Here is a 111614-nt window from a genome sequence, read left to right as displayed (position 1 = left end):
TGGTGGTCTCCGCCGTCCGCGTGGTGAAGAGGTCGAAGGAGCTCTGCACAAGCTCGCGGCCGTGTTCGAGAGAGTCCAGCACCCGCTCAAAGCGGCGTTCCAGATCCTTGTATCCCTCCACGGCGCTGGCGTCGGCGGTCAGCGCCAGGTCGGGGCGGGAGAGCCCGTAGAAAATCGAACTCTGCGAGGCGAGCGATCGCCGCAGACTGGAGATGTGGCGCCGCGCGCCCACGAGGTCCTTCAGCAGGTCCTCCCGGACCCGAGAAGATGAGAGCATCCGGAGATCGACCCGGTCGGCAAAAGCCTCAACCACCTCCAGCGCGGCGAGATAGGTCGCGAGATGCCAATCCAACAGCGAGGCGGCCAGGGCCGCGGACGTCAGGCCGCCGATGAGCGTCTCGCCGCGGTCTTGGTCGCGGAATTCTTCCAGGAATCGAAGCGGGTTTTCATGGGCGGTGAGCACCCAGCCCTGGCCAAGAGCCACGTCCAGGCGCTGCGAGCGGATTACGCTCGGCGCACCCGCCGTAGCCTCGCGAGATTCGAGGGTCGCCACGTCGAACTGGATGTAGGCGCCGTAGTTGGCGAGACTGAACCGCCGGCCGCTCTCGACCAGGTCCGAAACCGAGCGCGGCTTCAGATCCAGAAGACTTGCCAGCCGCTCGAAGTCGGCGGGTTCGCGGCCAGTGACGTCGATCCAGAGAAGGTGGTGCTCTTCGAGCTTCGGAAGCTCCGCCCCCAGGTCCATCTCCTGATCGTGGCCCTGGGCGTCATAAAGAAACGTGCGGATCATCGGTCGTCACGCTCCGCAAATCCAAGACCGGCGAAACCGGCGGACGATCAGGCCGCGATAGCAAGCGGCCGATCGGCGTTGCGGAGCTGGGCAAGGATATTGGTCATCGCTTCGCTGGGCTGGATGTCGTCCTTGCCGAAGGACGCTTCGGCAAGGATCAGCGCGATCCGATCGCGGGCGCGGCTGACGCGGCTCTTGACCGTGCCCACGGCGCAGCTCGCGATCTCGGCGACTTGTTCGTAGGAGAAGCCGCCTGCGCCGATCAGGATCAGCGCCTCGCGCTGGTCGTCCGGCAGGCACTGGAGCGCGCGGCGGAGCTCGTCCAACTCCAGGGTCGCCGTGGGATTGCTCACGGCCTCAAGGGTCCGCTCGGCGGTTTCCGTATCCAGCTCGACACTGCGCCAGGAACGCCGCCTCTCCGAGTAGAAGCCGTTGCGGATGATCATGAACACCCACGCCTTCATGTTGGTCCCGGGAACATAGCTGGCGTGTGCCGTCCAGGCCTTGAGGAGGGCGTCTTGCGCCAGGTCGTCGCCGGCGGTGGGGTCGCCGCACATCGACTTGGCGAACGCGCGCATGTGAGGGATCAGGGCGGTCAGTTCGGCGCGGAACGCCTCGCTAGCTTCGGAATGAGGAGTCATCGTTCATCACCCTAAGATACCCGAGGCGAGCAGTCCTCCCAGCTTGAACGCGCGGAGCGCAGATAAGCTCCACCATAGGAGGCCGATATTGGGCGTCCCGTCTTCATGACAGGTCTAGCCGGGAGACTTCGAAAGCCGTCGCCAGTTGGCGCGAACCTTGCGGCGATAGTGGGTCAGGGTCCGTCCGGCGGCGCTTTGCGGGGTCAGCCCCAGGCCGCCGGTCAGGGCGCGGGCCTGCAGCTGCAACGCCGCGTCCACCTTCTCGCTGACCATGCGCCCCATTTCCTGGCGCGCTGCGGGACCGCCCGCGGCGACCATCAGCGTGCGCAGGCCGATGACCAAGGACGCCTCGATCCCGAGGCTCCAGGCGTCGAGGCTGAGCCGGATCCAGGGATTGCGTATGGTGAGGCTCCGTTGCAAACAAAAGCCCCCAACTCGGGGAAGTTGGGAGCCTCAGGGTTCGGACGCTGAGGGCATAAGCGTCTTCGTTCCAACGCCACCCCGCCCCATGCGTTCCTGACTCACTTGGTGCTCTTTTCGGCCCTTCGATAGGGCAGGCGGAACCGGCCTGTCGCTCGGCGCTTTCCGGCTTCACCAATGAGGTGATCCATGAAGCTCCGCTGCCAGCCCATCAACTGCACGCTCAAGGGCGATGCGACACATTCCAGCTCCACCGACGCGATGATCGCCTTGCTCGCCAAGCAGTTCAAAGCCTGCGACGTGGAGGTCGCCGAGACGATCCGCATCGCGTCGCTGAACATCGCCGCGGGCGTTTCCTCCGACGAGGGAAACGGTGACGAGTGGCCGGGTGTGCGAGAGAAGATCCTCGCCGCCGACATCCTGATCTTCGGCACGCCCATCTGGATGGGGCAGCCCAGCAGCGTGGCCAAGCGTGTGCTGGAACGGATGGACGCCTTCTTCGACGAAACCGACAAGCAGGGCCGGATGCCTTCGTATTCCAAGGTCGCCGTGGTCGCCATCGTGGGCAACGAGGACGGCGCGCACCATAGCTTCGCCGAGATCGCCCAGAGCCTGAACGATACCGGCTGGACGATCCCTGCCGTCGCCTGCTGCTACTGGGTGGGCGAGGCCATGGGCTCGGTTGATTTCAAGGATCTCAAGACCACGCCGAAGAAGGTCGCGCAGACGGCGAAGATGGTTGCCGGCAACGCGGCGCACCTGGCCGGCCTGCTGAAGGCCAAGCCCTTCCCAGGCTAACTCAGCGAAAGTTGTAGAGGTCCGCGTCTGGATCGGGCCGCCCGCGGATGGCGGCGGCGACGATCTGGCTGGCGATCACCGAATAGGTGATGCCGTTGCCGCCAAAGCCCATCACAGCATAGCCGTGTGGCATTCCCGGGATGGGTCCGATCAAGGGCATGCTGGTCGTGCTCTCGCCGAATGCGCCGGACCAAGCATAGTCGATATCGATCTCCAGATCGGGAATCAGGACTTTGAGCTTGCGGACGATCGCCTGCGACTTTGGACCGATGGCTTTCGGATCGGCGTGGCGCGTCGGCGACGCCTCGTCCTCCCCGCCGGCGATGAGGCGGCCGTCGCTCGTCATGCGCAAATAGAGGTACGGGTCGGAGGCTTCCCAGACGAGGTGGCGGGATAACCATGCCGGCGCCCGGGTCAACGGCTTGCTGGCGAGCGCCCAGGTGGAGATGATCTTGGCGCCATGGGTCGGCACGCTGTCGGGAAATTCGTAGCCGCAACAGAATACAACGTGGCGAGCGCGGACCTCGACGCCTGCGTCGCTGACCAGGGTCACGTGATCGCCGCCCTGCAGCACACCGGTGATCTCGACCGGTGAATAGACCTTGGCCCCGTTATCGATGGCGCGTCGAAGAAGGCCGGCCGCCAGCCGAGCAGGGTCTGCGCTGGCCGAGCCCTCCGACAGGATCGCGCCGGTGCGCTCAATGCCGAACGGGCGCAAGTCGGCGGGATGCAGGAATACCGACTCCAGGCCCGCGGCGGCGCGCGCCTCGGCCTCGCGCGCCAGCGCCCGCGCGCCATAGTCGTCGCCGGCGAGATACAGCGACCGTTTCGGCTTCAGGCCGCAGCGGATTCCTGAAGACTCCACGATTGCCCTGAGATCGTCGACCGCCCGCCGCGACCGTCGGTAGACCCGCCCGGCATTCGCTTCGCCGATCTTCTCAGCGAGCGCCTGAAGTGGAAGATCCAACTCCCACTGCAGCATGGCGGTCGAGGCCATAGTGCTGCCGAGCACCGGCCCGCGTCTGTCGAAGACGGCGACGCTGAAGGTGCGGGCGAGCTCATGCGCCATGAACGCGCCGCTGACGCCCGCGCCAACGATGGCGACATCGACGTCGATTGGAGCGCAAAGCGGCCGCGCCGGGACCCCAAGCCCCGAAGCGTCGCTCGACCAGAGCGATCGGCCGGTGCGGAGGTCGCGCTTGCTGGTCGCGACGGAGCTGAAGGATTGTTGAGGCACTGCTTATCGCCGGAAAAAGGGCATAGCGACGACGCCGGAACGCCCTGCCGAGCCCAAGTGTGGGGTCACGGCCTGGCTGAGACGTTGACGATCGTTTCTCTCAGCTCAGTGACGGAATACGGCTGGCGAAGGAACTTCCCGTCATCCGGCAGCGGCTCCGGCAAGCCTCTGCCGAAGGTCACGACGATGCGGACGTGCGGCCAGAGTTCGTGGACGCACTTTGCCAGTGCCGTGCCGTCGAGCGAGCCCGGCATGTTGATGTCGGTGAACAGGATGCCGAAGTCGGCTCGTGACCGAGGCAGGTCCAGGGCATGATCGGCGCTGGTCGCCTCGAGCACGTCAAAACCGGCTTCTTCGAGGCTTACCGAAGCAACGACGCGTACCAAGGGCTCATCATCGACCACGAGCACGAGCGGACTCCTACGGGCTTCCATGGCGGCCGAACTGTTCCTTGAGACGGAGGTTCCGGTGGCGCCGCTAGATTCCCCACGACCGTGACTTGGAAGTTCGCTCGGCTCCGGCCGTGGCCCGTCAACTCATCCGCTGGCGCCGGCTCCGAAGCTCGCACGAGCCGCGTGAACGTGAGACGCAGGCCCGAAAGCGGCAGTACGGCCGCGTTGGCGAGCTCGGAAGCTCGATCGTTTCGTGGTCGGTATGAGCCCGGGGCGCCGGTCGGCTTCACGACCCTTTAGGCGGTCACAAGGGGCGACAATCATCAGTGCGCGCCGCCGACAGGCGGGAAGCCGAAGGTGAGGCTGGAAAAGGTCGTGTCGTAGTCGGCCTTTGGATTGCCCTTGAGCGGCTTGGTCCACAATACGTTGAGCTGCCAAGACCCGGTGCGCGGCGTCTTGAACGACGCTCGCCCGGCGCTGTCGGTCTTCACAGTCGCCAGCGGCCTCCCGTCAAAATCGAGATTGTTCAGCATCACAAGGGCGCCGGCGAGTGGCCGACCGTCCAATAGCACGTGGACGGGAAGGTCTTGTCCGGCGCCCACGGCGTAGGGATTGGCGTCGGGAACGATCTCCAGGCTGAGGCCTACGGGCTTGAGGGCCCAGGGCTGCGGTTGGGTCGAGGCGGCTCCGACTTGGACCAGCGCCTTGGCGCGCCGGCTGTAGATCTCGCGACCCGGTTGGTCCTCGGTCCTGGTGCGGGCGCGCAGGTCGATAGCCGGCGTCAGCCCTTCCTGCTTGATGTAGTCGGTGAAACGTATGCCGGGCAGGACGCTCTCGGCATACCCGGTTTGCAGGACGAGCACATGGGTTCCCGGCGCACCGAAGGCCAGGAGATGGTCGTGGTTCATGTCGCCGGATCGAAGTTCGCCGAGGTGATCGGTGACGACGCCACCAGGACCGATGTCATTGAAGCGCAGGACGCGGTCGATCTCCGCGTTCCAGCGCTGCCGGAATTCGCCGTGGCCCACCGTCAGGGTCGTCATTACCGCGCTGTTCGGCGGGATCCAGAACTTGAACGGCTGCACCCAGAAGTCATGCGCCGCCGCCGAAAGCCCGAAGGCGATGACAAAAAGGGCCGCGCTCCCGGCGAGGCCGGTGCGCTTGAAACGATGACGCATACTCACTCCATGTGGTCGCCGACGTAACCGGGCGTCGGCGTGAGGGTCGGAAGGGCGGCGGCCAGGACAGAGACGGCGATCAGCCAGCTCGCCACGACCTTCACAGCGATGCCGAGCCGGCGCGCGATCAGCCAGCTGGCCGGCAGGCAGATCAGAACGAACGGCAGCGACTTCACCAGGTCGAACGGCGCGCCGGCCGCGGCGATCACAGCCCCGGACCAAAGGCCTGCGTTGGCGGCCAGCACCAAGACCGCGGGTGGCGGCGGCTCTTTTGGAAGGTGTACGGCGAGCGCGGTGACGATCACGCTGGCCCAACAGGCGTAGAAGATCGCGTCGGTCCAGCCGGGGTCGGTCCTCACCAGACTGACGGCCGCCGCGATCCCGGCGAAGACCACGATGCTGGGCGCCACCGCCTTCTTCGGAACGAAGGCGAGCGCGAACCCCAGGCTCGCGGCCAGCAGGGCCGGAGGCAAGGCGCCGCCCCTCACTTCGACAGCGCCACGTAGAGGAAGTAGACGCCGCACAGCGCGACAAAGCCGCCGATGCTACGGGTGACGACGATGCCGTTCGGACGATCGTTCAGCAGCCCCACGCCGATGCCGGCCACGTGCAGCAGGCCAGTGGCGAGCACGAAGCCGACGCTGTAGCCAATCGGGTCGGCCGCGGAGGGCAGCTCCTTGCCGTGGGCGTAGCCGTGGAAGAGCGCAAAGACCCCGACAATCAGGCAGGCCGCCCAGATCGGGGCGCGCCACGCCAGCGCGATCACCGCGCCCATCACCAGCACCGAGACACCGATGCCGATTTCCACCGGCGGGAACGGCACATTGGCCATCCCCAAGGCGCCCCCCACAGCCATGACGGTCGGAAAGATCACCGGGAGGGCGACGATGAGCGGGCGGCCGAGAAACGCCCCCCAGATGCCGACCGAAACCATGGCTAGCATGTGGTCGAAGCCGGTGAGCGGATGCAGGAAGCCGGACTTGAAACCGCCGGGCAGGCCGGTGCCGGTGTGCGCCTCGGCGGCGCTGGTGATCATCCAAGCGGCGGTGCAAACCACAGCGGCCAGCAAGGCGAGGTCAGGTTTCTTCAAGTGAACTCAAGCCTGCTGCTGGAAGACGATTTCGGAGATCATCCGCCGGCCATCGCGGCGGGAAAGCTGCACGAAGACGTCGACGATGCTGCGGACATAGTCGGCGATTTCGGCGCGCCCGAGATTGAGGCCGGCTTGAAGAACCAGCAGCGACAGCTGGTCGACGGCGCCGCGCGGGCTGTCGGCGTGCAGGGTGGTGATCGAGCCCGGGTGGCCGGTGTTGATGGCGCGCAGGAAATCGGTCGCCTCGCGGCCCCGCAGTTCGCCCAGGATGATCCGGTCCGGGCGCATGCGGAGCGACGCCTGGACCAGGTCTTCGGCGGTGACGCGGGCCTCGCCGTTCTCGCCGCGCACGGCGATCAGGCCGACCGCGTTGGGATGATCCAACTGCACCTCGGCGGCGTCTTCGATGAGGATCAGGCGCTCCTCGCGCGGGATCTCCTTGAGCAGGGCGTTCAGGAAGGTGGTCTTGCCGGTCGAAGTGCCGCCGGCGACGATGATGTTCTTCCGGCCCCTGACGGCCTGGCGGAGGAACTCCGCGGTCTGGCCGCGGTCCAAGAGTCCGCGCAGTTCGGCGTTGAGGGCCTCGGCGTCGGACTTGCCGTCCGTTCGCGTATCGGCGAAGGCGCTCGACCGCTCGTAGTCGTCGAGGCTGAGATCGGCGACCACATGCTTGCGGACCGCAATGGCGAGCGGCCCGCGCGTGGCAGGGGGCGCGATGATCTGTACCCGTTCGCCGTCCGGCAGGGTCGCCGCCAACAGCGGGTGCTCGCGGTTGACGCCCTGGTTCGAGAGGCTCGCGATCTGGCGCGCGAGGCGCCACAGCGTCGTCTCATCCAGCTGCGGCGCGGCGTGGCGCTCGATCTTGCCGGTGACCGTCTCGGTCCAGGCCTCGCCGGGCATGTTGACGAAAATGTCGGTGACGTCCGACCGCTCCAAGAGGAAGGCAAGCGGCCCGAGATAGGTGCGGAGGTAGACCGCGGCTTCGGCGCTCATCGGATCGGCTCGACGCCCGAGAAGTCGAGGTCCCGCGCCACGAAGATGTTGATCGCTTCGCCCTGCTTGACCTTGATGGTCGGCGGAATGGCGTCGCCCTGGATCGCGGAGGTCGCCAGGCCGGTCGCGGCGCCTGGCGAGCCGATGCTGATCTCGGTCGACGGGGTCTGCCCGACCGCGGCGACCCCGGCGTTTAGCACAGACAGCAGGATCGAGCCGGAGAACCGGCGGAAGAAGTGCCGGTTGACGTCGCCATCCAGGCCGGCACGTCCCAACTCGTCCGTGCCCGGCGAGCCGATCTGGATTGACACGCCGTCCGGGCGGATCACGCGCGTCCAGATGATGAAGGCCCGCGACTGCCCCAGAGCCACGGCGCTCTTGTATTGCCCGATGAGCCGGCTGCCTTTGGGGATCAGCACAGCCTTGCCGTCGAAGCTCAGAACATCGCGGCTAACCACGGCGCGGGTAAAGCCGGGAAGGTCGGAGTCGATCGCTGTTTCCAGGACGCCCGGGATGATCGTGCCCTGCGGCGCGGTGGCGTGCAGGTTGTGCATCGGAATGGCGCGGGAGCGTTCGGGCTCTTCGTCGCCCACGCGCTTGGCGAACTGCTCACTGTCGTTCAGCTGCGGCCGCGCGCCGCCGGGCGTTGGAGATCCGCCAGGCGCGACGACTGCGCCGGGAGCTGGCGGCGGCCCGGCCTGCGCCACGACCATATCGCGCGGTGCGCCACCGAAGTCGACGACGAGGGTCGGCGCATGCAGCCTCTGAGCTGAATCCGCCGCGCTGATCGGCTGCAGCGTGGAGGCCGCGGTCGGCGTCTGCGGGATCCGTGGCGTGGCCGCCGGCGGCGAGGCGGTGTCCACCGTCGTCGGCAGGCCGGTGAAGGCGGCGGGGCCGGGCGCGGAGACCAGGATCGGCTTGAGCTCAAGCGAAGGGGGCGCTCCCGACGTTTCTTGCGCAGTCTGGATTGCTCCGGGCGCCGCAACGGGATCGCTGCGTTCGACGCGGCGATGGTTGAGGACGAGAAACAGCGCCAAGGCGGCGGCGCTGAAGCCCGCGACGGCAAGGAGCGGACTGCCGCCGGCTGGCGTGCGGGCCACTATCGGCTCGGCGTCATCTTGGGTCAGACCGGGCTCGTCGGATACCGGTTCGAAGTCTTGATCTTCCGGCGGATGCATGTCGGTCATTTCGCGCCGCTCCTCGGAAGGGCCGCGGGCGGCACGAAGCCTTGGTTGATCACGGTCGCGACCTGCTTGCCGTTGCGCAGGACGAAACGCGGCGAGACTTGTTCGACGACGGTGTAGGCGCCGCGCACCCCGTAGTTGACTAGGCTCTCCTTGCCGTCGGCGCCCACGGCAAAGATCGCCGGAACGGAAGCCTGCGGCTGCCAGGCGAAATAGGTCATGCGGCCGTCGTCGAAAATCCGCGCCGGGGTGTTCTCCGCCGCGCCGGTGACCACGTAGGCGCGGTTGCGCTCCTCCGGCGGCGGGTCGGGCGGGGCCGGCGTAGAAACGGCGACGGCGACCGGGGGGTAGACGAAGCGAACGATGTAGGGCGTCACGATGGCATTGGCCGTCTTGGCGCCGCCCTTGGGCAAAACCCGCAGCTCGAAGGCGTAGCGGCGCTGCGTGGTGACGACGTTCATGTTGGTCGCCGCGTTGCGCTCAAGGGGTTTCAGGAAAAGCAGGTTGGCGTTGTGGTTGGGGACCACCTGCCACCCCAAAGAGTCGCCGATGGACACGCTTTGCAGCTGCTCGTCCGGCGCGAACTCCAGCATCAATTGATAGCCCAGGACGCCCTGCAGCAAGACAACCTGGTCCGGGTCGTAGTGGACGCTCTGGATGTGGGGGTCGAGATAGCCGGGGCGCGGAGCCTCGGCGGCGCTGGCCACAACCGGCGTGACCGCCAACGCCAAGCAGAACAGGGCGCTGCGCATCACCGGGACCCCTGCGAGGCGGCGGTCGATCCGATCATCTCGGAATCGCGGCGGTACGAGGTCGCCTGGAAGCCCAGGGGATTGAGCAACCGATCCCCCATCCTCATCGGCGCGCCGGTGTAGCGGTAGCCGATGACCGCGGCGTAGGACTGCCGGTCGCCGGAGGCCGCGCCATAGTCGTGGCGCTCCACGTCGAAGCGTACGAGCGCGCTGTTGCGCGACAGCAGCGAGACGCTTTTGATGATCGGCTGCATCACTGTTGTGGCGGGGTAGAGCTTCATCGGGCTCTGCGGATTGGTGGTCGACATGGCGCGCAGGTATTGGTCGCGCGCCTCGCCGGTCGACCACATGGCGACCTTGCGATAGGTCGCCTGCAGGTCGGCCACGTCATAGCCTTCGCGCGCCATGACATACTGCGCCAGGAAGGCCTCGGTAACGGCGGTGTCCTGCGAGAGTTTGCCGGGGTTCAAGCCCTGGGCCGTCTCGATGTAGCCGGTCTGGCGATCGACCGTGATCGTATAGGGCACGACCGTCTTCAACGGCATCAGCGCGACGAGCGCGATCGCCTCCAGCACCGCGATGGCTCCAAGGCCCAGCGCCACGATCCACGCGAGGCTGCGCGAACTGCGCAGCGCCCCATGCACATCGCCCGACCAGGACGCGGCGTCGGCGTAATAGGCGTCGCGGTCGGCGGCGGGCGGTTTCTCAGGCTTCATCGATCCCTCCGCTGATTGCTGGCGGCCCGGCGCGGCTGCGCGGCGCGGCGATAGGTTTGGCCGATGGGCGCAAAGGCCGGTGTGCTGAGCGAGCCCGTCTCACGCCCGCGGCCGGCGCTGATGCGTCGCCCGCCGTCCACCTCGGCCTGCACCACCCGGTTCTCGCGCCGATCCATAGCGTTCGCCGCCGCGACCACCGACGCCGCGCGGGGCTCGGCCTGCAGGGCGGAGGGCGTGCGGCCGCCTGCACCTACGGCGGCAGACAAGGCCGCGGTCGAGGCCGCGACCTCAGTACGAATGTCGCTGCGGCTGCCACGCTGGAGGACGGGCAGCCGCAGGCTGAAGGCGATGACCCCGACCGCAAGGGTCAGCGCGACGCTGACTCCGGTGGAGATGAGCACCAGCAGGAAGATGGCGTTGGCCGGCGCAAGGTCGACCAGGCCCTGGGCGCGAAGATCGGCCAGGCGAACGATTTCGGGGCCGATCATGGTCAGTTCCACGACGAGGCCGAGGATGGCCATGAGCGGCGCCAGGGCGAAGGCGATCGACGCCCGCAGCCAGCCCTCGAAGACGCCTCGGGTGGCGTCGAACAGCAGCATGGCCACGAACAGCGGACCCAGGCCTAGCAGCAGGCCGAGCACGATCTTGGAGGCCAGCACCGCGCCCAGGCTGGTGAGCAGGAGCAAGGTCGCCGATAGGTTCATGGCGAGCGCCGCGCCGGCGTTGCCGCCTTGCAGCGGGGAGGCCGTGCTCAGGCTATGCTTGGTGAAGTCGTTGGCCGAGGCCTGCAGCTGGTCATAGGCGACCTGCAGGCCCGCGAAGGGATCGCCATGCAGCAGGGAACCCGAAGGCTGGATCGCGTCGAGCATGTTGGTCGCCAGCTGCTCCGGCCCGCTGAACAGCGAGTCGAAAACCACCTGCTGGTAGGTCGGCCAGCTCGTCGCCAGCACCAGCACCGCGCCGATCTTGAAGGCGCTGACCGTCAAGTCGCCGACGCTCAAGGGCGAACGTCCGATCAGCAGGCGATAGCCGATGAAGGCGATGTAGAGGGTCAACAGCGCCGTCAGGATCGCCGCCATCGGCGAGTTGGACTGCGAGAGTGCGCCATAGCCCGCCTCTGACATCGACCGGACGTTGCAGTCGACGGAGGTCAGCAGACCGTGGACCAAGCCGTCGTCGGCTTGCGGGGCGGCGCAGGCGAAAGCCATCAGGCGCGCTCCAGCAGGCGCGGCAGCCAGTCCGCGGGGTTCTCGCCCACATCGCCGCGCAGCGTATCGAGCAGGCGCACGGTGCGCTCGCGGCCTGAGAGGACCGTGAGCAGATCGGGCTCACCCGAGAGATTGAGGCGCGCCACCACGCTGTCCGTGCCGTGCTTGATCAGGAAGCAATGCGAGGTGTCCGGCAGCGACCGGATCAGGTCGAACTCGTGCTCGGTCAGGCCGAAGCCCTCGCAGTAGTCGCGAGCCTGGGCCTTGGGATTGGCCATGAAGATCTGAGTGGCCGCCTGCTCGATGATCGCCGAGGCGATGCGGCTTTCGATGGCGTCCTGGGCGCTTTGGGTGGCGAAGCCGACCACGCCGTTGCGCTTGCGGATGGTCTTTTCCCAGTCCTTGATCCGGGCGACGAAGACGTCGTCGTCGAGCGCCTTCCAGCCTTCGTCGATGACGATCAGCGTCGGGTCGCCGTCCAGCCGCTGCTCGACCCGGTGGAACAGGTACATCATCGCCGGCGTCCGCAATTGCGGGTCGTCGAGGATCTGGGTCATGTCGAAGCCCAGGGTGCGGGCGTCGAGGTCGAGGGCATCGTCGGCGTTGTCGAACAGCCACGCCCGCTCGCCGTCGCCCCACCAGGGCCGCAGCCGCGCGGCAAGGTCGGCGGCGTCGGGCCGGCGGTCCCCCCGGAACAGTTCGGCGAAATAGCGCAGGCGCCGGTAGGCCGGCTGCTGCGCGTAGTTGGCGTCGACCGCGTCCTTGATCCGCGCCAGGTCTTCGGGGCTCAGGGCTTCGCCGGGCCGGGCCACCAGCCGGGCGGTCCAGTCGGCGAGGAAGCCACGGTTGGCAGGGGTGTCTTCGAGCTGCAGCGGGTTGAACCCTGTGGCCTCGCCAGGACGAATGGCGTCGTATCGGCCGCCGATGGCGCGCAGGAAGATTTCCGCGCCGCGGTCCTTGTCGAAGAAGACGATGCGCGGGTCGAATTTGCGGGCCTGAGCCAGCAGGAAGCTCAGCACCACCGTCTTGCCGGAGCCCGACGGCCCAATCAGGGTGAAGTTGCCCAGGTCGCCCTTGTGGAAATTGAAGTGATAGGGCCCGGCCGAGGTGGTCTCCAGGACCGTGACGGCGGAGCCCCAATGGTTGCCGGCCGCCTTGCCGACCGGGAAGTTGTGGCCGGACGCGAAGCCCGCGAAGTTGGCCGTGGAGATCAGGGCGCGCCGGGCGATATCCTTGAAGTTGCCGGGGAACTGAGCCCAGAACGCCGGCTCCAGATTGACGTCCTCGCGTACGGCGATGACGCCCACCTCCGTGAAGCTGGACTGAACCTCGGCGACCGCCTCGTTCAAGCCGGCGAGGCTCGCCGCCCGCACCATCACGCTCAGATGATGTTCGCCGAAGGCGGCGCGTCCGGCCGACACATCGTCCTTCGCCGCCACAAGGCCCAGGCGCAGCGACAGGGCGTCGTCGTCCGCCGAGCGCATGCGGCGCAGCGCCATGTTCATTCGCTCCAGGCTCGCCTGGCGGTCGACGAAGGCGAAGCTCTGGCTGATGACCAGCTCGTGGGGCAGCCGCAGAAGATCGTCGAGCATCCCCGCGGCGGTCTGCGGGGGATAGTCCTTGATGGAGATCAGCGCCGCGAAGCTTCGGTCCAGCACGCCGGCGCGCGACAGCTCCAGGGCCTCGGCGCCGAAGCTCACCCGGCGATAGGGGATATGCTCGCCCAGGTCGGCGCGGGGCAGCAGCACCGGCCGGATCGCGCCGTTGTAGAGCGACGACAGGAATTCCAGAGGTTCCGAGCACGGACCGCTCGGTGTGTCGTAGACGCCAAGGAGGCGCGCGCCATAGGGCGCCAACGCCGCGAGAAGTGACTCGCGCGCGGCGTCCAACTCCCGATGCTCGTTCTGGAAGGCGACGGCGCTTTGGGCCTGCCGACCGCCGGTGATGGCGCGCAAAGCGCCTTCGACCATCCCGCCACGGCCTTGCAGGGGCCGGCGCACGAGGGTCAGGAAGAGTTCGTTCACATAGAGCTTCTTGGCGCCCAGGCGCGCGCGCCAGGTGTCATCTAGCGTCCGGCTGAAATCGTCGTTGAAATCGCCGTCCATGGCGGGCGCAACCTCGCGCCGCACAACGTGATGGTAGATGGCGAAACGCGAGCTTGCGAGCGCGCGCAGGGCGCCGTCGCGCAGCGCTTTGCGGTAGTTGAGCTCGTCGGTGTCGGCGGTTTCGAACGGCAGGCCGGCCAGGTGGATCACCTGCATCAGCATGCCGTCGCGGGTGGCGATGGTGACGTCGTCCACGTGCCGGGCGTACGGCAGCCGCGCGCCGGCGCTGGCTTCCCGCCCAGGCGCCGCGCGTCGGGCCTTGGGTCGATCGTCGGTCCTTGGCGTCATGGGCGATAGGAGTTGCAGCGCCACACAGACCAGTTGCGGACGCGAGGGCAGCGGCTGACCTTGGTCAGCCACAGGTCGAAGATACGCGGCTCTTTCAGACACGCGACGTAGCCGACCGTGTGTATCGCGAGCGCCGCCAGCAGCGCCCAGAAGGACTTGGTGATGAGGAAGAGTTCGGCGGTGACCACGGCGTTCAACACAAAGAAGCTGTAGGTCACGCCAGCGAACATCTGCGGCCGCGTCAGCGCCCCGAACACAACGTCGCGTTCAACCTGCGCGGCCATCTCAGACGCCGCCCGCGGATTGCTTGATGCCGGCGACCAGCGCCCCAGCGCCGAAGATGATGAAGCAGCCGACGACGACGGTCAGGCCACGGCGCCATTCCAGCCGGCCGGTGAGCATCATGAAGCCCACGCCTGCGACGGCGATCACCGCGGCGACGGTGGCGACCGTGCCGAGCAAGGTGCCCTGCAGCCAGGTCAGTGCCCCGCCGATGACGCCGGAGCCGGCCGGATCGACGGACTGGGCCTGCGCTGCGCCGGCCAAGGCCAGCTGCGTCAGGGCGGCGAAGGGCGCCAGGGTACGGAGCGGTGTGCGAATGGGGGAAGCTCCTATCGGTTGAACAGGATGGGCGTGGCGGGGATCGCCGCGCGCTGCGGAAGCCGCGCCAGGATGGCGCTGACGTAGGCCTGGGTTTCCTGGAACGGCGGGACCCCGCGGTAGCGGTCCACGGCGCCGGGCCCGGCGTTGTAAGCGGCCAGCGTGAGGTGGAGGTCGCCGCTGTAGCGGTCCATCATCCGGCGCAGGTAGGCCGCGCCGCCCTGGATGTTCTGGCTGGTGTCGAAGCGGTCGACGCCGACATCGCGGGCGGCCACAGCCGTGAGCTGCATGACCCCGACCGCACCGCGGCTCGAGACCGCCGACTGCCGGAAGTGCGACTCCTGCCAAGCAACGGCGCTGACCAAATCGGAGCTGATCCGATTGCGCACGGCCGCGTCGGCGATGACCTGGGAAAGATTGTCGGACTGAACACCAGGCGCTCGCGGCGCCTGGCCGATGGTCTCGACCCCTGTCGAGGTGAACACCGCCGGCGCAGCATAGGTCACCGCAGCGCCGCCGGCCCCGAATTCGATGACATCGGCACGAGAAGGCATGGCGACCGCTGCGGAGACAGCGATCGCCATGATGCACAGGCCCAGGGGGGCGAGGCCTGCGCGGCCGTCGATGGTAGGTGCGTGGCTACGCATCGGCGGGGGTGGTCAGGTGCTCGGAAGCGGCACGGGCTGAGCGGTCAGGCTCACGGGAACCACGTCGCCCGCCGCCACCGGGAGCGGTTTTGAGGTCAGGCTGGGCTGTTGGAAGTCCGTGGAGAAATTGGCGCCGAACTGAGCGTCGAAACGGACGGCTGGCGGCGGCGTCGTCACTGTGGTGTTCGGACCATCGCCCCCGCCGCCGCAGGCGGAGAGCAACAGGCCGAGCGTCACGACCGCGGCGGTGGTGAAGAGTATGCGGTTCATACTGAGCGCTCCTTATGGGTGCGGGACGGTGGACGTCCCCAGGGTGCGGGGCGAGTTCGACAGCGGCGGGTTCAGATAGGGGAAGGCGTTCTGCAACTCGGCCGCGCTGATCGGAGCGCCGTCCGTGAAGGCCGATTGCCCGACGGGTGCATCGGTCGGCTTGCAAAGCCCGAGATCGGTCGCCACGCCGTTGATCGGCACCGGGTAGCAAAGCCGACCCATGGCCACACGCAGGGTGATGTCGACGGTGTCGTCGCCCGGCCGACGGCCGTTCGGGTAGCCGGCGAGGTCGTCCGCCACCACCCCGTAGGTCTGTTGGGACGCCTGGGGGGTCGGGTTGATCGCGGTGTTGAGCCGCATCATTTCCGAGGCGGTCACCGTCTTCTGCTGATTGAGGTTTTTGATGCCCGTCAGGAAGGTCGCCACCAGGTCGTTCCGCGGGAAGTTCGTCGGCGCGATGGACGCGAAGCTGGTGCCGAGCGTGGCGTTGACCGGCGCGCGGAACAGCAGATCGACGATGGCCGGGAACGTCGGATTGGTTACGTAGTCGGCGAATTGGGCATCGGCGCTGGGTTGGGCGGAGTTGAAGGTATCCTTCACCGGCAGACCGATGACCAGCTCATTGACGAGCGGGTTGCCGAGGCGGGAGACCTGGGTATAGGCGCCGCCCTGAAGCGCTTCGCTGGTGTAGGTCGCGGTCGGGTTGAGGATGCGCGCCTGCGGCAGGCTCGCGGTTTGCCAGGCGCCGATGACGCCGTTGCCGGCGCCGGTCAGGCAAGCGATCGGCACTTCCAGCGCGATCGACGTGACGTTCTTCTTCCCGACGAGATCGTCGTTCTGACGGCTCTGCGTAATGCCGCCTGGGAAGGTCGTGCCGTCGATGGGTACGTAGTTGATCAGGTCGAACGTCGGCCCGAGGTTGACCGCGAAGGCCTCGGCGCGCTGGCCCACGAATACCTTGCCCGGTGTCGCGCAGCCCGGAATGGTGACGTTGAAGATGTATTGGTTCGCGTAGGCCGGGTAGTTGGCGGTCGTCTTCTGCCCGGCATTGTCGAAGGGCTTGCGGAAGGAGGACGCGCCGCCGGTGGCGTTGGTCACCGCCGCGCGGGTCCCGCTGCGCGGATCGCCGGTGATCAGGGTCACCGTGTAGTCTTCGACCTCGCCAAGATTTGGATCGTCGGCCTGGGTCACCGTGCCACCGTCGCGCAAGGCGATCGGCAGGGTCTTGCCGCCGACGGGAAGGGTAATGCCCGTCCCATTGCGCAGGGTGTTGGTGAACTTGAACTGGAAGGTGAGGTCTTCCTTGCCGTCGCCGTCGTTGTCGATGTGGATCTCATAGATCGCGTCCGGATCCATGGTGAAGTAGTTCGGGCCGCTGCCCGGATCCTGGAACGGCTGATAATTGGCGATGAAGGTCACGAAGGCCGCGCGGCCGGGCTCATAGCTGCGGAACATGTAGAGGTCGGTGGAGTCGGTCTTCGGCATCTTTGTGGTGCCAGGCGCCTCACGGTGACTGGAAGCCATGGCCTGACCGGCGCTCAGCGCCAGGATCACGGCCACGACCGTCGACGCTCCACCCAGGTAGCTTTTCTTCATTGTAAGTCTCCGCGCGAGCCCCGCTCGCCATGTCCCAACCGCCGACAGTGGCGATCCCAAACTGCAGACCCACTACGCAGGCCTTGGTTTTCTGGATCACCGGCGGGACGCAAATCTGCCGTACGGCCGCCAAATATGTGGCTTGCCGCTTTAGCGGCTCTCGCGGATCCCGCCGAAGAATGCGGAATTCGATGCCGTCTGCAGCAGATCGCTCCACCGCCATTCGCCCGACCCGAAGGCGATCACGGTTGTGTCCGATTCGCTGGTCAACATCAGCAACTCCGGCCCGCGGACGAGCTGGTCGCGGCAGGCCGCGGGCGCCGAGCGTAGGCCGCTCACCACTGCGCTTCGGATCGCCGCGATCCCGGCGGCCGCTGGCTCTGGGGCATCGATCCAGCCCGCTTGCCAAAGCATCAGGGCATTGGAGACCGAGCGCGCGGGACGAGGAATGGTCAGCAACGCGGCCTGAACTTGGGGATCGGCCTGAAGCGCGCTCTGCAGCCACGCCCCGATCTGACAGACCCGGCCTGAGGCGCCGCTGGCGGCGGCCGCCACCGAAAGCGCAACGGGGTCGGTCAGCGGATCTCGTGGGCTGGGGTCGGGGTCTGACAGGCTGACGTCGATCAGTTGCGGCGCCACGTCCGTGGGCTCGGGCGGCGGCTTCGGCTTGGTGCGGTGGGTGACCGGCGGCGGGACGCGAGCGGGCGAGGGCGGCTTAAGTGAAGCGAGGGGCGTCTGGCCGCTATAGAGCGACACGGTCATTAACCCTAGGTCCGGCGATATCGGCGTTGCGGCCGGCGCGCGCAGCAACACAGCGAACAGCGCGGCATGCGCGATCACGCTGCCCGCAATCACCAAAGGTTTGCGTCGGGACTTCACGGGTCTGGCTGAGCAATTTTACGCGGCTGCAGCCCCCACTACGCACTCCGGCAGGGTTTGGATCAGTGGCCGGGCGCCGGCCGTTTACCGAGGCGAGGCGACTCTAATATTTCACGTTGGCGCTGAGGCGGATTTCGAGGGGTTCGCCGGGGTGGATGACGTGGCCCAGATAGCTGCCGTCGTCGCTGTTGGGGTTGGCGGGTTCGCCTTTCAGACGGCTGCTGTCGTAGTATTCGGCGTCATTGTATTTCGTGTTGAAGAGATTGAGCGCTTCGACGCCGAGGGTGAGACGGGGCGTCAGATCGTAGGTCACACGCGCATTGAACACAGTCACAGGCGCGGACCGTTGGCTGCCATCTGCCGTCAGGTCGCGGGCGCCGAAGTAGCGCATGCGGAGACTTCCGGTGAAGCCCGGCGCGACGTCCAGACCATGCAGGATCACCGCGACCGATGCGGAGCTTTTGATGGCTTCGGGAATCTGGTTGCCGACCACCGGGTCGCGGTCGCTGAAGAAAGCCTGGGATAGGGCGAAATCGGCATCCAGCGTCAACCAGCGCCAGGGATAGTAGATGTTGTTGAGTTCGACCCCATAGCGGTGGCCCGCGCGGTCGGTGTCTTCATCGGCGCCGGCATCTCCCGCGAAGAACAGCTCGGAATTGCTCTGCAGATACCAGAAGGCGATCGTGCTCGTCAGGCCAGGTAGGCTGCGCACGCGCGCGCCGATTTCGGCGCCGTCAGACCGCACCAGCGGTTTCGAGCGTTCGGTGGGCTCAGGGCCGCCGGGATAGGACGGGACCGTGTCAAAGATGCCGCGCGCGTCGTTGGAGCGGTAGCTGATCCCGGCTTGCGCATAGAGATCGACATCCGGCCGCGGCGTGATCGTGACGCCGATCTTCGGCGCCGGCCGCCCGAGCGTCGTCTCGCCCGAATTGGCGGCGGTGTTGCTGTCCAGATTGAAGTGATACCCCTCCAGCCGCAGGCCGGCCTCCGTGCGCAGCCAGGGCGTCCAGACAATGGCGTTGGACCAATAGGCCGCCAGCGAATTGATCCGCACCTGATCGGCCCGCTCCAACTGGATGATGGTCCGCGCCTCGGTGTGGTCCAGCTCCAGGTTCACGAAATCGTTGCGGGTCTGGACGCCGAACGAATCCTCGGTGCTCTCGCCGAGATAGTTTCCCGTGAGGGTGGTGCGCCCGCTGCCGCCGACGATGGTGCGATTGTCGTATTGGCGAAACTGATCGCCGTGCACCTGGTCCACAAAGTCGCTGAAGTCGGAATAGAGGTTCAGGCCATACTTCACCACATAGGCCTCGACCTGGTTGGTGATGTTGCCGCTTCCCCAGTGCCATTCGCCGGCGAGGCTGTAGCGGGAGGTATGCCCGGTGCTGGTCGGGTCGATCGATCCGAAGCGTCCGCCGTCCAAGGTGGGGAGGGCGCGGACCGGGATCTGATCGGACGCCACCCAACGGGCGTCATAGGCCTGCGCGGTGACCCCGCCACCGACTTGCTCGTCGCCGACCGTGTACTTCAGCAGTTCGTTGGGCCGGCGATAGTTGCCCGGCACCGTCGACGGGCCGTCGTAGTGGATGTACTCGCCGGCATAGAGCAGTTGGCCAGGCCCAAGCGCCAGCGATCCCGCGACAAGCGCGCGCTCGTAATCGTCGGTGCCGACTTCGACCTGCGCGAAGTTGGACGGCAGCTTCGAGAGATAGGAGATGCTGGCGTTGCCCGCCGCCGAGAAATCACCGGCATCGGCGTAGTAAGGTCCTTTGCGGAACGCGATCCCCGCCACAAGTTCCGGCATCAGCCAGTTCAAGTCCATGTAGCCCTGGCCGTGGGCGTGCGAACCCATGTTCACGGGCACGCCGTCAACGCTGGTGGCGAAGTCGGTGCCATGGTCGAGGTTGAAACCGCGCAGGTAGTATTGGTTGGCCTTGCCCCCGCTGGTGTGGGCGGTGACGATCATGCCCGGGACCGCTTCGAGGAGTTCGCCCTGACGCAGAATCGGTCGCTGGGACAGCTCAATGCCGCCGACCACGCCGCCGCTCGCGGACTCCACGCCGCCGATCTCGTCCGCCTTTTTCGCCGTGACGACGACACTGTCCACGGCGGCTGAGGCAGCCGAAGCCCCGTCCGTTTCGGCAGCCGAAGCGGCGCTGACCTTCAAGACGACACAGCATGCAACAGCTGTCGCCCGAAGTGCACGCATGTAGACGTCCGCCAATTGTGCCGCCCCAAAGCGATATGAGCTTTTGCTCACGTCCTCTTACGCAGTCGCATTCCAATCGGATCACTGGCGATAGCTTTTTGAGGCGCGGCCCGGACCGCGTAGGCTCGCGGTCCCATGAACCCGCAACCGGATCCCAGATGCAGCGCGTAACGATCTCGATCGATGAGACGCTCGGCGAGGAATTCGACGCGCTCATCGCAGATCAGGGGTATCAGAGCCGATCAGAAGCGGTTCGCGATCTCGTGCGCCATGCCGTGGAGGGGCGACGGCTTGACCATCAGGAAGATGGTTTCTGCGTCGCAAGCCTCTCCTATGTCTATGACCACGAAACGCGGGACCTGGCGCAGCGGCTCGTGGAAATTCAACACGATCACCACGACCTTGTTGTCGCGACAATGCATGTCCACCTCGACCATGGGTCATGCCTTGAAACCACCGTTCTGCGGGGCCCGACGGCCGGCGTTCGCAGCCTCGCGGACACGGTGCAGGCTGAGCGCGGCGTGCGCTTCGCCAATGTGAACCTGGTCAGCATCAAGCCGAACGACGGGCGTGATGCGGAACACATCCACCATCGCCATCGCCATGGCCGCCACGCCTCGCCCAACCGGGGATAGGGCGACCGCCTGTCGGATCGGCCCGACGGTCGCGAAGGCACACCGCCGTTTCCTGTTCGGTCAGTGATCCGATGCCCGTCCGCTGACGTATTGGTCGAACCAGGATGCAGTGGGCGCCCGGTTTCCTCCGTTTTGAGCCGTCAGGAACGCCATGCGCTCTCAAGTCCTATTTGCCGCCCTCGTCATCGCGGCTGTTGCTGGTCCTGCCGCGGCAGCTCAGGCGGAGACCTTCGATCTTGTCTGCACGGGCCAGACGGTCGATGCGGCCGGAGTGTCCACGCCCTTCGACACCCGTCTCAGCGTCGATCTCACCGGAAAACATTGGTGCGATCGGCAGGTCGGCTGTCCTTACGTCTTTCCGGTCCTGGCGCGACGCGGCGAGAAGCTCCAGCTGCTTGCGGTCAAGACGCCGCTGAACGAAGCGGTTTTCGACGTGAATCTGAAGACCGGCGCATTCACCCGCAACACCCGCATTCCCGACCGGCCCAACAGCCCCACCGCGGCGAAGGGTTTGTGTAAGCCGGCGTCCTTTACCCCATTTGGCTAGTCTGTGAGCGGCGCGGACGGTTGCCTACATGCCGACGAGGGGCGCCACGATCCTCGCCCAGCCATGCCAATGGGCTTGGCCCTGAACTGAGATCAAGCAGGCGCATGGGCCATCCGATGTGATCGCCAAGCTGTGACCGCTGCCGCTCTCATGCTCTTCAAAATCGCCAGCCGCATAGATGTGGCCGTCCCGGAACGCACCCTGGAGGACCGCGATGAGTTCGCGACCGCCATGCTCGTGTTTGGGGATCCTCATTCTAGCTGGCGCTCGCAGCAAGAGGGTTCGCCACCCCTCGGTCCGCGGCGCACGGACGGCCGCTGTCCAAAGGCCGGGCGCGAGCCACTTCCGCCGCTCAAGGCCGGCGCTGGCGACCGCTGCGGGCAGCCGCACATCGCCGAGCGACTTGCGGCCTATGTGATGCTCAGGATCGGCGGCGGGGCTTGCGTCAATGCGGGCGAGCATCCGAGACATAGCGCCCGGGGCCAACGCGACGTCAGGCGACGACTCCAGAACATCGCCTTCGGCGTCTTCAAGGCCGGCCACCTCCGCTTGGCAGCCCGCGCAGGTCTCCACATGAGCTGAGACCGTCACGCTGGGGGCGACCGGTAGTCGGGCCGTGGCGAAGTCGGCCAGTAACACCGTGGACGGGTGGCAATGGGTCAAACCCATCCCTCATGGGCTATCGGCGCCCGGGCCATGGGGCGCAAAGCTCGCGCCTTCACTCCAATAATCTGGATCCTCAAACTGCCGATGAAAAACCCCGATGACGCCGGCTCCGGATCACCGCCCCGACGCCGCCGAAGCCCAAGATCAGGAGCGCCCAGGCGCCGGGCTCTGGGACCCCTCCGGCGACGGCGAAGGCTTGCGTGGAGCCGTCGACGTCGAAGATCGTATGCATGGCGCCAATCGGCAGAACGGTCGCCGCTTGCGTGGCGTATTGACCGATCAGCGTCTCAATATCGGCGTTGCCGCCGGTGATCGTATAGGTGGGGTTTTCCACGCGCCAGATCGCGCCCTGGATCCCGGCCATTTGGTCGCTGTCGCCACCGTGTCCGTAGAGATAATCGCCGTAGTTCACCAGGCTGCTGATCTTGTCGAGTTGCAAGCCGGTCAGGGTTTCGCCGCCTTGGTCCGTGACCAAGGCGCCACTGCTGTACTGCAGGTTCATGGTCCCCGGCGTGATCTCGTGGAAAATATCCACACACCATCCCAGGAACGAGTAGGTCGTCGCGGCGTCGAACGCCCCGCCCAGGTTGGCGGTGAAGCTGATCGGCGCCGCGTAGGCGTTGACGTTGATCAGCGAGCCGTTGATCGAAGCCGTGCCCGGATTGTCCATCGCGCCGCTCTGTAGGAAGATCTCAGGTCCGGCCAGGGCCGGCGAGGCGCCCAGCAAGGAGACCCCGGCCGCGAGGGCCAACATGACGTTCGAGCTGCGAGACATGCGGTGACCCTACTGAGAGCGGAGCGATCACCCGTTGGCGATCCCGACCCGCGAACCCACTACGGGTTTCGACCGAACGCGGATCACTCCCCGGCGAATATAGCCGGCGACGCGGTTGTTGAGGGGCGCTGAAGAACCGGGGCGACGTCGCGCGGTTCCCTGATCTGAGCGCGCGCTTTCGCGCGCGATGCCCCGCGCCAACGAAGCCGAAGCCCAACAGCATCATCGCCCAGATTGACGGCTCCGGGACGGCCGCTTCAGCGGACCCGTCAAACCCGTGGTTGCCGAAGTCGTCACGGCCTGCGCCGGTCGCACCGGCCCCGCTGCAGTCCGATGAGACCGTGTTGCTGTCCAAGGTCACTGTACCCACGAGCGCGATGGCTCGGCCGCACAGAATGTCGGCGCCCGCCCCGAAAGTGACGCTCTGGTCGGCGAGGATATTGCCCGCAAATAGCGTGGCGGCGCCCAGCGTCGCGGAACTCCCGACATCCCAGAATATGCCGCTCGCGGGACCGGCGTTCAGGACCGTCACCGACGATCCGGCCGCGGTGGTGAGCGCGGTGCCAATCTGGAAGACAAAGGCGCCCCCAGGATCGGCGCCGAAATCAAGTGTGAGGGCGCCCGAGAGAAGCGCGGACGAGTCGAATCTGTAGACGCCTGGCGTCAGCACACCGACGGTCCCGAGATCCATGCCGGTGAGGTCCGCCGTAGGCTGGAGCCCGGCGAGGTTGTTGAAGGCCGTCTGAGCATCGGCCTGCCCCTGCTGCGCGATCGCATCGTCTTGGTGCAGGACTCCGGTCAGCGCGATCGTTCCCAGCCCGGTGACCGAGCCCCCGGGGAAGACGCCCAGATCGCCGTTGACCGCCGTGAATCCCGTGTTGGTGACCGCGGAAGCGCCAAGCACCGCAAAGCCATCCGCGCTCCCCAGGACGGTCGCGGCAAGGCCAGGCGAAGCGCCGGCAAGCGCGATCGTCAGCGACGATACGATCAGAGTGAGGCTCATGCGGAGCCCGTGGATGTTCAGCATGATGCGGCTCCCATTTCAGCGATGGGCCGGAGGCGCCGATCTCGTGTTCCCGGGACCGGCAACCGACGGGTAGCGGTCTGGGAAGGCGGCCGATCCCGTGAACGCAGGGGATTGAACCGCCCTTTTAGCGTCAGAGGGTCGGCAGGCGGCGTGTGCGCGCCTGCCCTTAGGTCCCTACTTTTTCATCATCCCGTCGGACGTCATCTTCCCGTCCTTCATCATGCCGGGGTGGGCGTCCATCATCGCCTTGCACTTGGTGTCCATCATCATCTTGTCGTGGCCCATGGCGTTGCACTTGTTCATCATCTTCATGTCGGCCTTGGACATCTTCATATCGCTCGACGCCATGGCGCCGGACTTCATCGGGGTGTCTTGGGCGGACGCTGCGCCGCCGACGGCCAGAAGGGCGAGGGCGCTGAGGCCGCACATGACGGCTTTATTGGACATTCGCATTGGTGATCTCCGTTAAAGGCGGGCGCCCAAGTATTGAAGGCCCGTAGTCGCGAGCCGCCGGAAGGACGTGAGGTCCCTTCGGCGTGCGTCGTGTTTTGGCGGCGCGAATCCCGTCATGTCGCGCGCGTTGGATAGGTTGCTGTTGCCGGGAACGGCGACGGCAGGCCCACCTAAGAACCCGTGTCGAGATTACGCAGGAATCCCACCACGTCGGCCCGTCGCGCGGGATCGGCGATGTAGAAGGGGTGCGGCGCCTTGGGTCCCCGCCGCGGCTGCAAGAGGGCATCGAGGCTGGGCACGGAATTGTCGTGCAGGAAGACCGGCTTGCGGGCGAGGTCCAGCAGCAGCGGCATGGCGATGCCGCGCTTTTCACCGCGCATGCTGGCGTTCACGATCGCCATCTTGTCATCGAAGATTGAACCGGGCGTGTTGAGGACGGGGTTCAGCGGCGGTTCGCGCCGAGCCAGCATCACGGGATGGTCTCCGGGGAAGATCTCGGCCATCGGGTGAATGGTCGAAGGCACGCGCCGGCCCTGGTCGACGTTGTGACAGCCCGTGCAACCGGCCGTGCGGAAGGTCTCGCGGCCACGCATCACGACATCTGCGGGGACATAGGCGCCGTGCGGAGCCTGCAGGCTGACCAGGTAGGCGTTCATCGCCAACAGCTTGGCGTTGTCGACCCGGACGCCAGCCGGCGCTTCCTCGCTCCCGGGCTGTGGGTGCGGGGCGGCGATCACATAGGGGTAACCCTTGACCCCGGTCGCGGCGAGCACTTTGACGTAGTTGTCGGCGATCTCGTCGCCCGCGGCGCCGCCCAGTTTGTGGAGCAGCGCGCGGCCGCCAGGGGTGGTCAGATTGGTCGGGTCGAGCAGGGTCGTGTAGACGAGGTTTCCGAAGTTATCGAGCTTGGCGATCGCTCCTCCGCTGCCGTAGGGCGCGGCGAGATCCTGACGGAACAACGGCGAATTATGCATCGGGTCGCCGTTGCCGTCGAAGGTGTCGTCGAACATGCCGACCGGATAGTATTTGGGGTTCTTCAGGTAGGCGTCGACTTCCGCCTCCGACGAGGTTGCGGTCAATCCGGTCGGGGCGCGGCCCAGGGCTTTGTGCTTGTTGGCGGCCAGGTCGAGCTCAAGGATCGGATAGAGCGCCCGCGAATTGGCGGCTGTCGCGAAGATGGTCCCCATATTCAGGACATGGTTCGCCAAGCCGTCGATGCGGTGGCCGATGGCCCCGCCTTTCGGCGACTTGAAGACCGAGGCGTCAGCCATAGTGTGGCAAAGCGCGCAGGTCGCCCCGACCTTGTCGCCCTTGGGTGACATTCCCACTACGGCGTTGGCCTTGATCAACACGGCCGTCATGGCGGGGTCGTTGAGGATGGCGGACGTCCGGCCGGACGGGTCTTTGCGGAGCTGTTCAGCGAGTGCGCGCTGCGTCGCCGGATCGATGGCATCGACATCCACCTGGAGACCCAGTTCGAGGGCCTGCATCGGCGTCACCTTTGCGGCGGCGATCCCCTGCGGCAGGCGAACAGCGTCGGTCCAGAAGCCTTCATTGCCGAAGGTCTCGTAGCGAAATACCTGCTTTCCGAGGGCGATGTCCCCATCTTGACGGGCCACCTGAGGTCCCTGATCGCTTGGGCCGTCTGCAGCCGCCATGGCGTGTGTCTTGGCCGATGTGGCATAGCCTGGAGCCCAGACGGCGGCTGCCGCGAAGATCAACCCGATCGCCACCGTCGCGATTTCGACTTGGCGGCCGCGTTTCGGGTGGGACATGTCAGCGCTCCGAAAGCCAGACGCGGACAGTCGCCACCCTGATCGAAGGCTGGCCTTGATCTCCACTATCCCGTCGAGACCACTACGAGAGCCGTCCCATATTGGATCACTGCGCCGGACGAATGCCCCGGCAGGAAGTCATCCGACGCCGCCACAGGTGGGTCGAAGCCATTGAATCCGTGGGCCTGCACGTCAAAACCCGTCAGGCGTCCTGACGCTTCGGGTACTTCGCGATCATGCGGTCCGCGCTCCAAAGTTCGGAGGCCCGGTCGGACCGTTGCTCTTCGGCGTGCACCGTCGCGGCGATATCGTCGATCGCCTCGACATCCTGCGCTTCAACGATACGGCCGTTATTATCGAGAAAATCAGCCTGAAGTCGGCCATGATGCATGCTGCTGACCGGCGGGAGTACAGAGAAACGGACGCCCAATGATGCCGCATCGCAACGCCTTTGACTTAACATATATAGTCGGGTCAAAGCGCTGAGGCGCCTGCGGCAGAACGCTGCATTGGCAGATATCTGGTTCAATCCGGAATGCAGCGCGCATGCCACTCAGTTCGCGACGTAAATACTTCACTTAAGCTTCGCGGCTAGGGCCGCCAGCCCCGGGAGCCTCGCCGCGTGGATGGAATTCGCCGCACGCTCAAACCTGACCCCGGAGCGTCCGAGCTCATCCCGCGTTACGAGCTACGCCATAGCCAATGCGCGGAACCCGACATTTGATGTCGCGCCCACATTCGCCCCGCATTGGTTGCATGTAAAAATTTTCCGGAAAGCTCCTGGAAATCACGCGTAATGCTTGATCTAGCTTGGCAATATCCGACAATTATAAATACAGTGAGACCCAAGAACGTGGCGAAACAAAGACGCATCCGCGAAGAGGTCTCCTCCGTAGCTGAACTCGATGTGCGTTCTGCTTATTTATTACTGCCAAGCTTTGAGCCGTTGTCAGGCCTGGGCTTGCCGATCCCTGTGGCGATCCTCGTGAACGGCGCGACGCCACCCCTTACATCTCCCGCAGATGCCGCGATCTGGATCGTTGCGATCGCGCGAGACGCTGATCGCGCGAGTTTTGGCGCCTTGTTCACGATCTTTGCGCCGAAGGTTAAGGGGTATTTGGTTCGGCGCGGGGTCATCCCTCAGACCGCCGAGGAGCTGACTCAAGATGTCTTTCTCGCCGTTTGGCGAAAAGCCGATCAGTTCGATCCGCTGCGCGCCAGCGCATCGGCCTGGATCTATACCATTGCTCGGAACATGTCGGTCGACGCCTTGAGGCGGGAGCGTCAGCCTGCAGACGTTCGTGTCGATGAGCCCGGCAATGGTCAGGTCACGCCTGAGGAGGAATTCAGAGCTGCGCAAGGCAACGACCGACTGCGCGCGGCGATCGACAACCTGCCCGAAGATCAGGCCTACGTCCTGAGGCTGGCCTTTTTCGACGACCTGACCCACGCCGAGATCGCGGAACTCCTCGGTCTACCCCTTGGCACGGTTAAGTCGCGCATCCGGCTTGCCACGGCGCACCTCAGATCTGCGCTCGACGGTCTGGTCTAAGCTCGACCCGGCAAGCGACGCTCTCAGGCCTCAGGCACTTCATCCGGGGCCGAGCTTTCGCTCTGCCCATCGATTTGATCCAGAACGCGCTGCAGAGCGTCAGCGGCGAGCGGTTCGCCTGGCTGCTCGACAAGCCGTCGGCCCTCGTTCTCTTCGGCGGCTCGCACGACCGCTCGGCAGGCTTCGCACGCGATGAGGTGCGTCTTGAGGAGCGCCGCTGAATCGGAGGCCAGTTCACCCGTCGCGTAAGCTTCCAGTTGTTGCTGGGGCGGGTGGGTCGGGGCGGGCAAACGGCTCTCCAAGTGGACTAGGGTTGCGCGCTTATCGGGGCGCTAGTGGCATGACGGCGATCTGACCGCTTCGGTTCACTACGGCCAACACGGTGCCTCGTCACGCGCTCTCGTCTGAGGGCAAGAGCTGGTCATACATCTGCAGAACCGCGCGATAGCATTCACAGGACCGGTGCTCCAGTCCGTCACAGTCGAGGATTTCCAGCTGACCACGGCTGTGGCGGGCCAAGCCCTCGGCCTTCAGCACACCGGCTGCGCCGCTCACGGTGGTCCGCTGCACGCCCAACATTGTCGCCAGATATTCCTGGGTGATCTGGCGAGTGGCCGCTCGCGGTGGCTCCGGCGCGCGCTCCTGTGGCCGCTGCCTCCTAGGGCTGGGGACGGGCGATGCCCGCGAGCGCAAATCCGAGCGCGCCGGCCCACAGCTCGGCCGGCGGTGAGTCGAGGAGGCGGCGACCCTCGCTCTCCTCGAGTTCCGCGACAAAGGCAGCGCAGGTCCCGCAGGCTTCAAGGTGGCGGCTTATTTCGCCGGTGTCGGGCTGGGCCGGCAGGCCCAAGGCGTAGGCGGTGAGTGCGCGGGTCGGTGTATGCGAGGGGTGCGGGGGAGGCGCGGCGGTACCGGCGGCGCCAGATTGCATTTGATCGGTGCTCATGGCTAACGCCTCTCGCCTTCAGGGGTCGGACCTCCCGACCCGAACTGTTGGAGGCCGTCAGGACCGGCCGGGGACGGCTCTGCCGGTAGCGCCTCCAGAGCCGTCAGCATGGCCGTTTGCCAATCGGCCTCGATCGCCAGCTTCCGCCACTCCAGGGCCAAAGCCTCCAGCAAATGGACCGTACCGGGGTCCTGAATCTCGGCGGCGGCTTTCAGAAGACGTTCGGCCTTGGCTCGGTAGCCCGCCGCTGACCTGTCAACCGGCGCTCCGATGGCGGACGGAAGCGACGACGTCACGCCGCGGCTCCGGGCCGAAGTTGCGCCGTGACGACCTCCACCAGCCGTTCAAGCGGGAAGGGCTTTGCCATCATCGTGCTGTTGGCCACACCGTTTGCGGGCCAGTCGGGCGCGCCCGAGCCGCTCATGTAGAAAACCGGCAGTCCGGGTTGCAGCGCGCGCGCGGCCTTGGCCACCGACCAGCCATCCATCGGCGAGCCGAGGTCAATGTCCGTGATGAGCCCGCCCAACTCACTTTTGAAACGGTCCAGCAGGACGATCGCGGCCGACGCGTCCCGTGCGACCGTGACCTCGAAGCCCCGGTCCCGCAGCGCCTCTTCTAAGAGGTCGCAAACCAGAACTTCGTCTTCGACGAGCAGAACCAGATTGGAGTCCGCGTTTGACATTGCCTAGGCCTCCCCAGACGGAGGCAGCAGTCGGTCGTATGTCCGCAGCACCGCGCCGTAGCACTCGCAGGAACGGCGCTCCAACCCGTCACGGTCGAGGATCTCAATCTGGCCGCGGCTGTAGCGGATCAGGCCCTCGCTTCGGAGGACGCCGGCCGCGGCGCTGACGGTGGTGCGCTGCACGCCCAGCATGATCGCCAGATATTCTTGGGTGATGGAAAGCACGGAGGTGTTGAGCCGGTCGTGGCAAATCAGCAGCCAGCGCGCCAGGCGTTTCTCGATCTCGTGCAGCGCGTTGCAGGCGACCGACTGCTCCTCCTGAGCGATCAGGGTCTGAGCCGAGCGCAGCAGCAGTTCCAGCAAGGCGGGGCTCTTCGCAGCCTGATCTCGCAGGGCGGCTGCCGAGATCGATATCCCCGATCCGGCCAGTTGGACGTAGGTGCGGTTCGAGGACGACGCACCGCTGAGCGCGGGAAGGATGCCCACCGCACCTTCATAGCCCACGGTCGCGCACTCGACCTCGGCGCCGTCGGCCATGACCGCGACAATCGACAATCCGGCGCTGCTTGGAAAGTGAACCTGTGTCACCTCGCCGCCAACCTCATAGAGTGCGACACCCGGACCCCAGGTGACCTCAGTCATGTGGGGCAGCAAAGCCACCAGATCGGCCTTGTCGACGATGGATAGGATGCGATTACGGAACAGCACTGGCCCTCTTGAATAGTGTTCGGGACCCTTGGGTAGAGCAATAGGCCTACCGTCACACGCCCTATCGATCAATACGGCGATCTTACATTTGCAATGTACTCAAAGTTACACGGTACGTAATTGTCGTGCATCCTATGTCAGAACATGACCTAGTGTGCATGGAGACTCGTCATGCAAACATCCAATCACCTGTTGCTCTCCTTGGAAGCGCACGACTTCGACGTTCTGGCGCGTCAAATGCGGCCCATGGCGTTCAAGGCCGGCGAGATCCTTTACGAGCCGGAGGACCAGGTCGATTGGATCTATTTTCCGGAACAGGGGCTCATTTCGCTGCTCTCCGTCATGCTCTCGGGGACCGCCGTGGAAACTGCCGTCGTTGGCAATGAAGGCGGGGTGGGGTTTCTGGAAGTCGCCGGCGCCGGCGTCACGTTTTCACGCGCACTGGTGCAGGTCGATCTCCTTGCCCTGCGCGTGTCGGCAGAGGCCTACAACGCCGCCTTTGACGCCAGCCCTTCGCTCCGGAAACGTGTAACCAGCCACGTGGAACTGTTGCTGGCGGAGGCGCGCCAGACGCTGGCCTGCCAGAGTCACCACTCCCATGAACAGCGCCTGGCGTGGTGGCTATTGGAGTGTCAGGACCGCACCGGTGGCGGCCCAAGGCTGCCGCTCAAGCAAGATTTCCTGGCCGCGATGCTGGGCGTGCAGCGCTCGACCGTTTCCCAAGTCGCCGGAGCCCTAAAGGCAGATGGGCTGATCGACTATACGCGCGGCGAGATTCAAATCCTGGATCGGCAACGGCTGGAGCGCCGATCCTGCGAATGCTACGCGACCGCCGCACACTATCGGAACTTGATTGAGGCTCGCCAGCAAGCGGCGTCCGCCTAGCGCTGAGATAGTGGGTTGGACGGGCCTGACGTCGGCGAAAAGTGGTCCAAGCTTTCCTGACTGTATTGAACTTTTAGCTTCACCATAATCGCCACGTGGCGATTTCCGACACTTAGATGTATGAATTCATCACACTATGGCATATAACAACTTATCGTCAGCTCTCTGAGAGCATGCTGGCGGCTGAGAGACGGCAGGACTTCCCTGCCGCGCTCCCGCGTACGCGGGGGACACATGGATCAAACCAACCAAATCCCATCATTAGAGGCGGCCCGGGCGAGGGCGGCGGGTCAGGTCGGCGCTCCTGTCCCGGATAGAGCCGCGCCTCACGCGGAGGAGCGGGCTTTCGCGGTTTGGAGCGAGGCGGCGCGAGACAGGGAGACGGGAGGGGCGCTTGACGTCCTGGCGGTCGATGCCGGACTCCTGGCCACCGCCGCGGGCGACAGGGTGCGTTTCGCCGAGCTGTTCCGACTCGTGGCGCCGCGCGCGAAGGCTTACCTGATCCATCGCGGGGTGGCCCCGCTTGCGGCCGAGGCCCTCGCGATCGAGGCGATGATCGAGGTCTGGCGAACGGCCCGTGGGTTTGATGTCGCCGCCCAAAGCGGCCAGGCCTGGATCTTCGGAGTGCTTCGTGACATCTCCCGCCGCCATGGCGTCTCCTTACAGATGACGCGGCAATGAAAGCGCCGACAGCTCCCCGGGAACTCGCCCTGGCGCTGTTGCAACGCGCGCGCCTGGAACCCTTGGCGAATGTCCGCGCCAACTATATGGCGGCGGCGGGACGTTGGATCGCCATCGCCGAACGCCAGGAGCATCTTGACCGCGAATATGCCGAGAAAAGGGACAGACTCCGCGCCGAGCTCCTGACGCGAGTGTCAGCTGCGCCGCAATGACTCTCCCGCAAGGTCCTGGGCCGGCTGTCCAACAGCCAACCGGTTCCGTGCCGACGGGCGTCGCTCGAGACACTATCGGTGAGGCACTCGGGCGCCTGTTGGTCCTTGATGAGGGGTTTTCGGTCGTCGCCGTGAGCGCAGCGTTCTGCGCAGGCTTCGGAGTCGATGCGGCAGACACTGTCGGACGGAGCTGCTTCGCGTTCGGCGCGGGCGCGTGGAACATCCCTGAACTTCGGCGGCTGTTGAAGGCGACATCGTCCGGCGCCTCGCCTGCCCACTCGATAGAGTTCGATCTCAAGCGCCCTGGGCAGGCCGCTCGCCGTCTCGTGGCCAAGGCCGAAAGGCTGATCTACGCGGAGCCCAGCGTCACCCACTTGGTCCTTTCCGTGGCGGATGTCACAGACTTGCGCGCCACGGAGCAGTTGCGCGAAGAGATTCACCAATCGCAGGCGCTCGTGGTTCACGAGGTGCGTCACCGCGTCACCAATAGCCTTCAGATCGTGGCCAGCGTTCTCTTGCTGAATGCCCGGGCGACCCAGTCGGAGGATGCCCGCGGCCAGTTGGAGGCGGCCTATAGCCGGGTGATGGCGGTTGCGGCCCTGGAACGCCAACTCTCGGAAGCTTCCGACGATCAGGTCGAACTGGGGGACTATTTCAGGCGCCTCTGCGCGAACATGTCGGGCTCTGCGATCGCCGATCCAGAACGGGTCGTTTTGAGATCCTTCGTCGATCCAGTCGTCGTAAGCTCGAGTACGGCGGCTTGTCTCGGCATGATCGTGACGGAGCTGATCATCAACGCCTTGAAGCATGCCTTCCCCGGCGCGCGCAGAGGAAACGTAACGGTCGCCTTCGACGCGAAAGGGTCCGACTGGATTCTCACCGTCGGCGACAACGGGGTGGGCATGCCGGACCTTCCGCCGACAAACGGACTTGGTACTGAGATCGTCAAGGCGCTCGTCAGACAGCTCGGGGCGAGTGTCGCAATGTCGGATGCGTTCCCCGGAGTGATCGCTTCGATCCGTTCCGCCGCGGCGCCACGCATTCGGTAAGTTGCGAGCGCGGGGCGGCGCCAGAATGAACCGCTGCGCAAGTGTCAGTGCGCAAAAGCAATGAACACGGCTCACGCGCCGCCCGCGCCAGCCCTCATCGGGGCGCCGGGGCCGCAGATGCGTCGCCGCTATCCAGGGTGTCGGCGAACGAAGGATCAACCGAGGACCGGCGCCAGCCGGCGCTCGGCCACCGCGGCGGCGTCAGCGAGCGCGCCGTACGGCGTGTCTAGAGCCGCTGCCATTTCGGAAAACAGCAAGGGCGCGGATACGGGCTTGCTGACGACCGCATCCATTTCCGCCGCCAGGTAGCCAGCGATCTGATCGGGCATGACGTTCGCCGTGACGGCCAGAATGGGGGTGCGCGGGCGGCCGTTTTGCGCTTCCAGCGCTCGGATTGCGCGCGTCGCGGCCAGACCGTCCATCACCGGCATCAGGATGTCCATCAGGATCATGTCCCAGGGCTCATGTTCCCAGGCGGCCACGGCTTCGGCCCCGTTGGCGACCATGGTGCAGGACACGGACGCCATCTTCAGGAAGATCTTCAGGACCTGCTGGTTCGTAGGATTGTCTTCCGCGCAAAGCACCCGGAGGCCTGGATTGTCGGATGAAGGCGCATTGTCTTCCACGACCCGGCTGGTTTCGACAGCCAAGGGATCGTTCCAGCCTAACAGGATAGACGGTCGCGCGAGTTCAGGAAGCAGACTGCCGGTAACCGGGTGCAGATCATGGCTGTCTTGGATGATGAGCCCGACCTCCGCGCCCGACGCGCGGATGGCGTCCGCCATGCCGTTGGCTAGATTATAAGCCTGCTCTTTGCAGATATACGGTCCAAGTTTATTGTGAGCCGTTACGAACTAGGCGCCAGATTCCCGAGAAATTATGATCGACATGCAAGTCATGATGACGCCTCCGGGTACATGAAGCGTCTACCTTTGTGGTTAGTTCCAACCGGAGATTGTATTAAGTAAGATATTATTCGATGGATATTGAATATAAACTTCTATGTGCAAAATATTACGCGGTAGGATTGGAATCCGACATAGCTTGATATCTTCAGAAGGCCAAGACGTTCCAATGATTTTAGTGGAACGGCGGAGGCCCCAGCGCGTTTTTCGCATCGTCGAGACGCCGACATTGCGCGGCGACCGACCTGGGGGCTGAATGACAAATGTCGACGGACCGAGACTCCTCTACGTCGAGGACGAGCCTCTCATACTTGAACTCGGCGTCACGGCGTTTGAGGACGCCGGCTTCAGTATTGTCGCGCTCGCGAGCGGCGCGGCGGCCTTGGCTGCGCTGACCGGCGGAGACTTCAGGGCGTTGGTGACGGACATCGACCTCGGCGGCCAAATCGACGGCTGGCACGTCGCCAAGCAGGCTCGGGAACAATTTCCGGAAATGGCGATCATCTACGTCAGTGGGGGCAGCTCTAACGACTGGGCGTCGAAGGGCGTGCCTGGGAGCGTCATGATCGTCAAACCCTATGCGACGTCGCAGCTCATCGTCGCCGTTTCAACTGCGCTGCTTGGGCCAGAGCCGAGTTGACCCTGCTCGGCGCCAGGTCGCCGAATACCTAAGCCCTGATCGCGAGGCCGGGCGGCGATCCCGCCGGTCACAAGGCGGTAAATTGTGTGGCGAGCGGCCGACGGGCGTGCTCGGTCCCGCCGCGTTCCGCGGCTCCTACGGGTCCGCCGCCAGCGCGCGCCTTTGGCGCCGCCGGCCGCTCATCGTCGCGTCCCGCCGGGCAGCGCCCGGCTTCGCCGTAGCGCAGGCTCCTTGCAGCCTGCGTTGTAAAGGTGGGGCGCCGACGCGCTGGAGGATCGATGTCCCTTGGCGACAGGTTCGACCAGCTACTGCGCGTCTTATCCTTTCTCGGGCCACAAGGCGCTCGTCTTGTGGGCAGGACCATCCGTGACGGATGAGCACCTGACGATCAATCTGACCACGGGCACGTTCGAAGGCGTGGCGTCTGGGGAGCAGGGCGACATGGCGCGCCGAAGCTATCTTTCGGCGGCTTCAGGTCCGTGCACGCAAAGTCCCGGGCGGAAGCCGGACGCGAGGTGACAGACCAATACGTGCTGGGGTCCGCTTTCCCCCGATGCCGACGTTCGGATGGTCCGCTTGCGGAGGCAGAACAGCGGCTGGCCCGCAACGCTCGCCCGATCGATAGGGAAGTCCCCGCAAAACGAAGCGCTCGCCGCGACAGCGTTGAAGTCGTCGTCCAGCAGGAGCGCCGGCACATCGGAAGACGCTACCAGAGCCATGGCCAACGTCATCGCGACTCCAGGGTGAGCAGGAGGTCGGCTTGAGACCAAACGGCGCGGCGCACGTTGAAGCTTGCGCGCTCATTGGTCGGCGCGATCAGCAAGGCGCCCCGCATGCCAGCAAACACGCCCGAAGGGCCCGCCGCGCCGGCGCAAGAGGACCCCAGCCGGCGGCCTGACATTCCCTATCAGCGCGTCCTGGAAGGGCAGCCCGCCCTCGTGACCGGAGCGAATTCCGGCATCGGCAAGGCGATCGCCATCGGCCTGGCCAAAGCCGGCGCCGACGTCGTGGTCAATTACGTGACCGACCCCGGCGCCGCGGACGACGTCGCCCACGCGGTGGAGGCGGCCGGCGGCCGCGCGATGACCTTCCAGGCCGATGTGAGCCGCGAAGATCAGGTGGCGGCCATGTTCACGGCAGCGCGCGCGCAATTCGGCACCCTGCACATCGTGGTCAGCAACGCCGGGCTGCAGCGAGACGCGCCGTTTGAGCAGATGACGCTCGACCAGTGGAACACGGTGATCGGGGTCAATCTCACGGGCCAGTTCCTATGCCTCCGCGAGGCGGTTCGGGAATTCAACCGCCGTGGGCCGGACAAGGTGGTCTCGGCCGCCACGGGCAAAATCATCTGCATGAGCTCGGTGCACCAGCAGATCCCCTGGGCCGGCCACGCCAACTATGCCGCCTCTAAAGGCGGGATCGACATGCTGATGCGCAGTCTGGCCCAGGAAGTCGCGCCGCGGCTGATCCGCGTGAACGCCATCGCGCCGGGCGCCATCCGCACACCGATCAATACCAGCGCCTGGGATACGCCGGCGGCCTACGCCGACCTGATGAAACTTGTGCCGTACAAGCGCATCGGCGAGCCGGACGACATCGCGCGCGCCGCGGCTTGGCTGGCGTCCGACGCCGCGGACTACGTCACCGGGGCGACCCTCTTCGTCGATGGCGGCATGACGCTCTATCCGGGGTTCGCCACCGGTGGCTGAGATTGCCGCGGCTGCGACCGCCCGGAGCCAGATCGCCGACTACGCCCTGATCGGCGACTGCGAGACCGCGGCCCTGGTCAGCCGGGGCGGCTCGATCGACTGGTTGTGCTGGCCCCGGTTCGATTCTGACGCCTGCTTCGCCGCCTTGATTGGGGAGCCGTCCAACGGCTACTGGCGCATCACGCCCACGGCCCCCTTCAAAGCCTCCCGCCGCTACCGGCCCGGCACGCTGATCTTGGAAACCCTGTTCGAGACGGCCGACGGCGCGGTTGCCCTGATCGACTTCATGCCGCCGCGCGGTGATATCTCGAACATTGTCCGCCTCATCGAGGGCCGGCGCGGGGCGGTGCCTCTGCGCATGGACTTGGTTCTGCGTTTTGGCTACGGCCGCACCGTTCCCTGGGTCAGCGCGATCGACGGCGGTCTATCGGCGGTTGCGGGGCCGGACAAGGTCGTCCTGCGGACCCCCATCGAGACCCGCGGCGAGACCATGACGACGGTGGCGGACTTCACGGTGGAGGCCGGCGAGACTGTCCCGTTCGTGTTGAGCCACCAGGCGTCGCATCTGCCGGTCATGGCGGGCGTCGATCCTGCGAAAGCCCTGGCGGAGACGGAAGCTTTCTGGCGGGCTTGGATCGACCGTTGTCAGGTCGCGGGGCCCTATGTCGAGGCCGTGCACCGCTCTCTGATCACGCTGAAGGCGATGACCCACGCGCCGACCGGCGGCCTGGTCGCGGCGCCGACCACCTCTTTGCCGGAGCAATTCGGCGGCGAGCGGAACTGGGACTACCGGTATTGCTGGATCCGGGACTCGACGCTCACTCTGCTGGCGATGATGAACTGCGGCTACTTCGACGAAGCCGTGGCCTGGCGCGACTGGCTACAACGCGCCGTCGCCGGCGATCCTGCCGAAATGCAGATCATGTACGGCCTGGGCGGCGAGCGACGGCTGATGGAATGGACGGTCGATTGGTTGGCCGGCCACGAAGGATCCAAGCCCGTCCGGGTGGGCAACGCCGCCCATGGGCAGTTCCAGCTCGACGTGTTCGGGGAGCTGATGGATACCTTCCACCAGGCCCGCGTCGGGGGGCTGGCGACCCCCGACGGGTTGTGGGAGCTGCAGTGCGCCCTGATCGCCCACGTCAGTGAGGTCTGGAACCAGCCCGACGAAGGAATCTGGGAAGTCCGCGGCCCCCGCCAGTCCTTTACCTATTCCCGCGCCATGGCCTGGGTGGCGGTGGACCGCGCTATCCGGAGCGCGGAGACCTTCAATCTTGAAGCGCCGCTGGCGGACTGGCGTGAGCTTCGCGAGATGATCCGCGCTGAAGTCTGGGCGCAAGGGTTCGACAAGGACCGCAACACCTTCACCCAGGCTTATGGCACACCGGCATTGGACGCGAGCCTGCTGCTGCTGGCCCAGGTGGGCTTTGTCGAGGCGAGCGATCCGGCCTTCATCGGCACGGTCGAGGCTGTCGAGCGCGAGCTCTTGGTGGACGGCTTCGTCCAACGCTATCGCACCCAGAAGACCGACGACGGTCTGCCGCCGGGGGAAGGCGCCTTCCTCGCTTGCAGCTTCTGGCTGGCCGACGCCTACGCGATGATCGGCCGCGAGGACGATGCGCGCGCGCTGTTCGAGCGCTTGCTCGCCCTGCGCAACGACGTGGGTTTATTGGCAGAGGAATATGACAGCGCCGCCGCACGCTTCGCCGGCAACTTCCCGCAGGCCTTCTCCCACATCGGCCTGGTCAACACCGCGGCGAACCTCTCCCATCCCGACAAGCCGAACGATCAGCGGGCGGCAAAGGCCTGACATGCGCTCGTCTGGCTCACCCTTCTTTGAATACGGAGCCCGGCCGTGAGCGCCGCAATCCTCATCGCCTTCGGCGTCCGGCTGATCCTGGTGCTGCTGTTCCTGCCGTTAAGCGCGCTAGACAAGATCCTCAACTTCAGGGGCGCGGTCGCCCAGGCGCGCGAGGTCGCCCCAAGCGCTGGCTTGGCGAGACTGCTGATCCTCGCCGGCCTCACGATCGAGATCGGTATGTCGGCCGCGGTGCTGAGCGGGATCGCCGACCGGGCCGCCGCCGCCGTGCTCGCCGCCTACTGCGTGGCCACGGCGCTGCTCTGGAAACAGTTCTGGCGGCCTGGGGACTTCTGGCGCGACCCGAACGGCAAGGCCCGCGGACTGTTCTGGGACTTCTGGAAGAACCTCGCGCTCGCCGGCGGCTTCCTGCTCATCACCTTCGGCACGACCGCCGCCACCGTAGGCGACGTGCTCCATGCGCCGCTGTCGTCGTCCCGTCCCTACGTGGCTTCAGGAGCGCGCCCGTGACCGAAGCCTCAACGCCGAGCGTGCCGTACTGGCACGTCTGGACCGATGCCCACGGCGTCAGCCGCCAGACGCGCTGCCAAATGACATCGTTCGCGCTGGCGTCGATCAGCCCCCCGGCTGCGCCGCAGTGGCAGGGCGCGAAGACCCACGATGGCGCCACGGTGTTCGTCACGGTGCTGCCGGTCGGCTGGGTCGGCGACTGGCATGAGAATCCGAAGCCGCAGTGGATCATCCCGCTTTCCGGCCGCTGGTTCGTGGAGACGCTCGACGGCAAACGGGTTGAGATGGGACCCGGCGAGCTATCCTTGGGCGAAGACCAGGGCACGCAGGCCCATGGATCTCGCCGAAATCGCGCTCCCGCAGCCGCAGCAGCACGCCGCCGAAGACCTTGCTGTTGCCGCCGACGAAGTAGTGCAGGCCGGGATGAAAGGCGTCGCCCTTCGCGTTGTACCAGGTCTCCGGGGCCTGGTAGCGAGCCTCGTTGAACACCGCTTGGCTGTCCCAGTTCTCCCGTGCCCGAGGGAGATAGTCGCCGCGTTCCAGTAGAAGGACACGTTTGCCGGTCTGGGCCAATCGCCAGGCCATCGTGCCGCCACCGGGGCCCGAGCCGACAATGACGACGTCGTAGCGTTCAGTTGCCAAGTTATCCCCTCTGCCCGCATAGCGCAGGCAAACAACGCTTAGGGTAAGTCGTGGTGCCAGGGCGCTGTCACTGGCGCTTCAGCAATGAGGCGAACCCGCTGAAGGCGGAGCGTCTGGTTGGAGATGACAAAGGGCTCTGCGATCTTGTTCTGAAGCGAAAAAACGCTAGTCTCAAATCGCGCTCCAAAGCGCATTCGGGGAGTGCCTCAGGACGCGATCGACGCCGATAGATGGCGACAGGGCAAAAAAAATTCGCGGAGAATTCCCAAACAAATTCAATAGGCTTACGAATCGTCGGCGGTCCAATCGGATGAAGCTAGATTTTCGTAAGAATAATTCATATTAATCAAATAGTTATGAGCGCATTCAACAATAGAGTGGGAGTAAGCGTTGCTATAGAAGTGTAATAATATCAATGATTTACGAATTCTCATTGATCATTCCGTCTGCATGGTCAATTGGCCGGCGACGTGTCGGGACCTTTCGCCTTCTATCGGTTCATGGGGCGTGAGACAGGCAACGCGCGGTTTCGTCGGAAGAGCAGACGGTATTTTTCAGGCCCAGGGCGCAGCTTCGCGGTCGCTCAGAAATCAGCTGTTCCGGATAGTCAACGAGCAGCCCGTGTCGCACGTACGCGCCGCCGCGAACACTCCACACGGAAGCTAGCTCCAGATGCTTTGTGCGGCCTGCGTGAAAATCAAATACACCGTGAAGGCGAGCATCACGGTCGGTATGGCCAGCTTTTCCACGATCTGCTCCAGGCAAAGACGTCATTGCCCTTGATCGTAGGTCTCTCCCCGGGGCCACGATTGTCCGGATCGGTGCTGAATTGTGCAGGCCAGCCGCGGCGTTGCTGACGCGCCGCTGCCGGTTGCTGCCGGGCGCAATTCCCGTGCGGATCGCGCCGACGGCGGCTCCGCGATGGCGACGTCCGTTCATTTACGCTGACGTCCTAGCACGCGCGGCGAACCTATAGCCGCGACCTGGAACGTTCAGAATGCAGCGTTCGCCAGAATTGCCTTGGCCCGGCGCGCGCCGCAGCGCGACCATGTGGACCGTCAGGTTCGCGTCGGTGACGGTCGTGGTCCGCCAGTGTTGTTTCGTCACGAGCTCGCCGGCGCGTTCCACGAGCGTGACCAGGATCGCGATGGCCCGCGACCCGAGGCGGATCGTCTGGTCGCCGTCCCGGAGCTATTCCTGTCGAGGCAGGAGCCGGAACGGTCCGAAGGCACAGCCGATTTGTGTAGGCGAAGGCGCCAAGGCTCACTCGCAAGCTACAGCGTGATGATGCCCCGCCGCGCGGCGACGGTGACCGCATGGGTGCGGTCTGCGACATCGAGCTTCAGGAAGATGCTCTTCAGGTGGGTCTTCACCGTCGCCTCGGTGATCGACAGCCGGTGGGCGATGCCTTTGTTGGGCTGACCCTGTGAGATCAGGCGCAGCACCTCGATCTCGCGTTCGCTCAGGCGTTCGTCGATGGCGTACATCGCGATCTTCTCGGCGATTTCCGGCGATAGACGACGCCCGCCGCGGTGCACGGCGCGGACGGTATCGACAAGGTCCTTCCGCAAGCTGCTCTTCAGAAGATAGGCCGACGCGCCGGCCTTCATCGCCCGGTAGGCCTGCACATCGCCGTCGAATGTGGTCAGGACCACGATCTTCGCGTTGGGAGCGTCCGCGCGAATGGCCGCGATGGCCTCCAGTCCGCCGACCCCCGGCATCTGCAGGTCCATCACCACGATGTCCGGTTTCAGCGCCCGGAAGCGCTCGATCGCTTCCTCGCCATTCTCGGCCTCGCCGACCAACCTCATGTCGTCCTGCCGCTGAAGCACGGCGGCCACGCCTTCACGCAGGAACGCATGATCGTCGACGAGCAGGATGGAGATCATGCCGTCGGCGGCGCTGCGCTCGTCCATGGCAATCTCCGTGTCCTGGGAAAGCTTAGCCCCAATTTGATCGCATCGCTCCCTCGCTGGGGCTAGGCTCAGGTCACCCCTTTGGGGACGACGCTCTTCGGCCGCCAGCCTAGACGTGGTCGAAGGCGGGTCCGTGGGGATTCAGGTGCTGCGCAGAATTTTGGCCTTGCTCACGGTGGTCTGGGTCTGCCTCGCCGGTCCCGACGCCCATGCGCTCGATCCGACGCGCGGCCTCAAGCAGTTCCGCCATACGGCTTGGACCCGCCTTGATGGCATGCCTGCCAATATCTCGTCGATCGCCCAGACGCCCGACGGCTACCTTTGGTTGGGCGCGGATTCAGGGCTCTACCGGTTCGACGGCGTGCGCGTTGAGCCGTTCACTCATCCGCTGCCGGGCGTCTCCGTCTTCTCGCTGGCGGTGAGCAGCACAGGCGACCTCTGGATCGGATCGAGCACGGGTTTGTCGCGGCTAAGCCATGGCGTCCTCACCACGGTGACCGCGCCCCGTTCGATCCCGTCCGCAGGCGTTTTGCATATCGCTCCAGGCCGCAATGGCGAGGTTTTCGTCGCCACCATGAGCCAGGTCGCGCGGGTCGATGGCCAGGGCTGGCACGTCATGGCGAGCGATTGGGGCAGTTCGGAAGGCTACACCAAGCCGGGAGGCATCTGGGGGCTCGCGGTCGCAAGAGACGGCGTGGTCTGGTCGAAGAACCTGCTTGGCCTCTACTACCTCAGGCCGGGCGCGAAAGGGTTCCTGAAGGCTGATGCCTATGGCGGCAGCATCATCGACTTCGCACGCGCCCCCGATGGCCGGTTGTGGACGGGCGACACCACTCTGAAGCACTTCTACGCGCTGCCTGACCTTGGTCCGTCTGGGGCGCCGCCGCCATCGCCCCAGGTCGGCGCGCCCCTCGCGCCAGGCGTCCAGGGGCATGCGCTGCTGGATCGCGACGGCGTCTTGTGGGCCGCCAATCCGGTTTCCGCCTTTGGACTTTATCGGGTCCGGTCGGTCGCGGGGCCGCGCGCCGTCGTTGAGGCGTTTGCCGGTCGCGATGGCCTGACAAGCGATGTTGCGAGGATGCTGTTCGAGGACCGCGAGGGCGACATCTGGGTCGCGACCGCGCAAGGGCTGGACCGCTTCTCGCCTGCCAATGTGGTGACGGAATCCGCTGTCGCGTTGCAGGGTCGGGCCCCGGACATCAGCGCCTCCGCCGACGCCGTCTATGTGGCGGATGGCTTTGCGCCGGACAGTCCGGGCCGGCCCAAGGGGCACGAACACCTCTATCGCATCGCCCGGGGCGCGCCGGAGCGGCTGATGGTCCAGGCCGACGACGCCACGGTCCTCAATGCGGCCGGGTCCGACGGCGTGCTCTATGGCTCCGGCCGACCGCTGTTCAGACTACGCGATGGCGTCGCGACGACCATCGACCTGCCCAAGAGCATCGATATCGGTCACGTGGAGTCCGCGGCCGAAAGCGGCCATGTTCTTTGGGCTGCCATTGCTGCGCGCGGGGTCTTCCGCCGGCGGGGCGATACCTGGGCGCCCTTCACCGCGCCGGGCGTCAATCCAGCGGGATCCTCGGGCCTTCGGTTCGACCAGCAGGGCGCGCTGTGGATCGCGGGGACCCTGAACGGCGCGATGGATCGCGTCATCGGCGATCACATTGACACCTATGCGGGTGCGAACGGGCCCAACGTAGGAACCGTGAATGTCTTTGTTCCTGATGCGGACGGTGTTCTGGTGGGGGGGCTCCTGGGTGTGTCGCGATTTGACGGCCAGAGGTTCCGTACACTGTCGCACGATCAGGCGCCGTACCTCAACGAGACCATGGGGATCGTCGCGGACGACAGGGGTGGCACCTGGCTTCACACGGCCAACGGCATTTACCGCGTCGACACCGGACAATTGCAGCACGCCTTCCTCGATCGGACGGTGCGGCTCGATGCGCAGCTCTTCGACGCTCGCGACGGCCTGACGTCCACCGCCGCCGTGGGCAAATTCGGCAGCACCGCCGTACGAGGTCCGGACGGTCGCCTCTGGTTCCTCAACGTCAGCAATCTTGTCTGGATCGATCCGCAGCATCTCTACCGCGATCCGGTTGCGCCCCCAGTCGCCATTCGAGGGATCACAGCAGATGGCCACGTCTACGGTGGCGAACGCGTGGTGAAGCTGCCTGCGGGCGCCTCCAACCTCCAGATCGACTACACGGCCCTCAGCCTGCAGAATCCGGATCGGGTGCGTTTCCGCTACCGCCTGGAGGGCGTCGACAAGACCTGGATCGATGCGGGCGGTCGCCGCGAGGCCTTCTACACGCGACTGGGGCCCGGCCACTATCGCTTCCAGGTCATCGCCGCCAACAACGACGGGGTCTGGAACACCACCGGCGCAACCGTCCGATTCAAGATCCCTCCCACCTTCGTCCAAAGGCCGGAGTTCCTGGCCTTGTGCGCGATCCTGGCGGGCGCCGCCCTGTGGTTGGCCTATACCTTGCGAATCCGGCAGCTCGCGTCGGCCATCCAGGCGCGTCTGGAAGAGCGGCTAGACGAGCGGGAACGCATCGCCCGGGAGCTGCACGATACGCTCCTGCAGGGGTTCCAGGGCCTCGTGCTGAGATTGCAGGCGGTCATGGAAGGGCTGCCTGGAGACCAGCCCGCGCAGGCGGAGTTAGACGCGGTTCTGACGCGTGCGGATGAAGTGCTGATCGCAGGCCGCAACCGGGTGCGGGATCTACGGACTCTGGATCGACCGGGCGGCCTGGCCGCCGCGCTCAGCGACGCCGCCCAGGCCATGGCCGGGACAGGCGAGGCGCGGTTCCAGCTTGCGGTCGAAGGTGGACCGCGCGGGCTGCATCCCATCGTCGGCGAAGAGTTGGCGGCCATCGGGCGGGAAGCGATATCAAACGCGTTCCGCCATGCCGGCGCCGGAACCATTGACGTTCGGCTGATCTACAGCCGATGGGCGCTCACGCTGCGGATCGTTGACGACGGCGTGGGCATGCCGCGCGATGTGGTGGCAACTGGCCGATCGGGGCATTTCGGTCTCCTCGGCATGCGCGAACGCGCCGACAAGATCGATGCCAAGCTCGAGCTCTCCAGCCCGCCGGGCGTGGGTGTGCAGGTGGCCGTCACGGTCCCTGCGGGGGTCGCATTCGTCACCGGTCCCAATACCGGAGGCCTGGACTGGCTACGTGAGACCTTAGCGGCCTTCTTGCGCCGCCGACGGGCGGCGCCCTGACGGCGGTCGGCCGACCGGGTCGACTTTCAGCGGCGTGATTCATACCATCCGCCTCGGGTTTAGATTTTGATCGCCCGAAAGAGGGAGGCGCACCTGCTGCTTCCGTGGACGCGCTATCGACCGATCCTCGCTAACCTCAGGCAGGATCCGCTGGCGCCGCCTTCGGATCGGGAACGGGCGGACATGGTCTGATGAACGGCAACGCCGGGAGTCCTGTTCGGGAGACGACCGCTTCGACCGGAGCGGGCGACGTCGCCTCTTACGAGGCGCCGGGCGCGACGCCAACGCCCGCGTCGTCGTCCTATGTGCGCTTCGGCCCCTTTCGTCTCCAGAACCACGGCGAGGCGCTGTTCCGCGGCGAGGACGTGGTGCGCCTCGGCAGCCGCGCGCGGCAGATACTCATCCTGCTCATGGCGCGCGCGGGACAGGTCGTTTCCCGCGCCGAGATCATGGCTGCGGTCTGGCCCGACACGACCGTCGTAGATAACAATCTGACGGTGAATATAGCCGCCCTGCGTCAGGCGCTCGGGGACGGGCAGGGCGGCGCCCAGTACATCGTCAACATTCCGGGTCGCGGATACCGGTTTGTGGCGCCGATCGTCGATGATCAAACGACCGCCACGTCGCCATTGCCGCTTGCCGTGGTCGCGACGCCCACCAACCTTCCGGTCCGCCTTGGGTCCGTGATCGGTCTGTCGCGATCCCTCGAGGCGGTGATCGCCAAACTGCGCCAGAGCCGCCTCGTTACGATCACCGGGCCTGCGGGCGTGGGGAAGACGACCTTGGCGCTGCATGTCGCCCAGTCGGAGCAGGCGCGCCATCCCGACGGCGTCTGGTTGGTGGATCTCGCCGCGGTTCGCGACGCGGAGCATGTGCCCGCCGCTGTCGCGGCGACCATGCGGATGGAACTGGGAGCCGGCGATCATGTCCAAGCCCTGGTCGCGGCATTGCGACGAGCCAATAGCCTGCTGCTCCTGGACAACTGCGAGCACCTTATCGACGCGGTCGCCGACTTCGCGGCTGTCGTCGTGCGGCAATGCCCTGACGTCGTCCTGTTGGGGACAAGCCGCGAGCCGCTACGAATCAGCGGTGAGGCAATCTACCGCTTGGCCCCGTTGGACGCGCCGGCCGACGCCCCGAACCTGAGCGCGGCCGACGCCTTGACCTATCCCGCCGTGCAGCTACTCGTCGAGCGGGCCAGCGCTGCGACCAACGGGTTCGTGCTCGGGGATGAAAACGCATCCCTGGCCGGCGCCATCTGTCGCCAGCTCGACGGGCTCCCGTTGGCGATCGAGTTCGCCTCCGCCCTGGTTGGGGTGTTCGGCATCCCCGGCCTCGCCAGCCGGCTCGACACGCGGCTTCGGCTTATTCAGCCAGACATGCGAGGGGCTTCTGAGCGCCACCGCACCCTGACCGCGGCGTTGGATTGGAGCTATGGCCTGTTGGAGGAGGGCGAACAGGCGGCCTTGCGGCGCCTCTCGGCCTTCGCTGGGGGCTTTACCCTGGAAGCCGCCGGCTCGGTGATCGGCCTGCAGGACCTTGGCGAGGCCGGAGGCGTGCTTGCGCGGCTGCACGCCAAGTCTCTCGTCGCCAATGACATCACGCCAACGGATTTGCGGTTCCGGCTGCTGGAGACCACGCGGGCCTACGCCGCTGAGAAGCTGGAAGCCGTCGACGATGCTCACGAGATCCGCCGCCGTCACGCGGCCTATCACGTCGATCTCCTGGAGCGTCAGGGCGTGGACCTGCGGGCGAGCGGCGCCTCGCGGCTTCTGGTCGATGATGTGCGACGCGCGTTAAACTGGGGCCTGTCGCCCCAGGGCGATCAGAGATTGGCCTGCCAGCTCATCGTCGCCTCCGCGCCGCTCTGGTTCGACCTGCAACTGGTGTCCGAGTTTCACGCCTGGACCCAGCGCGCGGTCGAGGCCGCGGCGCGGATCGAGCCTCCCGATCCTCGTCTCGCCTCGCGCCTGGCGAACATCCTGGCGCTCGCAGATTTCGAAAACGGCCTCACCGGCGTCACCCGGGCCGCGCTCGACCAGGCGCTGATCCTGGCGGAGGGCGTTGGCGACGCGACGCAGGAACTGACCGCCCTCCTTGGGCTCTATCAGAACCAGACGGGAAACCTGGAGTGCGAGGTGGGCGCCGCCTACGCACTGCGCATCCGCTCCGCCGCGGAACGGGCCAATCACCCGGCTCCGGACGTCCTCCAGACCTCACACCACGGCTATTCGCTGTTCTTCCTGGACCAGTCGCCCGAGGCCAAGCAGATCGCCGACAGCTTGCTGGCCGGCCCAGGACGGACGCTGGGCGCCGCGCCGACCGTACCGTTCGAGATCAACGTCCACATCTCGTCACTTACCAACCGCGCCCGCGCCCACTGGGTATGCGGATACCCCGACCAGGCCCGCGCGGACATGGTGGCGGCGCTCGACGCCGCCGAGGAGCTGAAGCATCTGCCCTCGCTCTACCTCGCGGTGACCAGCGGCGGTCCTGTCCCATTGTGGCTGCGCGACATCCCGTTGGCGCGCCGGATCATCGCCTTGACGAAGTGCTACGCGGAGACCCTGCAGGTCGAGCACTGGGCAGTCTGGGAACGATCGATGGAGGCCGCCCTGGCGCCGCTGCTTGACGAGGCGCCGCCGCCTGTCAGCGACTTCGCGCAACGGGAAATGGACTTCTTCCCTTTCGCCCGGGCCATGGCCTGCACGACCCACGAATCCCACTTCGCCCCCTGGATCGATGAGCGGACCGATCGCGGCGATCCCGCCTGGTATCGCGCGGAGGTCTTTCGGCTCCGGGGTCTGCGACACTTCCAGCAGTTCGGGGCGACGGGCGCCGCGGAAGCTGAGCGGTTGATCCGGGACGCTTTCGATCTCGCCCGCGCGCGAGGCGGGCGCAGCTGGGCGCTGCGCGCCGCCATGAGCCTCTGTGAAGTCCTGGAAGCCGGCGGGCGCGCCTCCGAAGGCAGGGACGTCCTGCGCCAGACCTATGCTTCGTTCACGGAGGGCTTTGAGACCTTCGATCTTCGGCGGGCGCGAGCTCAGCTGGCCAAGCCCTGATACCGACGCGGCCCGCGGCCTGGACCGCTGCGGTATCGCTGAACCGTTCAATCGAGCGCCCGGACCAACAAGCGTCAAGACGGCGCGCCCTGCAGATTGCGGGGCGATGGCAAGACTTGACCCACAGATGACCGCCCGAAGTACGCCGCCCAGGCGAGACATGGACGCCGCAACGCTCATCTTCGTGGACGAGATCTCCCACCGGGTGGTGAACGAGTACGCCGCGGCGATCTCGCAGCTCTCGGTGGCGGCGGCAGGAACGGGCGATGCCGCCTCCCGGGATGTCCTGAGCCTGGCCGCACAGCAGCTGCGTCGCTGCGCGACCGCCCACCGCGCGCTGCAGCGGCCGTTTATCGACGAGGAGATCGATCTCGCCGATCATCTGGCATGTCTGTGCCGCGCCCTCTGCGAAGCCACACTTTGCGAGCGCGGCATCCATCTTGAACTGAGCACGCAGACCTGCTGGCTTTCAGCCGACCGCTGCTGGCGCGTTGGCCTGATCTGCGCCGAGCTCATCACCAACGCGGTGCGCCACGGCCTGGGCGGCCGCCCCGGCGTCATAAGCGTCCTGATGTCTTGCGCCGACGGCCGAGTCCAATGCTGGATCGTCAGCGACGGCCGCTCAGCGCGGCGGGGCAAGCCCGGCCGGGGCAGCCAGGTCGTCCGGGGTCTGGCCCAACAACTGGGCGGTCGGATTGAGTGGTGCGACGCGCCGCAAGGCGTGGCGGCGATGCTGTCCTTCCCGTGCACGGCCGACGACTGAGGCCGGACGCGAAGACGTCCCCGGCGCATGTCGCGCCGAGGGCTAGAACCTTGTCCTCTCGGGTCTTTGTGTGGCCCTGCTTACGCCGCGAAGCGATAGGACCCCAGCTGAGCGCAGCGCCAGGCGTGCGGGGTCGCGCCGTGCGCCAGTCGGAACCGCCGCGTGAAGTGCGCCTGGTCGGCGAACCCACAGTCCTGGGCGATCTGGCAGAGGGGTTGATCGGTGGTGAGCATCAGCTCCTGCGCCCGCTCCAGGCGGCGCTGGAAGATGTAGGTGTGCGGGGTGACGCCGAAGCTCAGCTTGAAGGCTCGGGCGAAGTAGTCCGGGCTGAGGCGCACGCAGGCGGCCAGCTCGTGGGTGGCGATCGGCTGGTCGAGGTTGGCGTTGATGAGGGCGGTGGCGCGCCGGATCTGCCAGGTCGCCAGGCTGCCCGGCACGCGGTCGGCAGACGCCATGTCCCGCCGGTCGTGCTGGCTTTCCAGCAGCGCATAGGCCCGCTGAATGCAGGCGATCGCGGCTGCGCGGTTGTCGTCCATGGCGCTCAGGCCGTCACGAAGCAGCTTGAACACGGCCTCACCGGTCTGAGCGAAGGGGCCGGGCGCGCCTAGCGCGACGCCTGCGGGCGTCGTGGCCGAGGCCGGACGGGCCGACGTTGAGAAGTTCATGACGATCTCCTGGAGTCGGGCGTCAGCCCGCAGAAATGACGCCCAGTCCAAGGGCGCGTGAGACGGCTTGCGCGCGGCGGTCCACGGCGAGCTTCAGGAAGATGTTCTTGACGTGCGACTTCACGGTTTCCGGGGAAATCCCGAGAGTCTTGGCGGCCTCCTTGTTGGAGAAGCCGCGGCTCAGCAGCTGTAGGATGGTGCATTCCCGACCCGTCAGGTCCGCGGGGCAGGGCGGGGTCGCCGTGGCGTCGAAAATCTCCGCCAGGCGGCCCTGCCAGTCCTGGCCATAGGCCGCGGCCCGCAAGGCGGGCGCCTCCAGGCCGGTGTCGCCATGAAGCGCGGTGATCCCGCTCTGGAGGATGTCGGTCTGTATTTGCTGGTGCATCGCTGGCGGCTCCCGCCCGCCGGCGGCTCGACAGCGAGGACCGGGGACACCGTGACCATGGCCAGCAGCGTCCGCACTGGCGAATTAAGCGGTGCTAATCAAAATAAAGACGGGCCTCAGGACGCGCGCCGATCCCGGCGCCAGGGCGCCTGCCCTCCCGCGAGCCATCGGACCTGAGGTGGGAAGACAGGCGCCGCAAACCGCCCCCCCATCCGGGGGATTAAGCGGGCGAGGCGCCGCTCCTAGGGTTGCCGCGATCCGACCCCGCATGTCCCGGGGCGCCGCTAAGGCCCGCACCATGCCGCTCTCCGACAGCTCGCCGAGGCGCCCTCACCATTCGCACCGGCCGTGGCCCGCATGACCTTGCTGACCCAGGAATATCAGTTCCTGCCTGACGAGCGGCCGAGCTTCCCCGGCTCGCCGTTTGTGCCGCGACATCCCCTCGGCCGGCGGATCGCCTATGCGCTCGTAGGGGTGTTGATCGGGGTTCTGTCGACTTTCCCCAACGCCTTGATCAGCGCGAATGTTGCGAACCTGCCGGGCGCGATGGACAGCTATGTGGCGCAGCTGAGCTGGCTCCCGGCGATCTATGTGGCGATGAACGCCAGCGCCAACCTCACCCTGGTGAAGGCGCGCGCGCAGTTCGGAATTCCGGCGGTCACGCTGTGCCTGCTGCTGCTCTACGCATTGGCGGGGGCGGTCCAACTCGTCAGCCCGACCTTCGCCGCCGCGGTGGTGGCGCGGGCCGTCAACGGCATGATGGCCGCGGCCCTGGTCAGCCTCGGCATCTACTACCTGCTCCAGGCTGTCACACCGAAGACCCGGCCCATCGCCCTGGTGATAGGCCTGGGCCTGACCCAGCTTGGCACGCCGCTGGCGCGGATGATCCCCGTCGACTTGCTGGTGGCCAGCCATGGCCGGGGCCTCCACTTGCTGGAACTGGCGGTGGCGTTCGTCCTCGTCGCAGCCACGCTCGCCGTACCGCTCCCGCCCAGCGAACGCAGCAAGGCCTTCTCTCGCCTGGACCTCGTGACCATCGGTCTACTGGTCCCGGCCTTTCTCCTGCTCAGTGGCGTGCTGGGCCTGGGGCGTCTGCTCTGGTGGAACGAGACGCCGGCCTTGGGCTGGATGCTCGCCGCGGCGATCCCGCTGTTCGCCGCCGCGATCCTGATCGAGACGCACCGGTCGAACCCGCTGATCCATTTCAGCTGGTTCAGCAACGTCGACATCCTGCGGTTCGCCGGCGTGGCGCTGTTGGTGCGCCTGGCGCTTGCCGAGCAGAGCTACGGTTCGGTCGGCCTGCTGTCGGCGGGCGGCCTGACCAACGATCAGCTGCGGCTGCTGTTCGCTGGCGTCGCCCTGTCGATGGTCGCGGGCTTGGTGACGGCGGTCCTGACGCTGTCGGTCAAGCGGCTGCCCTACCAGGTGATCGCGGCGGCCCTGATCGTCGCCGTTGGGGCTGGCCTCGACGCCCAGTCGACCGTACTCACGCGGCCCCACGATCTGATCCTCAGCCAGTGCCTGCTGGGGTTCGGCACGACCCTTTTCATGGGGCCGGCCAACGTCTTCGGCTTCCTGCGGATGTCGCAACGGGGCGCGGCCTTCTTCGTCACCTTCGCGGTGCTGTTCAGCACCACCCAGAACGTCGGCGGCCTGGCGGGATCTGCCCTGCTCGGCACCTATCAGGTGATCGAAGCCCGCGCCCATGCCGTGACGCTCTCGGATCACATGCTGCCGACGGATCCCACCGTCGCGGCTCGGCTTGGCGGCGCCGCGGCCTTGTCTGGAACCGTGGCCGACCCGCTGTTGCGCACCCAGGAGGGCGGCAAGCTGCTCGGTCAGGCGCTGGCGCAGCAGTCCGCCGTCCTGGCCTTCAACGACGTGTTCCGACTGGTCGCGGCGCTCGGTCTGATGACCGCGCTGTACGTGCTCTACCTGGTGGCGCTGACCGCGTTCCGGGCCCGCTTCTTCCCCGCGCCGGAGGCCGCCACATGACTGAACCTGCCGACACGGACAGCGCCGCCGCGGCGCCGAGCCGGCCCGCACATTGGACGCCGAAGCGCCCCAGCTTGGTTGTGAGCGTCACCGTCGTGGTGGCGGCCCTTGTCGGCATGTTCGCGGTGCTCTCCGCTTGGAGGCTTCCGCCCTTCAGCGGTGCGGTCGAGCGTACGGACAACGCCTATGTCCGAGGCCGCACGACGGTGATCGCACCGCAGGTCAGCGGCTATGTGGTGGAAGTCGCCGTCCGGGACTACCAGACCGTGCCTGCCGGAGCGGTCCTGGCCCGCATCGACGACCGTCCCTACCGCGCCCGGGTGGAACAGGCAGAGGCCAATCTCGCGGCGGCCCAGGCCGGCCTGGCCAACAGCGAACAGGCCCACAAGGCCCGCGCCGCCGGGATCCTCAGCCAGACGGCCGGCCTCGGCAGCGCCCAGGCGCAGCTGCTGCGCGCCCAGGCGGACATGGCGCGCGCCGACGATCTGGTGAGCGACGGTTCGATCTCCAAGCGTGAACGCGACCAGACGCTCGCGGCGCTGAAACAGGCCGAGGCGCAGGTGCGCCAAGCCGAGGCGGGCGGGTCGATCGCCAAGGAGGATCTCCGGACGGTGGACGTCGGACGGGGCGGCCTCGACGCGCAGGTGAAGGCGGCAAAGGCGCAACTGGACGCCTCGCGGATCGACCTCGACCACACCGTCATCCGCGCGCCGGAAGGCGGGCAGCTTGGCGAGGTCGGCGTCCGGCTCGGCCAGTTCGTCACCAACGGCACGCAGCTGATGTCCCTGGTGCCGCCCGATCACTGGGTGATCGCTGACTACAAGGAGGCCCAGACGTCGCACATGGCGCCGGGCCAGCCCGCGAGCTTCAAGGTCGACGCGCTTGGCGGTGCGAAGCTCCTAGGCCGGGTCGAAGAGCTTTCGCCGGCGGCAGGGTCGGAATTCGCGGTCCTCAAGCCCGACAACGCCACCGGCAATTTCGTGAAGGTGCCGCAGCGCATCGGCGTCCGCATCCGGTTGGACGCCAACCAGCCCCTGGCTGCGCGCCTACGGCCCGGCATGTCGGTGGAAGCCCGCGTCGACACGAGGCGGCCATGAAGCGCCTGACACTCCTCGTAGGCGCAGCCCTGCTCGCCGGCTGCGCGGGGGTGCGGCCGCCGATCCCGGCTGAGGCCGCCTTCACGGCCCCTGCTGCCTGGCGATCCCCGGGCGCGCTGGCCGGCGCCGGTCCGGACCCCTGGTGGACAAGCTTTGGCGATTTGGCCCTGACGCGGGTCGTCGAGACCGCCCTGGCGCACAACGATGACGTCGCGATCGCCGCGGAGCGGGTCGAGGAGGCCCGGTCGCAATACCGTCTCGCCGCGGCCGAGCGGCTCCCCGATCTGGTCGGTGGCGGCCAGGGCGGTCGCGTCCGCGACGTCAATCCGGGATTCGGTATTCCGGAGGAGCAGAACTTCGGCGGCGTCACGGTCACCGCGACCTGGGACCTAGATCTCTTCGGCCGGCTCAGGAGCGCCAGTCGCGCGGCACGCGCCAGCCTGCTTGCGAGCCAGGACGCGCGGGACGGGGTTCGCCTGGCCGTCGCGGCGTCCGCGGCCCAAGCCTATCTGAACCTTCGGGCGCTCGACGCCCGCCTCGGGGTGCTCCAGGACACCCTGCAGGCGAGGGGTGAGGCGCTGCGCGTGATCCGCCGGCGCGCGGACGCTGGCTACGCCGCCCAGCTGGACCTGCGGCAGGCCGAGGCGGAATATCATTCTGCCGAGCAACTGGTGCCCGCCACCCAACTGGCCATCCGCCGGCAGGAGGATGCGCTGAGCCTGTTGCTAGGCGAAAGTCCCAGTGAGATCCCCCGTGGCGTGGCGCTCACCGCGTTGGAGCCGCCCGTCGTTCCCGGCGGAATGCCGTCATCCCTGCTACGCCGCCGGCCTGACGTGGCCGCGGCGGAACAACAGATGGTGGCCGCCGACCGCTCTCTGGACGCGGCGCGCGCGGCCTTCATGCCGCGCCTGCAGCTCAGCGTGCAGGGCGGTGGCGTCGTCGCCGACCTGATCGAACAGAACCCGACGGGCACCTTTAACCTCGCCGCCGGACTGTTGGGACCGATCTTCGACGCTGGCCGATTGCGCGCCCAGGAAGGGATCGTCGCGGCCCGCCGCAATGAGGCCGCCTTCGCCTATCGGAAGACCGCGCTTTCGGCGTTCCGCGATGTCGAGGACGCCCTGGCCGGCGTCCGGCGCTCGGCGGAGCAGGAGCGGGCGCTCGTCCAGACGCGCGACGCCTACGCGGCCGCGCTCAAGCTGGCGACGAGCCGCTACCGCTCCGGCTACGCCCCCTACCTCGACCAGATCGACGCGGAGCGGGCGCTGTTGTCCGCGCAGCTCACCCTAGTGCAGGCCCGCGTCGACCGGCTGGACGCCGCGGTCAGTCTCTTCCAGGGCCTCGGGGGCGGGTGGTCGAAGGCCGGCGACGCGCCCCTCGCCGCCAAGCCCTGACGGCTCGGAGACACGCGGATGGTGGACCTGATCCTCAAGTTCGTCACGCTCGCCACGACACTGGTGGGCGGGATCGCGGTCTACATCGCGGTCCGGAACAACAGCCATCAGATCGGCGTGCAGATCTTCCTGACCTATTCGGAACGCGTGCACCTGGTGCGTGAGACCCTCTCCAACGAGTCCGGCCAGAAGCAGGGCCTGACCCAGGCGCTGCACATCGTCTTCGAGTTCCATGCGCTGCGAAAGGCGGGATTCATCGCCAAGCCCATCTGGGCCATCTGGGAAGCCGACATCACCCGGTTGTTCTGCACGCCGCTCTTCCGCCGCCACTGGCCGGACCTGCGCGAGGGCTTCGACACGCATCCCGATTTCATCGCGTGGGTTGAAGAGCCCCGCTAGTCCAACGCAAACGCCCGCCCGCCCGCCGATTTCGGCGAGCAGGCGCCTGGAGCCGTTGGAGGAGAAGGTGGGCTAGGCTTTGATGAAGGCCAGCAGGTCCGGGTTGATGATCTCCGGATTGGTCGTGCACATGCCGTGCGGCAGGCCAGGATAGAATTTGATCGTAGCCTTCCTCAGCAGCTTGGCGGAGAGCGGGCCGGCGTCGGCGAATGGCACGATCTGGTCATCCTCGCCGTGCATCACGAGGGTGGGCACATCGATGGCCTTAAGGTCCCCGGTGAAGTCGGTCTCGGAGAAGGCCTTGATGCAGTCGTAGTGGGCCTTGGCCCCGCCCATCATGCCTTGGCGCCACCAGTTGTCGATGACCCCGGGACTGACCTTAGCGCCCGGCCGATTGAAGCCGTAGAACGGGCCGGTGGGCACATCGCGGAAGAACTGCGCGCGGTTGGTGGCCAGGGCTGTGCGGAAGCTGTCGAACACTTCGATGGGAAGGCCGCCGGGGTTGGCCGCCGACTTGAGCATGATCGGCGGCACCGCGCTGACCAGGACGGCCTTGGCGACGCGGTTCGTCGTGCCGTAACGCGCGACGTAGCGGGCCACCTCGCCACCGCCCGTCGAGTGGCCAATATGGACGGCGCCCTCCAGCTTCAGGTGTTTGCTCAGCTGATCGACGTCGGCGGCATAGGTGTCCATGTCGTTGCCGCTCGACGTCTGGGTCGATCGGCCGTGTCCGCGCCGGTCGTGAGCGATCACCCGGAAGCCACGCTCGACGAAGAACATCATCTGGGCGTCCCAGTCGTCGGCGCTCAGCGGCCACCCGTGATGGAAGACGATCGGCTGACCGGTCCCCCAGTCCTTGTAGTAGATGCGCACGCCGTCCTGGGTGGTGAAGGTGTCCATTTTGTCTCCTGTGGTGTGATGCGCCGTGGGCGCGACGCGACGTGGCGCCGCTCGGGTCGAGGTGGCGACGCCAAGGCCGATCACCGCCGTGGCGCTGGCGCTAGCAGTGGCGGACAGCAGTCCGCGCCGTGAGTAGCCAGTCTGGTCGTGTGGGGTCGTCATGCCGAACGAATCCTCTGCGTCGAGCACTGTGCGGGTGAGGGCCGTCCTGCGACCGCCCTTGAGCCAGGGCGACAAGGCCCGAACCCGGCGCGCGCCTATAGAATTGCAGAGGGCCGTTTTGTACGGACCCGCGTTCAGGACGCCGGCTGCGCATCGACCCGTCGCTGATGGCCTCGCCCCCCGAACGGGTGATAGGCGCCGAAGGCCCCCCGATTCACATTCCGAAGGAAACGCTGCTGCGCATACGCGACATGCGGCGACCCGCTGGGATTCCTCCGTGCAGAACCAAATCGACGAGCCGGCAGCTTCGGCCCTTACCGCGGAGGTGGCGGCTTGGTTCTCGAGCTACGTGGCCGCGTTCTCCGATCTGGCTTCGGGCGACAGAGCCAATACCGCGATCCTTCTCGACTACTACGTCGCGCCGGCGCGGATTGTGGGCCGCACAGCCGATATCGTGATGCGGACGCCGGAGGCGATCACGGGCTTCGGTGGGATCGGCGCGAAGGTCGAAAGCCTGCGGCGAAGCGGGTTGACCAAGGCGACGACCACGGCGTTGGCCATCCACCTTCTAGGCCCGCGAGCGGCCATCGTCGAAGCTGAGTGGCTCGGAAACTTTCTCACCGGCGTCACGCAGGAAGCGCATTTCGCCTATCTCACGGCCCTGGGGCCGGGCGGCTGGCGGATCAACACGGTGATCGACCAGTCCTCCTGAACCGCCGCGCCGGCGGCTTCAGCGGCCAACATGATGAAGCGCGACAAGACAGGGGAGCAGACCCCACGCCGCAAGCAGCAGGCCACGCAAGGCGATGCCGCCACGGCCGTTCAGCCACACATAGGTTCGTCGCGACCGCTGCTCTTCAAAGTAGCTGTCGGATCCCTTGTCGAGCCGCGTTCGGAACCATCGCATCTGCAAGGTCGCCGTCACGGGCATCGCAAGTCCCGTCGAGACGATCATAAGTCCTAAGAGGAGCATGCCGGCCTCCGGGGCGTCGCGCGTCCGGCATCCTCGCTCCCCTCGACGGCCCGCCAATCCCCCAGACGGGGGGCGCTCTACGAAGCCGGCGAAGGCCTTGAAACTTCTGCATCTCCCCCGTCCGGGGGATCGATGGCGAACGGCGCCGCTCCTAACCTCAGGTGACTGGGGAGGTGGCTCAAGCCGAGCCCGCTCAGAGCCCCACATCGATCGGAGCGAACATGTCGAATGTCAGCGCCAGCAGCGGGGTCGAGACGCGCCCGACGGGGATATTTCGACTCCTCACCCGGATCCTGGGCGTGGTCCTCGGCCTGATCGGCCTTGGGCTGCTGGGCGGCGGGATCGAGTTGCTGACCCTGGGCGGTTCGCCCTACTACCTGGCGGCCGGCGCGGCCTATCTGGTGGCGGCCTACCTGCTGGTGAGGTTGCGGCCGGCTGGGGCCTGGTGGGTGGGCGGCATCGCACTGCTGACCATCCCGTGGGCCCTCTGGGAGGTCGGCGCCCACTACTGGGCGCTCTTCCCGCGCCTCATGATGCCGATCGGCTTCGCGGCGGCGGCCCTGCTGTTGACAGCCGGTTGGTGCGCCAAGGGCAAGCGATGGCCCATGGCGGCGGCCGGCGGCGTGGCGGCCGTCCTGCTGGTCGCGCAGTTCGCGGCGGCGTTCACCATCCACGGCGCGATCAAGCCCACGGCCGGCGGCCAATTCCAGACGCCCACGATCGACAACGCGCCTTCGAACTGGACGGCCTATGGGCGCACCACCGAGGGAACCCGTTACGCACCGTTCAACCAGATCAACCGCAGCAATGTCGCGGACCTCAAAGTCGCCTGGCAGTTCCACAATGGCGACCACGGACCCGGCGTCTTGCAGAACACGCCGCTGCAGATCGGCGACACCCTCTTCACCTGTTCGCAAAACGACATCGTCTCGGCGGTGGACGCCGACACCGGCGCCGCACGCTGGACCCATGACCCGCACGCCAAGGGCGCGACCTGGCAGCGGTGCCGTGGCCTGGGCTACTACGCCTTGCCCGCCGTCGCCGGCGTGGCGGCGACCGGACCTTGCGCCGAGCGAATCCTCAACAACACCACCGACGCGCGCCTGATCGCGCTCGACGCCAAGACCGGGGAGCCTTGCGCGGACTTCGGCGACCACGGCCAAGTCGATCTTAGGGAGGGCATGGGGCCGGTAAAGCCGGGATTCTACTTCGTGACCTCTGCGCCCCTCGTCGCCCGCAACAAGGTCGTCGTGGGCGGATACGTCCTCGACAACCAGACGGTCGGCGAGCCTTCCGGCGTGGTCCGCGCCTTCGACGCCCGCACTGGCGCCTTGGCCTGGGCCTGGGACCTCGGCAACCCGTCGAACTCCGGGGCGCCGCCGCCGGGGCAGACCTATACCCGCGCCACCCCCAACATGTGGACTCACGCCGCCTATGACGACCGGCTTGGCCTGGTCTACCTGCCGCTCGGCAACGAGACCCCGGACTACTTCGGCGGGCAACGCATGAAGGCTTCCGACGCCTACAATTCCTCGGTCGTCGCGGTCGACGTGGAGACGGGCAAGGAGCGTTGGAAGGTCCAGACCGTCCACCACGACATCTGGGACTACGACCTGCCGTCGCAGCCGGCGCTGGTCGACGCGCCCGACGGCCAGGGCCACATGACGCCGGCCCTGCTGCAGGCGACCAAGCGCGGCCAGATCTTCCTGCTGAACCGGGAGACCGGGGCAGCGCTGGCGACAATCGAGGAGAAGCCGGTGACGCAGGCCGGGGCTGTCCCTGGAGAACACCTGTCGCCGACCCAGCCCTATTCGACGGGCATGCCGACGATCGGCGACCAGCACCTCTCCGAGCGGCACATGTGGGGGGCGACGATGCTCGACCAGCTGATGTGCCGCATCGGGTTCTTACAGCATCAGTACGGCGGCGACTTCACACCGCCTGGCCTGAAGAAGTCCATCGAGCAGCCGGGCAACGGCGGCGGGATGAACTGGGGCAGCGTCTCCTATGACCCGACCAACCACCTGGCCTTCTTCAACGACATCCGCATCCCCAGCGAATTCTACCTGATCCCCCGCGCGAACTATGCGGCCTGGTCGAAGGCTCACCCCTGGCCTGATCACGACGGCCACGGACCGGCCGCAATGGCGGGCCTGCCCTACGGCGAGGCGACCTATTTCTGGCTGTCGCCGATCGGGGTGCCCTGCACCGAACCGCCGTTCGGCACCATCACCGCGGTGGACCTCAACACCCACAAGATCGCCTGGCAGGTCCCGGCGGGGACCGCCGAGAAGCTCGGCCCGTTCGGGATCGCCTCGCACATGCCGATGCCGGTGGGCATGCCCACCTACGCAGGTACGATGACCACCGCCGGCGGCCTGGTCTTCTTCGGCGGCTTCCAGGACTACCACTTCCGAGCCTACGACGCGCAGACCGGCCGGGAAGTCTGGAAATACCGGCTGCCCGCGGGCGCCAGCGCGACCCCGATGAGCTACGTCTCCCCGAAGACCGGACGCCAGTACATCGTCCTTTCCGTCGGCGGCGCGGCGCACTCGCCGGACCGCGCCGACGTCGTCATCGCCTTCGCGCTGCCGCCAAAAACCTGACCGGATCGGCGCCCCTTCGCCGCGCCGAAACGGCCGGCCTGGGTCAACGCGCTGCTGCTGGCCTTCCTCCACGACCTGTAGATCCCGCCGATTACCGGTCCCTTTCCCCTCTCATGGACGCCTGACGATGATCGCAAGCGGCGAAGCCCTGACTCAAGCCCTGCAGGCCAACCTGGCCACCCGCAAGACCGATTCCGAAATCGACCTGCAGGGCCAGACCGAAGCCGTGATGAACCTTGTCGGGGCCACCGGCGCGGAAAGCGGCGGATGCCTCACCTTCTATGGGAAGGATCCGATCCTCCCGACGATCGTGCCCTTCGCGTCGATGTCGGCGATTGGCCTGGCCGCCAAGGCGCTCCAGGTCGCCTCGATATGGCGGCTGCGCACGGGACAGCCGCAAGATATCCACGTGGACGTGCGCAAGGCCATGCGCCGGTACGGCGGCTTCTACGAGCGCAAGTGGGAGACCGTGAACGGCTATCTCGGCGGCGCCTGGTCGGATCCGAACAGCCCCTTCGAGGAGTCGGTCTACGAGACCAAAGACGGTCGATGGGTTCTGCCCACCGACTATTATCCCAAGCTGCATCAGCGGACGTCCGAGCTGCTGAACGCGGTCAGCACCAAGGCGGCGACCGCCGCGGCGATCCGACAATGGAACGGTGAAGATCTGGAGACGGCCGCGGCGGAGGCCGGCGTGGTCATGGCGCTGGCGCGGCCGCTGCAGGAAATCCTGGAGATGGGCGTCTACACCCAGTCGCTGCGCGACATGCCGCTGATCGAGGTGACGAAGATCGCCGACAGCGCGCCCAAGCCGTTCGCGCCGGACGCCAAGACGCCGCTCGACGGTGTCCGCGCGCTCGGCCTGGCGCATGTGATCGCAGGGCCTGCCATCGGCCGCGCGCTGGCGCTGCATGGCGCCGATGTGCTGAACATCTGGAATCCCCAGGATTGGGAGCACGACATCCTGCTCTATGCCTCCCATATCGGCATGCGCTCGGCTCGGCTCGACCTCAAGAGGGACGAGGCCCATGCCAGATTCCGGGAGCTGCTCGGCACGGCCGACGTGTTCTTCTCGAACCGCCGGCCCCACTATCTTGAGGCCCACGACCTCGGCGCGGCGCGGCTCTGCCGGGATTTCCCCGGACTGATCCATGCACGCGTCTGCTACGCCGGCCGCGAAGGTCCCTGGTCGGATCGCGTCGGCTTCGACACCTCGACCGCCTATTCGCTGGGCCTGGCCTGTCTGGAGGGAACCGACGCTGCGCCCAAGCTGCCGGCGGTCGCGATCAACGACTTCGTCACGGGATGGCTTGGCACCGTAGGCATCCTGCAGGCGCTTAAACGTCGCGCCGTGGAAGGCGGAAGCTATCGGGTGACCGTCTCGCTGTCGCGGACCACCTTGTGGCTGATGTCCTTGGGAATATTCGACAAGGACTATGCGCGCTATACGGCGGGATCATGCGACGAGCACAGCTATCCGCCTCCGGACCTATTCACGGCCGACACCCCGATGGGGCGCTACACCGGCATGACCGAACAGGTTGAGATGTCGGCTACGCCTGGCCACTATGCCCACGTCCTGGAGCCTCGCGGGTCGGCGCTGCCGGAGTGGCTGTCGCGCTGACGGCGGCGTCCCGGCTGGGGTAAGATCGGCGGCGCCCAAATCAGTTTCCTGGTGGCGCGCGGTCCTATTCCGACAAGACCTTGGGCGGCCTTCACCGATGGTCACCGTGCTGTTCCCGAACAGCCGAGCCGCCTAGAAATGGGGGCAGCGCCAGATGCTGCGCCTTTTCGTCGGGGGAACGCCGGTGCTCAGCGCTGACGGGACATGAGCTGATCCATGGGCATCATCAGGCCGTTCGACTGGCCCATGATCACCAGTGAGCCGATCACCACCAGCAGGATGATCACGAAGGTGAGCAGCAAGGCCAGGATGTTGGTCTTGTGCGCCGGCGCGGTGGTGATGTGCAGGAAGAAGATCAGGTGCACGATCATCTGGGCGATCGCCAACACGATGAGGCCTGCGACGATGCTGGCCGGCGTCATAAGGGTCGTGCCGGCCATCGCGAAGGCCGCGCCGGTCAGCAGGAGGGCGAGCCCCAGACCGACCGCATAGGTCTTCCAATGGCCGACGCCGCCGCGGGCGTCCTCGCCCGGCGTGCGCGGCGCCGCCGCGCGGCTGTCCTGGTAGTCGCTCATGGCTGGGATCCAATCAGGTAGACGAAGGTGAAGATCGCGATCCAGACCACGTCGAGCACGTGCCAGAAGAGCGAGAAGCAGAAGATCCTGCGGGAAAAGCCGGGGCCGAAGCCGTCCCGCCACAGCTGCCCGAACAGGATCAGGATCCATGCCAGTCCGACGGTGATGTGCAGGCCGTGGGCGCCCACCAGGGTGAAGAAGCCGGAGAGGAAGGCGCTACGGTCCGGCCCGGCGCCTTCGGCGATCATCCGGGTGAATTCCGAGACCTCCAGGCCCAGGAAGGCGGCGCCCAGGGCGAAGGTGATGGCCAGGAATCCGGTCAGCGCGAGCTTCCGGCCGGCGTTGGCCGCGATCATCGCCAATCCGCAGGTGAAGCTGGAAACCAGCAAGCAGGCGGTCTCCAGCAGGACGCCCGGAAGCTTGAAGACCTCCGGTCCCGTCGGCCCGCCGGCCGTCGCGCGGTGGAGGACGGCGAAGGCGGCGAACAGCGAGGCGAACAGGATCGCGTCGCTCAGCAGGTACACGTAGAAGCCGAAGCCCGTGGCGCCGAGCCGGTCGGCGGCGCGGTCGTGGGGCGGGTCCGCGAAGGGGAGCCGTGATGCATCGAGCGTGGTCATGAAAACCTCTAGGCGGAGCGGGGGCGCAGGCTGCGCTCGGTGCGGGCCACGGTGTCGGCCGAAAGGATGAGTTCGCCGCGGGGGCGCCAGGACGAGGTCACCAGCGCGGCGAGGGCGGCGATCACCGCGGGTACGGCAAGCCACCAGATGTGCCAGATCACCCCGAAGCCACCGACAACCGCGAAGAAGGCGGTGATGAAGCCGATCGGAGAATTGCGCGGCGTCTCGATCGCCTCGAAGGCGGGCGGCGTCACGGTTCGGCCGGCGGCCTTCTGCGTCCACCAGGCGTCGAGGCCGGTGACCTGAGGTATGCGCGCGAAGTTGTAGGACGGGGCCGGCGACGGCACGGACCATTCCAGGGTCCGGCCGCCCCAGGGGTCGCCGGTCATATCGCGGTGGTAACGGCGCTGGCGAATGCTGACCGCGATCTGCACGAACTGCAGCAGTATCCCGGTCATGATGATGCAGGCGCCGATGGCGGCAGCCACCAGATACGGTACCCAAAGCGGATTGTCCGTGTGGTTCATCCGCCGGGTCATGCCGAGGAAGCCCAGGATGTAGAGCGGCATGAAGGCCAGCCAGAAGCCGACGAACCAGCACCAGAAGATCGCCTTGCCGAGCCCGGAGTGCAGGGTGAAGCCGAAGGCCTTGGGCCACCAGTAATTCAGCCCTGCGAAGCTTCCGAAGATCACCGCCCCGATGATCACGTTGTGGAAGTGGGCGATCAGGAACAGGCTGTTGTGCAGCAGGAAGTCGTTGGGCGGGACGGCCATCAGGACGCCGGTCATCCCGCCGATGACGAAGGTGATCATGAACCCGATCGTCCAGAGCACCGGCGTCTCGAAGCGGATCTGGCCGCCGTACATCGTGAAGAGCCAGTTGAAGACCTTCACCCCGGTGGGGATGGCGATGATCATGGTGGCGATGCCGAAGAAGGCGTTGACGTCGGCGCCGGAGCCCATCGTGAAGAAGTGGTGCAGCCAGGTGACGAAGGCCAAGAGGGTGATCACCATGGTGGCCACCACCATCGAGCGGTAGCCGAACAGCGGCTTACCCGAGAAGGTGGAGATGACCTCGGAGAACACCCCGAAACAGGGAAGTACGAGGATGTAGACCTCGGGATGACCCCAGCTCCAGATGAGGTTCAGGAACATCATCGGCGCGCCGCCGGCGTCGTTGGTGAAGAAGTGCATGCCGAGGTAGCGGTCCAGCATCAGCATCGCGAAGGTGCCAGTGAGGATCGGGAAAGCGGCGACGATCATCATGTTCGCCGCGAGCGCACACCAGGTGAAGACCGGCATCATCATCAGCGTCATGCCGGGTGCGCGGCACTTTAGGATGGTGGTGACGAGGTTGATGCCGGACAGCAGGGTGCCGATCCCGGAAATCTGCAGCGCGACCAGATAGTAGTCGACGCCGACGCCCGGGCTGTAAGGGAGTTCCGAGAGCGGCGGGTAGACGAGCCAGCCGGTGCGGGCGAACTCGCCGACGCCCAGCGCGATGTTGGGCAGCAGCGCCCCGGCCGCGGTGAGCCAGAAGCTGAGCGAGTTCATCACCGGGAAGGCGACGTCGCGAGCGCCGATCTGGAGCGGGACGGCGAAGTTCATCAGCCCCACCACAAAGGGCATGGCGACGAAGAAGATCATGATCGTGCCGTGGGCCGAGAACACCTGGTCGTAGTGTTCGGGCGGCAGGAACCCGGGGTGGCCGCCGTGCGCGAGCGCCAGCTGCATGCGCATCATGATGGCGTCTGAGAAGCCGCGCAGCAGCATCACCAGGGCCAGCAGGATGTACATGATCCCGACCCGCTTGTGGTCGACGGTGGTGATCCATTCGACCCACAGCCACTTCCAGCGGCGCAGGACGGTGATGAGCCCAAGGACGCCCGCGATCCCGATGATGAGCACGGCGATCGTGCCCATGATGATCGGCTGGTCGAGCGGGAAGGCTGAGAGGGTGAGTTTGCCGAACATTGTGCGCCTTACATCGGGGACATGGGCATGGGAGGAGGCACCGTCGGCGTCGCGCCGGGCGGCTGCGGCGCGGGGTGTTCGGCGCCCTCGGCGAGGATGGTCCTGAACAGGTCCGGGGCGACGCTGCGGTAGTGGATGACCGCGGTCGTCCCGCGCGCCAGGGCCAGGGCGGCGTAGGCTGTCGTGTCCAAGGTCATCGGCGCTTGCCGCGCCTGCGCCACCCAGCGGTCGAAGCCCGCCTGATCGCTGGCCAGGACCTTGAAGTGCATGTCGGAGAAGCCGTCGCCGCTGAACTGGGCGGAGAGGCCGTCGTAGGTTCCGGGCTTGTCCGCCGCCAGGCTCAGGCGGGTCTGCATGCCGGCCATGGTGTAGATTTGGCCGCCCAGTTGCGGGATGAAGAAGGAGTTCATCACCGTGCCGGAAGTCAGCTGGAAGTTGACCGGCGTGCCAGACGGCAGGGCCAGCTCGTTGACGCTGGCGATCCCTAGTTCGGGGTAGATGAACAGCCACTTCCAATCGAGCGAGACCACTTGGACGGTGACCGGCCGACGGGCGGAACGGAGCGGCCGGTACGGATCAAGGTCGTGCGCGCCGGTCCAGGTCAGCGTGCCCAGGAACAGGATCACCAGGATGGGGATCACCCAGATGCTGAACTCGATCCGTCCGGAGTAGTCCCAGTTGGGACGGCGCACCGCCCTGGTGTTCGAGGCGCGAAACCACCAAGCGTAGATCAGGGTCAACGCCAGGACCGGCACGACCACGATGAGCATGGCCGCCGCCGTCTCATAGAGTAGCTGCACCTCCGCCGAGCCCACGGGCCCGCGCGGCGCCAGGACCCCCTCGCGGCAGCCGCCCAGAGCCAGGAGCGCGGCCGCGCCGCTGAGACGGAAGGGTACTCTAGGTGACATCCGCTTCGGCGAAGGCGGCCCGCTAGGGCTGCAGGCCTGCTGCGCGGTCGATGGAAAGGCCATAGCCGTCTCGTCTTTCGGCGCGGCGCGGGAAATCCGCGTCTCCGGCGCCCAGGGCGGGCGTCGGGGTGAATGTCGAAGCGAGGGTGGGCTCCGGGCTTGGCGGGTTGAATCCCCCGCTTGGGGGAGAGGGCCGCGGCGGCCGGAATGAGGGCGAACCCCCTATCCGGGGGATACCGGGGCCTTCGCGCGCGGCGCTAGGTTTTGCCCGCCTCCAAGCGCGGCGATCCGGATTCTCCGGGATGGCGCCGCCCTCTCCCGCAAGGTCCGCCATGAGCAAGCAAGTCGCCGAGATCATCGTCAACACCCTGGAGGCGGCCGGGGTGAAGCACTGCTACGGCATCGTCGGCGACACCTTGAACGTCATCGCCGGGCACATCGCCAAGAGCAGCATCCGCTGGATGCACATGCGCCACGAGGAAGCCGGCGCCTTTGCCGCGCAGGGCGAGGCGGGGCTCACCGGCGAGCTAACGGCGGTCGCCGGCACCTGCGGCCCGGGCAGCCTCCACTTCATCAACGGGCTGTACGAAGCCTCGCGAAATCGCGTGCCGGTCCTGCTGATCGCCACCCAGGTAGTCACCTCGGAGATCGGCTTCAACTTCATCCAGGAGGTCGACTTCAAGGCCGTCTATGACGACCTGAGCGTCTTCTGCGACGTCATCACCAGCCCCGAGCAAGCGCTCCGCAAGACGGTGCTGGCCTGCCAGACGGCGATCGCCAAACGTGGCGTCGCCGTCCTGATCGTGCCGGTGGACATCGCCATGGCGCATCCCAAGGATCAGACGCCGTTCAAGGTGCATTTCCCCAAGCCGGTGATCCGTCCCAGTGACGACGAGCTCGATCGGATGGCCGAAATCCTCAACGCCGGCGAGAAGATCGCGATCTACGGCGGCGCCGGCTGCCAGGCGGGGCGGGACCAGGTGCTGGCGATTGCGGATCTGCTGCAGGCGCCGATCGCTCACACCTCACGCGGCAAGGACTTCCTGGAGTGGGACAATCCCCACAACATCGGCATGACGGGCATGCTGGGCAACGAGGCCGGCTACCAGGCCGTGCTCGAGTGCGACACTCTTCTGCTCCTCGGCTGCGACTTCGCCTGGCGGCAATTCTACCCGGGGCGCGCCAGGATCGTGCAGGTGGACCTCGAGGCCACGCACCTGGGCATGCGCCATCCGGTGGAGCTGGGGGTCGTCGGCGACATCAAGGCGACCTTGGAAGCACTCAAACCCCGGCTGTCGCCCCGGGGGCCATCCGAATTCCATGACGCCGCGATCCGTCACCACACCAAGGCGATCGACGCCTGGGAAGCACACATCGCTCCGAGGCGCCACGACAGCATCCCAGGCAAGTATCTCGGGCAGCTGATCGGCAAGCATGCCGACGACGACGCCCTCTTCAGCGCCGATGACGGCACCCCGGCCGTCTGGATGCTGCGCCACATCCCGGCCAACGGAAAACGCCGCACCTTCGGGAGTCTCCTGCATGGCAGCATGGGCGGCGGCCTCGCCACAGGCCTTGGCCTGCAGGCGGCCGCGCCGGGGCGGCAGGTCGTCTGCCTCTGCGGCGACGGCGGACTGGCGATGGGCTTCGCCGACATCTTCACGACGATCCAGGAGGATCTGCCGGTGAAGATCGCGGTGTTCGACAACGGCAAGCTGGGCTTCGTCGAGATCGAGCAGAAGACTGAGGGGATGCTGAATACCTACACCGACCTGATCAACCCGGACTTCGGGGCGGTCGCCAAGGCCGCGGGGCTGTGGGGCGCTACTGTCGACAAGGCAGAAGATCTCGAGGCGGCCATCATCGCCTGGCTCGCCCATCCGGGGCCTGCGTTGCTCAATGTGAAGGTCAATCCGCAGGAGCTGGTGATGCCGCCTTTCGTCGCGGCCGAGCCAGCTGTCGGCATGGCGCTCTATATGACCAAGGCGGTCCTACACGGCCGCGGCCGCGATCTCGTCGATCTGGCAGAGCAGAACCTCCCCTAGGTGCCCACGCGGCTCTCGGGGTGTAACTTTGCCGCTGTCTTGGCGATCCGGCGACCCTGATAGCGCGCGCCGGCCAGTTCGTTCTCCGAAGGCTGCCGGGCGCCGTCGCCGCCGGCGATGGTTGTCGCCCCGTACGGGCTGCCCCCGGTGACCTCGTCCAGCGTCATCTGTCCGGCGTGACCATAGTCCATCCCGACCACGACCATGCCGAAGTGGAGTAGGTTGGTGATGATCGAGAAGAGGGTGGTCTCCTGGCCGCCATGTTGCGTCGCGGTCGAGGTGAAGGCGCCGCCGACCTTGCCGTGCAAGGCGCCTCGGGCCCAGAGGCCGCCAGCCTGATCCAGGAAGGCGGCCATCTGCGAGCCCATTCGTCCGAACCGCGTGCCGGTTCCGATGACGACGCCATCGTAGTCCGCCAGTTCATCGACCGTGGCGAGAGGCGCGGCCTGATCGAGTTTGTAACGTGCCGCCTGGGCGACCCGGGGCGACACGAGTTCGGGAACCCGCTTAACCATTGCCTCTCCGCCCGCCTCCCGGACGCCTTGGGCGACGGCCTCGGCCATCTGTTCGACATGCCCGTAGGCGGAATAGTACAGCACCAGAATCTTGGTCATCGGGATTGCGCTCCGGCAAAAATGAATGGGGGCGGCGATCGCCGGGTGAGGCGACCGCCGCCCCTGAGTTCGCAGGCTCCGGGCGGGGATGGGAGCCTTGCGTCTGGTCCAGGCTGGGGAGGCGCCGGACCACATCGTCATGAGATGCCGATCCAGGACCCGTGGCTTGTCTCTCACCGCTGTGCATTGTCTCAACGAAGTGTGAGGTCGATCGTCCGGACCGCGGCGATCAAGTTCGCTATCTTGATAGAGAGGGCGGACGCGGACTTGTCAGCGAGATTTCCATTGGAGCGGTCCATGACGGCATCGCGCAGATTCACACATCGATCCAAGACCCGGCGGCGCAATCCCGAGATGCTGGAGGTCGTCAGCCGTGTCGTGGCTTGGGCCGGTGACAGGCATCATGCACTTGCGTGGTATCGCGCGCAGCCGATCGCCGCTTTCGGTGGTCGCACGGCAGAATCTCTAGTGAGGGCCGGGGAAGCGAGGGCGCTTCTTGGATATCTCGATGGCCTCGGCGCGGGCGGCTTTGCGTGATGTCACACGACCGCTTCTGGCGCTTCCGGCTCGCTAAGGGTCGGGACATCAAATTCCAACCCGTCTGCGGCTCAGATCGATGGCTGGCGGTATGTGGACCTTGCCCAAGGCTCAAATCGCCCTAGGTTCAGGGAGCGTTGCGGCGGCATTCGCGATGAATTCGACGCCTGAATGACGCCGATAGATGGCGAAAGGGCGAAAAAAATTTCGTCGAAAATTCGCGAGTGAATTCAAGGGCCCTAGGAATCGTCGGCGGCTCACTCGGATAAAGCCGGATATTCGCAAAAATATTGCAAATTAATCAATGGTTTATGGGCGTATTTAACCATTGAGTGGGAATGATCCACGCGGGGGGATGATGAAGAATGGGCGTTGTCCAAAACGCCCGATCGGCTACTCCGCCTCTGAGACGAACGGCAGGCGCGTGGCTTGGCCCGACATTCCCTAGAGGTCGCTCATGCGCATGCGTTTCGTGCGGTACCTGACCTTCGTTCTGTGCGTGGCCACCCTGGCGGCGGGCATGGCCTTCTGGACCCGCGGGCCTTGGGCCTGGCGGCTGGCGGGCGTGGGCGGGGCGCTCAGCCTGCTGGGGATCCGCGACCTCATCCAGCGGGGCCATTCGATCCAGCGCAACTATCCGGTGATCGGCCATATCCGCTGGATCGCCGAACTCGTGCGGCCGGAGATCCGGCAGTATCTGATCGAGGCCGACGAGGACGCCGCCCCGTTCTCCCGCAGCCAGCGGTCGCTGGTCTATCAGCGCGCCAAGGGCGAGGCGGGCGAGCATCCGTTCGGCACCCTGCTGGACGTCTACCGCGACGGCTACGAGTTCATCGCCCATTCCATGCGCCCGGCGCTCGCGACCGACCCCGCGAGCTTTCGGATCACCATCGGCAACAGCCAGTGCGCGCAGCCCTATTCGGCCTCGGTGTTCAATATCTCGGCGATGAGCTTCGGCGCGCTCAGCGCCAACGCCATCCGAGTTCTGAACATCGGCGCGAAGGCCGGCGGCTTCTATCACGACACCGGCGAGGGCAGCATCAGCCCCTATCACCGCGAAGGCGGCGGCGACATCGTCTGGGAGGTGGCCAGCGGCTACTTCGGCTGCCGCACGGACGACGGCCACTTCGATCCCGGGAAGTTCGCCGCCCAGGCGCGCACCGATCAGGTGCGGATGATCGAGATCAAGCTCAGCCAGGGCGCCAAGCCCGGCCACGGCGGCGTGTTGCCGGCGGCCAAGGTCACCCACGAGATCGCCGAGACCCGCGGCGTACCGATGGGGCAGGACTGCATCTCGCCCTCGCGGCACTCGGCGTTTTCGACGCCCCGGGAGATGATGGGCTTCATCACTCAGCTGCGCGAGCTTTCCGGCGGCAAGCCGGTGGGCTTCAAGCTGTGCATCGGCCATCCCTGGGAGTTCATGGGCATCGTAAAGGCGATGCTGGAGACCGGCGTCAGGCCCGACTTCATCGTCGTGGACGGCGGCGAAGGCGGCACTGGCGCGGCCCCCACCGAGTTCAGCGACCACATCGGCGCGCCGATGCGCGAGGGCCTGCTGTTCGTCCACAACACCCTGGTGGGCGCCGGGGTCCGCAGGGACATCAAGGTCGGCGCGGCCGGCAAGGTGGTCAGCGCCTTCGATATCGCCAGCCTGCTGGCCATCGGCGCCGACTGGACCAACGCGGCGCGCGGTTTCATGTTCGCTCTGGGCTGCGTGCAATCGCTGAGCTGCAACACCAACCGCTGCCCGACCGGCGTGGCGACCCAGGATCCGTTGCGTCAGAAGGCGCTGGTGGCGCCGGACAAGTCGGTGCGGGTCGCCAACTTCCACCGCCAGACCCTGCGCGCCCTGGCCGACATGCTGGCGGCGGCCGGCTTAGAGCATCCCGACCAGCTCGACGCCCGCCACCTGGTGCGCCGGGTCAGCGCAACCGAGATCCGGCAGTTCGCCGACCTGCACCTGTTCCTCAAGCCGGACGAGCTGGTGACCGGGGCCTGTGAGGACGGCTTCTATCGCCAGCACTGGACCCGCGCCTCGGCGGACAGTTTCGATGGGACGTCCGCCACCGGCGGCTCTGTGTGACGGCACATTGGCAAGTCCGCGGAGCGTTGCGCTGAAGCTGGGTCGACATCGCCCGTGGCCACCCCCTAGGCTGCGCGCTTCGTTTCAGGGGATGTGGGCATGGACTACCGGCTGACGGCGACGGCGATCGCCCTGGTGTTGATGGCGGGGCAGGCCGGGGCGCAGACGCCCCCCGCGACGCCCAAGGCGGCCGACGCCAAGCCTGCGAAGTGGAACGTCAACGCCCCGCCCGGGATGACGACACGGGAAATCCGCATCGCGGTGGACAGCGGCACCTGGATGAACGTCGACGTCAGCCGCGACGGCAAGCTGATCGCCTTCGACCTCCTGGGCGACATCTACGTCATGCCGATCGCCGGCGGGACGCCGACGCGGATCGCCGAGGGCCTCGCCTATGACCAGCAGCCGCGGTTTTCACCGGACGGCAAGCGCATCGCCTTCGTCTCCGACCGCGGGGGCGGCGACAACATCTGGGTGATGAACGTCGACGGCAGCGACAAACGTCCGGTGACCAAGGAGGACTTCCGCCTCCTCAACCAGCCGAGCTGGAGCCCGGACGGCCGCTTCATCGTCGCCAAGAAGCACTTCACCACCGGCCGTTCCCTCGGCACCGGCGAGGTCTGGCTCTACCACGTCTCCGGCGGCGGCGGCGTGCCCCTGGTCAAGCGCGCCAGCGAGGTGCTGCAGAAGGAGCTGGGCGAGCCGATCTATGCCCCGGATGGCAAGTCCATCTTCTATACCCGCAACGTAACCCCCGGCCCGATCTTCGAATATGCCCAGGATTCCAACACCGACCTCTTCCACATCGAACGCTACGATCTGGAGACCGGCGAGGTGAGCACGGTCGCCTCCGGCGTCGGCGGCTCGGTGCGGCCGACGCCGTCGCCCGACGGCAAGAAGATCGCCTTCGTCCGGCGCGAGCGCGCCCGCTCCAAGCTCTATGTGAAGGACCTGGTCTCCGGCGAGGAGCGCAAGATCTACGACGACCTCGACCAAGACGTGCAGGAGACCTGGGCCGTCACCGGCGTCTATCCGAACATGGCCTGGACCCCAGACAGCGGCAGTGTGGTGTTCTGGGCCGGCGGCAAGATCCGCCGCGTGAACGTCGCCGACGCGACTTCCAGCGTGATCCCGTTCCATGTGGACGACACCCGCGTGGTGATCGACGCCACCCATCCGCAGATCGAGGTCGCGCCGGACAGGTTCACGACGAAGATGCCGCGCTGGGCCAGCGTCTCGCCGGACGGCAAGCAGGTGGTCTTCGAGACCCTGGGCAAGCTCTGGGTGAAGCCCGCCACTGGCGGTGCGGCGAAACGGCTGGTCAGCGGCGACGAAGCGGAGTTCGAGCTCTTCCCGTCCTGGTCGCGCGACGGCAAGCAGCTGGTCTTCGTCGGCTGGACCGACGCGGGCCTCGGCCACATCCGCACGGTCTCCGCCGCCGGCGGCGCGGCGAAGGACGTCATGGCCCAGCCCGGCCACTACGCCTTCCCGAAGTTCTCGCCCGACGGCAAGACCATCGTCTTCGAGCGCCGCCGGGCCGGGCCGCTCACCTCCAGCCGCTGGGCGCAGGACCCTGGGGTCTATCGGGTGGCGAGCGCCGGCGGGACGCCGGTGCGGATCGCTCGCGACGCCGCCGAGCCGCAGTTCGGCGCCTCGGACGACCGGGTGTTCATGCTGATGGAGGAGAAGGACAAACTGCAGTTGGTCAGCACCGACCTGAACGGCCAGGCCAAGCACGTCCACGCCACCGGCGAGATGGTCAACGACTTCGAGGTTTCGCCCGACGGGCAGAACGTCGCCTTCCGCCAGAACTATGAAGCCTTTGTCATGCCGCTCTTGCCAGGGACGCAGGACGTCTCGGTGGACGAGAAGGGCGGGCCGCTGCCGGTGACCCGGGTGAGCGGCGAGGGTGGCGACTTCATCAACTGGTCGCGGGGCGGCAAGCAGGTCCACTGGAGCCTGGGGCCGACCCTGTTCACCGCCGACACCGACGCCCTCTACGCCTCGGCGCCGCCGCCGGCGGAGGGCGCGCCGCTGACCGATGCGACGTTCAAGCCGCCGAAGGAAGGCCTGTCGCTCTCCATGGAGGTCGCCGCCGACAAGCCCACCGGCGTGGTGGCGCTGACCGGCGCGCGGATCGTCACCATGGCCCGCAAGGACGGCGGGATCATCGACGACGGCGTCATCGTCATCCGCGGCGACCGCATCGTCGCGGTGGGACCGCGCGCCCAGATATCGATCCCCGAGGGCGCCAAGGTCATCGATGTGGCCGGCAAGACCATCATCCCCGGCCTGGTCGACGCCCACGCCCACGGCCCGCAGGCGGAAGAGGACCTGATCCCGCAGCAGAACTGGTCGGCCATGGCCAACCTGGCGATGGGCACCACCACCATCCACGATCCTTCGGCGCGGGCGGCGGAGATCTTCGTCGCCTCCGAGTACCAGCGCGCGGGCAAGATCCTCAGCCCCCGGACCTTCTCCACCGGCGAGATCATCTATGGGGCCAAGGCGCCCGACGTGTACGCCGAGATCAACTCGTTCGACGATGCGCTCGCCCATGTCCGCCGCCTGAAGGCCGAGGGCGCCCACAGCGTCAAGAACTACAACCAACCCCGCCGCGAACAGCGCCAGATGGTGATCGCCGCCGCCCAGCAGGAAGGCCTGGAGGTGGTGCCGGAGGGCGGCTCGCTGTTCAACATGGACGTCACCCTGGTCCAGGACGGCGACTCCACCCTGGAGCACAATATCCCGGTGGAGCGGATGTACGACGACGTGGTCAGCTTCTGGAGCCAGACCAAGACCAACTACACGCCGACCCTGGTGGTCACCTATGGCGGCCCGGCGGGCGATCCCTATTGGCGCGCGCACATGGATGTCTGGAAGCATCCCCTGCTGTCCAAGCACGCCCCGCCGGCCCTGCTGGCCGCGCGCAACGCCCGGCGCGAGGCGGCGCCGGAGGAGGACTATGTCGACGCGGCCAGCGCCCGCGAAGCCAAGAAGCTGATGGACAAGGGCGTGCAGGTCTCCATCGGCGCTCACGGCCAACAGGCAGGCCTCGGGCCGCACTGGGAGATGTGGTCCTTCGTGCGCGGCGGCTGGAGCCCGATCGAGGCGCTGCGGGCTGGGACCATCATGCCGGCCACCTCCCTGGGCTACGCCAAGGACGTGGGCTCTTTGGAGGTGGGCAAACTCGCCGACCTCTTGGTGTTGGACGCCGACCCGACCGTCGACATCCGCAACACAGACAAGCTGCACGGCGTGATGCTGGGCGGGCGGCTGTACGACCCGGCGACCCTGAACGAGACGGTCACCGGCAAGCGCGTCCGCCAGCCCTACTGGTGGGAAGGCCAGGGCGGCGGCTATGCCGGCGGCGTCGCGGCGATGGCCAACGATGATGGGAACTAAGGCGTCATGTCGAACCCGCAGACACCCACCTTCGACCGTCGCCAACTGATCGCCGCCGGCGCCGGCGCAGCCGCCGTCGCCGGCCTGGCGGCTGGCGTCCGGGCCGAGGCGCAGACCGCCCAGCCGGTGAAGCTCTCAACCCCTTGCGTGGTCTCCACCTGGGACTTTGGCGTCGCGGCCAACGCCGCGGCCTGGGCGGTGCTGTCCAAGGGCGGGGCGGCGCTGGACGCGGTGGAGGCCGGCGCGCGGGTGCCCGAGGCGGACCTGAAGAACCATAGCGTCGGCCGCGCCGGCTATCCTGACCGCGACGGCCACGTCAGCCTGGACGCCAGCATCATGGACCAGAAAGGCGACTGCGGGGCGGTCGCGGGCCTGGAGCACATCGCCCACCCGATCTCGGTGGCGCGCCGGGTGATGGAGAGGACGCCCCACGTCCTGCTGGTCGGCGGCGGCGCGCTGCAATTCGCCCTGGAGCAGGGTTTCCCGCGCGAGGAGCTGCTGACGCCGGAGTCCCGCAAGGCCTGGCAGGCGTGGCTCAAGGAGAAGCACTACAAGCCCGTCGCCAACAGCGAGGTGCGCACCTACGGCCAGGACCTCGGGACGCCCGGCGGCAAGGACAATCACGACACGCTCGGCATGCTGGCGCTGGATCGGCGGTCCGATCTCTCCGGCGCCTGCACCACCAGCGGCATGGCCTGGAAGATGCGCGGCCGCGTCGGCGACAGCCCGATCATCGGCGCCGGCCTCTATGTGGACAATGAGGTGGGCGCGGCCACCTCCACCGGCGTGGGCGAGGAGGTGATCCGCAATGTCGGCAGCTTCCTGGTGGTGGAGCTGATGCGCCAGGGCCGCTCGCCGCGCGACGCCTGCCGCGAGGCGGTACAGCGCATCCTGCGCCGCAACGTGACCCGCGATCCCGACTTCCAAGTGGGCTTCCTGGCCGTCAACAAGGCCGGCGAGGTGGGCGCCTGGGCCGTGCAGAAGGGGTTCAGCTACGCCTGCTGCGACGCCCAATCCCAGACCCGCATCCTGCAGAGCGAAAGCTTCTCGTGAGCCGGCCTCGTCTCGAGATCTGCCTCGACACCCCGGCCGGCCTGGCCGCCGCGGTGGCCGGCGGCGCCGACCGCATCGAACTCTGCGCGGCCCTGGACAGCGAGGGCCTGACCCCCGCGCCGGGTCTGATGGCCCAGGCCGGCGCCAGCGGCTGCGAGACCTTCGCCCTGATCCGCTCGCGGGCCGGCGACTTCGTGTTCGACGCCCGCGACCTCGACGCCATGCGCCGCGACGTCGACGCGGCCCGGGCGGCGGGGCTGGCCGGCGTGGTGCTGGGGGCGAGCCGTCCCGACGGCCGGCTGGACGAGCGGACGCTGGGCGACCTGATCGCCCATGCCAAAGGCCTTGGCCTGGGCGTGTCGCTCCACCGGGCGTTCGACGTGACCCCGGACAAGGCCGAGGCGCTGGAGACGGCGATCGGCCTGGGGTTCCAACGGGTCCTGACCTCGGGCGGCCGGCCCGGCGCGCCGGAAGGCGCCGAGCTGATCGCCGAGCTCATCCAAAGGGCGGGCGAGCGCATCGTGGTCATGCCGGGCGCGGGGCTGGAGCCGGGCAACATCGCCGACTTCGTCCGCCGCACCGGCGCGAAGGAAGTCCACGCCGCCTGCCGCGCTCCATTGCCGGCCCCGCGCGGCGGTCTCGACGCCGAGCTGGGCTTCGTCACGCCCGGCCTGCAGGACACCAGCCAGGCCGTCGTCGAGGCGATGCGGCAGGCGCTGGAAGGCCTCGGCTGACGGGCCACGCCTGCGCGGCGACCGCTCGCCGCCTCAGCTTCCCCAGCCGGTCCCGCCGAAGATACGCACGGCGGTGAAGATCGCCCAGCGCCGCCAGGCCGGTACGTGCAGGGCGGCCATGGCGTCGTCCAGCACATGGTCGGCTTCTTCGCGGCTATAGGGCTTGTCGCGCGACAGGCAGCGCCGAGTCGGCTTGGCGGGCGGCCACTGGCCCGTGCCCTTGGTCTTGTAGAGCATGTCGTGGAACAGGGCGGCCTCCAGCCAGGGGCCGTCCGGCGGAAACCAGCTCCAGAAGGTCGGCGGGATCGAGGCGAGGTCCGTCGGCATGCCGGACGGCGCGCCTACGATGTCGCCCGAGGGCGTACGGAAGGCGACGGAATCCCGCAGGCCCTCCAGCTGGCGGCCGTTCTGCAGCACCGGCCGATTGCCCGCGTCGAACAGGGGGACCAGCTCGACCTTGCCGGCGAAGGGCGATTTGGCCGGGAACGTTTCGGGCAGGCACGGCGAGCGCTTCTCAGCTTCGCCGGGCGTCTTGTGGGCGTCGATGGCCGGAGCCAGCGGCAAGGCGACCGACGTAGCGGCGGCGGCCGGCGTGCCCGCGCCCACGGCGACGGTCAGCCACACGGCGGCGGCTCTCAACGGTGTCATGCGAACCCCCCGGTTGCACCTATTGGTGGCGTTTCGCGGAATAGATAGGGCGCGGACTCCGGTTGTCGAGGGGCGCCGATGGGCCCGCCGGGCCGAAGGACGGACGCGCGCGATCGGTCATCCGTCGTATGGATTTGAGCCGCGATCGTACCGATGGCCGATGGCGCCCGCCGTGTCGCGGACGATCTACCGAGCATGGCAAGCACACGACAGATGAACCCGGGCGCCGGCGAGGCTCCGCCGCCGCCCGAGACGGCGGATGAGTGCGCGGACGCGCCTTGCGGGCAGGGCTCATACCGGCGAGGCGGCCCGCAGGTCTATGTGGTCGAGGACGACGCGCCGCTGAGGCGTTCGCTGGAGCGGCTGCTGCGCTCCGAAGGCCTTGACGTCCGCAGCTACGCCAGCGGCGCGGAATTCTTCGAGGAAGCGGCCGACCTGCCGCCCGGCTGCGTGCTCACCGACCTCAACATGCCGGGGATGGATGGGCTGGAGCTCATCCGGCGGGTGACGGGTTGGCGCTTGCCCTTCGCCGCCATCCTCATCACCGGGCACGGCGCGGTGGCGACCGCGGTGGAGGCGATGAAGGCCGGCGCCCGCGACTTCATCGAAAAGCCGGTGCAGCCCGAGACCCTGCTGAAGGCTGTGCGCAGCGCCCTCGCCGCCGGGCTGGCGCGCAGCCGGGACGACCGCCCGGCGCATCGCCACGCCCTTGAAAGCCTGACCCCGCGCGAGCGCCAGGTGCTGCGCGGCGTGCTGAACGGCCTGACCAACAAGGCGATGGCCCGTGACCTGGGAATCAGCCCCCGCACCGTGGAGATCTACCGCGCCGGGGTCATGGCGAAGATGGGCGCCGCCACCTTGTCGGACCTCGTGCGCCTCACGTTCCAGGCCGGCCTCTATGAGGCGGCGTTGCGCGAGGCGGCGGACCGGCTTCCGACGGACGGACGCCCCCAACGGTTGCAATGACGGCCTGCGGCGGCGGGCCCGTCGGACGGAGCTAGTCCGCAAGCGAAAGGCAGCGGTCCAGGATGTAGCCGGCCAGGTCCGAGCGGCCCTCCAGCTCGGCCTTGGCGTAGACCGCCTGGGCCTGCTGGCGGACGGTGCGCTCGCTCGCGCCTCTGACGCGGGCGATCTCGCTCATCGGCAGGCCCTTGATCAGAAGCCACGCCACGTCGCGCTCCGCCGGCGAGAGCCCCCATCCTTCGAACTCGCGGTTGATCGCCAGCACGTGCGCCGATTGCGTCCCTGTCTGCCCGGCGGCGGGCGCGAGGGCTGCGATGCCGGCGAGGCCCTCGCGCACCGCGCGTTCGCGGCGCTTCCGGCGGACGCGCCGCCACCCGAACAGGACCGCCAGCGCGCTGGCCAGGCCCAGGCCGACCGCCGCCAGGGTCCAGACCAGCGCCGGACGGGCGATGCCGCCGGGTGCGGCGAGGCGGGCGCCGTTCTGCCGCGCAAGATCGCGCTGCTGTTCGTCCATCAGGTAGGCGTGGAAGGCGTCGCCGGTCAGGAACTCGTCCGTCCAACCGCGGTCGCGCAGGCCCTGTCGCCAGACGCCGCTGGCGACCATTTTCGACATCGCCGCCGATAGACGCTTGGCCTCCGACGCCGGGATGCCGGGCGGCGCGAAGACGCCCCACCAAGGATGGCCGGTAAGGTCGAGCCCCGCCGACCTCAGGGTCGGGACGCCACGAAAGGCGTCGCCCGGGGCGGCTATCGCCAGGATCCTGATCTCGCCGGCGGCGGCATGGGGCGCGAACACGCTCTGTGCGGCGATCCCGACCATGTCCGGAGGGCCGCCGGCCAGGGTGATGGCGACGTCGCTCGCCCCGGCCATGCCCTGGTAGGAGATCAGCCGGGGATCGGCGCCGCCGGCCGCCGAGATGCGGCGCGCCAGCCATTCCTCGGGCCCTCCGACCGCGCCGCCGACCCAGGCGATGCCGTTCGGCCGATCGTGGATGGCGCGGACCAGCTCCGCCGGGCTGCCGATCGGCGACCTGGACGGGACGGCGATCGCCTCATAGTCGCCGGCGAGTCGGGCGATGGGCGTCGTGTCGAGCAAGGTGACCGACGACCGGTTGGCCACGGCGGCGCCCATCATCGGCGAGCCGCCGACGAGCAGATACCCTGGATCGCCGCGCGCCGACTCGATGAGCTGCGCCAGGCCGATCAGGCCGCCGGCGCCCGGCCGGTAGACGATCGTCACCTGCCGCGCCAGGCCCTCGGCCTCCAGGGCCTGTTTCATCACCGCCGCGGTCTGGTCCCAGGCGCCGCCCGGCTGAGCCGGCACGAAGATGACGATCTGGTCGCGGGGCTGGCCTGGCTCGTGGGCCTGCGCGTCGACCGGCCAGTAAAAGGCCGTCCCGATCAGAGTGAGGAGGGCGGCGGTCATCTGCCAGAAGCCGCGCCGCCGAAACGAAATCAACGCAACCTCCAGATCCTTCAGCCCCGAAGGCGGGGCCTAGGGTTACGACTAACAATGTTCTACGACTGCTTGGCGTTTCACGCGACCCCGTGCGTTACGCCTGTGTTGCCGCTGTCTTTCGCGACTGTCTGACCTGGCGCTGATTCCTGGTCCGGCGTCATGCCTGTGCCGCCGGCTCCGCCGCCCAAAGACGAGTCCTTTCAGGAGGTCCGGGACCTGCTCCGCGAGATCGCCGCCCGCGAGAATCCCCGCCGCCCGTTGTTCGCGACCGGCTCGCGTTCAGACCAGGCCTTGGATCGCCGCCTCAGTCGCCCCCTTCTTCCTTGATCTGGCCGCGGGCGCCGTCGACGGGCTTGCCCTCCTTCTCGGCCTGGCGCGCACCGCCCAGGATGCCGCTCATGGCGTAGTTGCCCTCGTGGCAGGCGTATTCGTAGATGCGGTCCTTGGTGAAGTTCAGCGCTTCCTCGCCCTTCACCGGCGCGGAGAAGGCGGCGGGGTCGACCACCTCGAACTGGTAGAGGATCTGCTGCGGTGAAACGCGGGTGAAGCGCTCGACCACCTTCATATTGTCCTCCGGCCCCCGCAGGCCCTGTTCGCGGCGCAGATTGGTGGTCTCGACCACCAGGGTGCCGCCCTCCCAGCGGCCGATGGAGTCGCCCATCCAGGTGCGCACGCTCGGCGGCGGATGCGCGCCGCCGATGCGGATGATCCGCGCGTCGTGGACCATTTCCACCAGCACCACCACGGCGTCCTTGGTCTGCTGGATCTGATAGTGGTTGTTGTAGAGCACCGGCATCATCGGCGGGCCGGAGGTGCCGCCGAAGCCCACGATGCAGCGCTCGCCAAGCGCACGGTTCTCCGGATTGTCGAAGTTGCCGCCCAGCTGGGCGCGGGCGCGCCCGGCTGCGCCGGCGGGGCTGGCCGGCAGGCGGCCGTTGGCCGGCGCGGTCAGGATCGAGGTGCGGGCCTCGCCGCCGATGCGGATCAGCCGCGTGCCGGGATCGGTCCAGAAGGCGTTGTAGCCGCAGGCCGCCCCTTGCGCGCCGCTCTGGCATTCCGGCAGCTTGTCCGGGTCCTTGATCGTGGTGTCGGTGTCGGCGCGCAGCCGCGCGTTGCGGCTATCGCTGGCGCCCTCGATCGCCTTGGCCTCGTCCGGGGTGAGGATCAGCCGCTCGCCATACTTCGGGTCGCGCTCCAGGCGCGTGATGGTGGCGTTGCTCCAGACGCCGGCGAGGTCGGGCTGGCCGAAGGCGTTGCGCGGCGCCTTGTAGCCCTTGGCCACCGCTGCGGGATCGGTCTGCGCGGCGGCGGCGCCCGCTACAGCGGACACCATGGCGCTCGCCGCCAGAATGAGGGTGAGAAACCGGCTGCCCATTCGAATGCTCCCGAAGCCGCCGCTCTGATGGCGGCGTGCGCGGAGCAGGGGAGGCCGCCTGGCCGCCGCCGTCAAGCCCGTAGGCGCCGGCGCCTACCGGGCCCGTGCGGCGGTTGCGCGGCGGCGGGGGCGCGGCATACTCCTCCGCGGGGTCGGCCGTGGCGGCCGGATCTGGGACAGGACCATGGTTGGGCGGCTTCGCCGATCGCTGGGGACGCTGCGCCACTTCGCGGCGACGGGCGCGCCGCCACGGATGGCGTTCGCGCAGCTCGTGGCCTGCCTGAAGGACTGCGTGGCCTTCGAGACGGCGCAGCTTGTGCTGTTCGACGAGGCCTATCGGGTGACCGACATCCTCGCCACGCGGGCCCCGCCGCGCAAAGCCGCGGCGCGGTTCGTCGAGCGATGGCTCAACCGCGACGAGCGGCGGTTCTATCCGACGCACTATGAGCTGCAGGTTGGCCGCGACCATCCCGTGTTCCGGGTCAGCGACTTCACGCCGGGGTTTCAGGATACGGAGCTCTACGACGAGGTTCTGAAGTCGATCTCGCATTGCTGGATCCTGGGCGTCTCGCTGAAGGACGGCGCGCGGCCGATCGGCAACCTCGCCCTGGGGCGGCCGTTCGATGCACCGGACTTCACCGAAGCCGACATGGCCGCCATGCGCCTGGCCAGGCCGTTCATCATCCAGGCCGTGAGCCGTACGGCGGCGCTTGACGAGGGCTGGGACGGCGTCGCCGACCGCACCGCCGTCGTGGTGGCGGATGGCGAGGGGCGGATTCATCGGGCCTCGCGCTACGCCGGCTATCTGTTGCGCGGCGCCACCGACACGCCCCTGGCCGACGCGGTCAAGGCTGACGACCGCGGCTGGGCCCAGACCACGCTCCGGCGCCTCGCCGATCAACTGCGCGCGCGTCCAGAATCGGGGCGGACAGGCCCAGCGGTGCTGGAGACGGTCACCCCGCAAGGCCGCTTCATCCTGCGCGCCTACGCCCTGGATGACGCGTCGGATGAGTCCTGGTTCGTGGCGCAGGTGGAGCGGCAGGTCCCCCTGGCGGTCAAGCTCTTCGGCTCGCCACTGTTCCGGGATCTGTCGGCGCGCGAACAGACGGTGTGCCGCCTCGTGGTCACCGGACGGTCGCAGACCGGGATCGCCGACGATCTGGACATCGCGCCCAGCACCGTCGTGACCCACGTGCGAAACCTCTACGACCGGGTGGGCGTGCGCAGCCGCCAGGAACTCGCCAGCGCGATGCTCGCGCCCGGCCTCTGAGCCCGGACGGTTTCTCCCCCGCCGCAGGGATGTTCCAGCGCCGCCGGATGGGCTGAGGTCCGCCTGCGGCGTAGGCGTCGCGTGCTTGGAGCATAGTCGCCCATGAAGGTTTCCCTCGCGCTGGCGATCGCATCGGGGAGCGCGGCCTTGAGTTTCGCGGTCTTGCTGACGGCGGGCGCGGTCGTCGGCAACAACCGTGTCGCGAGCCTCGAGCTGCCGGCCTTCGAGGCCGCCGCCCATTCTTCTCCGGCCTTGGGCCGGAGGGGCCGGACGCTGCCGCGGCCCGCAGTCGCGGCGAACGGCCGCGGCGCTTCGCCCAGGATTTTCGCGCGATGCGGACCGCTCTAGGCGTGGCCTTGGCGGCTCTCTGACAGCGCCGCGGGCAGGTCGGCGACGGTGTCGATCACCAGGTCGGCGCCAGCCCCCGCCAGCCGGGCCGCGGCCTCGGCCACGAGGGTGGCGCGGTGCTCCGGCTGGAGCGCTTCGAAGGCGGCCAGCGACAGGCCGACCGCATTGCCGGACGCGACGACGCCCACGGTGAAGCAGCCGGCGGCGCGGCCCTCCTGGATCCCCGCCTCGGCGTCGTCCACCTTGACCACCCGGGCGAAGGGCCAGACGCCCAGATCGGCGCAGGCCCGGTAGATCATCAGCGGCGAGGGACGTCCCGCCGGGGTCTCGCCGGCGCAGACCAGATGGTCGGGCTGATAGCCCTGAGCCGCGGCGCGGGCCAGAACCGGGGCCATCATCTCGCGCGTGTAGCCGGTGGAGGAGGCGACCTTCAGCCCCGCCGCGCGCAGGGCGGCCACTGCGTCCGCCGCGCCGGGGATCAGCTCGGCGGCCTCGGCGGCAGCGTCGCGCATCAGGGGGCCCAGTTCCTCCATCATCGTCTCGGCGTCGGCCTCGCCGGGCGCTGAGCCCTGGGCCGCGGTCCAGGCGGCGATCACCTCCGGGCGAGCCAGGATGGCGCGGACGTGGTCGCCCTTGCCCTTGCCCATGTCGGCGCGGATCACCGCTTCGCCGAGGGTCACGTCCCGTCGGGCGAAGACCTCGGCCATGGCGGCCACCGGGGCGCGGCAGCCAAAGTCGACCATGGTGCCGGCCCAATCGAAGATCACCAGATCAAAGGCCGAAAGTCCGCCGCTCATGTCCGTCCCGTCTCCTCAGAAAAGCTCGGCGACCACCTCTTCGCCGACCGCGAAGCCGGTGGAGGCGCCCGCCCCGGTGGTGACCACCGCCAGGCGCACGCCCGGCAGGGGCGCGTCGATCAGTACGTCGCGGTCGGCGGCGTAGGCGTAGGTTCCGGTCCAGCGCTCGGCCACCGGCGGCGCGGGCCGGCCGAAGACGGCCTCGAACTCGCTGAGGATCAGGCGGTCTACCGCCTCACGGCTGAACGGGTCGGGCGTCGGCGCATAGTGGTGGCTGTCGCCGACCACCAGGCTGCCGTCGGCGCTCTGCACCACGATCAGGTGGACGCCATGCTCGAGGTGCTCGGCCTGTTCGGCCGCAAGGCGCTCGCGCAGGGGCGCAGCTTCGGGCAGGTCGGCATAGCCGGAGTAGCGGGCCAGGCCCAGGTCGGACATCACCCCCACCGACAGCCAGAAGCCCGGGTCGGCCAGCCGCAGCATCTGCAGCTTGCAGCGGGTGATGTCGTGGGCCGCGACCCGCTCGGGGAACAGGCTGAAGAGATCGTCGCCAGGGCAGACGGCGATGGCCTCGGCGGCCACCTCGCCCCGGGTGGTGAGGACCCGGCCGCTCTCGATGCCGAGGGCGGCCAGGCCGCGCCGGAAGACGACGCCGTGGCGCGCGGCCAGCCAGGCCGCCAGCTTGGGGATCGCCTCGAGGGATTCCACGCGAAGCTCGTGGCTGCTGTAGAGCGCCGCCTGCAAACCTGGCGTGGCGAGTTCCGGGTGGGCGCGGGCCACATCGCCAGGCGAGAGCAGGCGGCAACCCTCGGCCATCTCGGTCGCCAGGAAGGCCTCCAGCACGGCCACGGCCTCTGGCCGCCGGGCGGTCATCAAGAGGCCGCGGTGCAGGATCGGCAGCTCGGCCTCGGCCGCCACCTCCGCCCAGACCTCACGGGTGCGCCGGGCGCGCCGCCACATGTCGCCGCGCGCCTGCCCGGTGACGGTAATGAAGCCGAAGTTGCGCACGGAGGCGCCGTTGGCCTGGGCGTCGCGGTCGATGACCGCCACCCGCTTGCCGCGGCGGGCCGCCGCCAGAGCGCAGGCCAAGCCTAGGATTCCGGCGCCCACCACGGCGAGATCGAAACGTTCGGCGGCCATGGGGGCTTTCAGCGGGTCTCCGGCGGTCGGGATGGATAACCTGATGCATCAGACCACGGCCAGATGACAGTTGGGCGCCGCCGGCGGCTAAAGTGGAGCTTAATCCGTCACCCAACCGACATACGGCTCGGTTACTGCTTGGGGATGTCCGTGGCTGAGCGCCTTGACGCAAACGACGGCGCGACGGCGGGCGGGCTGCGCGGCCTGCTGGCCCGCGCCGGGCCATGGGTGTTCAGCGCCGCAGCCGGACTGGCCGGCTTCTGCGCCTATTTCTCGATGTACGCCTTTCGCAAGCCGTTCACGGCCGCGACCTTCGACGCGGTTCCGGGCTGGAGCTTCGTCCTCGACTACAAGATCGCCCTGGTGATCGCCCAGGCCGCCGGCTACGCGCTCTCCAAGCTGATGGGCGTCAAGGTCGTCTCGGAGGTGAGCCCTGGCCAGCGCGGCCTGGCGATCCTGCTGCTGATCGGCGCGTCCTGGCTGGCGCTGGTCGCCTTCGCCCTGATCCCGGCGCCCTGGAACGTCGCGGCCCTGTTCCTGAACGGCCTGCCGCTCGGCATGATCTGGGGGTTGGTGTTCGGCTACATGGAGGGCCGGCGCACGTCGGAGGTGCTGGGCGCCATCCTCTGCGCCAGCTTCATCCTGTCATCCGGGGTCGTGAAGTCGGTGGGGACCTGGCTGATGGGCTCCGTTCACGTCAGCCCATTTTGGATGCCGGCGGCGACGGGAGCGGTGTTCGTTCCCCTGCTCTTGGTCTCGGTTTGGGTGCTGACCCAGCTGCCGCCGCCCGACGCGGCGGACGAGGCCGAGCGGGTGCGCCGCGCGCCGATGACCGCGGCCGAACGCGGGGCCTTCCTGGCGAGCTATGCGCCGGGGCTGATCCTTCTGGTCGCGGCCTATGTGCTGCTGACCGCCTTCCGCGACTTCCGCGACAACTTCGCCGCCGAGATTTGGAAGGCCCTCGGCTATGGCGGCGAGGCGGGCGTGTTCACCGCCAGCGAGCTGCCGGTGGCGGTGATCGCGCTGGGGGCGCTGGCCATGGTGATGGCGGTTCGCGACAACGCCCGCGCCCTGATGGTGATCCACGCCATTGTCTTCGCGGGCTTCGTCCTGCTGGGGGCGGCGACGCTGGCCTTCCAGGCGCATCTGATCTCGCCGCTGGCCTGGATGATCCTGGGCGGCGCCGGCCTCTACGTGGCCTATGTGCCGTTCAACGCCATGCTGTTCGACCGGCTGATCGCCTTCAGCGGCCAGGTGGCGACGGCGGGCTTCCTGATCTATGTCGCCGACGCCTCGGGCTACCTGGGCAGCGTCGCCCTGCTGCTCTGGCGCAACTTCGGCGGGGTGAGCCTGGACTGGCTGCAGTTCTTCACCCTGGGCGCCTACGCCGCCAGCGTGGCGGGCGCGGTGCTGACGGCGCTCGCGGCGGTCTACTTCTGGCGGCGGGCCGCGGCGCGCCCCTGAGCTATCGTTCCTGCTTTGTTCTTGACTCACGCGAATCGCGGCGCTTGGCTGTGGTTGGGCCGGGCAGGAGCAGGAGGGAAGATCATGGCGTCACATCGGTTCGGCGCGCCGGCGCCCGGGATCTCGCCGGGCGACAAGCTGTTCTTCGCGGCGCTTCCGAGCGCGGCGGCGCGGTACGGCGCCTGGGCCTGGGCCAACCTCCTGCAGGGCGAGCTGGGGCGGCCGGCCTACCGCGTCCCGGCGCGCTGCCTGCACGTGACCCTGGCGGGGCTGGGTGCGGGTTACGCCATGAGCCCGGCGCGGCTGGCGCGGGCGCAGGCCGCCGCGGGGCGGGTCTCGGCCGCAGCCTTCCTGGCGGCCTTCAACCGCATCGAGAGTTGGCGGGGCGACCCGCGGCCCCGCGTGCTGACCGGCGAGGACGGCGTCATCGGCCTTTGCCGGTTGCAGGAAAGGCTCTGCATGGCCTTGGCCGCCGCCGGCTTCGAACCGCGATGGGCGGCGAACTTCACCCCGCACATGACGCTGATGCGCGACCGCAAAGAGACGCCTATCCGCTTCATCGCGCCGATCCTCTGGCGGGTCGAATCCTTCGCCCTGGTGCAGAGCCATGTGGGCGAGGGGCGCTACACGGTCCTCGGAGAGTGGCCGCTGAGGGGCGACCCGAGCGGATCGCTCACCAAGCTGTGCCGTGTTCCCCGGCAAGCACCGTGCTAGCGTCGCCGCACCGCCCGATAGCGGCGGGGGAAACTACAGGAGCGGGGCATGATCCTGGGACTGTCGGTGGGGGCGTACACGACGCTCCATGTGATCATCAGCATTGTCGCCATCCTTTCCGGTCTGGTGGTGTTGCTCGCCATGGACGGCAACCGCAGGCTGGACGCGCTGACGGCGCTGTTCCTCATCACCACGGTGCTGACCAGCGCGGGCGGCTTTCTCTTCCATTCCAAGATGATCGGGCCGCCACACATCGTCGGGATCATCTCCCTGGCCGATCTGGCGGTGGCGCTCTGGGCGCTCTACCTGGGCCGGCTCGCGGGCGTCTGGCGGCCGGTCTATGTGATCACCGCCACCATCGCCCTCTACCTGAATGTCTTCGTGCTGGTCGTTCAGGCGTTCGGCAAGGTCCCGGCCTTGCACGCCCTGGCGCCGAACGGCAACGAGCCGCCGTTCGCGGCGGCGCAGGGGCTCACCCTGGTGGTGTTCGTGATCCTGGGATACCTGGCGGTGCGGCGGTACCGCCCGGCTTCCTAGGCGACGGACACGGATGACGACGACGATCTACGGCATCAAGGCCTGCGACACGATGCAGAAGGCCCGCGCCTGGCTGGACGGCCGCGGCGTGGCCTACGCCTTCCACGACTACAAGGCGCAAGGGATCGACCGGGCGCGGCTGGAGGGCTGGGCGAAGGCGGTGGGCTGGGAGACCCTGCTCAACCGCAACGGCACGACCTTCCGCAAGCTGCCCGAGGCTGACAAGACGGACCTCATCGAGGCCAAGGCCATCGGCCTGATGTTGGCTCAGCCCTCGATGATCAAGCGACCGGTCCTGGAGGCTGACGACGGCCTCCTGGTCGGGTTCAAGCCGGATGCCTACGCGGCGCGGTTCGGCTAGTTGCGCGGCGACCGGAGCGCGGCTAGGTTTTCGGCCGCAAGCGGAGGCCTGAGCGCCGTGGTTACAATCCGTCGTTTGAGGAAGTAGGCCGGCCGGGCGCATCCCCCGGCGCCGCCTGCTGACCGCCCCTCCGCGCCCTCCTACCGAGATGTTGGGCGCGATGCGGGGCATGCTCATTAACACGGATTTCCCATGCCCAAGCCGCAAGATCCGCGCACGCCTTGGCGCGCCAGCGCCTCGGGGCGCCAACATGGGCGCCAACCCACGCCCTATGCCGAGCTGAACGCCGTCCTCGCCCACCTGCTGGAAGGCGTCCAGCGCCTGCTCGGCGACAACTTTGTCGGCGCCTATCTGCAAGGCTCCTTCGCGGTCGGCGACTTCAGCGCGTTCAGCGACTGCGACTTCATCGTCGTCACCGCCCGCGACCTGACGCCGGAGGAACTGCCGCCCTTCCAGGCCCTGCACGCCGCGATCCACGAGCTGCCCTACGCCTATTGGCGCACGGGACTGGAAGGCTCCTATGTTCCGGCGCCCATCCTGCGCCGCGGGTCCACGGAGCCGCGCGATCCGCCGGGCGAGCCGCGCGGACCGGACTGGGCCGATCCGGGCCGGAGCGGCGCGCCGCCAAAGGCCTATCCCTTCTGGTACCTCGACCACGGGGCCAAGACCCTGGTCCGCTCAGAGCACGACAACACCGAGGTCGTGCGCTGGTGCCTGCGCGAGAAGGGCGTGACCCTGGCCGGGCCGCCGCCCAAGGCCCTGATCGATCCCGTGCCGCCTGCCGCGCTGCGGGGCGAGATCCGCCAGACCATGGACCTGGTCCTGCAGTTGGACCTGGAGCCCATGGCCATGATCGCGTGGCAGGCCTTCTGGGTCGGGCTGTTCTGCCGGATGCTGCACACGCTTTCGACCGGCGCGGTCTGGTCGAAGAAGGCGGGCTTCGCCTGGGCGCTGACGGCGCTCGATCGGCAGTGGCGGGGCCTGATCGAGCGGGCGGCGGCGGTGCGCAAGGGCGATGCGGCTCAGTCCGCCCAGCCTACCGATCCGGCCGAGGCCGCGGCGACCCGCGCCTTCGCCGCCTATGCCGTGCACCACGCCGATCAAGTGCTGCGCGCCCGCGAGGTGTTGGAGCGCAAGCTGGCGCTGAGCCGGGGCGGGCCGGGCGGTCTCCACCCGAACCGGCCGGGCGGTCCGCCGGCGCCTGGCGGCCGGCCCGGCGGCGGCCAGTTCACCCCGCGGCCGGTGCGACCGGGCGGGCGGCGAGGCCGTGGCTGACGCGCAGGGAAGGGCGTAGGCTCCCGCCGCCGCATCCGATCGCGGAATCGGCGGCGACTACGGGGTGAAAGGACGGACTGGAGAGGGCTCCGGTCCGTCGCCCGGATCTTAAGGAGCGCTACGCTCATGGAAGAATTCTTCAGCGCCTATTGGTGGCTGCTCTTTCCCATCGGCGCCTTCGTGTTCGGCGCCTGGGATAGGTGGCTGGCCTACAAGCGCAGCCGCGACCACCTGGACCTGCTGCGCCACTACGCCGAGCAGGGCAAGGAGCCGCCGCCGGAGCTGGTGCGCGGGGTGGGCGACGACTTCAACGGCCAGGCGCCCGGCGGCTATCCGCCCGGGGCCTATCCGCCGGGCTACGATCCCTACGGCTGGGGCTATTCGCGCTACGGCCGCCGCGCCTGGCGCCACTACTACCGCTGGGGCCCCTATTGGCGCTGGCGCAGCGTGTTCGTCACCGGCGCGGTGGCGGCCGGCTTCTGGTGGGCCTCGGAATGGGCCGACTGGCCGGGGGCCTATGGGGCCTTCCACCTGGTGGCGATCATCCTGACCATCGTCACGGTCGGCAACCTGGTCTTCGCGGTGATGGCCTCGGCCTTCCGCGACAAGTGACCGGCGGCGTGTGAGCCCCGATTGATGAGCCCGGCGAGCCTCGACGAGACGCTGGTGGCCGCCGCCCAGGGCGGATCGGCCGACGCGTTCTCGCGGCTTGTCGAGCGCCACCAGCAGGCCGTGCGCGCCTTCCTGCGCCGCGCCTGCGGCGACTGGGCCCAGGCCGACGACCTGGCGCAGGAGACCTTCCTGGCGGCCTGGTCGCGGATCGGGCGGCTGAAGACCGGCGCGAGCGTGAGGGCCTGGCTATGCGGCATCGGCTACAACAAGCATCTGACCGCGGTCCGCTCGGCGGGACGCGAGCGGGCGAGGGCGCAGGCCTACGAGGACGCCCGCGACGAGACGCTCGACGCGCCGGCCGAGGAGAAGATCGCCCTGGAGCGGGCCATGGCCGAGCTGCCGGCGGAACAACGCGCCTGCGTGGCGCTTTGCCTGGCGGCGGACTTCAGCCACGCCGAGGCCGCCGAAGCCCTGGACATGCCCCTGGGCACTGTGAAAAGCCATGTTTCGCGGGGCCGCGCGCGGCTCTTGCAAGCGTTGGGAGTGTGCGATGACGCAAGCTGACGATCGCCTGAAGGCCCTGTTCGCCCAGGACGTTCCGCCGCCCCGCGATGCGGCCTTCAACGCCGCGGTGATGGAAAGGGTCATGCGCCAGCGTTTCCGCGAGGACCTGGCCATGCTGTCCGGCGTCAGCGTGATCAGCGGCGGGGCACTGTGGCTGGTCTGGCCGACCCTGCAGACGGCGCTGGTGACCCTGTCCCAAGGCTTGGCGCCTGCGCTGGGCGCGGTGGCGCTGGCGGCCTGCGCGGCCATGGTCCTCAACGGCCGTCCCAGCGCCGCGCTCGGCCTGCATTCGTGACCTATTCCAACATGAACAAGGTTTCACGCTACACTTTGCATCTGAGGGCTGCGGTCTAGGTCTCTTTCCCAGCAGAGACGGGCCGCGTCGGCCTGCTGCGAGGGACTAGGAGAGAGACTTCAATGGAAGCCGTTTTCATCGTTGGGATCATCTTCGGATCGATCGCCGCCGTCATCATCGTGCCGTTCTGGCTGCGCTCCCAGGAGCGGATCCGGGTGCAGGAAACCCTGCGCGCCGCCATCGAGAGCGGCCAGCCCATGCCGACCGAGGTTATGGAGAACGCCGCCCGCAACGTCGACCTGCGGCCCACGCCGTCGCCGGCCCGGGACCTGCGGACCGGGATCATCTGGCTGGGCGTCGGCCTGGGCTTCGTGATGCTGGGTGTGGCCCTCGGTTTCGAGGACCCCGATTCGACCATGCCGCTGATCGCCTGCGCCGCCTTCCCGATCTTCATCGGTCTGGCGTTCATCGCGCTCAGCTTCATCAACAAGCCCAAGAGCTAGGCTGGCTTAGCCGGGGGAATGAAGCCCATGCCGGGCTCAGGACATTCAAGGTTCGCCAGCCTGCACGATGTGGAGCTGTGCGCCTATTCAGCGACCGGGGAACGACGCGCCTTCGGTGAGCTGGTGCGGCGGCACGGGTCGGCCGTGCGGGGCGTGCTGCGCCGCATGGGGGCGCAGGGCGCAGAGGCGGACGACGTGGCCCAGGACGCTTTCCTGACCGCCTTCGAGCGGATCGCGGAGTTCCGCGGCGAGGGGACCTTCGCCGCCTGGGTCAAGAAGATCGCGGCCAGGCTCTACCTGCGGCGGCTGCAGCGCGACCGCAAGCTGGGCGCACTGACCGCCGAAGCGATTGAAGACGAACCCGAAACCCCGCGCGGCGACGCCGACGCGGCCATCGATCTGGAAGAGGCCCTCAAGGTGTTGAGCGCGACGGAACGGCTCTGCGTCACCATGTGCTTCGGCGCAGGACTTTCTCACACGGAAGCGGCGGAGGCCTTGAACCTGCCGCTGGGAACGGTCAAATCCCATGTCAAACGTGGTCTGGAAAAACTCAGAGCGCGACTGGCGCCGGAAGACGGCGCTGTTCTGGAAGGGAGGCGTGGCAATGGCTGAGCTCGATTTCGAGCGCAGGCTCGAGCGCCTTTTCGCCGAGCTGCCGGAACTGCCGGACGCCGTCGCCTTCGCCGAACGGGTGGAGCGGCGGCTCGACCGCGGCTGGACGGCCCGGCGCTGGCTGATCGGCGCGGCGGGCGTCGTGGGCGGCGTGATCGGCGCCAGCCAACTGATGGTGTCCAACGTCTTCCAGCGCGTGGAGACCGCCGAGGATTCCGCACGGTTCCTCTCGACCAGCGTCAGCCACCTCTCCACCAGCGCCGATTGGATGGCCGCGCTCACCAGCGGCGGGGCGGTGGTCTGGGTGGCCGCGGGCCTGGCGGTGATCATGATGGGCTTCGTCCTGACCCGGGTGATCGGCGAGATCTGAAGCCGTCGCGGCGCCCTGTCGCCCCGCCGGAGGATTGGTTGCGGCGCGCAGCGGTGCGCTATAGGTTCCCCGCCTCTGACGCTAGGCGCTTAAATTTCTTCCGGAGTCCCCGATTGACCGATCTGTTTGAAGAGGTCGAGGAGCAGCTTCGCTCCGACCGCTACCGGACGCTTGCGCGCAAGGCGGCCCCGTGGGTGATCGCCGTGGGCGCGGCCGCGCTGATCGCGGCGCTGATCGTCTGGGGCTGGCGGGAATACAACAAGCAGATCACCGAAAAGGCCTCCGAGCAGTACGCCGCCGCCATCAGCGCCGAGGCGCAGGGCGACACGCCCAAGGCGCTGCAGATCCTGGGCGAGGTCGCGAAGTCGCCGGCCAAGGCCTACAAGTCGCTGGCCCTGATGGACCTGGGCGCGGTCAAGCTGCTGAGCGGCAAGCCGGAAGACGTCAAGGCGGCGGTCGCCTATTTCGACCAGGCGGCCAGCGCAGCGCCGGACCCGCTGCTGGGCGACGCCGCGCGCCTCAAATCCGCCTTCGCGATCCTGGACACCGCTCCTTTCTCGGAAGTGGAGGGGCGATTGGCGCCGCTGATGAAGGATGGCCGCCCCTATCGGGTGCAGGCGCGCGAGGCCCTGGCCTTCGCCAAGCTCATGAAGGGCGACACCGCCGGGGCGAAGTCCGATTTCGTGGTGATCTCGCAGTCGCTGGACGCGCCTGAAGGCGCGCGCCAGCGGGCCAAGGCCGCCATGGACCTGATCGACACCGGCTCGGCCAAGGCCGTCGCCGCCACGGTCAAGGCCGCCCAGACCCTGCCGCCGCCGATGCTGGTGGGCCCGGGCGGCGTGCCGATGGGCGTGGCGCCGCCGCAGCTGCAACAACAGCAGCAGCAACAAGATGAGGCGGCCGCTCCGCAATGACCTTCCAGAGCAAGAGCCTCCTTGCGGTCCTGCTGATCGCCTCCCTGTGCGTGGCCGGGTGCTCGACCATGCGCCGCGTCAACCCTTTCCATGGCGACAGCACGCCGAAGGAAACGGCCAGCGAGGGCGACCGCATCTCCATCGTCGCCGCCGACCAGAAGCTGGAGCCGGCCGACGCGCTGAAGGGGGTCGATTTCGCCCTGCCGCCCGTCGAGACGGTGGCCAACTGGCCGCTGCCCGGCGGTTCCCTCGAGCAGTCGATGGGCAACGCCAGCGCGGCCGCCGACTTCGCCGTCGCCTGGAAGAAGCCCATCGGCGTCGCCACCGGCGGCGGCCAGCTGATCACCGCCCCGCCGATCGCCGCGGGCGGCAAGGTGTTCACCATGGACGCCATGGCCAACGTCAGCGCCCACGACGCGCGGACGGGCCAGGAAATCTGGCGCATCAACATGCGTCCCAACGACAACAAGCGCGACCGCGAGGGCTTCGGCGGCGGCTTGGCCTTCGCCGACGGCAAGCTCTACATGACCTCCGGCTTCCGCCTGGTGGCGGAGCTGGACGCCAACTCCGGCCGGGTCGGCTGGCGAACCCGCACCGAACAGCCGATCCACGCTGCGCCCACCGTGGCCGCCGGCCGGGTGATGGTCGTGGCGCTGGACAACACGCTGCTGACCTTCGACGCGGCCACGGGCTCGCCCGGCTGGACCTATCAGGCCCTGTCGGAATCGGCGCGCATCCTGTCCGCCTCCAGCCCGGCGGTGTCGGGCGACACGGTGGTGGCCTCCTTCGGCTCGGGCGAGCTGGTGGCGCTGCGCACCGCCAACGGCAACGACCTGTGGAACAACGCGCTCTCGCGGGCCAGCCGCACCAGCGCGCTCTCCGAGATCCGCGACATCCCCGGCCGTCCTGTGATCTACGGCGGCGACGTATTCGCCATCAGCCACTCCGGGGTCTTCGCCGCCACCGATCTGCGCACCGGCACGGCGCGCTGGAGCCTGCCGGTGGTGGGCGTCACGTCGCCGCTGCCGGAAGGCGACGTGGTCTATGCGGTGGGCGTCGACGGCAAGCTGATCTGCGCGGCGCGGGAAAGCGGCCAGATCTACTGGGTGCACGACATGAACGTGGGCTGGGTGCCCAAGAAGAAGGGCGGCCTCTGGGGTATCGGCGCGCGCACCGTGCCCAAGCCCCTGTGGACCAGCCCGATCCTGGTCGACAGCCGGCTCATCATGGGCTCGTCGGGGGGCGAACTGCAGGCGTTGAACGCCAAGACCGGCGAGGTCGAACGCAAGGTCCAGTTGGGCGCCCCGGTGCTGATGTCGCCGATCGCGGCGGGCAATATGGTCTATGTGGTGACGGACAACGCCCAACTGATCGCGCTGCGCTGACCTTCCGGTCTATGCTGACGCCATGGCGCTGAAACTCGCGATCGTCGGGCGTCCGAACGTCGGCAAGTCCACGCTGTTCAACCGGCTGGCGGGGCGAAAGCTCGCCATCGTCGACGACCAGCCGGGCGTGACCCGCGACCGCCGCTTCGGCACAGGCCGGATCGGCGACCTGGACCTCGAGCTGATCGACACCGCCGGCTTCGAGGACGTCACCGACGAGAGCCTGGAGGCCCGCATGCGGGTCCAGACCGAGCTCGCCATCGACGAGGCCGACGTCGCCCTCTTCGTCATCGACAGCCGCGACGGTGTCACCCCGATGGACGAGGTGTTCGCCGAGATCCTGCGCCGGCGCGACATGCCGGTGGTGCTGGCCGCCAACAAGGCCGAGGGCAAGGCCGGCGACCAGGGCGTGCTGGAGGCCTTCGGCCTGGGCCTGGGCGACCCGGTGCCGATTTCCGCCGAGCACGGCGAGGGCATGGCCGACCTCTACGCCGCCCTGATCGCCGTCGCCCCCGACCAGAGCGACCACGAAGACGAGAGCGGCGACAAGGCCATCAAGATCGCCATCGTCGGCCGGCCGAACGCCGGCAAGTCGACCCTGGTCAACAAGCTGATCGGCGAGGACCGCATGCTGACCGGTCCGGAGGCCGGCATCACCCGCGACGCCATCCCTGTGGACTGGACCTGGGACGACCGGGCCGTCCGGCTGGTGGACACCGCGGGCCTGCGGCGCAAGGCCCGGGTGCAGGAGAAGCTGGAGAAGCTTTCCACCCACGACTCGATCCGCGCCATCACCTTCGCCGAGGTGGTGATCCTGGTGATGGACGCCACCCACCCCTTCGAGATCCAGGACCTGCAGATCGCCGACCTGGTCGAGCGCGAGGGCCGCGCCCTGGTCTTCGTCCTGGCCAAGTGGGACCTGGTCGAGCACCCGCAGGCCAAGCTCGCGGAATTCATCGAGGACGCCCAGCGTCAGCTGCCGCAGGTGCGCGGCGCGCCGGTGGTGGCGCTGTCGGCGGAGACGGGCCGGGGCCTGGAGAAGCTGATGCCGGCGGTCTTCAAGACCCATGCCGACTGGTCGACCAAGGTGAAGACCCGCGACCTCAACGACTGGCTGCGCATGGCCACCGAGCGCCACCCGCCGCCCTCGGTGAACGGCCGGCGGATCAAGCCCAAGTACATGGCCCAGACCAAGTCGCGGCCGCCGACCTTCGTCCTGTTCGCCAGCCGCGCCGACCAGTTGCCGGACAGCTACCGCCGCTACCTGATCAACTCGATCCGCGAGAGCTTCGACCTGCCAGGCGTGCCGATCCGGGTGACGGTGAAGTCCAACAAGAACCCCTACGCCGAAGGCGAGGAGAAGGCCGGGCAGGGCTCGGCCAGCGCCCCGTTCGGCACGCCCCTGCCGACCACCGGGCTGAAGGCCAAGACCCGCATCGCCGCGGCGTCCAAGGCCAAGGCCGGCGCGGCGGGCAAGCCGAAGCTGCACGGCAAGGCCAAGCCGCAGGGTAAGCCGAAGGCGGCGAAGGCCGGCGCGCCGCGCGGACGGGCGGCCAAGCTCGCCCGGCCCGGCGTCAAGCCGAAGCGAGCGTCCCGGCCGCCTTCCAGTGGGCGAAGACCACGTTAGCCACCGGCTGACCGAGGTCGGCCTGCGCCAGCTCGACGATCAGCGGCCCGATCTCCTCCGGCGGCGTCACCGTCGCCGGATCCTCGCCCGGCATGGCCTCGGCGCGCATCGCGGTGCGCATGGTGTTGGGGTCGAGCAGGACCGCGCGGACCGGTGTCTGCTCCAGCTCGTCGGCCCAGGTGCGCACCATGTGCTCCAGCCCGGCCTTGGTGATCCCATAAGGGCCCCAGAAGGCCTTGGGGCGTGAGGCGCGGCCGCTGGTCAGGAAGATCGCCCGCCCGGCCTCCGACGCCCGCAGCAGGGGCTCGAACGAGCGGATCAGGCGGTAGGAGGCGGTGAGGTTCACGGCCACCACGCGGTCCCAGGCGACGGGGTCGATGTGGCTGACCGGGGTCATCGGCCCCAGGATGGCGGCGGCGTGGACCAGGACGTCCAGGCGGCCGAACCGCTGGTGCAGGGCCAGGCCCAGTTGGTCGAGGCCGTCGCCCTCGGCGATGTCCATGGGAACCAGCGTCGCGGGCTCGCCCGTGGCGGCGCGGATCTCGTCGTCGAGTTCGGTGAGGCCACCCGCGGTGCGAGCGACGCAGACCACATGGGCGCCGGCCTTGGCGAGCGCCAGCGCGCTCGCGCGGCCGATGCCGCGGCTGGCGCCGGTGACGAGGGCGATCTTCCCCGAAAGGGGCAGGGCGGAGGAATCGGTGGCGGACATGGCCGGCTTCCTAGCCGCTTATGCGTCGACCAGGAAGGAGAGCTGGCGCTCCGAAAGCTCGTTGCGGCCCTCGGCGATCTCGCGGTCCAGGAGGCGGGTCGGATAGTCGCCGGTGAAGTAGTGGTCGGTGAACTGCGGCGTCACCGGATCGCGCGGCGCGACGTTCATCGCCCAGTAGAGGCCGTCCACCGACAGGTAGCCCATCGAATCCACGTCGAGTATCTTGGCGATCTCCTCCACCGAATGGTTGGCGGCCAGGAGGTTGTCGCGGTCAGGCATGTCGATGCCGTAGAAGTCCGGCCACTGGATCGGCGGCGAGGCCGAGCGCAGGTGAACCTCCGCCGCGCCGGCCTCCCGGACCATGCGCACCACGCGGACGGAATTGGTGCCGCGCACGATCGAGTCGTCGATCAGGATCACCCGCTTGCCGGCCAGGACCGAGCGGTTGGGGGAGAGCTTCATGCGCACGCTCGACTCGCGCGTCGCTTGGGTGGGCTGGATGAAGGTGCGGCCCACATAGTGGTTGCGGATGATGCCCATCTCGAAGGGCAGGCCGGCCTCCTGGGCGAAGCCCAGCGCCGCGGGGACGCCCGAGTCGGGCACCGGCACCACCACGTCGGCGTCGACCAGGCTCTCCTGCGCCAGCCGGCGGCCCATGCGCTTGCGCACGTCGTAGACCGAGCGGCCGTTCACCACCGAGTCCGGCCGGGCGAAGTAGACGTATTCGAAGATGCAGGGCCGGGCCTGCTTGGCCGGGAAGGGCTTGAGGCTGGTGACTCCGTCGGCGTCGATCACCACCAGCTCGCCATGCTCGATGTCGCGCACGAACCGGGCGCCGATGATGTCGAGCGCGCAGGTCTCCGAGGCCAGGATCGGCTTGCCGTCCAGGTCGCCCAGCACCAGGGGCCGGATGCCCAGGGGGTCGCGCACCCCGATGAGCTTCTTGTTGGTCAGCGCCACCAGGGCGTAGCCGCCCTCGATCTGCGACAGGGCGTCGATGAAGCGGTCCACGAAGCGCGCCTTCCGCGAGCGGGCGATCAGGTGGAGGATCACCTCGGAGTCCGACGTCGACTGGAAGATCACGCCTTCGCCGACCAGCTGTTCGCGCAGCGTCAGGAAGTTGGTCAGGTTGCCGTTGTGGGCCAGGGCGACGCCGCCGGCCTCCATGTCGGCGAACATCGGCTGGACGTTGCGGATCACCGAGCCGCCGGCGGTGGAATAGCGGGTGTGGCCGATGGCGAACCGGCCGGGCAGGCGCTCGGTCAGGTCCGCGCCACCGAAGGCGTCGCCCACGTGGCCCATGTGGCGTTCGGTGTGGAAGCGCTGGCCGTCGAAGGCGGCGATGCCGCAGGCCTCCTGGCCGCGATGCTGCAGGGCGTGCAGGCCGATCGCCGTCAGGCCGGCGGCCTCAGCGGTGTCGAACACACCAAAGACGCCGCACTCCAGGCGCGGCGCGTCATCGCGCGGATCGAGCAGGATTTCGGCCCTTCGCTCGTCAGCGCTCATCGGGATTTCTCCACCAGGTCCTCGATTTCGCGGCGTTGCTGCGCGTCGTAGCCTTCTGACTTCAATCTGTCATCAATCGCGTCGTGCTTGGCGTCGTGCAGGGCGCTGTCGAAGGCCGGTTTGATCCGTCCGGCGAGGTCAAAGCCCTTCGGCGCGAGCGCGCTCACCGCCTTGCCCATGTCCTGCGCCAGCGGCCAGGTGGCCGAGCCCACGATCCAGTGCGGCCGCAAATCCTCGGGCGTCGCGGCCACGAACATCAGGTCGAGCGCCCCTAGCACCAGGAGACCCCGCAAGAGTCCGATGGCCAGGCCCAGGCTGCGGTCCAGCACGCCCAGGAAGTCCGCCTCGTGAATCTGGCGTGCGATGATCGCCCCGATCCCGCGCAAGGCCATGTAAACCACCACGAAGACGCCCACGAGCGCCACGCCGGTCCCCAGCCAGTCCGGATGCACAACCCGGCGCACGGCGGGCGCGGTCTCGTGCAGGGCGAAGACCGCCACCGCCGCGGCGGCCACCAGGGCGACGAGCGAGACCACTTCCAGCACCGCGCCGCGCGCCGCGCCGGCCAGGCCGGAGATAAGCAGCAGGGCCAGCACGATGAAGTCGAATTGGGTGAGCCCTAGTCCCATGCGGCCTCTCCGATCCGGCGGACGGCGTCGGCCAGGCGGCCTGCACCAGTGGTCCTCATCACCCCGCCGCCGTCCATCTCGGCGGGGCCGAGCGCGCGGCGGAAGCCCAGCTTGGCGGCTTCCTTCAGGCGGCTGTCCATGCGGCTGACCGCGCGCACCTCGCCGGAGAGGCTGATCTCGCCGAACACCACGCAATCCTGCGGCAGGGTCTGGTCGAGGGCCGAGGAGGCCAGCGCCGCCGCCGCCGCCAGGTCCGCCGCGGGTTCGGTGATGCGCAGGCCGCCCGCCACGTTCAGATAGACGTCACGGTCGCCCAGGCTGAGGCCGCAGCGCGCCTCCAGCACCGCCAGCACCATGGCCAGGCGCCCTGAGTCCCAGCCCACCACCGCGCGGCGCGGCGTGCCGTAGGCCGAGGGCGCCACCAGGGCCTGGAATTCCACCAGGACCGGGCGCGAGCCCTCGATGCCGGCGAACACCGCTGCCCCGGCCGCCCGCTCGCCGGAGGTGTTAAGGAACAGGGCCGAGGGGTTCTTGACCTCGCGCAGGCCGGCGTCGCCCATCTCGAAGACGCCGATCTCGTCGGTGGCGCCGAAGCGGTTCTTGGCCCCGCGCAGGATGCGGAACGGGTAGCCGCGCTCGCCCTCGAAGGCGAGGACCGCGTCGACCATGTGCTCGATCACCCGCGGGCCGGCGATGGTCCCTTCCTTGGTGACGTGGCCCACCAGCACGATGGCCACGCCGCGGCTCTTGGCCAGGCGCACCAGTTCGCCGGCGGCGGCGCGCACCTGGGTGACCGAGCCCGGCCCGGCCTCATGGGCGTCGCTCCACAGGGTCTGGATGGAATCGATGACAACCAGGTCGAAGGGCTCGCGCTTCAGCCCGTCTACGATGGCGCGCAGCGCCGTTTCGGCCGCCAGCTTCACCGGGGCGTCGGCCAGGCCCATGCGCTGGGCGCGGCTGCGCACCTGCTCGACGGCCTCCTCGCCGGAGATGTAGGCGCAGCGTGCGCCGCGCCGGGCGGCTTCGGCGGCCACCTGCAGCAGGAGGGTGGACTTGCCGACGCCGGGGTCGCCGCCCAGGAGGATCGCCGAGCCGGGCACCACGCCGCCGCCGCAGACCCGGTCGAACTCGTCGACGCCGGTGGCGATGCGCGGCGGGGCCTGGGTCTCGTCCTCAAGCCCCTCGAAGGCCAGGCCGCGCGCCCGGGCGACCTTGGAGGAGGAAGGAGCCAAAGCGCCTGGCGGCCGCGACTGCAGCTCCTCCACGAGCGTGTTCCAGCCGGCGCATGCGGGACACTGGCCCGCCCACTTGGTCTGGACGGCCCCGCAGGACTGACAGGCATAGACGGCGCCGTCGCGGGCCATGGCGTCGGGTGAAGCTCCTCGCATGTGATTCGGTATGCGGACCAGTCTAGCCGACCGCACCGGGTTACGCCTTGTGCGCGCTTGCCGCGGCGGCGCGTTGGGCTAGGCTGCCATATGGGAAGGATGGGAGTGGGTCGCCATGAGCGGGGTCGAGCCTGACGCCCGGACGCCGGGGCTGTTGGGCCGCGTGCTCAACATCCTGCTGCATCCGCACGACACCTGGGACATCATCGAGGACGAGCCGGCCAGCATCGAGGGGCTGTACCGCGGCTGGGTGCTGCCGCTGGCGGCGATCCCGGCGGTCTGCCGGGCGCTGGGCCTCCTGTCGTTCCGCGGTTTCGAGATCTTCGGCGTCCACTACCAGCCGAGCCTGGTCACCGTGCTCGGCGATGCAGTCGCCAGCTATGCGCTGACCCTGATCGGGGTCTATGTGCTGGCCCTGCTGGTCGACCAGTTCGCCCCGCAGTTCGGCGGCGAGCGCAGCCGCGTCCAGGCGTTCAAGCTGGTGGTCTACGCCTGGACGGCGGCCTGGGTGGCGGGCGTCTTCCTGCTGCTGCCGACGGCGGGCGGGCTCTTCACCCTGCTGGGCGGACTCTACAGCCTCTACCTGCTCTACATCGGCCTGCCGAAGCTGATGCGCTCGGATCCGGCTCAGACGCTGAACTATTTCTTCCTGACCCTGGTCATGGCCTTCATTGTCGCCGTGCTGATCGGGGCGGTGACCAGCCGGATGATCAACTTCGGCGGCCCGATCCACATCTACTGAGCCTCGCCTATGTAGACCCGTTCGGCGCGGCGGCTCAGGCGCACCAGGACCTCGTGCGCCACCGTGCCGCCGGCGGCGGCCAGATCGTCGAGGGCGGCGTTCGGGCCCAGGAGCTCCACGGGATCGCCGAGGGCGGCCGGCGTGTCGCCGAGCTCGATCACCAGGATGTCCATGTTGACGATCAGCAGCCTCCGCCGGGCGCCGGCGAACCAGGCGTAGCCGCCGTCCCGCGCCGCGCGGATCACCCCGTCGGTATAGCCCGCCCCGACGACCGCGACCCGTGTGGGCGCCGCGATCCGCACCGCCTCGCCATAGCCCACCACGTCGCCGGGACGCAGGTTGCGGAGGTCGAGGATCGGGGCGGTGAGGGTGGCCATTGCGCGCAGGCGCTCGTCGGGCGTCTCACGCGGGCCGCCGCCGAACAGGCTGATCCCAGGCCGCACCAGGTCGAAGCGGTAGTCGGCGCCCAGGAATATCCCCGCCGAGGCCGAGAGGCTGGCGCGCGCGTTCGGGAACAGGCTGCGCGCTTCAAGAAACGCAGCCAACTGGCGGGCGTTGCGGGGATTTTCCGGCTCTGCGGCGGAGCCCAGGTGGCTCATCACGAGGCCGATCCGCAGGCCGCGCAGGCGGTCGATGGCCTGGACGGCGGCGCGGGCCTCTTCCAGCGTCAGGCCCTGTCGGCTCATGCCGGTGTCGATGTTGATCGCCACGGGCCAGGGCAGCCCGGCCTGCTGGGCGGCGGCGATCTGGCCGAGGCTGGAGAGCACCGGCGTCAGCTCGGCGGCCTGGAACCGCGCCTCCGCCCCGTCGGTGAGGCCGTCCAGCACATGGATCGTCGCCGGTCGGTCCGATCCCAGGGCGGCGCGCAGGGCCTCGCCCTCGGCCAGCCTGGCGACGAAGATGCTCCGCGCGCCCTCGGCCCACAGCCGCCGGCCGACCGCCGCCGCGCCCAGGCCATAGGCATCGGACTTCAGCACCGGCGCCACCTCCGCGCCCATGGCCTCGGCCCGCAGCGCCGCCAGGTTATGGGCCAGCGCGTCGAGGTCGATCATCAGGCGCGCGGACGCCGGCTCCGTCATGGCCCGGTCAGTGCGGGTCGTAGCGGGCGTGGTGATCGCGGGCGAGGTTGCCGAACTTGGTCAGGTCCTCGTTGTAGGAGAGCTTCACATTGCCGATCGGGCCGTGGCGCTGCTTGCCGATGATGATCTCGGCCAGACCGCGCACCTGGTCCATGTTCTCCTGCCACTTGAAGTGCTCTTCGGTGCCTTCGCGCGGCTCGAGGCGGCTCAGGTAGTAGGCTTCGCGGTAGATGAACATCACCATGTCGGCGTCCTGCTCGATGGAGCCGGATTCCCGCAGGTCGGAGAGTTGGGGCTTCTTGTCCTCGCGGTTCTCCACCTGGCGGGAGAGCTGGGCGAGCGCGATGACCGGAATGGAGAGCTCCTTGGCCAGCGACTTCAGGCTCTGGGTGATCATGGAGACTTCTTGCACCCGGTTGTCGTTGCGGCCCATGCCGTCGCCGCCGGTGATCAGCTGCAGGTAGTCGACGATCAGGAGGTCCAGGCCGACCATGCGCTTCAATCGCCGCGCCCGGGCGGCCAGCTTGGCCATGGAGATGCCGCCGGTGGCGTCGATGTAGAGCGGCGCCTCCTGGATCTCCAGCGCCGCGTCGCGCACCCGGCCGAACTCCGAGGCGTCGATCTCCCCTTTGCGCAGCCGGTCGCCGGAGACGCCGGAGGCCTCGGCCAGCAGGCGCATGGCCAGCTGCTCGGCGGCCATTTCCAGCGAGAAGAAGGCCACGATCCCGCCGCGCACGGTCTTCTTCGACCCGTCCGGCTGCGGCTCCCAGGCGTAGTTGCGGGCCACGTCGAAGGCGATGTTGCAGGCCAGCGACGACTTGCCCATCGAGGGGCGGGCGGCCAGGATCACCAGGTCGGACGGGTGCAGGCCGCCGATCTTCGAGTCGAGGTCGATCAGGCCCGTGGAGAGCCCAGCCAGGCCGCCGTCGCGGCTGTGCGCCTCGGCGGCCATGGTGACCGCGCCGTGCAGGGCGTCGGCGAAGGTCACGAAGCCCTGGGAGACGCCGCCGGTCTCGGCCAGGGTGAAGAGCTGCTGCTCGGCCTGTTCGATCTGGTCGCGGGCCGAAAGCTCGGCGTCGCCTTGCGAGGCGAGGGTCGAGATGTCGCCGCCGATGCGGATCAGGTCGCGGCGCAGGGCCAGGTCGTAGACGGCGCGGGCGTAGTCCGGGGCGTTGGCGGCGGGCGGGGCGCGGTCGACCAGGTCGGCAAGGTAGCGGATGCCGCCCAGCTCCTCGAAGCCCACGTCGCGGTTGAACTGCTCGGCCAGCAGGATCGGCTCGGCGAGCTGGCCCTTGCGGATGTTGCTCTCGATGGCGGCGAACAGGCGCTGGTGGAACGGCTCGAAGAAGTGGCGCGCCTGCAGGTAGTCCCCGATCCGCTCGAAGGCGGCGTTGTCATAGAGCAGGGCGCCCAGCAGGGCCTGCTCGGCTTCCACATTGGCCGGCGCGTGCGGGATCGGCGGTTCGCTGGAGACGGGTCGCAGGTCGAGGGCGGGAACGAGGGCCATGCCCTATCGAATAGACCAAGGCCGGGTCTTTGCGCACGGACAGAAGCGCGTAGGGTCGGGCTTTCCCCACAAATCCGCCGGCCTGTGGACAAGCCCGGCCTTTCCGCTCTCCACGGACGAAAAAGGCGGGCTGGAGATCCAGCCCGCCTGATCCGAAATCCGCGGTGCGGTAAAGGCCTCAGCCTTCGCCGTAACCGGTGTCCTGCGAGCCCGCGCCGCCTTCCAGGAGGTCGGCCTGAGCCTGTTCGTCGGCGATGCGATCTTCCTCGAACTGGGAGTCGATCACGTTCTCGCCGCGCGCCTGGCGCTCAGCTTCGTCCTGCGAGCGGGCGATGTTGAGCGTCACGGTGACGGTGACTTCCGCGTGCAGGCGGACCTTCACCTCGTGCAGGCCCAGCGTCTTGATCGGCTTGTCCAGCACGACCATGGCGCGGTCGACCTTCGTGCCACCCTCGGCGTTGATCGCGTCGGCCACGTCGCGGCCGGCCACCGAGCCGTACAGCTGGCCGCTTTCGCCCGCCTGGCGGATCAGGATGTAGGAGGTTCCGTCGAGCTTGTCGCCCGACTGGCCCGCCGCGTCCTTGGCCTTGGCGTTGCGGGCTTCGATCTCGGCGCGCTGGCCCTCGAAGACCTTCAGGTTGGCGGCGTTGGCGCGCAGCGCCTTAGACCGCGGCAGGAGGAAGTTGCGGGCGTAGCCGTCCTTGACGTTGACCACGTCGCCGAGGCCGCCCTTGCCTTCAACCCGTTCGAGCAGAATGACTTTCATCTGTGCGGCCCCTTACTTCACGACGTAGGGGAGCAGGGCGAGGAAGCGGGCGCGCTTGATCGCCTTGGCGAGTTCACGCTGCTTCTTGGCCGACACCGCGGTGATGCGCGACGGCACGATCTTGCCGCGCTCGGAGACGTAGCGCTGCAGGAGTTTGACGTCCTTGTAGTCGATCTTCGGGGCGTTGGCGCCGGAGAACGGGCAAACCTTGCGGCGACGGAAGAACGGGCGGCGCGCGCCGCCCGGGGCTCCGCCAGCGGCCGGCGCCTCGATGGTGGTGTCTTCGCTCATCAGAAGGCTCCTTGCGGGGCGTCGTCGCGGCGCTCGCGGTCACGGTCGCGGCGGGCGAGGATCGGGGACAGCTCCAGGTCCAACTCTTCGACGCGCACGGTCAGGTAGCGCAGCACGTCTTCGTTGATGCCGAGCTGGCGTTCCATCTCCTTCACCGCCTCGGCGGGGGCGTCGATGGCCAGCAGGGAGTAGTGACCCTTGCGGTTCTTCTTGATCCGGTAGGTCAGGTTGCGCAGGCCCCAGTACTCGATCTTGGCCACCGTGCCGCCGCCGGCTTCGACCAGCGATTTCAGGGTATCGTTGAGGGCTTCGGCCTGTTGCGGCGAGATATCCTGCCGCGAGATGACGACGTGCTCGTAGAGCGCCATATTTTCCTTCTTCCGGTTGGGAGGGCGGCGCGTCCAGGGGCGGAAGGTCCGCTGGATACGGTGGATCTCTGGCGCGGCGGCCGGGGGTTTCCCGACCCTTTCGAGTTCCGCGAGAGACCGCTCTCCGTGAAGAGGCGGGCTGATAGGGGAAAAGCGGCCTTCGCGCAAGGCTTTATGGCCTTGCCAGCATCCGGCGGCGCAGGCAGCGTGCCCCCGGGCAACCTAGGGGGAAATCAGATGCTCAGCCTTCGCCGCGCCGCCGCCGGCTTCGCCATCTCGGCCGTGCTGCTCGCCGCCACGCCGGCGCTCTGCGCCGATCCGGCGCCGAACCCGCGCAGTGAGGCGCTGGCGCGCAAGCTGTTCGCCGAGATGCATATGGACCAGATGATGGTGGGGGCGATGCGCCAGATGGCGCCCGCCATGATCGCCCAGGCGCGCAAGGCCAATCCCAACCTCACTGAGGAGCAGGCCAAGGCCGTCACCGAGGCGGTGACGGAATCCATGGACGACGTGATGAAGAAGGTCGTGGACCGGGCGATCCCGCTCTATGCGGAGACCTTCACGGAGAAGGAGCTGCAGGACCTCACGGACTTCTACAACACCCCCAGCGGTCAGGCCATGCTCGCCAAGATGCCGCTGCTGATGAACAAGATGACGCCGCTGATGACGGAACTCGTCCCGCAGATGACGGCGGACATCAGCACGCGCCTCTGTTCCAAGATCGACTGCTCCACAATGAACACGCCGCCCAAGCCGAAGACCTGAGCGGCGCGCCCCAACGTTCGGATTTCAGTCGGCTAGTTCTTGAGCGCCTTGACCGCGTTCAGCGTTTCGGTGACGTGGTCGTTGGGGTTCAGGTTCGAGTAGACGTGGACGATGTCGCCGTTCTTGGCGATCACGTAGGACGTGCGGCCAGACATGCCGTCCATCGTCTTGCCGTTCATCACCAGGGACGTGTCGTATTCCTTGGCGATCTTGGCGCCTGCGTCGGCCGCCACGGGGAACTTGCCGCCGCAGTGTTCCGTCTCTTTGGAGAAGTCGGCGAGCTCGTCGACCTTGCCGGCGGTCACGCCGATGACGGTCGCGTGGGCGGCCTTGAACTGGTCGATGGCGTCGGAGAACAGGTGGGCTTCGATGTTGCAGCCCTGGGTGTGGGCGGCGGGGAAGAAGTAGACCACCACCGGGCCCTTCTTCAGCGCGTCGGCGAGCTTGTAGGTGAAGGGCTGGCCGGCGAGGTAGGCCGGGGCGGTGAAGTCGGGCGCCTTGGCCCCGATCTTCAGCTCGGCGTAGGCGGTGGTGGCGAGGGCCGTGGCGGCGACGGCGCCGACGGCAAGGCTGGCGATGAGCGTTTTCATAGTGGTCTCCCCTGGCGTTGCGCGCCGTGAACGGGGGTTTTCCTACACCGCGCCAAACGGATTGTCGCGGGCTAGCTTACCCAACGTCAGTTATAGGCGCCTGCGCCTTCACGCCGCCGGCGTGACCAGGATCTTCACATGCGCCTCGGGATCGCCGAGGGCGGAGAAGGCGCCGGCGACGCCGTCCAGGCCCACGCGGCCGGTCACCAGGCCTTCGACGTCGATCTGGCCTTCCGCCAGGCTCCGCAGGGTTCCGGCGAACTCCTCGGGCGTGTAGCCGAAGACGAAGGTCAGCTCGATCTCCTTAGTGATGGCGATGGAGGGCTCGATGCGGTCGGTCTCCATGCAGACGCCCGCCACCACGATCTGGGCGCCGGCCGGAGCGGCCTCGATCAGGCTCTCCAGCACGCCGGGCGCGCCGACGCATTCGAACACCACCGGCCGGCCGAAGCTTCCACCCATCATGCGAACCATCTGCTGGGCGCCGCGGGCCTTGGGCACGCCCAGGCCTTCCCAGCGGTCGTGCGGCGACTCCTTGGCCGGGTCGATCACCACGTCGGCGCCCAGTTTCTCCGCGGCGGCCCGACGGCGCGGCGAGAAGTCGGCGGCGATCACCGGGCCGTGGCCCTGCGCCTTCAGGGCGGCGATGACCGCCAGGCCCACCGGCCCGCAGCCCACCACCAGGCAGACGGAATTGGCGTCCATCCGCGCCTTGGCGACGGCGTGGAAGCCGACCGCGAACGGCTCGGTGAGCGCCGCGGTCTCGGTCGGCAGGCCGTTGGGCGCCTCCAGCACCAGCTGTTCGCTGAGGATCATCCGTTCGGCGAACCCGCCCGGCAGGCGGTTGGAGAAGCCCAGCAGCTCCACGCCCGTCGCGGTCAGGGTGGCCGGGATGCTGACCACCCGGGCTCCGGCCTTCAGCGCCTTGGCCGAGCCCGGCCCATGGTCGAGGATCTCGGCGCAGAACTCATGGCCGAACACCGTGTCGGCCGCCGGATCGAAGCCGTTGTCGCCCCCGCCGCCACGCCGGCCGAGCTCGATCATGTGCTCCATGTGATGCAGGGCGTGCAGGTCCGAGCCGCAGATGCCGCAGGCGAGCGTCCTGACCAGCACCTGGCCGGCCGCCGGCTCCAGCTCGGGGATCTCGTCGCAGACCAGCTGCTTGTCGCGCCGCACCACCGCCCGCATGGCGATCTCCCTGGATATCCGCCCGAACTTCGCCGCCCCAGTCGCAACCTTGCCGGGGCTTTCCTTATTCCGTAACCCTCGCCGCTCGGAATCGATAGACCCCGATCCTTAAGCTTGGGAGCCCGCACATGAGCCTCGCCTTCCTCTTTCCCGGCCAGGGCAGCCAGGCTGTGGGCATGGGCGCGGACCTCGCCGACGCCTTCGGATCGGCGCGCGAAGTGTTCCAGGAGGTCGACGACGCCCTCGGCCAGAAGCTCTTCAAGCTGATGCGCGAGGGGCCGGAGGATCAGCTCACCCTGACCGAGAACGCTCAGCCGGCGCTGATGGCCGTCAGCCTGGCGGTGATGCGCACGTTGGAAAAGGAGTTCGGCGTCGGCATCGACAGGGCCGCCTTCGTGGCCGGCCACAGCCTCGGGGAATATTCCGCGCTGGCCGCCGCGGGCGCGATCAGCCTGGCGGACACCGCGCGCCTCCTGAAGCTGCGCGGCCAGGCCATGCAGCGCGCCGTGCCGGTGGGCGAGGGCGCCATGGCCTCGCTGATCGGACCCAAGACCGACGTGACCTTGGCGGAGGAGGCCGCCGCCGCCGGCTCGCTGCATGGGGTCTGCGTGGTGGCCAACGACAACAACAACGGCAATGTGGTGATCTCGGGCGCCAAGGCCGCCGTGGACGCGGCTATCGAGAAGGCCAAGGAGCTGGGCGCGCGGGCAATCCCGCTGAACGTCTCGGCGCCCTTCCACTGCCCGCTGATGCAGCCCGCCGCCGACGAGATGGCCGCCGCGCTCATGGAGGCGACGATCATCGCGCCCAAGGCCGCCATCGTGGCCAATGTCACGGCGCGCCCGACCCTGGATCCGGAACTCATCCGCGGCCTCCTGGTCGAGCAGGTCACCGGCCGCGTGCGCTGGCGCGAGAGCATGCTGTGGCTGGCGGGCGAGGGCGGCGTCACCCGCTTCGCCGAGGCCGGCGCCGGCAAGGTGCTGTCGGGCATGGCCAAGCGCATCGCCCCGGACGCCGAGGCGACACCGCTGAACGCGCCCGTCGACCTCGAAGCCTTCGCCAAGAGCCTTTGATTCAAAAGAGCTTGTAGGGAGCCCGCGATGTTCGACCTGACCGGCAAGACCGCCCTCGTCACCGGCGCCACCGGCGGCATCGGCGCGGCCATCGCCAAGGCCCTGCACGCCCAGGGCGCGCACGTGGTGCTGTCCGGCACCCGCGAGGCGGTCTTGGAGGAGCGCGCCGCGGAGTTCGGCGAGCGGGTCTCCGCCGTCCCCGCCAACCTCTCCGATCCCGCCGCCGTCGACGGCCTGGTCGAGGCCGCCGAGGCCGCCGCTGGCGCGCCGGTGGACATCCTGGTGGCCAACGCCGGCATCACCAAGGACGGCCTCCTGATGCGCATGAAGGACGACGACTGGGCCGAGGTGCTGAAGGTCAACCTGGAGAGCTATTTCCGGCTCAGCCGCGCGGCCACCAAGGGCATGATGCGCCGCCGCCACGGCCGCATCCTCGGCATCACCTCGGTGGTGGGCGTCACCGGCAATCCGGGCCAGGCCAACTACGCCGCCTCCAAGGCCGGCATGATCGGCTTCTCCAAGGCCCTGGCCCAGGAGGTCGCCACCCGGGGAATCACCGTCAATTGTGTCGCGCCCGGCTTCATCGAAAGCCCGATGACCGATGGCCTGAACGAGGCGCAGAAGGCCCAGATCATGGGGACCATCCCCATCGCGCGCCTAGGTGTCGGCGCCGACGTGGCGGCCGCCTGTGTCTACCTGGCCAGCGACGAGGCGGCCTATGTCACCGGCCAGACCCTGCACGTGAACGGCGGGATGGCGATGATCTAGGACCTGTTGTCCCAGGTGGTGGTTTGAAGGCCTCGCCTTCCCACATGGGAACATGCTAACGCCCCAACGACTTTTGGTGAGCCTGAGCGTGGCAGTTGACTTCAAGCCCCGGCTCGCCGATGCAAAGCCTGAACTTAGAGGGACCTACCTAATGTCCGACGTCCTAGAACGCGTCCGCAAGATCGTCATCGAGCATCTGGACGCCGATCCGGAGAAGGTGACCGAGAAGGCCAGCTTCATCGATGACCTGGGCGCCGATAGCCTCGACAACGTCGAGCTGGTCATGGCTTTCGAGGAAGAATTCGACATCGAGATCCCGGACGACGCGGCGGAACACATCCAGACCGTGGGCGACGCCGTGAAGTTCATCCAAGAAAAGCTGGGCGCTTAAGCGCCTGATTCGGTTTAGGGTTTTCAGACCGCCGGGTCGGGGTAGCGCCCCGGCTCCGGCGGTCTTTCGTTGAGGACCGCGCCCTTGAGCAACACACCGCGTCGAGTCGTCGTCACCGGGATCGGCCTGGTCACCCCGCTGGGCCAGGGGACCGAGATCGCTTGGGCCAACATCCTGGCCGGCAAGTCCGGGATCGGCAAAGTCTCCACCTTCGAGATGTCCGAGGAGTACGCCTGCCGGGTGGCCGGCGAGGTGCCGCGGGTGGATGGGCGCGGCGGCGGCGGGCCGGACGTGCCCGGATCGTTCGATCCCGACCAGACGCTCTCCACCCGTGACCAGCGCCGGGTCGACGACTTCATCCTCTACGCCATCGCCGCAGCCGACGAGGCGGTGAAGGATTCGGGCTGGCGGCCCGGCGAGGACGACCCGGAGGGCCGCGAGCGCACCGGGGTGATGATCGGCTCCGGCATCGGGGGCCTCGCCACCATCGAGCGGACGTCCGTCGAGATGTTCCAGAAGGGCCCGCGCCGGGTCAGCCCGTTCTTCATCACCTCCGCCCTGGTCAATCTGGCGAGCGGCCAGGTCTCGATCCGCTATGGGTTCAAGGGGCCGAACCACGCGGTGGTGACCGCCTGCGCCACCGGCGCCCACGCCGTGGGCGACGCGGCCAGGCTGATCAAGTACGGCGACGCCGACGTCATGGTGGCGGGCGGCGCCGAGGCGGCGATCTGCCCCGTGGGCATGGCCGGCTTCATATCCGCGCGGGCGATGTCCACCGGCTTCAACGACTCGCCGGAAAGGGCCAGCCGCCCCTATGACCGGGACCGCGACGGCTTCGTCATGGGCGAGGGCGCCGGCATCCTGGTCCTTGAGGAGTACGAGCACGCCAAGGCCCGCGGCGCGAAGGTCTACGCCGAGGTGGTGGGCTACGGCCTGGCGGGCGACGCCCACCACATCACCGCCCCGGCCGATGACGGCGACGGCGGCTTCCGGGCCATGAAGGCGGCGCTGAAGGACGCCGGGATCGAGATGGCCGATATCGACTACATCAACGCCCACGGCACCTCGACACCGCTGGGCGACGAGATCGAGCTGGGCGCGGTGACCCGCCTGCTGGGCGATGCGGCGGGCAAGGCCACCATGAGCTCCACCAAGTCGGCCACCGGCCACCTGCTGGGCGCGGCCGGGGCCATCGAGGCGGCGTTCTCGGTGCTGGCGATCCGCGACCAGGTCGCCCCGCCGACCATCAACCTCGACAATCCCTCGGTGGAAACCGCCATCGACCTGGTGCCCCACAAGGCCAAGCCGATGAAGATCGACTATGCCTTGTCCAACTCCTTCGGATTCGGCGGCACCAACGCGTCGGTGGTGTTCAAGAAGGTCTCGTGAGCCGGCGCACGCCACGATGGCGTCGCCCGGTGCGCAAGGATCAAGGGCTGCTCTCGATGCTGAGCCGGGTGCTGACCACGCTGTTCGTCCTGGCGATCCTGGGCGGCGGCTGGGTGGTCTGGACCTATCGCGGCCCGGGGCCGGCGGCGAAGGCGGGCGCCTCCACCGACATCGTCCTGCCGCGCGGCGCGGGCGTCGGCCAGATCGCCGGCGCGTTGAAGTCCGCAGGCGTGATCGGCTCGCGGGAGGTCTTCTACCTCGCCGCCAAGCTGGGCGGTTCGGGCCGTCATCTGAAGGCGGGCGAATATGAGTTCAAGTCCGGCGCGCCGATGGCCGAGGTGCTGGACGACATCGCCAACGGCCGGGTCGTGCGCCGCTTCGTCTCGGTGCCCGAGGGCTGGACCAGCGACATGGCCGCCGACGCCGTGCGCGCCGAGCCGGTGCTGACCGGGACAGTCGAGACGCCGCCGGAGGGTTCGCTGCTGCCCGACAGCTATCAGGTGCAGCGCGGCGAGGACCGCGCCGTGGTGATGCAGCGGATGCGCGACGCGCGCGACGCCCTGCTGGCGCAGCTCTGGGCCGCCCGGGCGCCCGACCTGCCGTTGAAGACGCCGGAGGAGGCCGTCACCTTGGCCTCCATCGTCGAGAAGGAGACCGGCATCCCCGCCGAGCGCCCGCGGATCGCGGCGGTGTTCGAGAACCGCCTGCGCGCCGGCGTCAAGCTGGAGAGCGACCCCACGATCATCTACGGCGTCTCCAAGGGCCGTGCGCTCGGGCGCGGCATCACGCTCAAGGAACTGACCACCGCCACGCCCTACAACACCTACAAGATCGTGGGCCTGCCCCCGACGCCGATCGCCAACCCAGGCCGCGCGGCCCTGGCCGCCGTGCTCAATCCGCCGAAATCCGACGAGCTGTTCTTCGTGGCCGACGGCTCCGGCGGGCACGTCTTCGCCTCGACCTTCGCCCAGCATCAGGCCAACGTCGCCAAGTGGCGCGTCATCGAACGCCAACGGGCCGCGGCGGCGGGAGGCGGAAAATGATTTCCGGGATGACGGGCTTCGGCCGCGCCGAGGGCGCGCAGGGCGACTGGAGCTGGGCGGTCGAGGCGCGCAGCGTCAACGGGCGCAACCTGGAGGTCCGCTTCCGGGGCCCGCCGGGATTCGAGGGGCTGGAACGCGCCGCGCGCGAGGGGGCGCAGGGCCGGTTCCTGCGCGGCCAACTGACCGTCGGCGTCCAGGCCAAGCGCGCCGAGGGTGCGGGCGCGGTCAGGATCAACGTCGAGCAGCTCGAGCGCTACCTCGCCGCCGGCGCGCCCTATGTCCAGACCGGCCTAGCCGCGCCGCCCAGGCTGGATGGCCTGCTCGCGCTGCGCGGCGTCGTCGAACAGGCGGACGCGGTGGAGGATCCCGAGGCGATGGCGGCGCTGGAGGCGGCCATGGCGGTCTCGATGGGCGCCGCCCTGGACGGTTTGGCCGCGGACCGCGCGGAGGAGGGCCGGGCGCTGGCCGGGGTGCTGGACGGGCTTGTCGCGCGCATCGGCGAGCTCACCGCCAAGGCGTCGTCCCTGGCCGAGGGCCAGCCCGCGATCATCAAGGCCCGCTTCGAGAAGCGGCTGACCGAACTGGCCAGCGAGGCCGCCAGCGAGGAACGCATCCTGCAGGAGGCCGCCGCCATGGCCGTGAAGGCCGACGTGCAGGAGGAGCTCGACCGCCTGCGCGGCCACGTCGACGCCGCCCGCGGCCTGCTTGCAACGGACGGCGGCGTCGGCCGCAAACTCGACTTCCTGACCCAGGAGTTCATGCGCGAGGCCAACACCCTGTGCTCCAAGTCGGCCTCCGGCGCCTTGACCGCGGTGGGCCTGGACCTCAAAGCCACCATCGAGCAGTTCCGCGAACAGGTGCAGAATGTGGAGTAACCTGGGCCGATGAGCATGGCGCCGACTTCCTCGGTCCACGACGATCACGCCAAGCCCTGGGAGACCGTGCGGCGCGGTTTGCTGCTGCTGGTCTCCAGCCCGGCCGGCGCCGGCAAGACCTCGCTGTCGCGGCGGCTGGCGGCCGACTATGCCGACCTGATCCTGTCGATCTCGGCCACCACCCGCCCGCCGCGGCCCGGCGAGGAGGAGGGCCGGGAGTATTTCTTCAAGACCCGCGAGGCCTTCATGGCCATGGCCGAGGCGGGCGAACTGCTCGAATGGGCCGAGGTCAACGGCAACCTCTACGGCACGCCCCGGGCGCCGGTGATGGCCACCCTGGACGCCGGCAAGGACGTGCTGTTCGACATCGACTGGCAGGGCGCGCGGCAGGTGGCGGAAAAGGCCAGGGAGGACAGCGTCCGCGTCTTCGTCCTGCCGCCGTCCTGGTCAGACCTCTCGCGCCGGCTGCACGCCCGCGCTCAGGACGGCGAGGACATCATCCGCCAGCGGTTGGAACTCGGCAAACGCGAGATCGCCCACTGGAGCGAGTACGACTACGTCATCGTCAACAAGGACTTCGACCGCGCCTACGCCGACCTGATCCACATCTATCGCGCCGAGCGGATGAAGCCCGGCCGCAATCCTTGGCTGCCGGGGTTCGTGCAGGAGCTTGAGGACGAGGCCTAGGTGTCGTTTCCAAGAAGGTTGTTCACCCTGGCCGAGGGCGTGAGGCCGGCGATGCCGGCGTGGGGTCGGGTGAGGTTGTAAGCGTCGGTCCATGGCCCG

Annotated in this window: 113 protein-coding genes (1 of these 113 running past the window's edge); 52 read left to right on the top strand and 61 right to left on the bottom strand. The window is 67.9% G+C overall.

Features of this window, described 5'->3' with window-relative positions; genetic code table 11:
* From E8A49_RS04350 to E8A49_RS04340, 3 genes are all read right to left on the bottom strand, one after another.
* Window positions 1-790: the 5' portion of a CorA family divalent cation transporter gene (locus E8A49_RS04350; RefSeq protein WP_293376734.1), read on the bottom strand. The gene continues 194 nt to the left of window position 1, outside the view; only the first 790 of its 984 coding nucleotides appear in the window; its start codon is at window positions 788-790; the stop codon falls past the left edge of the window.
* Between the two features lie 47 nt (window positions 791-837).
* Window positions 838-1431, bottom strand: coding sequence for a sigma-70 family RNA polymerase sigma factor (locus tag E8A49_RS04345; protein ID WP_293376732.1), 594 nt, complete (start codon window positions 1429-1431; stop codon window positions 838-840).
* A gap of 114 nt (window positions 1432-1545) precedes the next feature.
* Window positions 1546-1851: a hypothetical protein gene (locus E8A49_RS04340; protein ID WP_293376730.1), complete on the bottom strand. Its 306-nt coding sequence runs from the start codon at window positions 1849-1851 to the stop codon at window positions 1546-1548.
* 189 nt (window positions 1852-2040) lie between these two features.
* On the opposite strand from E8A49_RS04340, the gene E8A49_RS04335 reads away from it, so the two are divergent.
* A complete protein-coding gene (locus E8A49_RS04335; RefSeq protein WP_293376728.1) occupies window positions 2041-2649 on the top strand; it encodes an NAD(P)H-dependent oxidoreductase in 609 nt (202 codons plus the stop codon).
* 1 nt (window position 2650) lies between these two features.
* Here the strand turns inward: E8A49_RS04335 and E8A49_RS04330 are convergent, their stop codons facing one another.
* The 18 genes from E8A49_RS04330 to E8A49_RS04245 form a co-directional block, all read right to left on the bottom strand.
* The gene (locus E8A49_RS04330) at window positions 2651-3886 is read right to left on the bottom strand and encodes an FAD-binding oxidoreductase (RefSeq protein ID WP_293376726.1); all 1236 of its coding nucleotides are present in this window, start codon (window positions 3884-3886) and stop codon (window positions 2651-2653) included.
* Between the two features lie 65 nt (window positions 3887-3951).
* Window positions 3952-4296 carry a response regulator gene (locus E8A49_RS04325; RefSeq protein WP_293376724.1) on the bottom strand — a complete coding sequence of 115 codons (345 nt, stop codon included), beginning with the start codon at window positions 4294-4296 and terminating at the stop codon, window positions 3952-3954.
* Window positions 4297-4601: 305 nt separating this feature from the next.
* On the bottom strand, window positions 4602-5456 hold the full coding sequence (locus E8A49_RS04320; protein ID WP_293376722.1) for a DUF4198 domain-containing protein: 855 nt from the start codon (window positions 5454-5456) through the stop codon (window positions 4602-4604).
* Between the two features lie 2 nt (window positions 5457-5458).
* Window positions 5459-5929: a hypothetical protein gene (locus E8A49_RS04315; RefSeq protein WP_293376720.1), complete on the bottom strand. Its 471-nt coding sequence runs from the start codon at window positions 5927-5929 to the stop codon at window positions 5459-5461.
* An 11-nt stretch (window positions 5930-5940) separates the two neighbouring features.
* Entirely contained in the window at window positions 5941-6546 is a 606-nt protein-coding gene (locus E8A49_RS04310) for a HupE/UreJ family protein (RefSeq protein WP_293376718.1), read from the bottom strand.
* 6 nt (window positions 6547-6552) lie between these two features.
* A complete protein-coding gene (virB11, locus tag E8A49_RS04305; RefSeq protein ID WP_293376716.1) occupies window positions 6553-7542 on the bottom strand; it encodes a P-type DNA transfer ATPase VirB11 in 990 nt (329 codons plus the stop codon).
* Window positions 7539-8729: a TrbI/VirB10 family protein gene (locus tag E8A49_RS04300; RefSeq protein ID WP_293376714.1), complete on the bottom strand. Its 1191-nt coding sequence runs from the start codon at window positions 8727-8729 to the stop codon at window positions 7539-7541. The genes virB11 and E8A49_RS04300 overlap by 4 nt, the downstream gene beginning before the upstream one ends.
* Window positions 8726-9478 (bottom strand): TrbG/VirB9 family P-type conjugative transfer protein, encoded by a 753-nt coding sequence (locus E8A49_RS04295; protein WP_293376712.1) that lies wholly within the window; start codon window positions 9476-9478, stop codon window positions 8726-8728. The genes E8A49_RS04300 and E8A49_RS04295 overlap by 4 nt, the downstream gene beginning before the upstream one ends.
* On the bottom strand, window positions 9478-10194 hold the full coding sequence (locus tag E8A49_RS04290) for a VirB8/TrbF family protein (RefSeq protein WP_293376710.1): 717 nt from the start codon (window positions 10192-10194) through the stop codon (window positions 9478-9480). Before E8A49_RS04290 ends, E8A49_RS04295 begins: the two co-directional genes overlap by 1 nt.
* On the bottom strand, window positions 10191-11402 hold the full coding sequence (locus tag E8A49_RS04285; protein WP_293376708.1) for a type IV secretion system protein: 1212 nt from the start codon (window positions 11400-11402) through the stop codon (window positions 10191-10193). Before E8A49_RS04285 ends, E8A49_RS04290 begins: the two co-directional genes overlap by 4 nt.
* Complete coding sequence (locus tag E8A49_RS04280; protein ID WP_293376706.1) at window positions 11402-13795, bottom strand: VirB4 family type IV secretion/conjugal transfer ATPase; 2394 nt, start codon at window positions 13793-13795, stop codon at window positions 11402-11404. The genes E8A49_RS04285 and E8A49_RS04280 overlap by 1 nt, the downstream gene beginning before the upstream one ends.
* Window positions 13792-14079 (bottom strand): type IV secretion system protein VirB3, encoded by a 288-nt coding sequence (locus E8A49_RS04275; protein ID WP_293376704.1) that lies wholly within the window; start codon window positions 14077-14079, stop codon window positions 13792-13794. The genes E8A49_RS04280 and E8A49_RS04275 overlap by 4 nt, the downstream gene beginning before the upstream one ends.
* Window position 14080: 1 nt before the next feature.
* Window positions 14081-14374 (bottom strand): TrbC/VirB2 family protein, encoded by a 294-nt coding sequence (locus E8A49_RS04270; protein ID WP_293376818.1) that lies wholly within the window; start codon window positions 14372-14374, stop codon window positions 14081-14083.
* 32 nt (window positions 14375-14406) lie between these two features.
* On the bottom strand, window positions 14407-14949 hold the full coding sequence (locus tag E8A49_RS04265) for a lytic transglycosylase domain-containing protein (protein WP_293376702.1): 543 nt from the start codon (window positions 14947-14949) through the stop codon (window positions 14407-14409).
* A gap of 105 nt (window positions 14950-15054) precedes the next feature.
* The gene (locus tag E8A49_RS04260) at window positions 15055-15312 is read right to left on the bottom strand and encodes a hypothetical protein (RefSeq protein WP_293376700.1); all 258 of its coding nucleotides are present in this window, start codon (window positions 15310-15312) and stop codon (window positions 15055-15057) included.
* Window positions 15313-15324: 12 nt separating this feature from the next.
* Window positions 15325-16908, bottom strand: a complete 1584-nt coding sequence (locus E8A49_RS04255; RefSeq protein WP_293376698.1) for a DUF4331 domain-containing protein — start codon at window positions 16906-16908, stop codon at window positions 15325-15327.
* Between the two features lie 150 nt (window positions 16909-17058).
* Entirely contained in the window at window positions 17059-17787 is a 729-nt protein-coding gene (locus E8A49_RS04250; RefSeq protein ID WP_293376696.1) for a hypothetical protein, read from the bottom strand.
* Between the two features lie 103 nt (window positions 17788-17890).
* Window positions 17891-20011 carry a TonB-dependent receptor gene (locus tag E8A49_RS04245; RefSeq protein WP_293376694.1) on the bottom strand — a complete coding sequence of 707 codons (2121 nt, stop codon included), beginning with the start codon at window positions 20009-20011 and terminating at the stop codon, window positions 17891-17893.
* A gap of 143 nt (window positions 20012-20154) precedes the next feature.
* On the opposite strand from E8A49_RS04245, the gene nikR reads away from it, so the two are divergent.
* Window positions 20155-20631, top strand: coding sequence for a nickel-responsive transcriptional regulator NikR (nikR, locus tag E8A49_RS04240; protein ID WP_293376692.1), 477 nt, complete (start codon window positions 20155-20157; stop codon window positions 20629-20631).
* A gap of 151 nt (window positions 20632-20782) precedes the next feature.
* On the top strand, window positions 20783-21178 hold the full coding sequence (locus E8A49_RS04235; protein WP_293376690.1) for a hypothetical protein: 396 nt from the start codon (window positions 20783-20785) through the stop codon (window positions 21176-21178).
* Window positions 21179-21202: 24 nt separating this feature from the next.
* On the opposite strand, the gene E8A49_RS23130 is transcribed toward E8A49_RS04235, so the two are convergent.
* The 6 genes from E8A49_RS23130 to E8A49_RS04205 all read right to left on the bottom strand — a co-directional run bounded on the left by E8A49_RS23130 (window position 21203) and on the right by E8A49_RS04205 (window position 26304).
* Complete coding sequence (locus tag E8A49_RS23130; RefSeq protein WP_366928782.1) at window positions 21203-21640, bottom strand: cupin domain-containing protein; 438 nt, start codon at window positions 21638-21640, stop codon at window positions 21203-21205.
* Between the two features lie 277 nt (window positions 21641-21917).
* Window positions 21918-22514 carry a PEPxxWA-CTERM sorting domain-containing protein gene (locus E8A49_RS04225; RefSeq protein WP_293376686.1) on the bottom strand — a complete coding sequence of 199 codons (597 nt, stop codon included), beginning with the start codon at window positions 22512-22514 and terminating at the stop codon, window positions 21918-21920.
* Window positions 22515-22536: 22 nt separating this feature from the next.
* Window positions 22537-23646: an ice-binding family protein gene (locus E8A49_RS04220; RefSeq protein ID WP_293376684.1), complete on the bottom strand. Its 1110-nt coding sequence runs from the start codon at window positions 23644-23646 to the stop codon at window positions 22537-22539.
* Between the two features lie 174 nt (window positions 23647-23820).
* Window positions 23821-24093 (bottom strand): hypothetical protein, encoded by a 273-nt coding sequence (locus E8A49_RS04215; RefSeq protein WP_293376682.1) that lies wholly within the window; start codon window positions 24091-24093, stop codon window positions 23821-23823.
* Between the two features lie 176 nt (window positions 24094-24269).
* Window positions 24270-25874, bottom strand: a complete 1605-nt coding sequence (locus tag E8A49_RS04210) for a hypothetical protein (protein ID WP_293376680.1) — start codon at window positions 25872-25874, stop codon at window positions 24270-24272.
* A gap of 202 nt (window positions 25875-26076) precedes the next feature.
* Window positions 26077-26304: a hypothetical protein gene (locus E8A49_RS04205; protein WP_293376679.1), complete on the bottom strand. Its 228-nt coding sequence runs from the start codon at window positions 26302-26304 to the stop codon at window positions 26077-26079.
* 423 nt (window positions 26305-26727) lie between these two features.
* Here E8A49_RS04205 and E8A49_RS04200 point away from each other — a divergent pair, with 423 nt between their 5' ends.
* Entirely contained in the window at window positions 26728-27426 is a 699-nt protein-coding gene (locus tag E8A49_RS04200; RefSeq protein ID WP_293376678.1) for a sigma-70 family RNA polymerase sigma factor, read from the top strand.
* A gap of 23 nt (window positions 27427-27449) precedes the next feature.
* Here the strand turns inward: E8A49_RS04200 and E8A49_RS23125 are convergent, their stop codons facing one another.
* The 5 genes from E8A49_RS23125 to E8A49_RS04175 all read right to left on the bottom strand — a co-directional run bounded on the left by E8A49_RS23125 (window position 27450) and on the right by E8A49_RS04175 (window position 29759).
* Complete coding sequence (locus E8A49_RS23125) at window positions 27450-27716, bottom strand: zf-HC2 domain-containing protein (protein ID WP_366928780.1); 267 nt, start codon at window positions 27714-27716, stop codon at window positions 27450-27452.
* 100 nt (window positions 27717-27816) lie between these two features.
* The gene (locus tag E8A49_RS04190) at window positions 27817-28119 is read right to left on the bottom strand and encodes a helix-turn-helix domain-containing protein (RefSeq protein ID WP_293376676.1); all 303 of its coding nucleotides are present in this window, start codon (window positions 28117-28119) and stop codon (window positions 27817-27819) included.
* A complete protein-coding gene (locus E8A49_RS04185; RefSeq protein ID WP_293376675.1) occupies window positions 28085-28369 on the bottom strand; it encodes a hypothetical protein in 285 nt (94 codons plus the stop codon). Before E8A49_RS04185 ends, E8A49_RS04190 begins: the two co-directional genes overlap by 35 nt.
* A gap of 292 nt (window positions 28370-28661) precedes the next feature.
* Window positions 28662-29051, bottom strand: a complete 390-nt coding sequence (locus E8A49_RS04180) for a response regulator (RefSeq protein WP_293376674.1) — start codon at window positions 29049-29051, stop codon at window positions 28662-28664.
* A 3-nt stretch (window positions 29052-29054) separates the two neighbouring features.
* The gene (locus E8A49_RS04175) at window positions 29055-29759 is read right to left on the bottom strand and encodes a Crp/Fnr family transcriptional regulator (RefSeq protein WP_293376673.1); all 705 of its coding nucleotides are present in this window, start codon (window positions 29757-29759) and stop codon (window positions 29055-29057) included.
* Window positions 29760-29930: 171 nt separating this feature from the next.
* On the opposite strand from E8A49_RS04175, the gene E8A49_RS04170 reads away from it, so the two are divergent.
* From E8A49_RS04170 to E8A49_RS04160, 3 genes are all read left to right on the top strand, one after another.
* Window positions 29931-30644, top strand: coding sequence for a Crp/Fnr family transcriptional regulator (locus E8A49_RS04170; RefSeq protein ID WP_293376672.1), 714 nt, complete (start codon window positions 29931-29933; stop codon window positions 30642-30644).
* 447 nt (window positions 30645-31091) lie between these two features.
* Window positions 31092-31325: a hypothetical protein gene (locus E8A49_RS04165; protein WP_293376671.1), complete on the top strand. Its 234-nt coding sequence runs from the start codon at window positions 31092-31094 to the stop codon at window positions 31323-31325.
* 343 nt (window positions 31326-31668) lie between these two features.
* Window positions 31669-32586 (top strand): sensor histidine kinase, encoded by a 918-nt coding sequence (locus E8A49_RS04160; RefSeq protein WP_293376670.1) that lies wholly within the window; start codon window positions 31669-31671, stop codon window positions 32584-32586.
* Window positions 32587-32741: 155 nt separating this feature from the next.
* Here the strand turns inward: E8A49_RS04160 and E8A49_RS04155 are convergent, their stop codons facing one another.
* On the bottom strand, window positions 32742-33371 hold the full coding sequence (locus E8A49_RS04155) for a response regulator (RefSeq protein WP_293376669.1): 630 nt from the start codon (window positions 33369-33371) through the stop codon (window positions 32742-32744).
* A gap of 376 nt (window positions 33372-33747) precedes the next feature.
* Here E8A49_RS04155 and E8A49_RS04150 point away from each other — a divergent pair, with 376 nt between their 5' ends.
* The 4 genes from E8A49_RS04150 to E8A49_RS04135 all read left to right on the top strand — a co-directional run bounded on the left by E8A49_RS04150 (window position 33748) and on the right by E8A49_RS04135 (window position 38169).
* Window positions 33748-34131 carry a response regulator gene (locus E8A49_RS04150; RefSeq protein ID WP_293376668.1) on the top strand — a complete coding sequence of 128 codons (384 nt, stop codon included), beginning with the start codon at window positions 33748-33750 and terminating at the stop codon, window positions 34129-34131.
* 803 nt (window positions 34132-34934) lie between these two features.
* Entirely contained in the window at window positions 34935-35840 is a 906-nt protein-coding gene (locus E8A49_RS04145; protein WP_293376667.1) for a glucose 1-dehydrogenase, read from the top strand.
* Window positions 35833-37650, top strand: coding sequence for a glycoside hydrolase family 15 protein (locus tag E8A49_RS04140; RefSeq protein WP_293376666.1), 1818 nt, complete (start codon window positions 35833-35835; stop codon window positions 37648-37650). Before E8A49_RS04145 ends, E8A49_RS04140 begins: the two co-directional genes overlap by 8 nt.
* Before the next feature lie 45 nt (window positions 37651-37695).
* Complete coding sequence (locus E8A49_RS04135; protein ID WP_293376665.1) at window positions 37696-38169, top strand: DoxX family membrane protein; 474 nt, start codon at window positions 37696-37698, stop codon at window positions 38167-38169.
* A 228-nt stretch (window positions 38170-38397) separates the two neighbouring features.
* Here E8A49_RS04135 and E8A49_RS04130 read toward each other — a convergent pair whose 3' ends face one another.
* The 3 genes from E8A49_RS04130 to E8A49_RS04125 all read right to left on the bottom strand — a co-directional run bounded on the left by E8A49_RS04130 (window position 38398) and on the right by E8A49_RS04125 (window position 40727).
* A complete protein-coding gene (locus E8A49_RS04130) occupies window positions 38398-38811 on the bottom strand; it encodes an NAD(P)-binding protein (RefSeq protein WP_293376664.1) in 414 nt (137 codons plus the stop codon).
* 939 nt (window positions 38812-39750) lie between these two features.
* Entirely contained in the window at window positions 39751-39981 is a 231-nt protein-coding gene (locus tag E8A49_RS23120; RefSeq protein WP_366928781.1) for a winged helix-turn-helix domain-containing protein, read from the bottom strand.
* A 104-nt stretch (window positions 39982-40085) separates the two neighbouring features.
* Window positions 40086-40727, bottom strand: coding sequence for a response regulator transcription factor (locus tag E8A49_RS04125; RefSeq protein ID WP_293376663.1), 642 nt, complete (start codon window positions 40725-40727; stop codon window positions 40086-40088).
* Window positions 40728-40860: 133 nt separating this feature from the next.
* On the opposite strand from E8A49_RS04125, the gene E8A49_RS04120 reads away from it, so the two are divergent.
* From E8A49_RS04120 to E8A49_RS04110, 3 genes are all read left to right on the top strand, one after another.
* Window positions 40861-43962, top strand: a complete 3102-nt coding sequence (locus E8A49_RS04120) for a sensor histidine kinase (RefSeq protein WP_293376662.1) — start codon at window positions 40861-40863, stop codon at window positions 43960-43962.
* Between the two features lie 191 nt (window positions 43963-44153).
* Window positions 44154-47024 carry a winged helix-turn-helix domain-containing protein gene (locus tag E8A49_RS04115; protein ID WP_293376661.1) on the top strand — a complete coding sequence of 957 codons (2871 nt, stop codon included), beginning with the start codon at window positions 44154-44156 and terminating at the stop codon, window positions 47022-47024.
* Between the two features lie 160 nt (window positions 47025-47184).
* Window positions 47185-47787 carry a histidine kinase dimerization/phosphoacceptor domain -containing protein gene (locus tag E8A49_RS04110; protein WP_293376660.1) on the top strand — a complete coding sequence of 201 codons (603 nt, stop codon included), beginning with the start codon at window positions 47185-47187 and terminating at the stop codon, window positions 47785-47787.
* Window positions 47788-47867: 80 nt separating this feature from the next.
* Here E8A49_RS04110 and E8A49_RS04105 read toward each other — a convergent pair whose 3' ends face one another.
* On the bottom strand, window positions 47868-48452 hold the full coding sequence (locus tag E8A49_RS04105; RefSeq protein ID WP_293376659.1) for an AraC family transcriptional regulator: 585 nt from the start codon (window positions 48450-48452) through the stop codon (window positions 47868-47870).
* 22 nt (window positions 48453-48474) lie between these two features.
* Complete coding sequence (locus tag E8A49_RS04100; RefSeq protein WP_293376658.1) at window positions 48475-48837, bottom strand: response regulator transcription factor; 363 nt, start codon at window positions 48835-48837, stop codon at window positions 48475-48477.
* A 357-nt stretch (window positions 48838-49194) separates the two neighbouring features.
* On the opposite strand from E8A49_RS04100, the gene E8A49_RS04095 reads away from it, so the two are divergent.
* Genes E8A49_RS04095 through E8A49_RS04080 form a run of 4 tightly spaced genes read left to right on the top strand, consistent with a single transcriptional unit; the run spans window position 49195 to window position 53722 of the window.
* Complete coding sequence (locus tag E8A49_RS04095; protein ID WP_293376657.1) at window positions 49195-50832, top strand: MFS transporter; 1638 nt, start codon at window positions 49195-49197, stop codon at window positions 50830-50832.
* Window positions 50829-51929 carry an HlyD family secretion protein gene (locus E8A49_RS04090; RefSeq protein WP_293376656.1) on the top strand — a complete coding sequence of 367 codons (1101 nt, stop codon included), beginning with the start codon at window positions 50829-50831 and terminating at the stop codon, window positions 51927-51929. The genes E8A49_RS04095 and E8A49_RS04090 overlap by 4 nt, the downstream gene beginning before the upstream one ends.
* A complete protein-coding gene (locus tag E8A49_RS04085) occupies window positions 51926-53323 on the top strand; it encodes an efflux transporter outer membrane subunit (RefSeq protein WP_293376654.1) in 1398 nt (465 codons plus the stop codon). Before E8A49_RS04090 ends, E8A49_RS04085 begins: the two co-directional genes overlap by 4 nt.
* Window positions 53324-53341: 18 nt before the next feature.
* On the top strand, window positions 53342-53722 hold the full coding sequence (locus E8A49_RS04080) for a hypothetical protein (RefSeq protein ID WP_293376652.1): 381 nt from the start codon (window positions 53342-53344) through the stop codon (window positions 53720-53722).
* 72 nt (window positions 53723-53794) lie between these two features.
* Here the strand turns inward: E8A49_RS04080 and E8A49_RS04075 are convergent, their stop codons facing one another.
* Entirely contained in the window at window positions 53795-54622 is an 828-nt protein-coding gene (locus E8A49_RS04075) for an alpha/beta hydrolase (RefSeq protein ID WP_293376650.1), read from the bottom strand.
* 439 nt (window positions 54623-55061) lie between these two features.
* Between E8A49_RS04075 and E8A49_RS04070 the strand changes: the two genes are divergently transcribed.
* The gene (locus E8A49_RS04070; protein ID WP_293376648.1) at window positions 55062-55496 is read left to right on the top strand and encodes a hypothetical protein; all 435 of its coding nucleotides are present in this window, start codon (window positions 55062-55064) and stop codon (window positions 55494-55496) included.
* Window positions 55497-55514: 18 nt separating this feature from the next.
* Here the strand turns inward: E8A49_RS04070 and E8A49_RS04065 are convergent, their stop codons facing one another.
* Window positions 55515-55757 carry a hypothetical protein gene (locus E8A49_RS04065; RefSeq protein ID WP_293376646.1) on the bottom strand — a complete coding sequence of 81 codons (243 nt, stop codon included), beginning with the start codon at window positions 55755-55757 and terminating at the stop codon, window positions 55515-55517.
* A 221-nt stretch (window positions 55758-55978) separates the two neighbouring features.
* Between E8A49_RS04065 and E8A49_RS04060 the strand changes: the two genes are divergently transcribed.
* Together E8A49_RS04060 and E8A49_RS04055 are read left to right on the top strand one after the other, a co-directional pair.
* Complete coding sequence (locus E8A49_RS04060; protein WP_293376644.1) at window positions 55979-58363, top strand: membrane-bound PQQ-dependent dehydrogenase, glucose/quinate/shikimate family; 2385 nt, start codon at window positions 55979-55981, stop codon at window positions 58361-58363.
* A gap of 127 nt (window positions 58364-58490) precedes the next feature.
* Entirely contained in the window at window positions 58491-59987 is a 1497-nt protein-coding gene (locus E8A49_RS04055) for a CoA transferase (RefSeq protein WP_293376642.1), read from the top strand.
* Window positions 59988-60175: 188 nt separating this feature from the next.
* Here E8A49_RS04055 and E8A49_RS04050 read toward each other — a convergent pair whose 3' ends face one another.
* From E8A49_RS04050 to cyoA, 4 genes are read right to left on the bottom strand one after another with little or no spacing between them, the layout of a single operon-like run.
* Entirely contained in the window at window positions 60176-60562 is a 387-nt protein-coding gene (locus E8A49_RS04050) for a cytochrome C oxidase subunit IV family protein (RefSeq protein WP_293376640.1), read from the bottom strand.
* Complete coding sequence (gene cyoC / locus E8A49_RS04045; protein ID WP_293376638.1) at window positions 60559-61179, bottom strand: cytochrome o ubiquinol oxidase subunit III; 621 nt, start codon at window positions 61177-61179, stop codon at window positions 60559-60561. Before cyoC ends, E8A49_RS04050 begins: the two co-directional genes overlap by 4 nt.
* A gap of 8 nt (window positions 61180-61187) precedes the next feature.
* Entirely contained in the window at window positions 61188-63152 is a 1965-nt protein-coding gene (gene cyoB, locus E8A49_RS04040) for a cytochrome o ubiquinol oxidase subunit I (protein ID WP_293376636.1), read from the bottom strand.
* A gap of 8 nt (window positions 63153-63160) precedes the next feature.
* Window positions 63161-64060: a ubiquinol oxidase subunit II gene (gene cyoA / locus E8A49_RS04035; protein WP_293376634.1), complete on the bottom strand. Its 900-nt coding sequence runs from the start codon at window positions 64058-64060 to the stop codon at window positions 63161-63163.
* A gap of 332 nt (window positions 64061-64392) precedes the next feature.
* On the opposite strand from cyoA, the gene E8A49_RS04030 reads away from it, so the two are divergent.
* The gene (locus E8A49_RS04030) at window positions 64393-66105 is read left to right on the top strand and encodes a thiamine pyrophosphate-dependent enzyme (protein ID WP_293376632.1); all 1713 of its coding nucleotides are present in this window, start codon (window positions 64393-64395) and stop codon (window positions 66103-66105) included.
* Here the strand turns inward: E8A49_RS04030 and wrbA are convergent.
* Entirely contained in the window at window positions 66102-66719 is a 618-nt protein-coding gene (gene wrbA, locus E8A49_RS04025; RefSeq protein WP_293376630.1) for an NAD(P)H:quinone oxidoreductase, read from the bottom strand. The two genes, E8A49_RS04030 and wrbA, sit on opposite strands and share 4 nt — an antisense overlap.
* A gap of 994 nt (window positions 66720-67713) precedes the next feature.
* Here wrbA and E8A49_RS04020 point away from each other — a divergent pair.
* From E8A49_RS04020 to E8A49_RS04005, 4 genes are all read left to right on the top strand, one after another.
* Window positions 67714-69339 carry an FMN-binding glutamate synthase family protein gene (locus E8A49_RS04020; protein WP_293376628.1) on the top strand — a complete coding sequence of 542 codons (1626 nt, stop codon included), beginning with the start codon at window positions 67714-67716 and terminating at the stop codon, window positions 69337-69339.
* Window positions 69340-69438: 99 nt separating this feature from the next.
* Window positions 69439-72744 (top strand): amidohydrolase family protein, encoded by a 3306-nt coding sequence (locus E8A49_RS04015; RefSeq protein ID WP_293376626.1) that lies wholly within the window; start codon window positions 69439-69441, stop codon window positions 72742-72744.
* 6 nt (window positions 72745-72750) lie between these two features.
* Window positions 72751-73797: a N(4)-(beta-N-acetylglucosaminyl)-L-asparaginase gene (locus tag E8A49_RS04010; RefSeq protein WP_293376624.1), complete on the top strand. Its 1047-nt coding sequence runs from the start codon at window positions 72751-72753 to the stop codon at window positions 73795-73797.
* Window positions 73794-74531: a copper homeostasis protein CutC gene (locus tag E8A49_RS04005; RefSeq protein ID WP_293376622.1), complete on the top strand. Its 738-nt coding sequence runs from the start codon at window positions 73794-73796 to the stop codon at window positions 74529-74531. Before E8A49_RS04010 ends, E8A49_RS04005 begins: the two co-directional genes overlap by 4 nt.
* Window positions 74532-74564: 33 nt before the next feature.
* Here E8A49_RS04005 and E8A49_RS04000 read toward each other — a convergent pair whose 3' ends face one another.
* Window positions 74565-75179: a DUF1353 domain-containing protein gene (locus E8A49_RS04000; protein WP_293376620.1), complete on the bottom strand. Its 615-nt coding sequence runs from the start codon at window positions 75177-75179 to the stop codon at window positions 74565-74567.
* 195 nt (window positions 75180-75374) lie between these two features.
* Between E8A49_RS04000 and E8A49_RS03995 the strand changes: the two genes are divergently transcribed.
* A complete protein-coding gene (locus tag E8A49_RS03995) occupies window positions 75375-76145 on the top strand; it encodes a response regulator (protein WP_293376618.1) in 771 nt (256 codons plus the stop codon).
* Window positions 76146-76176: 31 nt separating this feature from the next.
* Here E8A49_RS03995 and E8A49_RS03990 read toward each other — a convergent pair whose 3' ends face one another.
* A complete protein-coding gene (locus E8A49_RS03990; RefSeq protein WP_293376616.1) occupies window positions 76177-77568 on the bottom strand; it encodes a tripartite tricarboxylate transporter substrate-binding protein in 1392 nt (463 codons plus the stop codon).
* Between the two features lie 337 nt (window positions 77569-77905).
* Window positions 77906-78976, bottom strand: coding sequence for a hypothetical protein (locus E8A49_RS03985; RefSeq protein WP_293376614.1), 1071 nt, complete (start codon window positions 78974-78976; stop codon window positions 77906-77908).
* A gap of 184 nt (window positions 78977-79160) precedes the next feature.
* On the opposite strand from E8A49_RS03985, the gene E8A49_RS03980 reads away from it, so the two are divergent.
* Both E8A49_RS03980 and E8A49_RS03975 read left to right on the top strand, forming a co-directional pair.
* Complete coding sequence (locus E8A49_RS03980; RefSeq protein WP_293376612.1) at window positions 79161-80246, top strand: LuxR family transcriptional regulator; 1086 nt, start codon at window positions 79161-79163, stop codon at window positions 80244-80246.
* A 102-nt stretch (window positions 80247-80348) separates the two neighbouring features.
* Complete coding sequence (locus tag E8A49_RS03975; RefSeq protein WP_293376610.1) at window positions 80349-80594, top strand: hypothetical protein; 246 nt, start codon at window positions 80349-80351, stop codon at window positions 80592-80594.
* On the opposite strand, the gene phnX is transcribed toward E8A49_RS03975, so the two are convergent.
* Window positions 80591-81391 (bottom strand): phosphonoacetaldehyde hydrolase, encoded by an 801-nt coding sequence (gene phnX / locus E8A49_RS03970; RefSeq protein ID WP_293376608.1) that lies wholly within the window; start codon window positions 81389-81391, stop codon window positions 80591-80593. The genes E8A49_RS03975 and phnX overlap by 4 nt on opposite strands.
* Window positions 81392-81406: 15 nt before the next feature.
* Window positions 81407-82528: a TIGR03364 family FAD-dependent oxidoreductase gene (locus E8A49_RS03965; protein ID WP_293376606.1), complete on the bottom strand. Its 1122-nt coding sequence runs from the start codon at window positions 82526-82528 to the stop codon at window positions 81407-81409.
* 150 nt (window positions 82529-82678) lie between these two features.
* Between E8A49_RS03965 and E8A49_RS03960 the strand changes: the two genes are divergently transcribed.
* From E8A49_RS03960 to der, 14 genes are all read left to right on the top strand, one after another.
* On the top strand, window positions 82679-83992 hold the full coding sequence (locus tag E8A49_RS03960; RefSeq protein ID WP_293376605.1) for a DUF5690 family protein: 1314 nt from the start codon (window positions 82679-82681) through the stop codon (window positions 83990-83992).
* Window positions 83993-84076: 84 nt separating this feature from the next.
* Complete coding sequence (locus tag E8A49_RS03955) at window positions 84077-84706, top strand: 2'-5' RNA ligase family protein (protein ID WP_293376603.1); 630 nt, start codon at window positions 84077-84079, stop codon at window positions 84704-84706.
* Window positions 84707-84754: 48 nt separating this feature from the next.
* Window positions 84755-85243, top strand: coding sequence for a hypothetical protein (locus E8A49_RS03950; protein ID WP_293376601.1), 489 nt, complete (start codon window positions 84755-84757; stop codon window positions 85241-85243).
* Between the two features lie 13 nt (window positions 85244-85256).
* The gene (locus tag E8A49_RS03945) at window positions 85257-85604 is read left to right on the top strand and encodes an ArsC family reductase (RefSeq protein ID WP_293376599.1); all 348 of its coding nucleotides are present in this window, start codon (window positions 85257-85259) and stop codon (window positions 85602-85604) included.
* 192 nt (window positions 85605-85796) lie between these two features.
* The gene (locus E8A49_RS03940; protein ID WP_293376597.1) at window positions 85797-86879 is read left to right on the top strand and encodes a nucleotidyltransferase domain-containing protein; all 1083 of its coding nucleotides are present in this window, start codon (window positions 85797-85799) and stop codon (window positions 86877-86879) included.
* Window positions 86880-87005: 126 nt separating this feature from the next.
* Window positions 87006-87491 carry a hypothetical protein gene (locus E8A49_RS03935; protein ID WP_293376595.1) on the top strand — a complete coding sequence of 162 codons (486 nt, stop codon included), beginning with the start codon at window positions 87006-87008 and terminating at the stop codon, window positions 87489-87491.
* Window positions 87492-87515: 24 nt separating this feature from the next.
* The gene (locus E8A49_RS03930; RefSeq protein ID WP_293376593.1) at window positions 87516-88055 is read left to right on the top strand and encodes an RNA polymerase sigma factor; all 540 of its coding nucleotides are present in this window, start codon (window positions 87516-87518) and stop codon (window positions 88053-88055) included.
* On the top strand, window positions 88042-88350 hold the full coding sequence (locus tag E8A49_RS03925; protein ID WP_293376591.1) for a hypothetical protein: 309 nt from the start codon (window positions 88042-88044) through the stop codon (window positions 88348-88350). The genes E8A49_RS03930 and E8A49_RS03925 overlap by 14 nt, the downstream gene beginning before the upstream one ends.
* Before the next feature lie 122 nt (window positions 88351-88472).
* Window positions 88473-88853: a DUF6249 domain-containing protein gene (locus E8A49_RS03920; protein WP_293376589.1), complete on the top strand. Its 381-nt coding sequence runs from the start codon at window positions 88473-88475 to the stop codon at window positions 88851-88853.
* Between the two features lie 27 nt (window positions 88854-88880).
* A complete protein-coding gene (locus E8A49_RS03915; protein ID WP_293376816.1) occupies window positions 88881-89465 on the top strand; it encodes a sigma-70 family RNA polymerase sigma factor in 585 nt (194 codons plus the stop codon).
* Window positions 89458-89835, top strand: coding sequence for a hypothetical protein (locus E8A49_RS03910; RefSeq protein ID WP_293376587.1), 378 nt, complete (start codon window positions 89458-89460; stop codon window positions 89833-89835). The genes E8A49_RS03915 and E8A49_RS03910 overlap by 8 nt, the downstream gene beginning before the upstream one ends.
* A gap of 113 nt (window positions 89836-89948) precedes the next feature.
* Window positions 89949-90749: a tetratricopeptide repeat protein gene (locus E8A49_RS03905; protein ID WP_293376585.1), complete on the top strand. Its 801-nt coding sequence runs from the start codon at window positions 89949-89951 to the stop codon at window positions 90747-90749.
* On the top strand, window positions 90746-92134 hold the full coding sequence (locus E8A49_RS03900; protein ID WP_293376583.1) for a PQQ-like beta-propeller repeat protein: 1389 nt from the start codon (window positions 90746-90748) through the stop codon (window positions 92132-92134). The genes E8A49_RS03905 and E8A49_RS03900 overlap by 4 nt, the downstream gene beginning before the upstream one ends.
* A 22-nt stretch (window positions 92135-92156) precedes the next feature.
* Window positions 92157-93761, top strand: a complete 1605-nt coding sequence (gene der, locus E8A49_RS03895) for a ribosome biogenesis GTPase Der (protein ID WP_293376581.1) — start codon at window positions 92157-92159, stop codon at window positions 93759-93761.
* Here the strand turns inward: der and E8A49_RS03890 are convergent.
* The 4 genes from E8A49_RS03890 to radA are packed head-to-tail and all read right to left on the bottom strand — an operon-like array spanning window position 93709 to window position 97969.
* A complete protein-coding gene (locus E8A49_RS03890) occupies window positions 93709-94470 on the bottom strand; it encodes an SDR family NAD(P)-dependent oxidoreductase (RefSeq protein WP_293376579.1) in 762 nt (253 codons plus the stop codon). The genes der and E8A49_RS03890 overlap by 53 nt on opposite strands.
* An 18-nt stretch (window positions 94471-94488) precedes the next feature.
* Window positions 94489-95976: an amidophosphoribosyltransferase gene (gene purF / locus E8A49_RS03885; RefSeq protein ID WP_293376577.1), complete on the bottom strand. Its 1488-nt coding sequence runs from the start codon at window positions 95974-95976 to the stop codon at window positions 94489-94491.
* Window positions 95973-96605: a CvpA family protein gene (locus E8A49_RS03880; protein WP_293376575.1), complete on the bottom strand. Its 633-nt coding sequence runs from the start codon at window positions 96603-96605 to the stop codon at window positions 95973-95975. Before E8A49_RS03880 ends, purF begins: the two co-directional genes overlap by 4 nt.
* Complete coding sequence (gene radA, locus E8A49_RS03875) at window positions 96596-97969, bottom strand: DNA repair protein RadA (protein ID WP_293376573.1); 1374 nt, start codon at window positions 97967-97969, stop codon at window positions 96596-96598. The genes E8A49_RS03880 and radA overlap by 10 nt, the downstream gene beginning before the upstream one ends.
* A gap of 139 nt (window positions 97970-98108) precedes the next feature.
* Here radA and E8A49_RS03870 point away from each other — a divergent pair, with 139 nt between their 5' ends.
* Window positions 98109-98735, top strand: coding sequence for a Yip1 family protein (locus E8A49_RS03870; RefSeq protein ID WP_293376571.1), 627 nt, complete (start codon window positions 98109-98111; stop codon window positions 98733-98735).
* Here E8A49_RS03870 and alr read toward each other — a convergent pair.
* The 5 genes from alr to rpsF all read right to left on the bottom strand — a co-directional run bounded on the left by alr (window position 98729) and on the right by rpsF (window position 102746).
* Window positions 98729-99814, bottom strand: a complete 1086-nt coding sequence (alr, locus tag E8A49_RS03865; protein ID WP_293376569.1) for an alanine racemase — start codon at window positions 99812-99814, stop codon at window positions 98729-98731. The genes E8A49_RS03870 and alr overlap by 7 nt on opposite strands.
* A gap of 7 nt (window positions 99815-99821) precedes the next feature.
* Window positions 99822-101321 (bottom strand): replicative DNA helicase, encoded by a 1500-nt coding sequence (locus E8A49_RS03860; RefSeq protein ID WP_293376567.1) that lies wholly within the window; start codon window positions 101319-101321, stop codon window positions 99822-99824.
* A gap of 178 nt (window positions 101322-101499) precedes the next feature.
* Window positions 101500-102087, bottom strand: a complete 588-nt coding sequence (gene rplI, locus E8A49_RS03855) for a 50S ribosomal protein L9 (protein WP_293376565.1) — start codon at window positions 102085-102087, stop codon at window positions 101500-101502.
* 12 nt (window positions 102088-102099) lie between these two features.
* A complete protein-coding gene (gene rpsR, locus E8A49_RS03850; RefSeq protein ID WP_293376563.1) occupies window positions 102100-102378 on the bottom strand; it encodes a 30S ribosomal protein S18 in 279 nt (92 codons plus the stop codon).
* Window positions 102378-102746, bottom strand: coding sequence for a 30S ribosomal protein S6 (gene rpsF / locus E8A49_RS03845; RefSeq protein ID WP_293376561.1), 369 nt, complete (start codon window positions 102744-102746; stop codon window positions 102378-102380). The genes rpsR and rpsF overlap by 1 nt, the downstream gene beginning before the upstream one ends.
* Before the next feature lie 237 nt (window positions 102747-102983).
* On the opposite strand from rpsF, the gene E8A49_RS03840 reads away from it, so the two are divergent.
* Window positions 102984-103511, top strand: coding sequence for a DUF2059 domain-containing protein (locus tag E8A49_RS03840; RefSeq protein WP_293376559.1), 528 nt, complete (start codon window positions 102984-102986; stop codon window positions 103509-103511).
* 32 nt (window positions 103512-103543) lie between these two features.
* Here E8A49_RS03840 and E8A49_RS03835 read toward each other — a convergent pair whose 3' ends face one another.
* Together E8A49_RS03835 and E8A49_RS03830 are read right to left on the bottom strand one after the other, a co-directional pair.
* Window positions 103544-104101 carry a peroxiredoxin gene (locus tag E8A49_RS03835; RefSeq protein WP_293376557.1) on the bottom strand — a complete coding sequence of 186 codons (558 nt, stop codon included), beginning with the start codon at window positions 104099-104101 and terminating at the stop codon, window positions 103544-103546.
* A 108-nt stretch (window positions 104102-104209) separates the two neighbouring features.
* Entirely contained in the window at window positions 104210-105289 is a 1080-nt protein-coding gene (locus E8A49_RS03830) for a zinc-binding dehydrogenase (protein WP_293376555.1), read from the bottom strand.
* 128 nt (window positions 105290-105417) lie between these two features.
* On the opposite strand from E8A49_RS03830, the gene fabD reads away from it, so the two are divergent.
* The 7 genes from fabD (at window position 105418) to gmk (ending at window position 111515) form a co-directional block, all read left to right on the top strand.
* The gene (fabD, locus tag E8A49_RS03825; RefSeq protein ID WP_293376553.1) at window positions 105418-106362 is read left to right on the top strand and encodes an ACP S-malonyltransferase; all 945 of its coding nucleotides are present in this window, start codon (window positions 105418-105420) and stop codon (window positions 106360-106362) included.
* A 27-nt stretch (window positions 106363-106389) separates the two neighbouring features.
* Window positions 106390-107130: a 3-oxoacyl-[acyl-carrier-protein] reductase gene (gene fabG, locus E8A49_RS03820; protein WP_293376551.1), complete on the top strand. Its 741-nt coding sequence runs from the start codon at window positions 106390-106392 to the stop codon at window positions 107128-107130.
* A gap of 151 nt (window positions 107131-107281) precedes the next feature.
* Complete coding sequence (locus E8A49_RS03815) at window positions 107282-107521, top strand: acyl carrier protein (protein ID WP_293367234.1); 240 nt, start codon at window positions 107282-107284, stop codon at window positions 107519-107521.
* 84 nt (window positions 107522-107605) lie between these two features.
* Window positions 107606-108910, top strand: coding sequence for a beta-ketoacyl-ACP synthase II (gene fabF / locus E8A49_RS03810; protein ID WP_293376549.1), 1305 nt, complete (start codon window positions 107606-107608; stop codon window positions 108908-108910).
* A 56-nt stretch (window positions 108911-108966) separates the two neighbouring features.
* On the top strand, window positions 108967-109953 hold the full coding sequence (gene mltG / locus E8A49_RS03805) for an endolytic transglycosylase MltG (protein WP_293376814.1): 987 nt from the start codon (window positions 108967-108969) through the stop codon (window positions 109951-109953).
* On the top strand, window positions 109950-110828 hold the full coding sequence (locus E8A49_RS03800; protein ID WP_293376547.1) for a YicC/YloC family endoribonuclease: 879 nt from the start codon (window positions 109950-109952) through the stop codon (window positions 110826-110828). Before mltG ends, E8A49_RS03800 begins: the two co-directional genes overlap by 4 nt.
* A gap of 15 nt (window positions 110829-110843) precedes the next feature.
* Window positions 110844-111515 carry a guanylate kinase gene (gene gmk / locus E8A49_RS03795; RefSeq protein WP_293376812.1) on the top strand — a complete coding sequence of 224 codons (672 nt, stop codon included), beginning with the start codon at window positions 110844-110846 and terminating at the stop codon, window positions 111513-111515.
* Window positions 111516-111614 lie beyond the last annotated feature (99 nt).

Origin of the sequence: Phenylobacterium sp. (assembly GCF_004799515.1) — a bacterium.
Lineage (GTDB): Bacteria > Pseudomonadota > Alphaproteobacteria > Caulobacterales > Caulobacteraceae > Phenylobacterium.
Note: the sequence above shows the minus strand (reverse complement) of the source record. Positions and strands in the feature narration are given on the sequence as shown.

What these genes read in the sequence shown, in the direction of transcription:
- E8A49_RS04345 (WP_293376732.1), bottom strand. Translation starts at nt 1,431, where the DNA reads ATGACTCCTCATTCCGAAGCTAGCGAGGCGTTCCGCGCCGAACTGACC.
- E8A49_RS04335 (WP_293376728.1), top strand. Translation starts at nt 2,041, where the DNA reads ATGAAGCTCCGCTGCCAGCCCATCAACTGCACGCTCAAGGGCGATGCG.
- E8A49_RS04320 (WP_293376722.1), bottom strand. Translation starts at nt 5,456, where the DNA reads ATGCGTCATCGTTTCAAGCGCACCGGCCTCGCCGGGAGCGCGGCCCTT.
- virB11 (WP_293376716.1), bottom strand. Translation starts at nt 7,542, where the DNA reads ATGAGCGCCGAAGCCGCGGTCTACCTCCGCACCTATCTCGGGCCGCTT.
- E8A49_RS04300 (WP_293376714.1), bottom strand. Translation starts at nt 8,729, where the DNA reads ATGACCGACATGCATCCGCCGGAAGATCAAGACTTCGAACCGGTATCC.
- E8A49_RS04295 (WP_293376712.1), bottom strand. Translation starts at nt 9,478, where the DNA reads ATGCGCAGCGCCCTGTTCTGCTTGGCGTTGGCGGTCACGCCGGTTGTG.
- E8A49_RS04290 (WP_293376710.1), bottom strand. Translation starts at nt 10,194, where the DNA reads ATGAAGCCTGAGAAACCGCCCGCCGCCGACCGCGACGCCTATTACGCC.
- E8A49_RS04285 (WP_293376708.1), bottom strand. Translation starts at nt 11,402, where the DNA reads ATGGCTTTCGCCTGCGCCGCCCCGCAAGCCGACGACGGCTTGGTCCAC.
- E8A49_RS04280 (WP_293376706.1), bottom strand. Translation starts at nt 13,795, where the DNA reads ATGACGCCAAGGACCGACGATCGACCCAAGGCCCGACGCGCGGCGCCT.
- E8A49_RS04275 (WP_293376704.1), bottom strand. Translation starts at nt 14,079, where the DNA reads ATGGCCGCGCAGGTTGAACGCGACGTTGTGTTCGGGGCGCTGACGCGG.
- E8A49_RS04265 (WP_293376702.1), bottom strand. Translation starts at nt 14,949, where the DNA reads ATGCCTTCTCGTGCCGATGTCATCGAATTCGGGGCCGGCGGCGCTGCG.
- E8A49_RS04260 (WP_293376700.1), bottom strand. Translation starts at nt 15,312, where the DNA reads ATGAACCGCATACTCTTCACCACCGCCGCGGTCGTGACGCTCGGCCTG.
- E8A49_RS04255 (WP_293376698.1), bottom strand. Translation starts at nt 16,908, where the DNA reads ATGAAGAAAAGCTACCTGGGTGGAGCGTCGACGGTCGTGGCCGTGATC.
- nikR (WP_293376692.1), top strand. Translation starts at nt 20,155, where the DNA reads ATGCAGCGCGTAACGATCTCGATCGATGAGACGCTCGGCGAGGAATTC.
- E8A49_RS04235 (WP_293376690.1), top strand. Translation starts at nt 20,783, where the DNA reads ATGCGCTCTCAAGTCCTATTTGCCGCCCTCGTCATCGCGGCTGTTGCT.
- E8A49_RS23130 (WP_366928782.1), bottom strand. Translation starts at nt 21,640, where the DNA reads ATGCTCGCCCGCATTGACGCAAGCCCCGCCGCCGATCCTGAGCATCAC.
- E8A49_RS04225 (WP_293376686.1), bottom strand. Translation starts at nt 22,514, where the DNA reads ATGGACAATCCGGGCACGGCTTCGATCAACGGCTCGCTGATCAACGTC.
- E8A49_RS04220 (WP_293376684.1), bottom strand. Translation starts at nt 23,646, where the DNA reads ATGCTGAACATCCACGGGCTCCGCATGAGCCTCACTCTGATCGTATCG.
- E8A49_RS04215 (WP_293376682.1), bottom strand. Translation starts at nt 24,093, where the DNA reads ATGTCCAATAAAGCCGTCATGTGCGGCCTCAGCGCCCTCGCCCTTCTG.
- E8A49_RS04210 (WP_293376680.1), bottom strand. Translation starts at nt 25,874, where the DNA reads ATGTCCCACCCGAAACGCGGCCGCCAAGTCGAAATCGCGACGGTGGCG.
- E8A49_RS04185 (WP_293376675.1), bottom strand. Translation starts at nt 28,369, where the DNA reads ATGAGCACCGATCAAATGCAATCTGGCGCCGCCGGTACCGCCGCGCCT.
- E8A49_RS04180 (WP_293376674.1), bottom strand. Translation starts at nt 29,051, where the DNA reads ATGTCAAACGCGGACTCCAATCTGGTTCTGCTCGTCGAAGACGAAGTT.
- E8A49_RS04170 (WP_293376672.1), top strand. Translation starts at nt 29,931, where the DNA reads ATGCAAACATCCAATCACCTGTTGCTCTCCTTGGAAGCGCACGACTTC.
- E8A49_RS04155 (WP_293376669.1), bottom strand. Translation starts at nt 33,371, where the DNA reads ATGGCGGACGCCATCCGCGCGTCGGGCGCGGAGGTCGGGCTCATCATC.
- E8A49_RS04150 (WP_293376668.1), top strand. Translation starts at nt 33,748, where the DNA reads ATGACAAATGTCGACGGACCGAGACTCCTCTACGTCGAGGACGAGCCT.
- E8A49_RS04125 (WP_293376663.1), bottom strand. Translation starts at nt 40,727, where the DNA reads ATGGACGAGCGCAGCGCCGCCGACGGCATGATCTCCATCCTGCTCGTC.
- E8A49_RS04115 (WP_293376661.1), top strand. Translation starts at nt 44,154, where the DNA reads ATGAACGGCAACGCCGGGAGTCCTGTTCGGGAGACGACCGCTTCGACC.
- E8A49_RS04110 (WP_293376660.1), top strand. Translation starts at nt 47,185, where the DNA reads ATGGACGCCGCAACGCTCATCTTCGTGGACGAGATCTCCCACCGGGTG.
- E8A49_RS04105 (WP_293376659.1), bottom strand. Translation starts at nt 48,452, where the DNA reads ATGAACTTCTCAACGTCGGCCCGTCCGGCCTCGGCCACGACGCCCGCA.
- E8A49_RS04100 (WP_293376658.1), bottom strand. Translation starts at nt 48,837, where the DNA reads ATGCACCAGCAAATACAGACCGACATCCTCCAGAGCGGGATCACCGCG.
- E8A49_RS04095 (WP_293376657.1), top strand. Translation starts at nt 49,195, where the DNA reads ATGACCTTGCTGACCCAGGAATATCAGTTCCTGCCTGACGAGCGGCCG.
- E8A49_RS04090 (WP_293376656.1), top strand. Translation starts at nt 50,829, where the DNA reads ATGACTGAACCTGCCGACACGGACAGCGCCGCCGCGGCGCCGAGCCGG.
- E8A49_RS04085 (WP_293376654.1), top strand. Translation starts at nt 51,926, where the DNA reads ATGAAGCGCCTGACACTCCTCGTAGGCGCAGCCCTGCTCGCCGGCTGC.
- E8A49_RS04080 (WP_293376652.1), top strand. Translation starts at nt 53,342, where the DNA reads ATGGTGGACCTGATCCTCAAGTTCGTCACGCTCGCCACGACACTGGTG.
- E8A49_RS04075 (WP_293376650.1), bottom strand. Translation starts at nt 54,622, where the DNA reads ATGGACACCTTCACCACCCAGGACGGCGTGCGCATCTACTACAAGGAC.
- E8A49_RS04065 (WP_293376646.1), bottom strand. Translation starts at nt 55,757, where the DNA reads ATGCTCCTCTTAGGACTTATGATCGTCTCGACGGGACTTGCGATGCCC.
- E8A49_RS04060 (WP_293376644.1), top strand. Translation starts at nt 55,979, where the DNA reads ATGTCGAATGTCAGCGCCAGCAGCGGGGTCGAGACGCGCCCGACGGGG.
- E8A49_RS04055 (WP_293376642.1), top strand. Translation starts at nt 58,491, where the DNA reads ATGATCGCAAGCGGCGAAGCCCTGACTCAAGCCCTGCAGGCCAACCTG.
- E8A49_RS04050 (WP_293376640.1), bottom strand. Translation starts at nt 60,562, where the DNA reads ATGAGCGACTACCAGGACAGCCGCGCGGCGGCGCCGCGCACGCCGGGC.
- cyoC (WP_293376638.1), bottom strand. Translation starts at nt 61,179, where the DNA reads ATGACCACGCTCGATGCATCACGGCTCCCCTTCGCGGACCCGCCCCAC.
- cyoB (WP_293376636.1), bottom strand. Translation starts at nt 63,152, where the DNA reads ATGTTCGGCAAACTCACCCTCTCAGCCTTCCCGCTCGACCAGCCGATC.
- cyoA (WP_293376634.1), bottom strand. Translation starts at nt 64,060, where the DNA reads ATGTCACCTAGAGTACCCTTCCGTCTCAGCGGCGCGGCCGCGCTCCTG.
- E8A49_RS04030 (WP_293376632.1), top strand. Translation starts at nt 64,393, where the DNA reads ATGAGCAAGCAAGTCGCCGAGATCATCGTCAACACCCTGGAGGCGGCC.
- wrbA (WP_293376630.1), bottom strand. Translation starts at nt 66,719, where the DNA reads ATGACCAAGATTCTGGTGCTGTACTATTCCGCCTACGGGCATGTCGAA.
- E8A49_RS04020 (WP_293376628.1), top strand. Translation starts at nt 67,714, where the DNA reads ATGCGCATGCGTTTCGTGCGGTACCTGACCTTCGTTCTGTGCGTGGCC.
- E8A49_RS04015 (WP_293376626.1), top strand. Translation starts at nt 69,439, where the DNA reads ATGGACTACCGGCTGACGGCGACGGCGATCGCCCTGGTGTTGATGGCG.
- E8A49_RS04010 (WP_293376624.1), top strand. Translation starts at nt 72,751, where the DNA reads ATGTCGAACCCGCAGACACCCACCTTCGACCGTCGCCAACTGATCGCC.
- E8A49_RS04000 (WP_293376620.1), bottom strand. Translation starts at nt 75,179, where the DNA reads ATGACACCGTTGAGAGCCGCCGCCGTGTGGCTGACCGTCGCCGTGGGC.
- E8A49_RS03995 (WP_293376618.1), top strand. Translation starts at nt 75,375, where the DNA reads ATGGCAAGCACACGACAGATGAACCCGGGCGCCGGCGAGGCTCCGCCG.
- E8A49_RS03990 (WP_293376616.1), bottom strand. Translation starts at nt 77,568, where the DNA reads ATGACCGCCGCCCTCCTCACTCTGATCGGGACGGCCTTTTACTGGCCG.
- E8A49_RS03985 (WP_293376614.1), bottom strand. Translation starts at nt 78,976, where the DNA reads ATGGGCAGCCGGTTTCTCACCCTCATTCTGGCGGCGAGCGCCATGGTG.
- E8A49_RS03980 (WP_293376612.1), top strand. Translation starts at nt 79,161, where the DNA reads ATGGTTGGGCGGCTTCGCCGATCGCTGGGGACGCTGCGCCACTTCGCG.
- E8A49_RS03975 (WP_293376610.1), top strand. Translation starts at nt 80,349, where the DNA reads ATGAAGGTTTCCCTCGCGCTGGCGATCGCATCGGGGAGCGCGGCCTTG.
- phnX (WP_293376608.1), bottom strand. Translation starts at nt 81,391, where the DNA reads ATGAGCGGCGGACTTTCGGCCTTTGATCTGGTGATCTTCGATTGGGCC.
- E8A49_RS03965 (WP_293376606.1), bottom strand. Translation starts at nt 82,528, where the DNA reads ATGGCCGCCGAACGTTTCGATCTCGCCGTGGTGGGCGCCGGAATCCTA.
- E8A49_RS03955 (WP_293376603.1), top strand. Translation starts at nt 84,077, where the DNA reads ATGGCGTCACATCGGTTCGGCGCGCCGGCGCCCGGGATCTCGCCGGGC.
- E8A49_RS03950 (WP_293376601.1), top strand. Translation starts at nt 84,755, where the DNA reads ATGATCCTGGGACTGTCGGTGGGGGCGTACACGACGCTCCATGTGATC.
- E8A49_RS03945 (WP_293376599.1), top strand. Translation starts at nt 85,257, where the DNA reads ATGACGACGACGATCTACGGCATCAAGGCCTGCGACACGATGCAGAAG.
- E8A49_RS03940 (WP_293376597.1), top strand. Translation starts at nt 85,797, where the DNA reads ATGCCCAAGCCGCAAGATCCGCGCACGCCTTGGCGCGCCAGCGCCTCG.
- E8A49_RS03935 (WP_293376595.1), top strand. Translation starts at nt 87,006, where the DNA reads ATGGAAGAATTCTTCAGCGCCTATTGGTGGCTGCTCTTTCCCATCGGC.
- E8A49_RS03930 (WP_293376593.1), top strand. Translation starts at nt 87,516, where the DNA reads ATGAGCCCGGCGAGCCTCGACGAGACGCTGGTGGCCGCCGCCCAGGGC.
- E8A49_RS03925 (WP_293376591.1), top strand. Translation starts at nt 88,042, where the DNA reads ATGACGCAAGCTGACGATCGCCTGAAGGCCCTGTTCGCCCAGGACGTT.
- E8A49_RS03920 (WP_293376589.1), top strand. Translation starts at nt 88,473, where the DNA reads ATGGAAGCCGTTTTCATCGTTGGGATCATCTTCGGATCGATCGCCGCC.
- E8A49_RS03915 (WP_293376816.1), top strand. Translation starts at nt 88,881, where the DNA reads ATGCCGGGCTCAGGACATTCAAGGTTCGCCAGCCTGCACGATGTGGAG.
- E8A49_RS03910 (WP_293376587.1), top strand. Translation starts at nt 89,458, where the DNA reads ATGGCTGAGCTCGATTTCGAGCGCAGGCTCGAGCGCCTTTTCGCCGAG.
- E8A49_RS03900 (WP_293376583.1), top strand. Translation starts at nt 90,746, where the DNA reads ATGACCTTCCAGAGCAAGAGCCTCCTTGCGGTCCTGCTGATCGCCTCC.
- der (WP_293376581.1), top strand. Translation starts at nt 92,157, where the DNA reads ATGGCGCTGAAACTCGCGATCGTCGGGCGTCCGAACGTCGGCAAGTCC.
- E8A49_RS03890 (WP_293376579.1), bottom strand. Translation starts at nt 94,470, where the DNA reads ATGTCCGCCACCGATTCCTCCGCCCTGCCCCTTTCGGGGAAGATCGCC.
- purF (WP_293376577.1), bottom strand. Translation starts at nt 95,976, where the DNA reads ATGAGCGCTGACGAGCGAAGGGCCGAAATCCTGCTCGATCCGCGCGAT.
- E8A49_RS03880 (WP_293376575.1), bottom strand. Translation starts at nt 96,605, where the DNA reads ATGGGACTAGGGCTCACCCAATTCGACTTCATCGTGCTGGCCCTGCTG.
- radA (WP_293376573.1), bottom strand. Translation starts at nt 97,969, where the DNA reads ATGGCCCGCGACGGCGCCGTCTATGCCTGTCAGTCCTGCGGGGCCGTC.
- E8A49_RS03870 (WP_293376571.1), top strand. Translation starts at nt 98,109, where the DNA reads ATGAGCGGGGTCGAGCCTGACGCCCGGACGCCGGGGCTGTTGGGCCGC.
- alr (WP_293376569.1), bottom strand. Translation starts at nt 99,814, where the DNA reads ATGACGGAGCCGGCGTCCGCGCGCCTGATGATCGACCTCGACGCGCTG.
- E8A49_RS03860 (WP_293376567.1), bottom strand. Translation starts at nt 101,321, where the DNA reads ATGGCCCTCGTTCCCGCCCTCGACCTGCGACCCGTCTCCAGCGAACCG.
- rplI (WP_293376565.1), bottom strand. Translation starts at nt 102,087, where the DNA reads ATGAAAGTCATTCTGCTCGAACGGGTTGAAGGCAAGGGCGGCCTCGGC.
- rpsR (WP_293376563.1), bottom strand. Translation starts at nt 102,378, where the DNA reads ATGAGCGAAGACACCACCATCGAGGCGCCGGCCGCTGGCGGAGCCCCG.
- rpsF (WP_293376561.1), bottom strand. Translation starts at nt 102,746, where the DNA reads ATGGCGCTCTACGAGCACGTCGTCATCTCGCGGCAGGATATCTCGCCG.
- E8A49_RS03840 (WP_293376559.1), top strand. Translation starts at nt 102,984, where the DNA reads ATGCTCAGCCTTCGCCGCGCCGCCGCCGGCTTCGCCATCTCGGCCGTG.
- E8A49_RS03835 (WP_293376557.1), bottom strand. Translation starts at nt 104,101, where the DNA reads ATGAAAACGCTCATCGCCAGCCTTGCCGTCGGCGCCGTCGCCGCCACG.
- E8A49_RS03830 (WP_293376555.1), bottom strand. Translation starts at nt 105,289, where the DNA reads ATGCGGGCGGTGGTGCGGCGCGACAAGCAGCTGGTCTGCGACGAGATC.
- fabD (WP_293376553.1), top strand. Translation starts at nt 105,418, where the DNA reads ATGAGCCTCGCCTTCCTCTTTCCCGGCCAGGGCAGCCAGGCTGTGGGC.
- fabG (WP_293376551.1), top strand. Translation starts at nt 106,390, where the DNA reads ATGTTCGACCTGACCGGCAAGACCGCCCTCGTCACCGGCGCCACCGGC.
- E8A49_RS03815 (WP_293367234.1), top strand. Translation starts at nt 107,282, where the DNA reads ATGTCCGACGTCCTAGAACGCGTCCGCAAGATCGTCATCGAGCATCTG.
- mltG (WP_293376814.1), top strand. Translation starts at nt 108,967, where the DNA reads ATGCTGAGCCGGGTGCTGACCACGCTGTTCGTCCTGGCGATCCTGGGC.
- E8A49_RS03800 (WP_293376547.1), top strand. Translation starts at nt 109,950, where the DNA reads ATGATTTCCGGGATGACGGGCTTCGGCCGCGCCGAGGGCGCGCAGGGC.
- gmk (WP_293376812.1), top strand. Translation starts at nt 110,844, where the DNA reads ATGGCGCCGACTTCCTCGGTCCACGACGATCACGCCAAGCCCTGGGAG.